This is a genomic window from Agrobacterium sp. rho-8.1, assembly GCF_033957725.1.
In the GTDB taxonomy this organism is placed as follows: domain Bacteria; phylum Pseudomonadota; class Alphaproteobacteria; order Rhizobiales; family Rhizobiaceae; genus Agrobacterium.
On sequence record NZ_CP192789.1, the window covers coordinates 862,751 to 975,000 of the forward strand.

The following is a 112,250-nucleotide window of genomic DNA, read 5'->3' on the forward strand; positions in this document are numbered from 1 at the left end:
GTTGTCCCTCACGTCCTCGCGCCAGTAGGAGACGGCCCGGACGATGCGCTCACCTTTTTCGAATTCCAGACCGAAATAGCCTGACGAGAATGGATCAATCTGGACAAGTGGAATGTCCTCTTCGGTGATGCCGCGCTTCTTTACGGCCGCGATCCAGCGCGGGTCGGATTTCACCGTCGCCTCGACGGTCTCGAATTCACACAGCATGACCGGCGGCTGGCCAAAGGGCAGTTCATAACAGGCCAGTCGCTTGTGGTCGGCGACAGTTTTTGCCGCCAGGTTGACGACGGACTCGAAGGTCGCGCCGCACGAGATATCGAGCGAGAGAATGAAGGCCAGGCGGGAAAGTTGCTTGCCGGTCCGGAAGGCTGCAAGATCAGCCTTGTTCGGCTCCTCCAGACGGATGATCGGGAAGCGTACGGTCTCGGCGAGCGCCTTTTCATCCTTGAGGATGGCGACGGCCTCTGCGATTTCAGACAAGCTCAAGGGATCGAGCGGGTGGCTAATGGTGTCGACGACAGCGTCCATGGGAGCGTCCTTCAGGCATATGGGTTGGTGAGGTTCGGGTGGCACCGTAACGCCAACTGTTTCGTATCAGCTGCGGCCGGCGCAGATCTCCGTCTCGACGACAGCCATGCCGTGAATGCAGAAGAGATTACAAAAGGCATGCGCCTCGGCGGCAAGCAGGATCGTTGCGGCGGTGAGGGCGATCACGATTGTGCCGAGCTGGCGATCCGTCGCAGGGAATATGCGGATGAGCGTCATTCAAAGGCCTTTCCGAGCGAGGCGTAGAGTTCCGGCTTGGTCTTCCTGATCTGTATGGCGAAGGCAGCACCGATGAGGCCGACGAGCACAACCAGATAGGGGAAGGCCTTCACGATCGGGCTTTCAGAGCCTGAGAGCAGCGAGAGGTTGGCGACGACGAGTCCAAGCGCGCCGATCAGGCCGATGAGGCCGAGGGCCGGGGCAATCGCGGTCGTCCACACTCCGTGGCTTGTCTTCGCCTTGCGGAAGAAGAGGATGATGGCGACGGACACCAAGGCCTGTACGATCAAAATGCCGATGACCGCAAATGCCGACATCCAGGAGAAGACCACCGTGTAGGGATCGGCACCAGCGAGGATGAAGAGCACAAGGATGACTGCGGCAACGGCGCTCTGGACCATGCCGGCGACATGGGGCGAGCGGTGCACCGGATGCACTTTGCCGAGCACCTTAAAGGCGAGACCTTCGCGACCAAGCGCGAATAAGTAGCGATTGAGGGTGTTGTGGAAGGAAAGGATGCAGGCAAACAGGCTGGTGATCAGCAGGATATTCATCACCTGCGAGGCCCAGGGACCGAGAATGGTGTCGGTGGCGGCGAAATAAAAGCCTTCCAGACTGGCCGCCGCCGTAGGCTGCACGGCCGCGGGGCCATAGAACTGGACGATCGCCCAGGTCGAGAAGGCATAAAAGACGGTGATCAAGAGCACGGCGACGTAAGTGGCACGCGGAATGGTCTTTTCCGGATTTTCGGCTTCCTCGCCGAAGATCGCGGTTGCCTCGAAGCCGATATAGGAGCCGACAACGAAGACCAGAGACACGCCGAGACCCGGCGCAAAAACGGTGGCCGGCGAAAATGAAGTGAATCCGAAACCTTCCGGACCGCCGCCGGAGAGCACGATACCGATATCGAGAAGCAACAGGATGGCGATTTCGGCGATCATGCAGACACCAAGGATGGCGCCTGAAAAGGCGATGTTGCGCTGGCCGCAGACATGCACGATCACGAGCGCTGGAAAGGACCAGATCCACCAGGGAAGCTCCACAATCGGTTTCATGATGCCAGCCATGAAGACGCCGAAGAGGCCGTAGACAGCGATCTGCACAGCGAAATAGGTGACGAGTGCCATCAGCGCACCGCCGACACCGGCTGGCTTGCCGATGCCGTGGGTGATGTATGTGTAAAAGGCGCCGGCGCCACCGACATGGCGGCTCATGGCAGTGTAGCCGACCGAGAACAGCATGTAGAGGATGCCGGCCAGCACAAAGGCGCCGGGCACGCCAGCACCGTTGCCGAAGGCGAAGGCGGCCGGCGTAGCGCCGACCACGGCGGTCAGCGGAGCGGCAGCGGCCACGACAAAAAAGACGATATGGGCGAGCCCGACGGAATTCTTCGCCAGGCGGTCGGTGGGACCATCCGCAATGGATTGTAATGTCATGGGAACCCCTCATTCGTTTGATTTTCATCAAGAGGGTAGGCGTGACATTTTGGCCCCGAAATTGCATTTCATGCCATTGATTCGATAAATCGCGCCACGCGGCCGTCTTAGGATCTAGAAAATGGCAATTGCACCACAAATGAACAGGCCAGTGCCCGCAATTGCATCCATTCGCGCCTCTGTGCTTGCCCCGCTCGTTGAACAAATCGATCGCCGCAGCGGCAAGACCGACCTTTTGCTTGCATCACACGGCATTTTGCGTAGCCAACTCGATGACTCCTACGCGAAGATCCCGATGGCACGGTACGTTGCGATCTTTGAGGAAGCCGCACTGATCACCGGGGAACCCTCGCTCGGCGCCCGGTTGGGCACGCTGTTCAAGCCAAGCGATATCGGCCCGATCGGCGTGCTGTTTTCGATCTCCGGCACGATCCGGGTCGGCTTCGAGCGTCTGGCAAAATACGTCAACACCGTGCAGAGTGCCACGAGTTCCGGCGTCTTCGAGGAAGACGGCAATCTGGTCTGGAGCTACCGACTGGAAGATACGCGGATGTGGCCGAGAAGGCAGGACAGCGAGTTTTCTGTCGCCGCGTCCTGCCAACTCGTCCGCTCCTGCTTCGCCAAGAGCTGGAGGCCGCTAGAGGTGCATTTCGAGCACCTTCCGCCCCGGGATCGTTCAGTGCTGGAGCGTATCTTCCGCTGCCCGCTGAAATTCGGCGAATCCGCTAACCGCATCATCGTGGCGGGCAGCGATGCCGCCCGCCTCTACCGGCAGGAGGATCCCGCCCTTTCGGCCGTGCTCGAACGGTACGTGGCGGAATTGGTCGGAAAGACCGCGCTGCCTGATAGCATCAGCGAGCGGGTGCGGACGCTGATCGGCATCTATCTCGGTCACAAGCCGGTCACGCTACCGGCGATTGCCGCCGAGCTCAGGATCTCAGTGCGCACGTTGCAGAGGCGGCTTGCCGAGGAGGATACCTCGCTTAGAGAACTGGTTCTAGAAACGAGGGCGGCCATTACCGCTACGCTGCTCGAGGCTGACGTGCAAAGGGCGCGGATCGCCGAGGTCCTGGGATATGCTGATTCAACCGTTTTGTGGCGGGCACGTAAGTCTTGGGAGCTGCACCTCGGCCGACAGAGTATCTAGGTCGGATGTACATTCAGCACTCCCCAACGGCTTAATCGATGCTTCATAGGCGCCGATGTTTTGCCATGGTGTGTGTGATGACACTGACGCAATATGAGCTGAACGAGGCGCAATGGTCGAGGATTGCAGCTCTTGTGCCCGGTAAGGTTGGTGATCCGGGTCGTACAGGTTCGGTTATAGCGCTCGACATGGGCATTCTGTTGGGGCTTTCCCGGCCATCGCTTGGCCGACAGGCAAATGCTCGCATTTGCCGTAAGGCTCCCGGCGTTGAGATGGCCGTGTCAGTTGTTTCCCAGAGCCTCTTTGAGCAGCTCCGCCTGCATGCTCATCTCCGCATACATCTTCTTCAGGCGGCGGTTCTCGTCTTCCAGAGTCTTCATCTGACTGATCATCGATGCGTCCATGTCCCCATACTTGGATCGCCATTTGTAAAATGACGCCGTGCTCATCCCGTGCTCCCGGCATAGCTCGGGAACGGGAACACCTCCTTCTGCCTGACGCCGGATGGCCATTATCTGCGGTTCGCTAAATCTGCTCGTCTTCATCAAAATATCCTCGATCATAAACCCCGAGAAAATTCTACTTTTAAAGCCCGTTAATTCGCGAGGGAGATTACCCGCCTAGCAACTGGCACACACAGGATGGCGCCGGCTGTCAGAACTGCAATAACCAACGACGCCTCGTTGAGGGCGGCACTGTCGCACCAACCGAAACAGGAAAGCGCAATTCAAGATGAGCAGTTCAGCGGGCGCGAAAAGAAGTCCGCCGTTACGCCGTTGCCAGACCCTCGCAGCGCCATCGTCAATTTTCAAAACACTGAAAGGGTGGCGGCGCACCCTAAATTCAGTCGCTATTTTCACACCGACAACGAGGTGCAATAATCTCAAGCTGCTGTTCGTCGGCCTTCGGCAGCAACGCCGTCCATTGCCACACAGTTGCGCCCGCTTGATTTTGCCTTGTATAGAGCGGTATCTGCACGCTGAATGACATCCTCCAAATCGCGCGCTGAATCGGTCGCCAAAGCGCACCCAACGCTAGTGGTGAAGCTGATTTTTTGCTTTCCCGCAGTGACAATGGTGCTGGCGATCTCCTCGCGCAGTCGATTGGCCATCAACAAAGCAGCAGCCTCGTCGGTTTCCATCAGAAGTACGACAAACTCCTCGCCGCCAAACCGGGCGACTTTGTCAGTCGCGCGGATTCTAGCGGTGATAATATTGCCCATCGCGAGAATGACTTCGTCGCCGGCGGCGTGGCCGAAGGTATCGTTGATGCTCTTAAAATGGTCTATGTCGAACATCAGTATGCTGAATGCCCGGCCATACCGTTTGTAATACATCCAAGCGTCGTTGGCAAAAGGAAGAAAAGCACGGCGGTTTAAAAGTCCGGTCATACTGTCGGTATCGGCGAGTTTTTGAAGTGCATGAAGGTCCGCTCCGTAGCGCAGAATCTTCTGCTCTATTTCCTTTTTTTGATCTTCTGCCTCACGCTGCAGCGCATCGATCATGGAGTTTGCAGTTTGCTCGCTCGCCTCGGCGGAGCCGACCCGGCGTAACAACGAGCGGACCGCGGCCGACAGCTGCAGTATATCAAGTGAACCATGCTGACGTTCGACGCTGGTGACGTTTGCCTGACGACCGATCAGATCTAGGCTAGCGGCAAGTGCTTTTAAGGGTTTGGCAACCGAGCCGGCAAGCATCCAAGCAGCGGCTGAGGCAGAAACTGCAACGACCGCCCCGATCAGCAGTATTTGCAGGACTAATTGATGTGCGGGCGCGTAGATCACTGCAATCGGCATGCGTGCGACAACTGCCCAGCCAAGGCCCGGATAGCTTCCCCGGCCCCGTGTGGCGACCATCGCCGAGAGCATCGGCGCACTTGACGTGTCATCGGTGAATAGAACGCCGTCGGATCTGGCGGCTTCAGTTAGGAGTGCAACATCCAGTTTGTAATCGGCGGGGCCAATCAACAGACTGCCATCGCGGGCCGCGACCCAGAGCTCGGCTGCATTGATTGTATCTTGAGTGGTTAGGACGGTACGCCGGACATCGTCAGCCCATGTCCAACTCATATGGGCACCGAGGACGCCTGCCAGAACTTGATGTTCGTCGAACACCGGCATAGCGACATCGACGAAACGGAAAGGAGCCTCGTCCGGTGATGTGCGAAGCAGCTTTTCCAGAAGTTTTGCGTCGTGGACGTCCTCCACTGTAGCCTGTTTCAGCCCGTCGACAAACCAGGGACGCTGAGCAACGGATACCCCCTCAAGCATGCCTTTCGTTGCCGCGTGTACGACGCCGTCCGGCGTGGCAAAGCCAAGCCAAGCATATTCCGGCAAGCTCGCTTGTAGTTTTTCCAGGATGGTGCGGGTTGCCGCAGCGTCCTTACTCCAGACCGTCTGGAGCGGCACCAGACTGGCGATGTTCTGAATTTCCCGATATCGCTCGAACATATGCTGGTCAAGACGATCCGCCATAGTTCGGGCGAGTGTCTGAAGCTGCTGGTTCGCATTGGCCTGCGCGCTGTCTTTTGCAACCATAGCGGCTCCGATTGCTGCTACGCCGACAGCCGCGCTACACGTCACAGCTGTCACGAGGGCAACTTGCAGACGGACCGTCATCCGGTTTCGTAAATTCTGAAAAGACCAGCTGCTAAGCGGCACAAAAGCCTCCGTGCTAAATTCGAAGCCTTTTTACTCAAAAATAGTTGGTCCCCGGCTAAGTAATATCCGTAATGAAGTCTTAATGAACGGCGCGCCGGTCACAATGACCACCTTGATCCCTGGATATTCGAATTGATTGTATGTCAGGCGGCACTGTAACGTTAACCGGTCGGCGATTTGCGTGTGCGATCTTTCGGCATGACCCAAGCCGTTCGTGATCCCCTTTATCGCCGCCACCGGTTCCCAGCTGAAGTGATTGCTCATGCCGTCTGGCTTTATCTTCGTTTCCCGCTCAGCTTGCGGATGGTCGAAGACTTACTGGCGGCGCGCGGGATTATTGTCTCGCACCAGACAGTCCGTCTTTGGGCCGAAAAATTCGGGCGCCACTTTGCCAATGAAATCCGGCGGCGTTCAGCCGGAAAGCTCGGCGACACGTGGCACCTCGATGAAGTCGTCATCTCTATTGGCTGCAAGAAACACTGGCTGTGGCGGGCTGTCGATCAGGATGGCTTCGTTCTCGACGTGCTGGTGCAGAGCCGCCGCAATACCAAGGCCGCCAAACGTTTGATGCGAAAGCTCTTGAAGGACAGGGCCATTCGCCGCGCGTCATGATCACTGACAAACTGCGATCCTACGGCGCTGCCAAGCAAGACATCATGCCCGGCGTCGATCATCGTTCACACAAAGGGCTTAATAACCGGGCGGAGAATTCCCATCAACCGACACGACGGCGAGAGTGGATCATGAAGGGCTTCAAGTCAGCCCGACATCTCCAGCGTTTCGTCTCCATTCATGACCCGGTCGCCAATCTCTTCCATATTCCACGCCACGATGTCCCGTCCCACCATCACCGCGAACTGAGAGCCGCGGCCATGCAAATGTGGAATAAGATCGCACGCCTGCAGGCAGCATAAGCGAGAGCGACGGCCGAGACCTTTGACACCAGTCCTTAAACTTTACGATGCCATAGCATGTCTTCTTCGATTCAGAGCCCTATCGTTTCAGATTACCAGCAGATGCGGGTTGGAAATCTGCCGGCTTTTCACAAGGCGCGGCCTGTCATGCCCGCCCGGAGAACCAGATTGCTGACCATCAGATGCCAGCGTACCACTCATAACCGCGGTCTTCCCAGAAGCCGCCATTACCGCCGTAAAGGTTGGCAAGATCGGCCACGGCCTCGATGCGCATAAGGTATTTAGCCTGCTTGTAACCGAGCTGCCTTTCGACCCGCAGCCGCAGCGGCGCGCCATGCGGTACTTCCAGGTCATGGCCGTTCATCGAATGGGCCAGAATGGTCTGGGGGTGAAACGCATCGACAAGGTCGATGCTTTCATAATACCAACCGCTGCCATCGAGTGATTTTTCGTATTCATCCGCACAGTGGAAAACGATGTAGCGAGCCTCCGGCTTCAGGCCGACCTTATCCAGTACCGCGCCGAGCGGCACGCCGGTCCATTGGCCGATGGCGCTCCAGCCTTCCACGCAGTCATGCCGGGTGATCTGCGTGCGCGATGGCATGGCTTTCAGGGCGGCCAGCGACAGTTTCGTCGGACGTTCGACCAAGCCGCCGACTTCCAGCTGCCATTGCGAGAATTTCTGCGAAAGCAGTGCCTGATACTGCGCGCCATCTGGCATGCTGGTGCCATTGGCGCGAAATGTCGGCGAGATGTCAGCCGCGGTGAATTCCCGGGCAAGCGTGTTGTCACCCAGCAGCAGACGTTGCGTGCGCATCGTCAGGCCTTCTGCCATGCGCAATGTCTGCTGGACAGTGGGGTTTTCGACCAACGCATCGCAGCCACTGAGGCCGAGGGCGGAGGCGGTGAGTGTTGAGCCGATCAGGAACCGGCGGCGCGTGAAAAGACGGCTCATGGCTTTGGCTCCACATGAATAGCGTAACGACCGGTGATCATCGAGCGCATGTTGTTGAAGACGCCGGAGACCAGAACCATGCCGACATGGACGACGACGAAGGCGACAAGCGCATTGGCGGTGATGAAATGCAGCGTGCGGGCCGATTGCCTGCCGCCGAACAGGTCAAGCAGCCACGGTGCGATGGCGTCAAAACCCGGCGACATGGTGAGGCCTGTGCCGATCATCACGGGCAGCATCAAAAAAATCACCAGCAGATAGGTGAGTTTTTGCAGCACGTTGTAATGGCGGGCCTTTTCACCTTTCGGAAAGCGCAGGCGAGCGTGGTCGGCGATTTCATGGCCGAGATGAGCGGGCGTCAACTCGTCGCGTCGCGGCAGCAGGTCGCGGCGAAAATGGCGGGCGATAAAACCATAGGCCATGTAAATCAGGCCGTTGATCACGAACAGCCACGCGAAAAAGAAGTGCCAACGGCGGCCGGTGGCAAGATCCTGATAACTCGGCAGCGTCGCCCAAGCGGGAAAGCCGCGGGCGGTCGGCACGCCATCGACATTGGAAACGCCAAGTAGGCCGGTCGTGTTGAAGGACAGGCCGCCAATACGGGTGACGCCCTTGACGGAATCACCATCCTCAACCGCTTGCATGGCAATGAAGGATGGATCGTTGTCTGCACCATATTGACCCCAATACAGGCTGGGATGGGCGTTGAAGATTTGCAGGCCGCTGAACAGAAGCACGGTCATGCACAGAACGTTGAGCCAATGTGACAGGCGCACTGTCAAGCTATGGCGACGGATGAGCTTGCGTGTTGCGACAGGTGGCTTGACGGCGGCGTCCATGGCTCTTCCTCATGACGGCTTTTGTAAATGTACGACGGTGCCCCCGCAAAAGCTGCAGGCTGCGGGAGCACCAGTGCATTATTTCATCGTGTCGCAGGTCTTCATCATGTCGGACTTCTTCATATTGTCTTTTTCCATACCAGCCTTGTGCATGCAGTCGGCCTTGCTGCCCATCTTCATGTTATCTTTGCTCATCGTGTCGGTCTTCATTGCATCGGGCTTCTTCATCGCATCTGTACTGGTCTGTGCCTGGACGGCGCCCGTTGCAAGCGAGAGGCCGAGAAGAGCTGCACAGGCGGCAGTGCTGAAAAGACGGATGTTCATAATGTTTCTCCCAGTTGATGTGCCCGCCGCATGCCGCGGCTGTGGTTCACACAAGATCATTCGCGCCCAAGCAAAAACGGTTACAGCAATCACGCCGATGTGATGACGTTTTCATCTCTCGCACGTTCCTCGCTTTTATTTCGGCAGGCGTGTAACGATTTGCCGGCAGGCCCGTATGAACCGGAAACGACATGAAGCAGCTGACCGAGTCCGAACTGAAGGCGCTGATGCTCTTGTCCCTCGACGGGGACGAGGTGGCGTATCGCTGCCTGCTCGATATGCTGCGGCATCTGCTGACCAATTATTATGCCCGAGGGATTGGCCGCTTGGCCGGTGCCGACGTCGATGATCTGGTGCAGGACACGCTGCTCTCGCTGCACCAGCGACGCATTACCTATGACCGCGAGCGGCCGTTTACGGCATGGTTTTTCACCATCGCCCGTCACAAGCTGGTAGATCACCACAGACGGGTCGGTGGTCGGTCTTATCTTGGGCTGGAAACGGTCGAGGAGATCAAGGACGGATATAGCGAAGACGCTGTTTCGGCCAGTATGGACGTCAACCGGCTGCTAGCCAGTCTGCCTGCCTGGCAGGGTGCGATGATACGCCAGGTACGGCTGGAAGGCCGTTCGGTGGCTGAGACAGCCGCCAGGGGCGGCAAGACAGAAGCGATGGTGAAGATTGGTATACATAGGGGCATCAAGGCATTGGCTGCGAGATTGAGAGGAGAACGTGGCGAAGATGGATGATTTCATGGACAGCCTGGCAAAGGATTTGCAGCCGGTGCGCAAAAACGCATTGGGCAAGCTGCTGGCGTTCGCGCTTTTGCCGGGCTTGGCGCTTTCGGCAACGTTTATTCTGCTCGTCCACGGTCTTCGGCCCGACCTTTCAACGGCGCTGTCCCAGCCCGCTTTCTGGGCAAAGTCGGCCTATCCCCTTTCTTTGGCGATCATTGGCGTCCTTGCGCTGGTGAAAGTCGCGCGCCCCGGCGGCAGGCCGGTGAGCAGCAGCTTGCCCGTGCTGATCATCTATGTGCTTCTGTTTGCACTTGGCATCATTCAATTGAACGCAGCTTCCTCGCCCGAAGAGCAGCGCAGGCTGATCATGGGCATTTCCTACTGGTTCTGCCCTCTGATTATTCTGGCGTCCGGTGCGCCGCTGATGGTGGCGACGTTCTGGTTCCTGCGGCGCGGAGCGCCCACCCACCCACATTTTGCCGGTTTCATTGCCGGCATGACAGCGGGTTCGATTGGTGCCTGGGTTTATAGCTGGGGATGCACCGAAAACGGGCTGACGTTCGTTGCCATTTGGTACACGCTGGGCATCTTGTTATGTGGTCTGTTGGGGGGCGTTTTTGGACGATCCTTGTTGCGGTGGTGAGCATCGGACGTGAGCTGGCCGACGAGTACCACACCAGCCAGTCCAGCTCATATGGGGGTAATGCCACTTCTACTAAGTGTTTGTTTTCGCGTGAGTTTGATGTCGGACAGGTTGGCTTAAGGCCGGCGCCTCTATCCTAAACGAAGCGATCACCGCACCCACGCCTCGAAATTTCGATGCGATCGATATGTGCTCGCTCGGCACTGTAACGTTAACCGGTCGGCGATTGGCGTTTGCGATCTTTCGGCATGACCCAAGCCGTTCGTGATCCCCTTTATCGCCGCCATCGGTTTTCAGCTGAAGTGATTGGTCATGCCGTCTGGCTTTATCTTCGTTTCCCGCTCAGCTTGCGGATGGTCGAAGACTTACTGGCGGCGCGCGGGATTATTGTCTCGCACCAGACAGTCCGTCTTTGGGCCGAAAAATTCGGGCGCCACTTTGCCAATGAAATCCGGCGGCGTTCAGCCGGAAAGCTCGGCGACACGTGGCACCTCGATGAAGTCGTCATCTCTATTGGCTGCAAGAAACACTGGCTGTGGCGGGCTGTCGATCAGGATGGCTTCGTTCTCGACGTGCTGGTGCAGAGCCGCCGCAATACCAAGGCCGCCAAACGTTTGATGCGAAAGCTCTTGAAGGACAGGGCCATTCGCCGCGCGTCATGATCACTGACAAACTGCGGTCCTACGGCGCTGCCAAGCAAGACATCATGCCCGGCGTCGATCATCGTTCACACAAAGGGCTTAATAACCGGGCGGAGAATTCCCATCAACCGACACGACGGCGAGAGTGGATCATGAAGGGCTTTAAGTCAGACCGACATCTCCAGCGTTTCGTCTCCATTCATGACCCGGTCGCCAATCTCTTCCATATTCCACGCCACGATGTCCCGTCCCACCATCACCGCGAACTGAGAGCCGCGGCCATGCAAATGTGGAATAAGATCGCACGCCTGCAGGCAGCATAAGCGAGAGCGACGGCCGAGACCTTTAACTTTACGATGCCAGACGAACATATCATCGGCATTCTGAACGAACACGAGGCGGGCACGCCGGTCTCGGAGCTTTGCAGTAAGCAAGGTGTCAGTGATGCGAGCATCTACAACCGGAAGGCTAAGTAAGGTCTTTCAAAGCTGCATTGTCGAGCATCGCATCTGCCAGGAGCCCCTTTGAAAGATCTTTTGGGAAGAAGTGGTGACGCCCGCAGCCAAGCGGAAAGCTGTCGTATATCTGATAGATCATCACTCGATGAGCGAATGGCGGGCGTGTGAAGCAATGGGCTTTTGCCGTATGACGATCCGTTATGAAATCAGGCGCAGCGATGACCATGACCTTCGCGAGCGAATGAAGGCGCTGGCGCATGAACGCCGGCGCTTCATGTGCTGCTCAGACGCGAGGGCCACCTTGTGAACCACAAGAAGCTCTTCCGGCTCTGTCGGGAGGAGAAGCTGACGGTGCGCAAGCGTGGCGGGCGTAAGTGGGCAATAGGCACCCGAACGCCGATGTTGATCCCGACGGCCGCCAATGATCGCTGGCCGCAAGTTCCGGATGCTTCCGATCGTGGATGACTGCAGGAGGGGACGCTTGGGCCTCGTCGCCGATACGTCCCTTTCCGGCTTGCGGGTTGCCCGTGAGTTGGACCTGATCATCGAGAGACGTGGCAAGCCGAAGATGATTGTCAGTGACAACGGCAGTGCGTTCACCAGCAATGCAATCCTGCAATGGGCGGATCGGACGAAAGTGAAATGGAACTATATAGCGCCTGGCAAACCGATCCAGAACGCCTTTATCGAAAGCTTCAATGGACGGCTACGAGACGAGTTCCTGAATGAGACCCTCTTCTCATCACTGACCCATGCTCGATCTTCGCTTTCAGCCTGGCGAGGAGATTACAACGAACATCGACCACACTCTGGACTTGGCTGGATGACGCCTGCAGAGTTCGCTCAAACCATCAACCTGCGACGTGATGCGGTGCTGCGCAGCCGAAATAGCTCCGCACCGCAACCCGCCGCTACCGCCCAGAATGCAGCAACCCAAAACCGCTGGAGCGAACTCAAAACTGGATAAAACTTGGGGGCAAGGTCAGCGCGGCGCGGCATGAGGCTACCTTGAGATGAGCGATCTCACTCCACGTCTGCATTGCCGTTGCTCGTCGTTCAGGATGGTGAACAGACGGAATGTCACGGAGGGGTAGGTTAAAGATGTTGGCGATCGGATCATCGGATAAAACGAAACGCTGAAGCTATCGCTTTTATCTGAAGGGTTTCATGATCCGCTCTCGCCTCCCTGTTTGAGCCATGCCCGACGCCTGACATGATCTCCCGCTTGGCTGCAGCCTAATCGCAACGTGTCAGGGATCATCACTTCAAGCGCTCTGTAGGCTTGACATCATGGCTGCGGCAATCTCACATGCGCGCCTTCAAGCGGGCAAGGGAGATTGATCGAGATGCGGCACATGCTTATCACGGCGACGAGCGCCATTATCATGGCGTTAACCACGGGTGCGTCCGCGGCGGATATCAGCCAGGACGGTGCCGACGACATCCGTGACAATCTCAATCAGTTGCTGCCCAAGGACATCGCCAAGACTGCGCCCGTTACGGTCACGCCAGCCGGATCGCGCTACGAGATCGTCTATGACTTTGCCAAAATGCTGGCGAAGATCAAGAAAAAAGATTTCGATATCAAGGGCCTGAGGCCCTTCAAAATGTTCGCCACACCGCAGAACAGCGGACTCTGGGATATCGAAGGTAATAACAACCTTAATGTCACCGGTCATTTCGCCGGGCCCGATAAGAAGCGCTCGGATTTCACCTATTCGGTTGCCGACATGCGGTTTAATTCGGTCTTCGATCCTGCAATCAGCTATTTCCGTTCCGGTGATTTCAGCGCCAAGGAGCTGAAATTCACCTCGTCCACCGACACCGATGTGGTCAATGCCAGCTTTGGCGATATGATCTACAAGTTGAGCTCGGCTGAAAACGCCACTGCCGGCCGTCTGGATTTTGCTGCCAACGGCAAGTTCAGCACCTTTGCGGAGCAGGTCAGCGGCAAGGAAATGCCGCCGATCCAGATCTCGGCAGACAGTCTTGATTTCGATGCCAAGGTCAATGGCATTGCAGCCAAGGACTTGAAGGAAATTGTCCTCTTCGTGCTCGATCACGTCGAGCAGGAGCATCTCACAAAGGAGAGCGAGACCAAACTCAAGGACCTGCTCGGCAATGCCTTTCCGCTGCTGAGCTCGCTTGAGGAAACCATCAGGCTCAACAACCTTGCCATTACCAGCGCCTTCGGAAGCGGCGGTGCCAAGTCCTTCGGTTATCATTTCAAGGTTGATGGGCCGAGCAACGCGACGCGCATCGGCGTGGCGATGGATGCTGCCGACATGACCCTCGACAGCGTGCTGGTTCCTGTCGGTTACACCGCCTTCCTGCCGCAGGCGCTTGATATTCAGTTCGGCGTTCCAGGCATGGATTTCGCAGCCTTTGGAGACGAGTTCATGAAGATGGACTTCACCAAGGCGAACGGCGACAGCGAGGAGGCGGGACAACAGGCTGCCGAAAAGCTCTTCCCGAATGGTATCCTGAAGGTTGATTTTCCGAAGGTCAGCGCCAAGTCCAGCGTCTATGACGTCGAGGTATCCGGGGAGATGGAAGGCCGCGTCGATACGCAGACGAACTACAAACTGAATGCATCGATCGTGGCGCGTGACTACGACAAGACGATATCGGCCGTACAGGAATTGGCAAAGACCAATCCGGATTTGACCCAGGCATCCTTCGGCCTGATGATGATCAAGGGCTTTGCCAAGGCCGATCCCGATGGCGCGCAGCGCTGGGATGTGGCGGTTGCCAGCGATGGCTCGGTCAGCGTTAACGGCCAGCAGATCAAGGGGCCGGACGCACCGGCCACTGACGAGGCCTCACCTTCGGACGAGGCGGCTCCTTTTGATGAGACGGCACCTTCCGACGAGACCAAGCCCTGATTGATAAGGCTCGCTTTGAAAGCGGGTCTTTTTTGTTGTGCGGTAAGACAATGACGAAGCGGTGGCTAGCGGCAGCAGGACTTGCCGCCAGCGATGCTAAAGCCCGCGTTACCGGCTTCTCGAGCATTCGTGACTGTTTGCGTGTGGCGGCCGCGTTCGCCACCATTTCGAGCCTAAGGTTCACCCAACGCCCCCGACGGATGGGCCCCGTTTCCGTGTCTGGCTGCCAAGGCGAAGGATACCTCCGATGTCGCGACGACAACAACCGAGACGCAGATTTTGACCTGATGACATCTCACGGCAATGCAAGCCTGGGACGTATCGACATTCAGCGTAGCCAGATCATGGCAGCGGCGAGATGAACGAAGCCTTTGAAATGGATTGTCGTGTGGTCGTAACGGGTTGCGAAGCGGCGGAGGTGCTTCAGGCGGTTAAAGCATCTTTCGACCCGGTTTCTGTAACGGCTAAAGCGGCGATGCACAGTCTTCCATTTGCCATAGCGTTCCGGCAGGTCACACCAATGCGCACCCGACCGCAGGACCCACAAACATCCATTTACGAACACGCGGCTATCCGAGCCTGTGCGACCCGGATCACCAACTTTACCGGGCAAAAGAGCTGCAATCCTCGACCATTGCGCCTCGTTCAGCTCATATCGCTTCACTGTCACCACACGCACCATGGCAAAACATCGTCGCCTTTGAATTGATTGCGCCGTTGGGGAATCCTGAATGTCCATCCGACCTAAATCTTGAAGGCACGGGGGATTACTGTATCAGATGCAGTTCGCATATTGCTGACGAGGACTGCCAAAGAGGATGCCTTGCCACTTGAACCTTTTTCAGGCAGCGAGGCTTACGATACTTGGTTTCGAGTCAAGGTGCTTGAGGCGCTTAATGATACAAGACCGGATATTTCCGACGATGAGGTCGAGGCTCATTTCGAAAGGCGTCGACAGACCGCACGCAATTAGGCGCCGGGTATAACGTCTTGAAGCTGACTTGGTTTGTGTTGCCTTATCGGACCGCGACTCATTTTTTACTTTTATCGAGTTGGAGGACCCGGCGGCTGCCGTTCTCGCCAAAGGACAGTTCGTCATTGCGGTGCGTCGCACCGCATGCAATTACAGAAGCTGTGGTTCGCATCCTGCGTGTCTTGCATGCGGCTCAGGAATGGCCTGAAGTTTTTTCAACCAGGCAGCCTTTTCATAAAGGTTTCGGATCAAGGTGTTCGCGGTTCGTTTTCCTACAAATGCAACTATCTGGCGACCACTGCTGTCTTTCAAACTTCTGCCTTTCACAGACCTCGTCCCACAATTTATTGTCTGCACACAATTGCGCTTCAGATAAGCAAAGTTCCCTCTTCAAGCCTGCGGCCATCCATTCCAATAAATTCTAAAGATACGTTTCTGACGCTGAGATCAAATGTCAGGTGATAGCCTTATCCATCACCTGACACCAATGTCAGTCGAGGTATTGTTGGTCGGAGACCTTCTCCATCCAGTCCACGGCTTTCTCGTCCTTGACGTTGGTCACCGCAATGTGGCTCATGCCGTTCTTATCGGTCGCGCCGTGCCAATGCTTGACGCCTGGTGGTGTCCACACGACATCCCCGGCCCGGAGGGTTCGCTTTTCGCCGCCTTCCTCCTGCACCCACCCCGATCCCGAGGTGACGATCAGGACCTGTCCTGCTGGATGCGTATGCCAGGCTGAACGGGCCCCCGGTTCGAAGGTCACAAGACCGCCGGAATTGGTTGTGTGCGCATTGTTCATGTACAGCATATCGACCATGACCGAACCGGTGAAATTGGCTTCTGCCCCTTTCGCTGTCGGTCTTGAACCCGCCGGGAAGATCTCGCTGGATTCCGCGAATGCCTGTGGTGTGCCAATCAGGCCGACGGCCATGGCAGTTGTCGTGAGTACTTTCATCGTCTCGTCCTTTTTGTCTTAATCGTTGCAATCTCTGTTGGGATAGTTGAGTCGCAGCTGATCAATGCGTTTCGGCGCGTGGTCAGTTGGGTCCCGTGGCTTTTGTCTCAGCCCTTATGATGGCCGCTTTTCGATGACGTCTTTCACCACCGGAACGGCAGAAAAAACGTTCGGCCAGCCAGCATAAAAGGCCAGATGCGTGAGCATTTCGGAGGCTTCTTCCGGCTTGAGGCCGTTATCCATTGCCCGGTTGAGGTGATAGGTCACCTGTGCAACCTGCCCGTTGGCAATCAGCGACGTCACCGTGATCAAGCTTCTGTCCCGCGGAGCAAGGTCCGGCCTTAGCCAAACATCCTTGAACAGAAGGCCGTTGGTGAATTGCGCAACGCCGGGTGAAGTGGGTGCCACTGTCTGCTCCACGGTGGATTGCCTGGTCGCATCTTTCTTTTCGTCCAGCGTAAGGAGTGGCGGCGACGCGTCAGGGAGCTGGTCCGCACCAATGCCACGCGCGGCAAACACATCCTTGGCCACGGCCACGGCAGCCGTCGCATTTGCCCAGCCGGCGTAGTAAGCCAGATGAGTGATGATCTCCGAAAGCTCGGACGGTTTGACGCCGTTATCAAGGGCGAGATTGAAGTGATATGCGAATTCGATAGGCTGGTTTTTGGCAATCAGTGTCGCAACGGTAATCACGCTGCGGTCTCTTGGGGTGAGGCCTGGACGTTTCCAAAGATCGCCGATCAGGACAGTTTCGGTATATTTCGCCAGTGCTGGCGCGACCAACTGCATGTCCTGCAGTGTGACGGGCGTATTGGCAAGCGGATATCTCTTGTCATCGGCAAAGGCAGGGGCTGTGGCAAGCGAGACCGAGAGCGCGGTGGCGGCAAGGTGCTGTTTCATGGGGTGAGGTCCTTCCGTTGAATGACATGCACGAGCGCAAAAAGCGTTCACCCGATGGATATGGCCATTGATCTGCAGACTATTAGAGGTCGATTTTCGATAGGACTTATGCGTCCGCTCCATAAATCCACCTATTGGACGTAGCGCCAATGATGTCTCGGATGTTCGGCATCGTGAAACGCGGTCCAAATAGTCTCGAGTGAGGGGCGCAGCAAAGTCCGGTGTCTCTATTTGCGCCCGCTGGTTCAACGGGCCTTGTCGACTGTAACGGTTACTGTGCCGGGACGGTCGAAGATGGAAACATCGCCCTTGACCTCGCCCAGAATGGCGATGCCGGGCGAAGGGACCTGGCCGTCTCGGTAGTAGATGACGAAATCGCCCGAACTCCACAGACCGAGAGTACCGGTCGAGAACGCACGCTGACGCGGAGCGGTGGGCAGCGCCGACGGCAGGTTGCCGGTCTTTTCCTGACGCAGATGGTCATCCATCGCAATCGTCAGCGGCAACATGTCGGCAAGCGCACGGGCGGCGGCGTTGTCGGCCAGTTCGGCGGTTACGGTGCCCCAGTCTGATGAAATCGAAATACGGTCTTGCGCCAAGGCGGATCCTCCAAGCAGTGTTGTCAATGCAGCGGCAATCATCGATGTTTTCATTGTCGGTTTCATCCATCACCTTTCAGTGTTTGATTGTGAGCTTTGGCCAGCGATCGCAACAGGACCAGGGCGTAGTGGGAGACCACTGCGACACCAGCAATGACTGCTGTCCAATGTGCAAAAAACGGTGTCACCGACGCGGTGAAGTCCCAGAATTCAATGCTGTAGCCGAACATCAACTTGGTCGATACATCGAGAACAGCAAAGCTCCAGACGCCAAGCATGAACAGGATTAGGGCCGCACACCTCAGCACGAGGATCCTGATGCGGGACGGTGAAAGTTTTAAGAGGGCAGCGGCCGTCGCCATCACCCGCGTCCAGTGGCTGCCGACATGGATGGCGACAATCACCGCCACCCAATAGGCTGAAAACCAATGAAACTCGATGATGCGGATATTGTCCGTTAACCGCAGGAAGCTCAGCACGAAGCGCGAGATCAACGCGCTGGTGACCAGTAGAACCGCCATGTTGATCGCAAGCCAGGCATGGACGACGAAGACCGCCCATCGACGGGCATCATAACGACCGATGCGCAATTTCAGGAACCAGCGTCTGTTGATCCAGATGTGCCAAATGAGCACCCCGAACATGCCCGTTCCAAAGATTTCGTGCGGGGCGTTGTCGAGCCACCAGTACGCAAGCGAAAGCAGCAGGAGCGCGGCCATGCCAGCAGGAAGAAGGAGGCGATCAGTTACCAATTGTAGCATGGCTGCGTCTCGCTCCTATCACAGCCGATCGTCATCAGATATAGCTCCATCAAAGGTGAACATGAACTGTTCGGACTGACGTGACCGGTGGCAGGAGTAGCAGCGAGCGACATTCTCGTCGGCCTTGACTGTCCCGTCGGGCCAGAACCACTGGTATTCCCATTGGTCAGCGCCATCACCGATTTTCTGTCCGACGAGATAGCGCGTCAGGACATCGTTCTGATAGTCAACGAGAACCATGTGCGTGCCAGTGGGAACAGGCCGACCGGCTTTGAGCGCTGCAATTGCCGCGGGGCTTGTCAGCATATGCTCGCGGGTGATGCCCCGGCGAACCGTCGTGTAATGCTCAAGCTGTTCAAGTGGTGGGAATGTGACTGTGTTTGCGGCGGCCAATGCAGTACCTGGCGACAGCTTGGTTTCAACGAGGCCGTAGCCTGTGAGTGCGATCAGAAAGGGCAGGACGATCATGCCGAACCAGCGAAAAACAGTCATTGCCATGATCCTTGTGCCGTTCGATCAAAATTTTCCAGCATAATCCGGATTGTCAGACGGCCCGAGGCCGCGAGCAACGCCCGCGACCCCGGTCCGCCTGATGCTTAGGCGAGGTGCTGATCGAAGAAGACCTTCAGCTTGTCGAAGGGGATGAGGTCGACGCGGTCGTAGAGATCGACGTGACCAGCGCCCTTCACCCAGACCAGTTCCTTCGGCTCAGCGGCGCGATTGAAGGCGTCCTGGCTGAATTCTTTCGAATGCGCCTGATCGCCCGAGATGAACAGCATCGGTCGCGGCGAAATCGTCGCAATGTCGTTGAACGGGTAGAAGTTCATGAACTTGACGCTGCTGCTCAACGTCGGCTTCGTCGTTGTCTCTCTGGCGACACCGGTTGGCGTGAATTCACCGCGAGGCGTGCGATAGAAATCGTAGAATTCTCGCTGGATCGGGTCCGTATCGGCGGTCAGTTGCAGTGTGGTGCCTCCGATATACTGGATATCGGCGCCGTCAGCCTCAGCCCATCGTTGTTGCGCTGCCGTTGCGATGAACTGCTTGCGCTGCTCGACTGTCTGGGACTTGTTAAGTGCATCGCGGAAGGCAGCGCCCATGTCGTACATGCTGACGGTTGCGACCGCCTTGATACGCGGATCGATCTTGGCGGCGCTGATGACGAAGCTGCCGCTCCCGCACACGCCGATGGCGCCGATATTGGTGCGATCGACGAAAGCCTGCGAGCCGAGAAAATCGACACCGGCGCTAAAGGCCTCGGCATAGACTTCCGGGGAGACCAGATTGCGCGACTGCCCTTCGCTTTCGCCCCAGAAGGGCAGATCGATGGACATGGCCACGAAACCCTGCTCGGCCATTTTCGTGGCGTAGAGATTGGCGCTCTGTTCCTTCACGGCACCCATCGGATGGCCGACGATGATCGCCGGGTTCTTCGAAGCGCGGTCAATATCTTTGGGTAGGAAGAGATTGCCGGCGGCAGTCATCTGGTACTGACTTTTGAACGCGACCTTCTCCATGGTCACGCGGTCGCTGGTGTAGAAATTGGACGCGCCGTTGGACATGTCTTGAGCCTTTGCAATTGTCATGTCGAAAATGGACATCGCGCCGAAGGCGGCGACGCCTGCACTGGTCATCTTGAGAAGGTCGCGGCGATCAATGCCGGTTTTTTGTGTTATCGTTTCGTCTTGATCTGGATTGGTCATCTGCATGTTTCCTTGAAAGGTGATGGGATGGGATTTTTTGCATTGGATGAAATGACCGCCGTCACCGGTCAGTGGCGTATCGAGAAACGCCATGCGGCGATGGAGAGCAGGAACGAGGCGACAAGCATGCCAGCGGCGAAGAGGAAAGCCGTCCACCATCCGTAGCCATCGAACAGCACGCCGCCGATCGAAGCGCCAAGGGTGATCGCAAGCTGGATGGTTGCCACTTGCAGTCCACCACCTGCCTCCGCATCGTCAGGCATGGTGCGGCTGAGCCAGGTGCCCCAGCCGACGGGAGCGGCGGTGGAGAACAGGCCCCAGCCGATCAGAAGTATGGCCGTCATGATCGGGGATGATCCGAACGCGATCAGTCCCAGGGCCAGGATCGCCATGATGAGAGGGATCGTGCCCAGAATGAGAAACAGGCGCTTGTGCAGCAGTTGGCTGACGATGGTGGTCCCGGCGACGCCTGCCAGACCCATCAAGAGAAGCAGGAGGGAGAGCGTCGATATCGAGACAGAGGTGACGGTTTCCAGGAATGGGCGCAGATATGTAAACAGGGCGAATTGACCCATGAAGAGCAGCATGATCGCGACCATGCCGATGGCAACCGGAGGCCGGGCAAGCAGCCTGAAGACATTCGACGAGCCTTCATGACGGCGTGGAGGAAGCGACGGCAGGCTGATCCACTGCCAGACAAGGGCGACCAGCGCAAGAGGGACGACGGCAAAGAATGCCCCGCGCCAGCCGATATAGCTCCCGAGCAGGCTTCCAAGGGGTGCGGAGATGGTCGCTGCAATGGCGTTGCCTGCGTTCAGCATGGCAAGGCCCTTGGGAACGGACTCTTCCGGTACCAGCCGCATGACGATCGAGGTCGACATAGACCAGAAGCCGCCAATGGCGACACCGAGCATGGCGCGCCCGATCATCAGGACGATATAGTTGGGCGCAAATGTCACGATCGTTCCCGAAAGAACCAGCATCAACGAGAACGCGGCAAGAACCAGACGCCTGTCCAACCGGCGCACTAGGCCCGCGACGAAAATGCTGGTCAAGACGGCAAAGATGCCGGAGATCGAGATCGCCTGGCCAGCACGACCTTCCGTGACACCCAGTTCGGTTGCAATCGGTGAGAGGAGGCTCACCGGCATGAATTCGGAAGCAATCAGGACCGCCACGCACAAGGCCATTGAAAAGACGGCGCCCCAGGCAGCCTTGTGCCCATGCGTGTTCTGCGGTGCCGGAATCGCAGTGTCGCTGCCGCTGTTGTCGAATTCGGATGATGTGAAAGCTTGATGTGTCATGGCGACACTATATGCCGCGCCCAGTTCGAAGATTAGTCATTGCAATTCACTTGGACTTATCGACTTATGACATTAATCAATGATGACAGAGGCGACCATGAAGCGGGAAGATCTCAATGACATGCTGTGGTTCCTGGCGGTCGCGGAGGAGCGAAGCTTTACGAAGGCGGCAGCGAAACTCGGTACGTCGCAGTCCACGATCAGCCACACGATCAAAAAACTTGAAGCGCGGATGGGCCTCCGCCTTTTGACGCGAACAACCCGCAGTGTGGTTCCAACGGAGGCGGGTGAGCGATTAATCCGATCACTGGCTCCGCGCATCGAGGAAATTGAAACCGAGATCGATGCGCTGATGGAGATCAGGGACAAACCATCTGGTTCGGTCAGAATAACCCTTTCCGATCACGCGCTTGAAAGCGTCGTCTGGCCCAAACTGCGATCGGTGCTGCATCAGTTTCCCGACATCAAGGTTGAGCTGAACAGCGATAACGGTTTCCGGAACATCGTTGAAGAAAAGTTCGATGCAGGCGTTCGCTTGGGTGAGAGCTTGGACAAGGACATGATCGCTGTCCGCATCAGTCCAGACTGGCGGTTGGTCGCGGTCGCGTCTCCCCGGTATCTGGAGGCCCGGACAACCCCCTCGACGCCACAAGAACTGGTCGGTCACGATTGCATCAATCACAGGCAATCGCGATCGGGTGGTCTTTATGCCTGGGAGTTCGAAAAGGACGACAGGGAGGTCCGGGTTCGTGTCGAGGGACAACTGACGTTCAATTCGTCGTACACGATGATTGATGCCGCAGTTGCCGGATATGGAATCGCCTATGTGCCGGAAAGCCTCGTTGAGCGAGAGCGTGCATCTGGACAATTGATACAAATCCTGAATGACTGGTCTCCCATGTTTACGGGCTACTATCTGTTCTATCCAAGCAGGCGGCAAAACTCGCCCGCGTTCAAGGTCGTGGTCGATGCTCTAAGGGCTTGACGGTCCCACTGGCGTCGAGCACGTCACAGAATCGAGCGCATTACTTCAAGAGGGCATCAGCGAACGTAAAGACTTCGACCGGTGAAATCAGATTGCGGATCGGATAGGGTCCAAGGCTCGTCAGTGCTAGATGACGGCTTGCCTGACGCGCTGTTGCCGAACAGATCAGGCAGTCTGTTTCTGTCTGTTTGTTCAACTCCTGAAGCCTCTGTGCCAGATTGACCGCGTCTCCGTATACCGTGTACGTTTGGCGATCGTCAGCACCGATCGTTCCAGCAGCGACAAGCCCGGTGGCGACTCCGATCCTGATGCTGATACTAATCCCGTCGAATTGCTGATCCTGCGTTGTCTTCAAAATGTCCCGAGATGCGGCGAGTGCGCGCTCGGCATGGTCTGAAACTGGAAGTGGCGCATTGAACGATATCAGCACGGCGTCGCCGATATAATTCACGACGACACCGCTATGTTGGTCGGCGATATCCGTGACGGCGCTGAAGAAGGCGTTCAGAAAACTTACCAGTCTCAAGGGCGGCAAGCCCGCTGAAAGGCTAGTAAATCCCTTGATGTCGACGAACAGAAGTGTTGCCAGCCTGGTCTGGGGAACCAAGTGCCCTTCATCGAGAAGCTCGCGAAACACGGGGGCCGGAACGTAGCGGCCAAAAATCTTTTGAACGCGCCGCTCACTCTCTCTGGCCTCGGCGTGTTCGCTCACAACCCGTCGTGCCCTGTGGACCGCCAGCGCCGCAATGGCGGTGACCAGAAGGATCATCAGTGTTTCCTGAATCCTTGACGCCAGACCAAGAAAATCAGGGTTGAGCACGGTCTTGAGATAGACATCTCGCGTTGGAGAGATGGGAAGGTTGGCGTAGGTCACAACCTGCGACATTCCGGACATGATCCACCATGTCGCGAAGAGAAGTCCGCCTGCTGCCCACGCTCCGGTCCACAGAACGAGCGGGGGCGAGAGTGTTAACACGGCGGCTGCAACGATCAGATAGTAATGCTGCACCGAGCTTGTCAGGAAGACGAGGTTCTGGGGTATGTCTCCCCCGCTGCTCAAAGGTACGAATGCGAGCAAGACCGTCACGGCTGAAGCATCGAAGGCGAACAGTGCAAATCTGGCAGGTTTCTCATAGCGTGTGGCGATCGCCGCAAGCGACGTCAGCCCACCGAGAGCGATAAGCGTGGTTATGCCGAAAATTCCCAGATTGATCGGGTAGTAGTAGCTGAGCAAAAAGGTGATCGCGAGCACCATAATGGCTACGGTCCGGCCTATCACGGCGATCCTGAAGCCTGCACGTTCGGCCTTCCGCAGCGCAACAGCGGTCGTTTCGGCAACGTCGAATGCAGGGCGTTTCTCAACCATCTTGTTCCAATCGTCCAGTCCCATCGCAAACCAACGCGGGCGAACAAGCTGGGATAGGACAGGATCGGTTTTCAGGCTTGTCGAACCCTAGCGCACCATATGGCACTCGATCATGTGGGATTAGCCCGAGAATGCTGCATGGACTTATGGATTTCCAACATCAATGGAGCACTTTCTACGTCGGGATATTTATGTCGGGAGCCGATAAGTCCAAGCGAATAAGACCACCTAATCATTTTAAGAGGCGCCATTACTTTGTAGTGTGGCGTGGTTTCTCCGCGCTCGACAAAACCGAAAGCGAAGCGGAGCCGCATATGCAAAGCCCCATTCAACTTGAGATATCGCGACGAAACCTGCTCATATCCTCAGCAGCGACAGTTGCAGTGACCGGTGTGGCCGGGGACGCGATCGCACAGTCGCCACCTGAGGGTGAAAAACTCACATCGAAGGTTTCCATGACCATCAATGGCGAGAGCAGGATCCTCGACGTCGACAACAGAACGACGTTACTCGATGCGCTGCGCGAGCACCTTCATCTTACGGGAACCAAGAAAGGATGCGACCACGGGCAATGCGGTGCCTGTACCGTGATGGTAGACGGTCGGCGTATTAACGCCTGCCTGACGCTGACAGTCATGCATGAAGGTGGTGACGTGATCACGATCGAGGGGCTTGGAAAGCCAGGTGAGTTGCATCCCCTGCAAGCAGCCTTCGTCAAGCACGATGGGTTCCAGTGCGGCTACTGCACCCCCGGACAAATCTGTTCCTCCGTCGCATTGCTGGAGGAGTTCAAGGCCAACATTCCAAGCCACGTCACCGGCGATCTGACCGCGCAGGCAAGTATTACACCTGAAGAAATCCGCGAGCGTATGAGCGGCAACATCTGTCGGTGCGGCGCCTATTCCAACATTATTGACGCTATCGTGGAAGCTGCGGGGACAAAAGCATGAAGGCCTTTACATACGAGCGCGCCTCATCCGTCGACATTGCCGTAAAGGCTGCAGCTTCCAATCCGCACGCCCGGTTCATTGCCGGTGGTACGAACCTGCTCGATCTGATGAAGCTTGAAATCGAGGCCCCGACACATCTGATCGACGTCAATGGTCTCGGCCTGGACAAGATCGAAGCCACGCCGGAGGGTGGTCTGCGCATTGGGGCGCTGGTGCGCAACACAGAACTTGCGGCGGATGAAACGGTCCGTCGCGACTATGGGATTCTGTCGCGCGCGCTTCTGGCCGGGGCATCGGGACAGTTGCGCAACAAGGCAACCACTGCCGGGAACCTGCTACAGCGGACGCGCTGTCCGTATTTTTATGACACCAACCAGCCGTGTAACAAACGCCAGCCGGGCAGCGGTTGTTCAGCCATAGGCGGCTTCAGCCGCCTACACGCGGTCGTCGGTGCCAGTGATACCTGTATTGCAACCCATCCAAGCGACATGGCAATCGCCATGCGCGTTCTCGACGCCGTCGTGGAAACTGTCAAACCGGATGGCAGTCGAAATGTCATACCTATCGCGGAACTCCACAGACTGCCGGGCGAAACGCCGCATATCGAGACCAGTCTGGAGCGTGGCGAATTCATCACCGCCGTCGTCCTTCCCAAGCCGCTTGGTGGACAGCATATCTACCGCAAGGTCCGCGATCGGGCATCCTACGCTTTTGCCATCATTTCGGTTGGCGCCGTCATCCAGCGGGATGGTACCGGGCGCGTTGCGGTTGGTGGCGTTGCCCACAAGCCATGGCGCATTGAGGAAGCAGATGCTGAGCTTCCAAACGGGGCTGCGTCAACATCGGCTGTGCTTTTTGCGGACGCAAAGCCCACCGAACATAATCGCTTCAAGGTCAAACTGGTCGAACGCGCGTTGAGTGCGGTCATTGCCCAAGCAAGGAGCTAACCATGCAGTTCGATAAACCAGCAGGCACCAATCCGATCGACCGGTTGAAGGTTGTCGGCCAGCCAATTCTTCGCATCGACGGGCAGCTCAAGACGACCGGCCAAGCCATGTACGCCTACGAATGGCACGATCCAAAGACGCGCTACGCCTACGGCTACCCTGTCGGTTCGGCGATAGCGAAGGGGTCCATTAAATCCATCGATACGAGCATTGCCAGAAAGGCGCCGGGCGTTCTCGCAGTGGTCACTGCCGTTGATGTCGGGGAGCGAAAGAAGGGCAAGTTCAATACGGCGAGGCTCTTTGGCGGTCGTCAGATACAGCATTATCATCAGGCGATTGCAGTCGTTGTTGCCGAGACGTTCGAGCAGGCTCGCGCGGCTGCGGCTCTTTTGGAGGTCGATTATGCCGAGGAGCAGGGGAGCTTCGCGCTGGAAAAGGCCATGGACGCGGCGACCAAACCCGAAACCGGCGATCCCGATTCCAGTGCAGGTGACTTCGACGCCGCCTTCAAGGCGGCCGCCGTGACCTGCGAAGAAACCTACACCACGCCCGATCAGTCCCACGCCATGATGGAACCGCACGCATCCATAGCGGCCTGGGATGGCGACGATCTGTCGCTATGGACGTCGAGCCAGATGATCGACTGGTGGCGCTCCGACCTTGCGACGACGCTTGACATCGATAAGGAGAAAATCCACCTGATGTCGCCGTTCATTGGTGGCGGTTTCGGTGGCAAGCTGTTCCTGCGCGCTGATGCGGTTCTTGCCGCCTTCGGTGCAAAGGCTGCCAAACGGCCTGTTAAAGTCGCCCTACCGCGACCATTCATCATCAACAATACGACCCATCGTCCGGCGACAATCCAGCGCGTGCGCATTGGTGCACAAAGGGATGGGAAAATTACTGCCATCGGGCACGAAAGCTGGTCGGGTGACCAGGCGGGCGGGCAGTTGGAGGCGGCCGTGCTGCAGACACGGCTGCTTTATGCCGGCGAAAACCGCATGACCGCGATGCGGTTGGCAACGCTGGATCTGCCCGAAGGCAATGCCATGCGGGCACCGGGCGAAGCGCCGGGTCTCATGGCTCTTGAAGTTACGATGGATGAGATGGCGGAAAAGCTCGGCATCGATCCGATCGAGTTCAGGATCATCAATGATACGCAGGTCGATCCGGAAAATCCCGAACGGCCCTTTTCCCATCGTGACCTTTTCGGCTGTCTGAAGCTAGGTGCCGAGCGCTTCGGCTGGGACAAACGCGGCGCGCCCGGATCGCGGCGCGAAGGCAACTGGCTGATCGGCATGGGTGTCGCCGCCGCCTTTCGCAACAACATGATGCTCCCATCCGGCGCAAGGGTCCGGCTGGACAATCAGGGCATCGTGACGGTCGAGACCGACATGACCGATATTGGAACGGGCAGTTACACCATCATTGCGCAGACGGCGGCAGAAATGATGGGCGTCAGCATCGACAAAGTAGGCGTTCAACTGGGCGACTCCCGCTTTCCCGTGTCGGCCGGTTCCGGTGGACAGTTTGGCGCCAACTCTTCGACGTCAGGTGTCTACGCTGCCTGTGTGAAGCTGCGCGACGCCATTGCGCAGAAGCTTGGCTTCAACTCCGACGACGTGGTCTTCGAGAACGGTCAGGTGTTGTCCGGCAACCGGTCCGTGTCGCTTGCCGAGGCCGCGGGTCCCGAAGGACTTGTAGCCGAGGATACGATGCAGTGGGGCAATCTGACCGAAACGCATCAGCAATCGACATTCGGCGCGCATTTCGTCGAAGTCGGCGTGGATGTCGCAACGGGCGAGACCAGGATCCGCCGGATGCTGGCGGTCTGTGCTGCCGGTCGCATCCTCAATCCCGTAACGGCCCGCAGCCAGGTCATCGGGGCGATGACCATGGGCGTGGGCGGTGCGCTGTCGGAAGAGCTTGCCGTCGATACGCGCCGCGGCTTTTTCGTCAACCATGATCTTGCCGGTTACGAAGTTGCAGTTCACGCCGATGTGCCCCACCAGGAGGTGATCTTCATGGACGAGACGGATCCGATGTCGTCGCCGATGAAGGCGAAGGGTATCGGCGAACTCGGCTTGTGTGGCGTCTCGGCAGCGATTGCAAACGCCATCTATAATGCAAGCGGCGTCAGGGTTCGCCATTATCCGATCACGCTCGAGAAGCTGCTCGATGGCCTTCCGGATGTGGCGTAACGCATATAACGGCGGGTCTTGAGGATCTGCCGTCTTCACTGAAAGGGATCTTTCAAGTGGTCGATAGTTCAGCCGGTGCGTTGCTACCAACGCCTGTGAGGGCGATATCGAGTGACGAGCCTTCAAAGCTTCTTCGGTTTGCCGTCACAGCGTACCGGGAGGGTCCCGTTGCGCTTGCCACACTCGTTGACATCCGAGGCGGAGCAGCCCGCGCGCTTGGATCGCATGTGGTGGTGGCCGCAGACGGCCGTTTCGCCGGTTATGTTTCGGGCGGATGCGTCGAAGCAGCTGTTGCGGCCGAAGCGCTTCTGGCCATGGAAACCGGATGCGACCGTATGGTATCCTTCGGCGACGGCTCTCCGTTCCTCGATATCGTCCTTCCCTGCGGTGGCGGCATCACGGTCGCCATTCATGTGTTGCGATCGGTCGATGTTATAGAGCATGTGCTGCAAAGCCTGGAGCAGCGCAAAGTTGCAGGATTGAAATATACGCCCGAACGACAGACACTGACGGCTATCGATCCGCCTGACTCTGCGGGGGTGAGAAACGGAGATGTCCATTTGGTTTATAGGCCCGTCACCCGCCTCATCCTGTCGGGTCAAACGAACGAGACGCAGAGTATCTTGAGGCTCGCCGCGGCTTCAGGTTACGACTGTATCGTCGATGACGACAGCGAGCCCATCGGGCGCCTCGGCCTCAAGATCGATCCCTACACCGCAGTCACACTTCTTCACCACGATCTCGACCGCGAGGGGCCGGTTCTCGACACAGCCTTGGGATCGCCCGCATTCTATATCGGCGCTTTGGGCAGCACGAGAACCCATGGCAGGCGCATGGAACGCCTATGCGCTTCCGGCTGGCGTGGCAGTGACGTTGAGCGCATCAAAGCGCCTATCGGTATGTTTGGACCGGCACGAGATGCAACAACGCTCGCGCTGTCGGTTCTCGCGGATGTGGCTGCTGCCCGATTGATCACTTATCCATGATACGCTGGTGGCGAAAAAAAACTGCCGTATGAAAACTGCAGGATAGACGACCGCTAACCTGAACCGACTTGAAATACCAACTCAACAGGATGTTTCCGATGCAAAAACGCAAGCTGGGACAAGGATTGGAAGTTTCTGCGTTGTCTCTCGGCGCAATGGGATATGGCAAAGCCCGCGAACTGCCAGACAGAGCGGAGATGATCACGCTTATCAGGCACGCGGTGGAACATGGAATGGACTTTTTCGACACTGCGGAAGTTTATGGGCCATTCACAAACGAGGAAATGGTTGGCGAAGCGTTGCGACCCGTTCGTGACAAGGTAAAGATCGCGACCAAGTTCGGCTGGGATGTCGATGCTGATACCGGCGTTCATCATGGCGGCGTGAATAGCAAGCCCGACCATATCCGCCGGGCGGTCGAAGGTAGCCTTAGACGTCTGCGCACTGATCATATTGATCTTCTCTATCAACACCGTGTCGATCCAGAGGTGCCCATGGAGGACGTCGCGGGCGTGGTAAGAGATCTAATCGTGGAGGGAAAAGTCCGCTGGTTTGGTCTCTCGGAGGCTGGGCCATTATCGATTCGCCGCGCCCACGCGGTGCAGCCGGTCGCTGCGCTGCAGAGCGAATACTCACTCTGGACCCGTGAGCCGGAGACGGAAATCCTTCCGACGCTTGAAGAGCTCGGCATCGGCCTTGTCCCCTTCAGTCCGCTAGGAAAGGGCTTCCTGACAGGCAAGATCGCCGCCGACACGAAGCTCGACAACTCGGACATGCGTAACTCCATTCCGCGCTTCTCACCCGAGGCTCGCAAAGCCAATCAGCGGCTTGTCGATCTCATTACATCTATTGGCTCCAAACAAAGCGCAACCCCTGCGCAGGTAGCGCTCGCTTGGCTCCTAGCTCAAAAGCCTTGGATCGTTCCGCTTTTTGGCACACGCAAGCTCGAGCGCTTCGAGGAAAACATTGGCGCGCTTGAGGTTGAGTTGACGGCTGAAGATCTTAGCGAGATACGGTCGGCCGACATCCCGATTGAAGGTGCGAGGTATCCGAAAGAACATATCAACCGCGTCGGTCTGTAATCCCCATGGTGAACAGGTAGGCTTCTCTTCAAGGACAGTGGTTTCGGCAGGGGATCACCGCCCGCCGCACCTGGCATGAAGCACGCTTGACCTATCGGTTCGCCCTGTCAGCGAGTACCGAAAGTTCCTTGGATTATCGAACACTTCACCTGCACCGCTATTGTGGTGTCACGATTACGCGTCCGAGCCTAGCAGCCTGTTCGGCGCGACGCTGCGCGTCGGCCATCCGCGCAGTCTTGGATCAAATCCTCAATGAACCTATACGCGTATCGGGTAGCGCCATGATCGGCCACCATGAAACAACTCATAACGGTCAGGCGGTGCATGAGAAGGTGGCCGGTATCATTGGAGTATCCGTCTTGATCAAGTTGGTTTTGGTGTCCATTTTCGGTTATTCCGCAGCAAAGCGTTTGCCAGAACGATGAGCTTTCATATGACGGCAGCGATGGGGACCTTGGGTCGCTTTGAGTTGGTCGTATTTGGCACTGATATTCTGGCTTAAGCGTCAGGCGACGAGGGCAGGCATGTAGAGTGCGTAGCGGACGATGGACCTTCCGCCAGCACTGAAAACGCGTCCGGTCCATCGTCCGGACTGGCGGGACAGGGGTGCCAGACCAGACAGAGCGGCTGCGGCCGTCTCCATCCAGTTCGCCGAGTTCCGGCATTTCTATGAGGAGAGTGAAGGCCATGACCTGAGATATGCCGGGGATAGAGATGAGAATTCGAACCTGGCCTTCAGGGTCGCGTCCTCGCCAATGAGGCTTATGATGGCCTCATCTAGGGCTTTGATCTGGCGGTCGATCTGTCTGAGCCTGTCGGCATTGTGTTTCTTCAGGAGCGGACTGGACAGGTTCCTGGCTCTGTTCTTCGCGACAGTTCTGTCCTTGATGAGGGCCAGTCGCGCGACATGCAGCTCTTTCAGATCATTATGGATTTGCGCTTCGGCTTGCAAGATGCGGGCTTCAAGAAGTGCGCCGTAACGGGCCAGCATCGCGGCGTCGATCCTGTCTGTCTTGGCCAATCGGCCCGTAGCCTCTGCGAAGTGCGGGAAGAGCGGGGATTGACCTTGGAGAGTGGCGGCCTCTCGTTTCGCGATCCGTCCCCCATCGGCAGAGAAAGATGGCCGTCCTCTCCGGCGCCTCTTTATCTCACAAAGAAGCAAAAAAATCATAAGACAAGCGTATCGCGTTTAATCGCATTCATATCCTGCGGCTTTGAAGTAATTTCTGGGCACTGTAAACTTAACTGACACCGATCAACAATCTCGCCCGTTGGTTTTTGCTCATGCGGCCTGTAGGCGTGCGATCTCATGCCACATTTGCATGGCTGCGGCTCTCAGTTCGCGGTAATGATCGGATGGAATATCGTGGCGTGGAATGTGAAAGAGATTGGCGATGGGGTCATGAACAGAGACGAAGCGCTGGAGATGTCGGGTTGACTTGAAGCCCTTCATGATCCGCTCGCGCCATCGTGTCGGTTGATGGGAATTCTCCGCGCGGTTGTTCAAACCTCTGTGCGAACGATGTTATACACCGGGCATGATGTCGCGCTTTGCGGCGCCATAGGATCACAGCTTGTCGGTGGCCAATCGGTTCACCTACGGTGCCGCTTTTTCTCCTCTCTTGCTTGCTGCGGCTGCCGAACTGGCCTTGAAGCGGAAGCTGTCATTACCTGTTTCCAAGATATGGCAGCGATGGGTCAAACGATCGAGCAATGTCGTCGTCATCTTGGCGTCCCCGGAGACGGTTTCGAGAACCGCATCGCCATGGCCACAGTCGAGCGCCCATTGCCGATAGAGGCATGCGTCATCGAACGACAGGAACGGGGTTGGTTCACCCCGCCGTATCGTCTGCTTTCTAGAGTTGTCGCAAATCACTAACGCGGAGCGGTGACAACTGATCACGTCCGATGTGGGTTGCATGGTCTACTCGGTACCCGAGTCTGCCAACGCTCACACGCTGCCGACTGCCGTTGAATAGGCGCCCGGTGTCTTACCGACGTGTCTGCTGAAGATGTGCAGAGCGGAGTACGGGTAAAAGGCACTTGAGTCACGTTCAGCCGATAAGATCACGATGAATGAACTGCAGGCTCTATCTCCAGCTCGTATAGTCAGCGGCAACGCATCCAAATGGCGCTCGATCCTGGCCAAATCGTTTCTTCAGCTGGTCACATCCCCACTTATTTAAGGGCGCCGGCATCAAGTTGTTGATGTCCATGCCCGGAGACTGAAACTGCGTTTCCGAGGTCGTCACATACCAAAGCCAAAATCCGAACAATCCGACGATGATGAGAAGCAGAACCCCGAAGAACACCTGAAGGCGCTTCCAGATAGAAATCGTTTTCTTCGGCGCCTCGACCAGAAGCGGCGGCTGACTATTGTCGGAACTATTGGCGAAGGGCGCTAATGCGGTCGTTCGCTCTTCATCTGTCAGCAAGACGCGTTGGAGAAGATTATCTAGCAGCACCGGCAGAGCTGTTTTGCCATGCCTGACAGCCAAGCCAACGGATTTGCCGTTAGCCGATCCAATGATCAGCGGCTCTTCGCCGTTCTTCATGCGGGTGTAGGACGACCGTCCGGTCTTATCGCTGGCAATCTTGTCGTCATAGGTAATAGAAAGAACCCCGCGTTTGCGATCAAAGGCCGTAATCTCGACGGGTACCGGCAAGAGAACCGCCGGATGGCGCAACTGGCTTTTGACCCGCCAGATACGCAGGGTCAAAAATATCATCCCGACAACCAGTCCGCCTAGAAGCACAGTCAAGACGGTAAGCGTGATGATACGGTTCCAGAGCTTATCCAAGCCGAGGCTGATGGTTGCCAGTTCCGGATGGTCCGCGGAAATCACGAGTCCGGTCTCGTAGTCACCCACATGGAAATCGACGAACATGACCTCGACGTTGGTATCGTAGTCATGGCCGTTGTAACGGTAGACCAGGCGAGCCTCACAGTCGGTGAAAATGGCCTTGCGGGTGGTACAGCGTCCATTTTGAACGGCGCCGCTGTCCAGCGTCAATGGATTTTGGCTGATCTGAATGTCGCGGTAGATCCCCGGGGCTTCCCAGACAAGCATAAACGCTGTCAGAAGAAGGATAATCGGGGTCGACCAGAAATATGCCCGCGGGGTCGCGATCACATCCGGTGCCAAAGAGAGTGGGCAGGTAGGGAAAGTAATCGGAGGTGTCAAATTCGGGCTTTCAATATTCGTTGGACGATCAAAGTACCAGCTTACCGCCATCCGCTTCACATCCTGGATGCTCCAGCAGGATTCAGGAAGGCGACTGTGTATATAAACCGAAGGAGACCATCGCCGCTTCACACGCACGCATAAACCTCATCGACGGACCTTCTTTGCCCACTGCAAGTTTGCTGACGCGTGCGCCCTCCAACAGCATGGATAGCGTATCAGCCAAAAGCTCTGGATCGCTCACACCTGTCGAACGGCACAGATTGACGAGTTTGGAATGTTGTTCCATCTTCAATGTTTCTATTAAAGCATGCGCAGGGTGTCCCTGCTCCTTCAATTCCACCGCAGCATTGGCCAAATCACATCCGTAAGGCTCGCTGGAAAGACAGTGCGCGCGCGCTTTCACCCAAGCCGCAAGCTGCGCCCTCGGGTCGCCTGGGTTTTCTGTTTCGAGATCTTCCCAGACTTTCTCTAGCGTTCGAGAACTGTGCTTGAGCGCTTCACACACGAGGTCGTCCTTGGAGCCAAAATGTCGATACAACGTCATCTTGTTTGTGGAGGCGGCTTCCGCGATGGCATCTACGCCTATGCCGCGTATCCCATGTTCACGAAACAGTTGACAGGCCGTTGATACGATCCGGTCACGAGGTGCGATTTTCTGTTCGGGAGCGCGATCAGATTTCTCGGGTTTCATTTTTATCCTGACGCAGTGTTGACATAGGTGTGACCGGTCGGTAACTATTCAAATGTTACTTACTGGTAACACCCAAAACCTGAACTTGTCAAGCAATCGCTATTTTCCAAAGCGTGGGGACTTGTCGAAAGGAGACTGTAATGAATCACACGACTGACGAGCTGACCCTCACTGAAGTTTTCTGCGATCCGCTGATCCTCGCAGTCATGCGCGCCGATGGTGTTGCTCTGAACGAATTTAAAGAGTTGATGTATTCGGCGGCTAGGGCCTTGAAGAAACAAGATGTCACAGCACCTGTTGGAAAGTTTCGAACGCCCGGCCTAGCAGCTTCATCCAATCGTACACTTGTAGCCAACATACAGCCTTTGTTCGCAGGTTCGTTTCAGCCGTGCTCCGCCCATATGTAACTCTGAACGTGACGTGCATCAGCATCTCACATGTCGGGTAGCGGCACTGGTACGAGATAGTCCAATTTATCGCCGTCCTTTGCCTCCATGGCATGCAGAAGCATTGGTAAAGGCGTCAAGAAAACTGAATGCGTCACCGCGCCGCTGGTTGTTCGAATTTCGAAACGGGAACTGGAGGAGATCAACGGATCATCGCAGCGATGGGGCAGGTGCGGATCCTCGGTCGCCTGCCGCGTATCTATACTTTAACGCTGGAAAGCCTCGCTCTGGCTTTCCAGTAAAATTTTCCGCTCTCTTCGTTCACGGGGAGCATGCCATGAACTCACCCGTGTGGCATCCTTTTTTACCCAAGCAGCGGAGATGATGAGCACTTGTTCAACCCAGGCGCTTGCAAAAACGGGGTTCACTGCAGCAGATGTCTCCCGTTTTGTACCGCACCAGGCCAATGCACGCATCTCCGACGCAGTCTGCAGCAGACTTGGTATCTCTGCCGAAAGAGCAGTAAGGACGGTCGCCGATTACGGAAACTCTTCTGCCGCGACCATTCCTCTTTCCTTATCTCTTGCGAATAAGACTATTGCGTTTGCGTCGGGTGAAAAGTTACGATTGTGCGCAGCCGGAGCCGGCATGACTGGCGGTGCATGCCTGATTGGATTGTAAATTGGTGCGGATGCGTGGCCGCCAGGATCCCACTAAAGCATACCCTTCTGGCACGCTGCCACGCCCAGGCCGATAGCCACATGAGTGCTACTGAGCCTTTCTCGAATTTTGGGCTTAAGGGGTTGGTTTGAGTTTTATTTATTTGTTTCGTCTCGGCATGATTTATTTGAGTAGGACAAAATTATTGTCAGACACTTTACTACACCGGATCTAATGGGCTAACGCGAAATGAAAAAGCCGGTTAAGTCCTGCTGATATTCAACAGACAAGGCATCGAACGACCTTAAGGCGTGGACAAACCGACCGTCATCAATGCTGGCAAAGCCCCATTCTATGGGGTGGCTATCGCCCAATTAAGGGTCGAAGGGAAATGCCCGAATTATCTGGCACACCGTCGGCAATTCCGTCTTGTCATCGTCGCCGGGCTGTAAAACAGGTACCATGCAGAAACGTCAGGTTTTCAATTCCCGTCAATTGGCGAAATGAACCTGCCGCATGCCAGTCATCTAGAAGGTGTTCAATATTGATGATCGGAAGGTCGGTTACTGTACGAATATGATCAATACAGTTAGATGTGGTGACAATTGCTGCAAAATGGTGGCTACGTGCGCCCAACTCAAATTCTTGGGCCGTCATGGCACTGGATGTCGTTAGGCCCTCAGCCTCACAAACAGACTCCAACAATCTAACCACACGGGGTTCTTGAAGATATAGACAAACACTTCTGAGCGCCCACAACCCAACAAGATTTAACATTCCTTGCTCTCCTGTTTATGGTCAGACTAATAAATTTTGTGTGCCAGTGTGTTGTAAGTTATTATATTTTGTTGCAGTTTCAGGACGCACAAAATGAAATAAAACCAAACACATTGCTGCAACGGCACCGGTTAGGCTCCCTTACTCTCGATAAGGAAGCGCCAAATGCTCTACCCCCGCAGTTCACCGAAAATACTGATCTTTATGCCCGCAGTTGCTGGAGAGGCGATCGCAGCAGGGCTGACGAAGCATGGACACGCGTCCGTCTGCATATCCACTATTCCAGAGGCGTTTGACGCACTTCGTTCTGGCGAATTTGGTTTTGCGATTTCCACCAGGCCGGACATCGACCTTTTGCGTAATATCCGTGCACTACCAGTCATCAATTTCGAAGTCTTCTTTCATTCCGAGATTTCGGGCGATCGTAGAGCTCCAAACTCGAAGCGTTTCGACAGCAAGGCGTTCCTTGAAAGGGTTGATTTTTTGGCTCGGACGATTGCGTCGGCGACACAATGTGTTGCGCCTGACGGTGAAAACCCGGCTTCAGTTGGCCAGAGGCGCCGTGTCTCGTGGTGGACGGTCGTTGCGAACATCCTGCGCTCCAACAGTCGCAAGGATACGACAAATGTGCCGTTCTGAGAAGTTCTCTCGTGTTCCATACCCAACGTTGCTGCCCGTCCTTCGCGGAAAGATATTGCCGCACCTTACAAAACTTGGAACCGTGAACGTCTGGTCACGCATCGCCGATGTTTTGAGAACCGCTGCACCGAAACAGGAACAATTTTTCTTTGGGGGAACTCTCATGATATCTTGGTTTATGAACGCCGCATCTTTCACTGGATATGGGCTCTTGGCCATATTTATCTCGGTAGCAGTGGCGAGGCTCGCTAAGCACAGATGCTTGGCATTGGCAGCAAGATTGCCCCGCCGGTCACAAGCAAGACATTATCTGGTCACCTGGGTATCCGCCGCATTCTTTTCGCTGCTGACTGCTCGGGCATGCTACCTGTCCACATTGATCGTGGACTCCCAGTTTCGCTCTGACCCCTTTGAAATGAACACCGCTCCAAAATAAGCAGTGCCGTATGCTGACCACCGTCTCGTGTTGGTCAGAGGTGGCCGGCTTGCCAGTACCGTAGAGAAGCGACTGTCGCAGATTCCAGTATCTGCAGACATCTGCTCCAGACGCGCAACATCTTGCAACATTTCTAAATATTATTTTGCACGCGAGCCGATAGGAGTAGAGTATGGGGTGGCAGACCCGCTGAAGCTAACTGGGAAGACGCCGGCGCGATCGGCAGAGTTTTATAGATATGGCACGATCGCCACAGCAACCTGAAAGTATCACTTTGCTCAGATCAGTCGCGTTGACGCAGGCCAGGATCCTAATTGTTGAAGACGACCACGACATTGCAGGAATGCTTGTCGATCTGGTCAGATACAACGGCTTTGAGGCTGCTGCGGTCGCAAACGGAGTCGAGATGGACAGGATCCTCGCCCGTCGCAGTTTCGATTTGATCCTCCTGGATGGAATGCTGCCCGGGGAGGATGGCTTCAGCATTTGCAGGCGGTTGCGGTCTGCCGGAGAGACTCCCATTCTGATGTTGACAGCCCTTTGCGAGGATATAGATCGCATACTCGGTTTGGAACTGGGCGCTGACGACTATGTTACCAAGCCGTTTAATTCTCGCGAGCTCATGGCGCGCATCAAAAACATCCTGCGCAGAGTTTCTGGTCATGACGAGCCGGAAGCTGAGCTTGAAGCAATGACGTTCTCAGGATGGAAAATAGATCCAAGGAGCCGCCAGATATTCGATGCGGAAGGCGCTCAGGTTTCAATGACAACAGCAGAGTTTGACCTCCTATGGGCCTTCTGTTGCCATCCCAACAAGGTTCTCACACGGGAACAACTTCTTGCGATGACGCACGCGGGCTCTGCTGGTCCGGTTGAACGAAGCATAGATGCCCATATCAGCCGTGTTCGGCAAAAGATTGAGCCTAATCTCAAAGATCCGACATTCATCAAGACCGTGAGGCTCGGTGGATACCTATTCGCGTCGCAGGTTGAGCGTCTTCCATGAAGAGGCTTCGTAGCGCCTCTATCCAAAAACAACTCTTGTTTCTCGCGATCCTGCTCGTCGTTCTCGTATCAGGCGTTGCAGCGACGACGGAACCATTCATATATGGAAGGCACGATAAGGGCATAGAGATCGGGTTGCTTGCCGGTCGGATGGAAACGGTGCTCGAACAATTTTCCCGTAGCCAAACCGAGCTTGAGGAAGAAGCCGCACTGCGCTTTGCCGATCGGCTTGGCATTTGGACTAAACGTTCCTCTGTTTCCCGAGCATCTATCTTGTATGAGGCTGGCACCCCGAACACCGAAATCCTGCGGCGCGTTAAAGAGCTTATAAATGATGGGATCGTGACAGCGATACAAAATGCGGTATCCGGTAATCATGGTGCACCCGTGCTCATCATCAAAGTCGATGATACCAGAGCTCTTTCTTTCACTATGCCCCAGTTTCCCCCCAGCGTTTGGTTGCTACCAGCCATGGCAAGCGGGATTCTGAAGATTGTCATCCCGCTGATACTTTTGGCATACCTCAGCAGTTGGTTGATCACAGAACCCGTAATCCGGTTTGCGGCAGCCGCACAACGTGTCAGCATGGACGATCATTCAGAGGAGCCGTTCAAAGCTGAAGGTGCCCTCGAAATCAGGAGCTTGGCGGCATCACTCAATACCATGCAGAGCCGGATTCAGACCATGCTCCGCGAACGGACAAGAGTGCTTCGAGCCATCAGCCATGATCTTAGAACACCACTCACGAGATTGCGCATGCGCATCGAGCGGTCGAGTGAGCCGGCGCTGAAAGACATGATGCTCGCTGATGTCGCAACGCTGTCTTCGCTCATAGACGCCAGCCTCAGCTTTTTAGACAACACGTTCGAGCCCGCACGCAAGGTGGATTTGTCGAGTTTACTGCAAACGATTTCTGATGATTTTGCAGACACAGGTATCGGGACGCGATTTATCGGCCCTAGGCGCCTAACACATGTGTGCATGCCGCAGGCTTTGACACGCGCCGTTTCGAACCTTGTCGATAATGCGTCACGCTATGCCGAAAATATTGAACTCTACCTTGAGGACCATCGAGACGGAATTATCATTCGAGTTTCAGATGATGGGCCCGGCATCCCGGATGAGCTGAAGAAAAGAGTTTTGGAGCCATTTTTCAAAATGGATCAGGCCCGTCAGACTGGTGCGAACGGCGGAGGCTTCGGACTTGGCTTATCGATCGCTCAGGGGATTGTGGCGACGGGCCATAAGGGTCATTTCACATTGCGGGATGGACAGCCACACGGCCTTGTGGCGGAAATCATCTTGCCAAAGGGGAAAGTAGTCCGGTTCAACGAATTGCGTGCATGAGCCGTTCCCAAAGCAATCAAAAGTGACAGCCATTTACAAAAAAGTTGCCCGCAGCGGGCTTCTGGTTAGGGAACGCCCACTCCTTGCATCTTCCGCCTGTTTGCTAACCCGGCCAGAGAATTCGCTTAGCGAAAACTCTGGCTGAGCCCGAGCCAGATCTGGAGTGGCCGTAGTTCCGCCAATTGGGTTACCGTCGCCAAGCATGGGCACGGCATATCCAGTGTGGCACAATCCGCGCATATTCTTCTAAGAGCGTGTCAGATATCTTGCTTTCGACCCCAATATTGGGGCGATCGTCATCGTTATGTAACCTTTTAAAAGAATGTCGGCACACCTCGAGCCTTCAACATTTCTCAACAATTCAGAACACACAGCAACGTCCGCTGAGCCTAGGGTTGCCCTGCCAGTCAGCAGCGCGACTGTCTCCAAATCTGATCGGGGTGCACATCTCTGCTCGGTTTGGCCCCAGTCCCAACACCACAGTTCTCAGGAGATATCGATGATAAACACCGTCGTTTTCCTAACCCGCAAGGTCGCGCCTTTCAGTAGCGCTTCAACGACGGCTCAGCAGTATTATGTCTCGTTTACCGGAGCCACCGCTCTCTCGTCGGTGAGACGTACTTGGTTTAAACCCGCGTGTTGCATCATGCTCGCAGGAGTATCGTCCGTTGCTTCTCAACGTCATCAATGATCGTTCCCGGATTGTACCGATCTTGCAGTCGGAAGCCGCTGAATGCGGTATTGCATGCCTGGCGATGGTGGCATCGTATCATGGTCACCGAATTGCCATGTCCGAATTAAGGAGACGCCATGCCATCTCAGCCAAAGGTACCACTCTTAAGAGTTTGATGGCCATTGCTGACGACCTCTCTTTCACCAGCCGGGCACTAGGCTCCAGACTCAATTAATCCACCATGTAACGATAGCGGCGATGTAGCATGTTGCCGCGAAGTTGATCATGAGCTTGTCGTATCGTGTTGCAACACGCCTCCAATCCTTGAGACGGCAGAATGTGCGCTCGATGATGTTTCGTCGTCTGTAGGCGATCGGGTCGAAGGGCTTGATCCGCTTTCGGGTTGGATTGTTTGGAATGACGGGTTCAGTGCCGCGCGTTGTCAGGAAGTCGCGCAAAGCGTCGCTGTCGTAAGCCGTATCTGCGGCGCAGAGCCGCGTCGGTGGCAAAGGTTCGAGCAGCGGAATGGCAACGGGTGCGTCCCCGCGTTGCCCAGGCGTTATTCGCAACGCGACTGGACGGCCGCAACCATCGACAACAGCATGGATTTTTGTCGATCTGCCGCCTCGCGAGCGACCGATGGCTTCGGCATCTGCCCCCCTTTTTCGCCAGCGGCTGAACGGTGTGCTTTTGCGGTGGTGCTGTCGATCATATGGATATCCCGATCGGTGGTTTGCACCAAGGCTTCAAACAGTCTCCGCCATATCCCTTTTGCAGACCAGCGATGGAAGCGATTGTAGACGGTTGTTGAGGGGCCGTAGCAGGCCGGACAATCCTGCCATCGGCAGCCGGATCGCAAGACGTGAATGATTCCGCTTATGATCCGGCGATCATCGGTGCGATGAGCGCCAGGCTGGTTGGTGGGAAGCATTGGCGCAATCACTGCCCATTGGTGGTCATCAAGCCAAAATTCTCCGGCCATGGTCAAACACTCCCGCTTTTGCGGAAAGTGAATCATGTAGAGATAATATAATCAATAGATTGATTGGGTTTCGACCCTAAAGCTGGAAATGAACGAATTGGGTCAGTTGAGGACCCCTTGTATTCTTCATTGGGATATGTCGCACTACGTCGTTCTCAGGCGTGCTACCAAGAAGTGGATCAAGATACACGATCCCGCGAGTGGGTACAGACACCTCACCCTCGCTAAAGCGTCCGGGCATTTCACCGGAGTTGCGCTCGAATTGACACCGGCAGCTTCGTTCCAAAAACGCCAAACAGTTGAACGGGTAAGCCTGGCTGATTTGTGGTCAAGGAGTGTGGGTTTCATTCCGAGCCTTGTTCAAATCCTCCTTACCGCAGTACTTCAGTTTTTTGCCCTTGTATCACCCTTGATCAATCAATTGATCGTCGATGAAGCGATCGCAAAGGGCGATTTCAGCCTTCTTAACATCATCGTCATCGGCGCTGGTCTTTTACTCTTGATCCAAGGCGCGGCGACACTGCTACGTGGTTACGTGCAGATGCACTTCAGCACCCTTTTGACGTTCCAGATGTGTGGTAACCTGCTTCGCCACGCTTTGCGCCTTCCAGTGCCTTGGTTCGAGAAGCGTCGCCTCGGTGACATCTTATCCCGATTTAATTCTCTTCAACCAATTCAGGATCTTCTAACAGGCGGCTTGGTTTCAGGCATTTTGGACGGGTTGATGGCGATCCTAACCCTTGCAGTCATGATCGTCTACGCGCCGTATCTTGCTCTTGTGGTGCTGGCCTCGCTGACGATCGTCATTTGCACGAGATTAATCACATTCCCTTGGTTGCGCAGTCTCACTAATGAGGGAATCCAGTACCAAGCGAGAGTTGACGGCGTATTCCTTGAAACCATCCGCGGTGCACGTGCCTTCAAACTCTTTGGACGAGAGCTGGAGCGCCACGGCCTTTGGCAAAACGCCTATGCTACCAGTCTCAATAATAATGTTCGCCTCCAAAAAATTGGCCTGAAAGGCGCGGTCGGCTTATCGATTGTAACAGGCGGGGAAATGCTTCTGGTATTTTATGTCGGTGCGAACGCAATTATCCGTGGCGAGATGACTCTCGGTATGCTGTTGGCCTTCCTGTCATATCGTGGCCAGTTCAGCGGCGCGGCGCTGTCATTCGTCGATCAGTGCTTCAAGTTTCGGATGACGGGACTGCATCTTGAACGTCTATCTGATGCGGTACACCAGGACACGGAGCCCGGTATTGAGGCAGCGTCGCACACCCTGCGTCCTATCACAGGCGGATTGAAGATAAGCAACCTGTCATTTCGGTATGCAGAGCGTGAAGCCTGGGTGCTGAAGGATGTTTCGCTGGACATTAAGGCCGGTCAGTCGGTGGTTTTTGTGGGTCCTTCGGGGGGTGGAAAATCCACGCTCTTGAAAGTGTTGACGGGTCTCTATCGCCCGATCCTGGGCGAGGTCTTGGTCGACGGACTGACTTTCAACGCTTTGGGTCTGAGAGCATATCGCGCTCAAATCGGTGTTGTAATGCAAGATGATCAGCTTTTTGCGGGTACGATAGCCGATAATATCGCGTTCTTCGATCCGGATATGGATATGCGGCAAGTCGAAACCGTAGCGCGCAAAGTCGGTCTTCATGACGAAATCCAGCAGATGCCGATGGGCTACATGACGCTGGTTGGAGATTTGGGTACGACTTTGTCGGGCGGGCAGCAGCAGCGAGCCCTGTTGGCGAGAGCGCTATACAGAAATCCCGCAATTTTGTTTCTCGATGAAGGAACAGCCAATCTAGACCTTATGTCCGAACATCGCGTTATGCACGCTCTTAAAGGTCTTGGTATCACACAGATTATGGTCGCGCATCGGCCTGGCGCTATCGAGGGCGCCTCACGAATTTTCACCATTGAAGCGGGTCACGTTCGCGAATTGCAGCGCCATACCCCGGCGCATCCTTTGCAGGTGGTGCCATGAGCCACAATCTATTCCGCAGTCAAGCCGTCGAACATCGTCGAAGGTTGCCTGGCGAGGTGATGATCGCCCAGCCTTTGAGTTATAGCGTGATGACCGCCTTGCTCGGTGTCTTTGTCATCGTCGGGGCCACCTATCTTGTGACCGGTACCTACGCACGAAAAGAGACGGTTCCAGGATATGTGGCGCTAACTGGAGGCCTCGCCCAACTGTATGCCACAAAAGGCGGCGTCATCTCCCGTGTCCTGGTCCGCGAAGGCGATACAGTGACGGAAGGGCAGCCGATTGTGGAGCTTTCGCTGGAGACAACGGGTGCTCAAGGTAAGGTAGGCGAGGAACTACGCTTACAGATCGTGTCTCGCATCCAGGCGGTCGATACGCAAATTCAAGCGGCCGAGTCACGCTTTGATGAAGAACGTCGCCGATTGACTGCAAGACGTCACGGTCTCGCTGAAGAACTCGCCTCGCAAACCCGCCGACTGTCATCAGAACGCGAGCTTCAGGATCTTCAGACGCAAGATGCGAAACGCTATGCCAGCCTCCAAGTGGGTGGTAGCGGGACAAAGTTTGAATTGTCACGCCTGCAGCAGCAAATTCTATCGCAGAAAAGTGTTGTTTACGAATTGGAACGTCAACATGCACAGCGCCAGGGTGATTTGGATGACGTGCAATCGCAACTGACCAGTCTACCTGCTGAGCAGAACGATAAGCTTGCCCAGTTGCAGGGACTTCGCAGTGAACTTCAACAGGCATTGGCTCAGCTTCAGATCGATCGCGCTTACGTCGTTGTTGCACCCGTTGCCGGCAGGGTTGCTGCTCTGCAGGCGCAACCTGGTCAGACGGCTGTGGCCCGCTCGCCCTTGGCAGCGCTTGTTCCGGCGGGAAGTTCTCTTGAGGCGAACCTGCTTTTGCCGTCACGCGCCGCGGGTCTGGTCCAGACCGGCCAGGAGGTCAGGCTCAGGATTGACGCCTTTCCCTACCAACGATTTGGAGTCGTTGTCGGCCACATCATCCAGGTTTCTCGTTCGACCTATCGCGAAGGTGAACTTATAGCTCCCATCGCTTTCACTGACCCTGTCTACCGGGTCACCGTCAGCCTCGATCGTACTAGCGTTTCTGCCTACGGCGAAGAGCGCCAACTGACACCCGGTATGACACTCATCGGCGATATCATAACAGATCGCCGAAACTTCATCGACTGGATTACGGATCCGATAGAAGCCGTCGCCAGCCGATGAAGCCAGCAGAGGGAAGGGCCATCATGGTCTAACCCCTATGACTAACCAACCTAAAGGAGACTAACATGAGCAAGATGATCGAAATCAATAGCGACATGCTCGACCTCGTTAGCGACGCCTTCAAGGATGGCCGTCGCTTTCGCGTTCTTGCCGTTGTTGACGCCTTCACCCGCGAATACCTGGCGCTGGTCGCCGACACGTCGCTTTCGGGTCGGCGGCTTGCGCGGGAACTTGATGCCGTCATCGCCCGACGAGGGAAGCCGCGAACGGTTGTCTCTGACAATGGCACGGAGATCACGAGCATGGCCATTCTCGAATGGTGCCAAAGCAGTCACGTCGACTGGCATTATATCGCCTCTGGCAAGCCGATGCAGAACGGATTCATCGAAAGCTTCAACAGCAGCTTCCGCAACGAATGCCTCAACGAAACATTGTTCTCGTCACTGCCACAGGCAAGGACGGAAATCACAGCATGGAATGAGGACCACAATCGAAACAGGCCACACTCTTCACTGGGCACTATCACACCCACTGAATTCGCAATGAAAATGGCTATGGAGAAACTGGCAGCATAAGGCCAGATTGAAAACCCCAGACTCTCCTGAAAACTGCAGGGAAGATGGGTCTCAGGTCAGACAGTTTTCAGGAGGACCACCTTAACTCGATGTCCCTGAAACCGGTAGCAGGCCAATATGGCATGTCTTTTTCTAATAGGCACTGTAAACTTAACTGACACCAATCAACAAGCCACACCTTTAATTTAGGAGTATCTTTCATCATTTGGTATCCGCTATTTTTTGGTGGGCATTTCATGCATCCGAGCACTGTGCTTCAGAATGTGAACGGAAATTCGCGCTTATAAATGGTTTGCTCAACCCATACGCTCGACGAGTTGGTGAAGAAGGCTGAGGTGGATACTGGTAAACGGGTCGGATTCGTGCATCGATATCACCGGCCCTACAGCATCTAAAACTCGCTTTTGCGGATTTGAGACGGAGGGACGCCAAATGCCTTTTTGAAACTGTTCGTAAAGGAACTTTGGGTCGAAAACCCCCAATTTTCAGAGATTTCCTTTATCGACAGGTCCCTATGCTCACCGATCTCTTCGCGAGCTTTTTGGAGGCGCAGAGCGAGCTGATATTCGCTGATGGTTTGTCCCACGCAGCTCAAAAACGAATACTGCAAGGCTCGGACACTGACAGCGCTCAGGCTCGCTAAGAATTCCGGAGAGCTTCTGGCTGCCGGATGTGCATGGATATAATCAATCGCTCGACGGACCTGTCTCGGAGCGACGAGGGGCAGAGGTGCCTTAAGCTTCTGAGTGTAGTTGTTGGGATAGTTCAGAAGAAAACTGTCGATTACCAGATTACCAATGGCAGGCGACTGCGCATTTAACGATCTTGCAATTTCCTGTAAGGGGGAGCCATTCAGAAATTGGACAAGAGCCGGCAGTCCCTTGAGGTGGGCTTGATCTAGGGCGCATTTTTTGAACTCGATAGTCTGAACCACGGGCTTATCGAGCAGTATCGATAAACGCGCACTGAGCAGAACGTCAGAAATCACCACTGTCGTGTGTTCGCTACCATCCAGCACATCCACGCTATCAGCGTGCCGGTAGCCAATAACCTGATCGGAGGTGACGTTTAATTTTTCGCCCTTGAAGTGGTATCCGGTTGCTCCTTTGCTCATGAAATTAAACAACACGGAATCGAACATGGCAACCGGCGTAACTCTATAGTCACCTATGGTTGTCGACCATTCGAAAAATACTTCATCGAGCACCGCAAGACGACCATTGACACCGTATTTGTAGTGCGACGCCAATGGTGTAGCAGAGACTGGAGCATAAGCCTCACTCAGGTACTCCTCAACTTCCCCAATATCCCTGGACGAAATTTTGAGCTCTTTGTACGGACCGGTCGACATCCCCAAATATCCAAATGCAAGTCGGGATCGTTGAACGGCGCATTATGCAACAGTCCAACCTATCCGAAATCATCTTATGTACATTAATAGAATTCAGATTTTTTTCTGAATTCGGCAACCATACTCGACGTGTACAAATTGTTAGGCCTGTCTAGTTGATTTTTTTGGGCTGAACAGAGGCGTTTTCGAGGCGGTAGCGGACTGCCTCGCCAGGGATATGGAATACAAACTCGCATCGAACGGACAAAATAAAACTGCACCTCATAGATACGCCTGCACCTGCTAGAAACTTATCAGTGCCATCCGCCTATGAAGAGTGCTTTTCATCGAATATTCTTAATTAGGAATATTTTATTCCGTAAGTTCGATCAAGCAGAAATTTTTCCATCACTTGTTCAATGATTGGTGGTCCGAGCCTTTCGCTCGAACACTACCTCGAACAAAAAAGGCTTCGGAGATGGGTTTGTGAGCATACGCTTGGATGAGCAATCAATTGTTGCGGCGACGAGACTTTTATCTGCGATGGAGAACCCGAAAAGGCTCGCGATATTGAGAATTCTCATGGAGGGAGAGATGCCGGTAGGGCAGCTTGCTGAGCAGGTTGGTCTCAGCCAGTCGGCTTTGTCGCAACATCTCTCCAAACTGCGCAATGCGCAGGTAGTGCAGACCCGCCGTGACGCTCAAATGATCTATTATTTTAGCCATTCAGAGGCAGTGCGACGTGTTTTTGCCACGTTGGAAGAGATTTTCAGCGAGCAGCCACGTGCTCTTTTGAGCTCTGGTGCCAAATAGTTCGTTAAGCTATGAGTGGGCTGGTCATCTCCCCGTTAAAGACGGGCTGATTACCTATCCATGACCCCATTTGCCAACCTGTTCTACATCCCGCACCACGACATTACCTCGAGGCCAGCACGGCGAACTGCGCTCGGCGGCCATGAAACTGTGGGCGAAAATTGCCAGAGTATGACCGACGAACTCGGACGGCGCCATGGTTCGCCATAGGCCTTTAAGTTTACGATGCCGAAATCCCCCCCCAGTACTCGAGCGACCCCTTTGTAATCGCTCATCTGTCGTTCGCTCAGCAGCAGGATCAATGGTCGGCCATGACCATCGCAAACTGCGTGCAGTTTCGAGTTCAGGCCGCCTTTGATGCGGCCGATCGGTCTGGGAACAAACCTTTTTTAGCAGTTTGGCTGCGGTGCGATGGACTTTCAAATGGGCGGCATCGATCATCAATTGCTCTGGCTTACCGCGTTTTTCGATCGGTCCGGCCAGAATCCGGTTGAACACACCAAGCCGGCTCCAGCAAATGAAGCGATTACAGATCGCCTTGTGCGGACCATATATCTTCAGCGCATCACGCCACCGCGACCCATTGTGCAAAACAAAGATGATGCCGCTTACAATCAACCGGTCGTCGATGCGTGGCAAACGATGTGACGGTGGGAAATAGGGCTCGATCCGCGCATCTGCGCCTCCGACGGAAGCATCAAATCACTTATAAAAAACGTCTCCCTTCGCTCCCAGTGAATCAAGGAGAGCAAACCAACGCGAGTGAGTTAATGGGTCCTGAGCCTAATCATTGCCCGATAGACATTCGATGGGGGATTAAATTACATTCTTTTTTTGATTTGACTTGAAATCTAAATACATTATAGATTTTATATGACATCTATAATAGAGCAATTTATCCTCCAGTCAGATCGGAATTTTCGATGTCTCAGTTAAAGGTAGTGGTGATAACAGGCGCGTCGTCTGGCATCGGACAGGCCACGGCGCGGCTTCTGTCCCAGAACGGTTACAGAGTTTTTGCAGGCTCTAGATCTGTTGACAAGAGTGGTCCATTGCCAAGCGTGGAATACGGCATATTGGATGTCAACAGTGATGCATCCGTTGTTCGGTTTGTTGATTGGGTTCTGTCCCAAACCGGTCATATTGATGTTCTCGTCAATAATGCTGGCGTCTCGTTGATGGGATCGGTCGAGAGCACGTCGATTGAGGAAGCAAAAACTGTCTTTGACACAAACCTCTTTGGCCCTCTGCGCATGATGCGCGCGGTGCTGCCGTCGATGCGTAGAAAAAACACGGGGTTGATTGTCAATATCAGCTCCGTTCTCGGCTTCCTGCCTGCACCGTATATGGGTGTTTATGCAAGCAGCAAGCATGCGCTGGAGGGCCTCTCCGAAACGCTGGATCACGAGGTTCGAGGGTTCAACATCCGCTCCATACTCATCGAGCCCACTTTCACAAGGACTGGTCTTGATGTTCACGCCAAGCAAACAGAAGCACACATTGCCGAATACGATGAACAAGCGAGCAGGACGCAGGACGCAGTGCTTGCTGAAATCAAGTCCGGCAGCAGCCCGCAAACGGTTGCCGCTGAAATATTGGCAGCCATCACGTCGTCGCACAAAATGCGACGTACAGTTGGCAAGCAGGCGTTTTTGCTGAGCTCGTTGAAGAGGTTCGTACCCGCCAAGGCCCTGGATGCTGGAATAAGAAAGACCTTTGGAATGCGTTGACGCATGCGAGTGTCTACGGACCCAATGATCTGCGGATAAGCCCAGACTGAGAATATGTTAACAAAGGAGATGTCGTAGTCACTGGCTATGAAAACGACCTCTGCCTTATATCAGAGCAATTGCGCAGGAAGCTCTCCAGCCGATTGAGCGTGGCGGCAAGGATCTCGGACTGAAAGCCGAGCAGATGGCTGCGCCAGACCCGATCGACGTTCTGCTCGGCACATTGCCCGATATAACGCTTTGCATATCGGGCTTGGGATCGATCATACGACGTTCACGGCCAATGTAAGACCCTTCATCTAGCGCCGTCTCAACGGGTCAGTTGAAGATCCGGCCAACCGTCGTGCGGAGACTGCAACTGTCTGGGTAAGGGCAAAACAGCCTCACTGCCGCAAGACCAATCCTCTTGGATATAATTTGTCGTTGAAAACAAAGCTGAAGGAAAATGATGGTTTGGCTGGGATTGCTTCGGCGCTGGATGTGCTATCGTCCTATCCGCGTGCGGCCAACCATGAGATGCGCCTTCCCAGATTTTCCATCTGTCTAAAATCGTTTCTACATCGTCTCTTCTTCCACAATCCCGGGCTCGTCAGTGGCTCTCATGACTGGAAGTGGATCACGTCCGATGTTTGTAGGGCGTCCAAAATCGTCAGGCCACGCGCTCGATATGAGTTGGCACCTTCGCTCGCCTCAGACCCGTCGCGATAATGGAGACGCGCATTGTGCTGGCAAGTGTTTCGTCGATTGTCGCGCCGAAAACTATCTCCGCATTTTCACTTACCGCTTCGCGAATTCGGCCGGCAGCTTCGTCGACTTCAAACAACGTCAGGCTTTGACCCGCAGAAATCAGAACAAGAGCCCCACGGGCATCACTGACCAGCGCATCGCCAAACAGTGGATTGTCAATGGCTGCTTGGGCAGCGGCAGCAGCGCGGCCTTCGCCCGATGCATCGCCGGTTCCCATGACAGCCAAGCCCATATTCTGCATGACGGCCTTCACATCGGCAAAATCGAGATTTACCAGCCCTTCCTTCAAGATCAGATCGACGATCGAACTCACGCCGGAAAACAAGACAGCGTCGGCGGCGGCGAAAGCGGCAGCAAGAGTGGTATCCGGATTGGATACTCGAATAACGCTCTGGTTCGGAACAACGATAACCGTATCTGTGGCCGCCAAAAGCCGGTCGACGCCTGCCTTTGCCTGGCGTGACCGATGTGTGCCCTCAAAAGCGAAGGGTTCGGTGACGACGGCAACGGTCAGAATTCCCGCATCGCGCAAGGCTTGCGCAATCACCGGGGCGGCTCCGGTTCCCGTGCCCCCTCCCATTCCAGCGGCAAGGAAACACATATGGTAGCCGGCTAATTGCCCTACGATCTCCTGGAGCGTTTCTTCGGCAGCCGCCTGACCGACCGTAGGCAACGAGCCCGCTCCGAGACCGCCGGTGATCTCAAGCCCGAGCTGGATTTTTTCTGTTGCCTTGCACTTGCTCAGCGCTTGCGCATCGGTATTGGCTGCCAGGAAGGATACGCCAGAGAGGTTTTGTGCAATCATATTATCGACCGCATTACCGCCCGCTCCGCCCACTCCGATCACAGCGATTTTGGGCTTGTAACTCGCACCCCTAGACACGCCTTCAGTCATGGCTCACAGTTCCTTTTCGATCTCGAAATCCAACGATTTCGTAGGTCATCACGTGGTTCATGTCCACCGCTTGAAGATGGCGCTCGCGTTCACGCCACCGAATCCGAAGCCGTTGGATATCGCGTAATTCATGGCCATCGAACGCGCTGTCTTTGAGACGATGTCGATACCATCACTTGCCGGGTCCGGCGCATTCAGGTTGAGCGTTGGAGGCGCTATTTGATCACGTAGTGCCATGATGGCAAAGATTGCCTCCAGCCCGCCAGCGGCGCCAAGAAGATGACCCGTTGCGGATTTCGTGCCGCTGACAGCAAGACCGGAGGATTTTCCGAATACAGCCTTGATCGCTTCGATCTCGCCCCGGTCGCCGAGGGGCGTTGATGTCGCATGGGCGTTCATGTGCTGGATATCATTGGGAGAGATGTCTGCCTGTCTGATGGCAATTTGCATCGCCCGGGCGGCGCCAGAGCCGTCTTCAGGACCGGATGTGATGTGGTAAGCATCTGCCGTCGTGCCGTACCCGACCAGCTCGGCAAGAGGCTCGGCGCCGCGTGCAAGCGCATGACTGAGCGCTTCAATCACCAGGACGCCGGCACCTTCGCCCATCACAAATCCATCACGGAGCATGTCAAATGGCCGCGACGCCGATTGAGGCGTGTCATTAAACCCGCAAGACAAGGAGCGTGCAGCAGCGAAGCCGCCAAGGCTGACAATATTCATGCAGGCCTCGGTGCCGCCGCAGACGGCGATGTCGGCTTCATTCGACCTGATCAGTCGGGCAGCGTCGCCGATTGCCTGAACACCGGCAGCGCAGGCGGTGACAGGAGCGCCTATCGGGCCTTTGAAGCCATGTCGTATCGATATGTGACCGGCAGCCATATTGACCAAGAACGACGGTATCGTGAAGGGTGACAAGCGCTTTGGACCCTTTTGGTCTACCGTTCGCACGGCATCGGCGATCGCCGGGAAACCGCCGATCCCTGAGGCAATGATGGTTGCTGTGCGACGCCGATCGTCTTCGGACGCGGGCTTCCAGCGCGCTTGCGCGAGTGCTTCTTCAACGGCGGCAAGCGCAAACAGAATAAAGCGGCCGATTTTGCGCTGGTCTTTCGAAGGCAGGAAAAGATCGGGATTGAAGCCTGCGTCCGCGTCCTCGATTACCGACGGGACGACGCCGCCCACCTTGGCAGGAAGGTCTTTGACCATATCATCGGGTAAGCGACGAATGCCGGACTGTCCGGCAACAAGCCTTTTCCAGGAGCTGGAGACGGTGGCACCGAGCGGACTGATCGCTCCCATGCCGGTAACGACGATACGACGCATGAAGCGCTCCATTTCTGTTCAAGCATGTCCAGGAACGTAGGAACCGGTTTCCCGGTCAGGACTGACGCGCGCTACTTTTCGCTTCGAGACGTCTGGCGCTTCAACTCGTTGTCTGCAGCCGCCAGAAGCCTGTCGGACAAGTCCTCGTCGGTCACAATCCGAGAGAGCGTAACGGCACCAACCATAAGGGCCAGCGTTACCATTGCTTTTTCGGTTGCGTTGACTGCGCCATCTTGCGGCATCAGCTCTTCGATCACCTGCAGATGAGCTTTGATACCATCCTGAAAAGGCGCGCGGACCTCCCTGCTTTGCCTTGCAGCGTCGGATCCCAGCGCGACGATGGGGCAACCTTCACCGGTTTCACCGCGATGACCCGCCGAAAGGTAAAAATCGGCCACGGCTGCGAGTGGATCAGAGCTTGAGGCTGCAGCAGAGGACCACCTGCGTGTCGCGCTTTCCATGGCGCGCCTCGAGGCAAGTGCTGCAAGATCGTCCTTGGACTCGAACTGCTTGTAGAAGCCGCCCTGCGTCAAGCCTGCCCCTTTCATGAGGTCCTTCAGGCTGATGCCGTCAAATCCGTTCTCGCGGAAAAGACGACTGGCGACATTGATGACCGTCTCGCGGTTTGCTTCCGCCTGTACTCGACTGACCCTCATTACGCTCTCCATTTAGATTTCAGTTGACATCTATAAAACATTTAGATCATAAATGCAATCTATCACTTTCACCTCGTCCGTCAAGAAGGTTCTCTCATGACCAAAACGTTTCTCCTCAGCTCGGCCGGGTTGATCGCCGTCGCCGGTGTCGCCGCCGCAGCCTTCCTGTTCTGGCCAAATCATCAGGCGGTCGCCACGACGGACCCGCGCACCCTGGCTCCCTATGTGAGCGTAACGGAGGTAAAGGTCCCGGCCTCCGCGTCACGCGGGTTGACAGGTACGGTCGCCGCGCGTGTGCAGAGCGATCTTGGCTTTCGGGTCCCGGGCAAGATCGTTGAAAGGCTCGTCAATGTTGGCGAGGATGTAAAGGCTGGCCAGCCTTTGATACGGATCGACGAAACCGATCTGCGGCTCGCGCGCACCGCCAAGCGCAACGGGGTCATTGCCGCGCAAGCGACGTTTGTTCAGGCGTTGGCGGACGAGAAGCGTTTTTCAAGCCTTGTTAAAACCAACGCTGCCTCGACCCAACAGTATGAGAGAGCCAAGGCCGCGCTCGATACGGCAGAGGCCCAGCTTTCTGCCGCAAAAGCCGACGAGAATGTCGCCGACAACGAGGCAACCTACTCGGTCCTGTACGCAGACGTCGATGGTACAGTTGTTGATACGCTGGGTGAACCCGGACAGGTTGTTGCCGCCGGACAGACCGTTGTGAGACTTGCCAAAGCCGGCGCACGCGAAGCGCTTGTCTGGATGCCTGAGAACATTCGGCCACAGGTCGGAACGGTCGCATCTGCATCCATCTATGGACGAGACGGGCGTCACCCGGCGATCCTCAGGCAGATATCGGCCTCAGCCGATCCCCAGACGCGCACATACGAGTCCCGCTGGGTCCTTCAAGGTGCTGCCGCCGACGCACCGCTCGGAGCCACCGTGTCGGTCAACATCCCGAATAAGGAGGCGCAGACCCATGCGGAGATACCCGTCGGCGCGATCATTGACGATGGCAGACGCAGTGGGGTCTGGGTGGTCGATAAAGCGGCGTCGACCGTGCGCTTTCAGGACATCAAGATCGAACGCCTCGGTATCGAAACCGCAATCGTTTCCGGCCTCAACCCGGGCGAAGGCATCGTCTCACTCGGCGCTCACCTCCTGACAGACGGTGCCACTATCCGAACCACCATCGAAAAGGCGGAGGTGGCACAATGACGGGCTTTAATCTCTCGGCACTTGCCGTCAAGGAACGGGCCGTTACCCTGTTTTTCATCATCCTTCTGGCGGTAGCAGGTATCTATGCGTTCCTGAGCCTTGGACGCGCGGAAGATCCGTCATTCACCATCAAGACAATGACAGTCAGTGCTGCGTGGCCGGGCGCAACAGCCCGTGAAATGCAGGACCTTGTGGCAGAACCGCTGGAAAAGCGCATTCAGGAACTAACGTGGTATGACAGGGTCGAAACGACCACGCGGCCCGGGTTCGCGTATCTGACTGTAACCCTGAGGGATGACACGCCGGCAAGCGCGGTTGAGGACGAATTCTATCAGGCACGCAAGAAGCTTGGAGATGAAGCCAGAACGCTTCCACCTGGCGTGTTCGGTCCCTTCGTCAACGACGAGTATTCGGACGTCAGCTTTGCGCTTTATGCGCTGAAAGCCAAGGGAATGCCGATGCGCGATCTCGTGCGGCAGGCAGAAACAATCAGGCAGGACCTCTTGCATGTGCCCGGCGTCAAGAAGATCAATATCCTTGGCGAGCGTCCGGAACAGATTTTTGTCGAGTTTTCCTTTGCCAAGCTCGCTACCCTTGGCGTCTCGGCGCAGCAGGTTGCGGCAGCCCTTCAAAACCAGAACACCGTCACACCCGCTGGCTCCATCGACACCCGTGGACCGCAAGTTTTTATCCGATTCAATGGCGCCTATAATAATATTCAGGCTATTGCCGACACGCCGATCGTTGCGGGCGGGCGGACGTTAAAACTGTCCGATCTTGCAGAAATCCGCCGCGGTTACGAAGATCCCGCCACCTATATCATCCGTCATGAGGGGGAGCCTGCGATCATGCTGGCAGCCGTCATGCAGTCGGGGTGGAATGGCCTTGAACTGGGGGAGGCGCTTCAGGCACGATCCGCAACCATTGCCGAATCTCTGCCACTTGGTATGACATTTGCAAAAGTCAGCGATCAGGCTGTCAACATTCAGGCCGCCGTCGGCGAGTTCATGATGAAGTTTGCCATGGCACTTGGTGTCGTTCTGTTCGTCAGCCTCGTCGCGCTTGGCTGGCGGGTCGGCATTGTTGTGGCACTTGCCGTGCCGCTCACGCTTGCCGTCGTCTTTCTGATCATGCTGGAAACCGACCGCTTCTTCGACCGCATCACGCTTGGCGCACTCATTTTGGCGCTTGGGCTTCTGGTTGACGATGCGATCATCGCCATCGAGGTGATGGTGGTGAAGATGGAAGAGGGCATGGATCGCATCCAGGCGGCCGCTTATGCCTGGAGCCACACCGCAGCACCGATGCTGTCCGGCACGCTCGTCACCATCATCGGATTGATGCCGGTCGGCTTTGCCAAATCTGCAGCTGGCGAATATGCCGGCAACATCTTCTGGGTGGTGGGGTTCGCGCTGATCGTTTCCTGGATCATCGCGGTGGTCTTCACGCCCTATCTCGGCGTTAAAATGCTGCCCGATATCAAACCCGTTAAGGGCGGTCACGATGCGATTTACGGAACGCCGAACTATCAGCGCCTTCGATCGATCATCAAATTTGCCGTTCGCCACAAATACATGACATGCGCCGTCGTCGTCATTGCGATGGGCGTATCCGTCGTCGGCATGGGGGGCGTCAAGCAACAGTTCTTCCCGACGTCCGACCGTCCAGAGGTTTTGGTCGAAGTGCGCCTGCCCGAAGGCACGAGCATCGATGCGACGACGGCGACCGTAGCCAAGGTCGAGACGTGGCTGCAGCAACAGCCTGAATCCAAGATCGTCACCAGCTATGTCGGCCAGGGCGCGCCACGTTTCTTCTTTGCGATGTCGCCTGAGTTACCGGATCCAGCTTTTGCCAAGATCGTGACCCTCACTCCCGACGCCGAAGGCCGCGAAGCATTAAAGCACAGGCTTCGCGAGGCAATTGCCCAGGGACTTGCACTGGAAGCGTCTGTGCGCGTCACCCAGCTTGTCTTCGGCCCGTTTACACCCTTCCCGGTCGAGTTCCGTGTCATGGGGCCGGACCCTGAGAAGCTTTATCAAATCTCGGGGGATGCAATGGCCATCATGAAGACGGTTCCCGACGTTCGCCAGACAAACCGCGACTGGGGTAATCGTACGCCTGTCATCCGCTTCGTGCCTGACCAGGAACGGCTTAACTTGATAGGCCTGTCACCTGCCGAGGCTGCCCAACAATTGCAACTTCTCCTGACGGGCGTGCCTGTCACTCAGGTTCGCGAAAATATCCGCAACGTTCCCGTTGTGGCCCGCAGCGGTGGAGAAAACCGTCTGGATCCCTCGAGGCTTGCAGACTTCTCGCTGATCAGCCGGGATGGACGGGCTATTCCACTTGATCAGATCGGTCAATCCGAAGTCCGCTTCGAAGAGCCGATTATGAAGCGGCGTGACCGCACGCCGGTCATCACGGTGCGGGCGGATATCGACGAGGCGACACAGCCGCCGGAAGTCTCGAAGGCGGTCATGCAGGCATTGCAGCCATTGATCGCGTCGCTTCCCGTCGGGTACAAAATAGAAATGGGCGGCAATATCGAGGAATCGATCAAGGCCAATGACGCTCTGGTCAAAATCTTCCCATTGATGATTGCCGCGACGCTGATCGTCATCATACTCCAGGTCCGCAGCCTCTCGACCATGGTCATGGTCATGCTGACTGCGCCGCTCGGCCTTGCCGGCGTGGTTCCGACCCTGTTGCTGTTCGACCAGCCGTTCGGCTTCAACGCGATCCTTGGCCTGATCGGTCTTGCTGGTATCCTGATGCGCAACACGCTCATCCTGACCGAGCAGATCAAGGAGAACCAGGCCGCAGGCCTCGATGATTATCATGCGGTAATCGAAGCGACGGTGCAGCGAACACGCCCGGTCATCCTGACGGCGCTGGCAGCCGTACTTGCCTTCATCCCGCTCACCCATTCGGTCTTCTGGGGCTCAATGGCCTACACGCTGATCGGCGGGACGGCAGTCGGTACCCTGATGATCCTGCTGTTCCTGCCGGCCCTCTATGCAGCATGGTTTCGGATCCAGCCGACCGAGGACAAGCGGGCCGACGTTCAGCATGGGACAGCGGAGCCGGGAGCCACCGTACATTTGGCAGCTGAATGATGCCTGAGGTTCCGCAGGCACCGCAGTGCCTCCGGAACCTGCAGCCTCACGATCATGCTGCGATGCCGCAGTTCCATCTCTGAAAAAAGCATTCCTCATAGAAGTCGGTAGATGTCTGTCAGCTTTGACCCACAGCCCATGACGAAAGGTTACGTCGATATGATACCAACAGTCTCCATGTTCGAGAATCCTCTCGATGGAAGCCGAGGTTTCCATCGCGATATCCGCGTGCGGTGGGCGCTTGAAGAAGTGGGACAACCCTATCAAGTGCGACTGCTGTCGTTTGCACAAATGCGCAGCCCTGATTATCAGCCGCTACATCCCTTCGGCCAGATACCAATCTAAGAAAAAGGGGAACCGGCCGTCGGACTAGCCTCTCTACCCTCCAACTCGAGGGTTTCCATCACGAGATGATGGTTGAGGCGCGCCTAAAGTCCCAGTCCCCACCATTCATAGAAATGACGCTGGACGGTTGAACAGGGCGGGAAATCCTTCGGCAGGATGCGCCAATGGCAACCGGTCGTGGCGATGTAAAGCAGAGCGTTGACGACCTCGCGGAGATCAGTGGTGCGAGGATGGCCAGAGCAGCGCGGCATCCGCAGAAAAGGTCGAACCAATCCCCATTCCCGATTCGTCATGTCACTTGCGTAGCGTGGCGTTCGCCGGAGATATTACCGATGGGTGATTTCAGTCCAGACCATCGTGAACTCTATCAAATCTTTGCAAATCCGAAGGACTCATAACCTGTTGAAATCAGCCACTTCTTTTTGAGGGGGGCCTCTAACCAAGTCAGCATCAGGAGCCGGTCTCTACGGCTCAGATATTGCACTTGTGTCTGGCAAGATCATTCGAAAGCCATAGGTTCAGCCGGTGTCATGTCGCGCTGTTGTCGCAGCGCTTGAACGTCACTGTTTGATAGTTTGGCTTTCCGGCCGATGGCACCAAGCAATGAACCGAGTTTCACGCGTTCAGATGGACCGACAGCGGCTCCAAGAATGTCACGAATTTCGGCATCGGTACTCCGGCCGTGGTGAGCCGCTCCTGCTCATAACGCTCGATGCGTCTTATCAGAAATGTTTCGAATGGTGACCGCCGTCATTAACTCGATCCGATTTCCATTTTTATATGATATCACTATAGGTGAAATAATAGCATTCTTAAATTCGGGCTATGAGGAAGGAATCGGTGGCGCTCACCACGGTCTTTGCCTTGAAGGGAACCGAACCTGCGCCGTGGTCATTCGAGGCCGTGATAGATCAACGTTTTCATTCATTCTACTTGAAATAGAATATCCTGCGCGCCTTCCCACAGGGTCATGTGTCCAAGCTTGGCAAGATTTTCTAGGCCAGAGGTCAGGGTGAGAAAGTGATTGCCCGCGAGCTGCCCGACTTTGGATTCGAAATGAACGCCGCCATAGGCCAGCAGAATTTCGGTTTTGCTGATCCCACCCGGATAGAGGATGAACTGGCCGGGGGGCCGGATAGCTGGTATGGTTCTGGTAGCCCGCACCGAAATCCAGCTCTCCCAGCGGAATTCACACGCCGTCGCCGGACCATCGCACATGAACGATCTTGCTGGAAAAAGGCATTTTGGCGAGAAATGCCGTGCGGGTCTTCGGAGCCTTCTCCATTTCCAGGATGGCGTCGAATATGAACGGGGCGGTGGTAACTTTGATTTTCATGCGTGTTTTCCTATTGCTGTCCGTGCCGCTTTAAAACGACAACCCGTTTGTAAGGCGGTCCAGAAACTGCTCTCACTCTGTCACCTGATCGATCGTAACAAACTCATCCGGCTTGTGGGCCTGGTCAATCGAACCGGGACCGCAGACCAGGGTCGGTATGCCGACATTGCGGAAATACCCGGCCTCCGTCCCAAATGGCGCGGCCCTCAGCTCTTTTTCCGGAAACAGGGCGCGAACGACACCGACTATGTCTTCATCCGGATCCCGCCAGAATGCGGCGCAACCCGGTACGCGCATGAGGCTCAGGCCTGTCTGCGGGGTAACAGCCTGCATCTCCGGCTCCAGCTTGTCGGACATGAATGCCTCCAATTGAGACAGATAGTCCTCAGGTTCCTCACCGGGCAGATATCGGATGTCGAAGTCGAAAGAGGCGCTGGCTGGGATCACATTAATCGCCGTACCGCCGCCAACCATGCAACATTCAATGGACGCGTATGTGGGATCCTCAAAGGCCGTATTGAACGGGCCGTTGTCACGCGCATTGCGTTGAAGCGCCATGAGGAAAGCGATCGATTCACCGACAGCTTCGACAGCATTCACGCCTTGATGGGACAGGCTGCCATGTGCGTTCAATCCTCGGGCTCTGACATGGCGGCCAACTTTGCCCTTGTGGGCATAGACGATGGACATGCCGGGCGGCTTCCCCAACAATGCACAGGCATGGCCGCGCTATGCGAACGAAAATGTCGTCGATCAGGTCGTGGACGCCGAGGCATCCAACCTCCTCGTCATAGGACATCGCTATATGCAGCGGGATCGGCAGCGTCTGCTTGCTCATTCTTACGAGGAAAGCAGTGGCAATAGCGAGGAACCCCTTCTTATCGCAGGTTCCGCGGCCAAAGAGCTTTCCGTCCGGGTTGTCGTAAAGAAATGGGGCCGAGGCTGGCCAAAAGATGGGCCTTCTTTCCGGTCGAATCGAACGTCAGCGATACCTCCGCTCCCGCTCGATCATCGCGATTGTATCGGGATGTGCCATGTGCTTCCAGCAAGGTTGTTGGAGGGGGTGGAGCAAAGCGGCAGGGAACTGCCGGTCGCAGATGCGCGTACTACTTCGTCGGGGTCGCAGTCTCGATGGCGGTCTCTTTTTCCTTCATGTATTGACCGGCCAGGATCGGTTTGTGCTTGGGTTGCGAGCCGTCAAGGCACGTCGGTATGCACTCGATTTTCGTATCCCAGTTCGGGTGAAGGAAATAGGCGATCGATTGCCGTGGCTTCGACACGAACGGTTCCACTGGCGGATTGACCACCCGGTGCATGTTCGAGAGCCATTGGTCGTTGGTCCAGCGTTGCATCATGTCGCCGATGTTGATGATGAAACCGCCGGGGACATAGGGCACATCGACCCAGTCACCGTTCAATGTCCGAACCTGCAGACCGCCAGGCGCGTCTGTCGGGGCAAGGATCGTCAGGCTGCCATAGTCCGTATGGGCGCCGGCACGGAGTTGCCCGGGCAGCGGAGGTGTTGGCTGTGCCGGGTAGTAGATCGAGCTTAAAATCGAGAAGTGGTGATCGATCTTGTCTGTGAAATACCTTTCATCAAGGCCAAGACCGACTGCGAAAATCCGCATGAGCTTCGCACCGAGGTTCTCCATGGCCTTGTAGTACGCGGTGCCGACCTGCTTGAATTCATCATTTCCGATAGGCCAGCGGTTGTCGCGATGAAAACCCTTTGCTTCTCCGGCTGTAAAGACCGGATCGGATATATCCGTCTGCCCGACCATGAAATATTCGCGCAGATCCGGCGGAGCCTTTTCGCCTTCCTTGGCCGCAAGACCGGATTTGCCGAGACGGTGGTAACCTTGCTGCTCGCCGGCGGGCGCCAACACGGCATCCTTGGCCGCAGTGTCTCCTTCAAAGAAATCCTTTGACACGGCAAACCATCGGGCCAGCAGGTCCAGGTCGAACCCGTGCCCTGTGACTACAAGAAAACCGATGTCTCGGTTGGTCCGGTCCACGGCAGCTGCGACCGCCGCTTTTTCTGCGCGTGTGCCGTTGAGAAAGGGGCCGATATCCACGATCGGAACGGTTGTTAGTGTCGTTGCTCCATCCACCATTTCTTCACTCCTTGACATCGTTGACGTTAAAATGCACGATATTGTGCACAATACAATAACAAATGGATGCGTCATGAACTGCTACAGGGGAATGGATCGCGAAAAACTCGATGTCGCCTATAACAACCGTGCGGTTGTTACCGACTGGCAGTCATACCTCGATCGCTGGGCGCAGGAAGGTTTGGCGACCTACGAGAAGGCGACGGCACGAGATATGCAATACGGCCCGAAACCACGTCAACGCATTGATATCTTTCTGCACGAAGACCCTGACAGCCCCTCCTGCCTTTTCCTGCATGGTGGGTACTGGCAGTGGAACGACAAAGAGGGCCAAGCAATCGTTGCCGATGGCATTCTCGCGGCGGGACTGGGGGTAGCCATCGGCGAATACTCGCTCGCCCCTTCAGCCACGATGAGTGAGATTTGCGAAGAGGCTGTTGCTCAGGTCAAGTTTCTTTCGGAAGAGCTTGCGCGGCGCGGTCGGAACCCTGACAACATCTACCTTTCCGGAATCTCGACTGGCGCGCACCTGATGGCGAGCGCCCTCGGCCTGCCATGTGTGAGAGGCGCATTGCTGATCAGCGGCATCTACGATCTCGAACCGATCCGAATTTCTTCTCTCAACGCGCCGATCGGGATGGATTGGGCGGAGGCCCAGCGCCATTCGCCCATACACAACATGCCGGAAAAACTGCCACCTATCATCCTCACGCACGGAGCGCTGGAACGACCCGAAATCCAGCGTCAAACCGCCGACTATGCTGCTGCATTGACGGCTGCCGGACATAATGTGACGCTCCTGCCGGTTCCCGGCATGAACCACTTTTCGGTCATGGAAACGCTCGCAACTCCGAATGGCTACCTTGCGAATGCTCTGGCCGCGCTTGTAAAACGGACAGCGCACTCGTAACGGTGACCTTCAGGAGAATTCATGGCCACCAAATCATCAGGAAAAACAAAATCAGCAGCCTCGGGGAAGACAGAGCGTCAGGATCTGCTGGCTCTGCGGCCCGCAGGGCTAACCGACGTTGAAGTCGTCGTTTTTAGAAAGCTGCTGGATGCGGTCGCAGAGCGACGATTGGCACCCGGCCTGCGGCTGCTTGAGGAGGAACTGGTAGATATCTTCAAAGTGAGCAGAGAACGCATACGGCGGATTCTTCTCGTTCTCTCGCAGCACGGCATTGTTCGCCTAGAGCCACATAAGGGCGCTTATGTCGCTTATCCAGAAGCCGTCGAGCGGCGGGATGCCCTTGAGGCCAGAATTCTGGTCGAAAATCATATCCTCAAGCTCTTGTGCGAGCTCAATCCGGCCAGACGAAAAAAGATCGTGAGCGAACTGCGCGCCCACATCATGTCGGAGCAAGAAGCCGTCAGCAATCATGAGCGCTCTCTGCAAGTTCGCCTGTCCGGTGAGTTTCACCTCAAGATGGCGAGTTCTGCCGGCAACATGGTCCTGCTCAAAATGCTTCAGGACTTGCTGGTCAAGTCCTCGTTGTCATTGGCTGCCCACGCCCATCATCACGACCTTTCATGTTCGATGAACGAACACATGATACTGCTTGATGCGATTGAGATTGGTGACACTGAAAAGGCTCAGACGATCTTGATCGCCCATCTTGGCACGATTGACGAAGACATTGCCGGAGAAATCGCGGAGAGCAGCGCACTTCAGCGCGCGCTCCTTTGACCACGTCGGCACAAGAAATTCAGGGTCGAAAGACCGAAAGAAGGTTGACGTCCCTGATTGCGACAGGACGCATGTCGAGTTCATGCTCGATTACATGCAGGCATCGGTCCATAGCTTTGGCCGCCGCCAGACTTTGCCCATCATCGATTAACGCGAGTAGCGCGTTGTATTCGACGGCGGCGGAACTGAAGGTCGTATTGGTGGCATAAAGCGCCAGGATCAAAGAGGTCTGGAGAACCAGGCGTTCCAGAGCCATAGCTAGTGGTCGATTGTGCGCCATGCTCGCCAGCGCCATATGAAAGGAACCGATCCCGGCGATCGTCTTTTGCCGTTGGCCGTGCATCCATTCGCGCTCCCATAAGCTGAGGTTCCGCTTCAGCATGGTGACCTGGGATGTCATGATGGTGCGAGTCACAATTTCCGTGGTGGCCCTCTCCACAACGCGCCTGGCATCAAAGACCGCCTTGGTATCCGCAGGACTAGGTGTGGCGACGAACGCGCCCCGATTGCGCTTGATCTCCACCAGCCCGTCAACGGCCAACCGGTGGAGTACCGACCTGACGCGGGCTCGGCTGACGTCAAGGGCTTCGGCAACCAGATCTTCTGTCAGCTTCACGCCCGGCGGCAGGCGTCCCTGCAAGATTGCGGTGCGAATACTTCCGGAGATGTTGGCTTCCACGTCGTCCGTATCATTCATATTGAATTTGCCTGAAGATGGTGGTGATTTATTAGGCATCTAGCATTCCTGAATTGTTTATTTTAGGTGCAAAAATCGTAAACAATTTTTAGTTTATTGCTTAATATCTATATCATATTTTCGATAATTCTACAAAACCATTGTTTTAAATCACTTATTTTCATATGGCATGCCTTTTGCTACATAATAATTAGTTTTAATGAGAGGTGCACTCAATGCGTATGACATCCATTCCGGTAATCGACATTTCCCCGTTTCTCGAAGGGACACCAGAAGGTCGTGATAAAGTCGCGGCTGAAGTCAAGCAAGCGTGCGAGGAAATCGGCTTCTTTCTTATCAAAGGACACGGGGTCGATCAGCCGATCATCGATGCAACTTATGATTCAGCGGCAGACTTCTTCAAGCTGCCATTGGAAGAAAAACTGAACATCAAGCAGCCACCGGGAAATATTCCCCGGGGCTACACCCCTTTCAAAGGAGAAACCCTCTCCGCCAGTCTCGGCAACGCGGCGCCTGCCGACCTCAAGGAAATGATCGACATGGGACCTGTCGATGTTCCGGAAGGCGAATACTTTCATGGAGAGCAGGCGGCTTATTATTTTTACCCCAACCTCTTCCCCGAGAAGCCCGAAGTCTTCAAAACGACGATGCAGTCCTATTATCGACGCATGAACCGCCTGGCGAATGATCTCATGGGGATTTTCGCCTCGGCACTTGGCTTGCCCGACGATTTCTTCTTTGACAAGCTCGACAAGAATATCAGCGCGCTGCGCGTCATCTGCTACCCCGAGCAGAGTGAAGCTCCAGAGCCGGGTCAGATCCGAGCCGGCGCTCATACCGACTACGGCACACTGACGATTCTGATGTCCGACAAGGCCGCTGGCGGTCTACAGGCGCAACACAGGGATGGTTATTGGGTCGATGTTACCATCGAACCCGGCACATACGTCATCAACATCGGTGACATCATGCAGATATGGACGAACGACCAATGGGTTTCGACGATGCACCGCGTCGTCAATCCTCCAACAGAGGTGGCCAGCACAGCACGACGTCACTCGGTCGTCTTCTTCCACCAGCCGAACTACGACGCGCTGATCGAAACTCTGCCGACATGCTTCGACGAAACCAACCCACGCCGCTACGAGCCGGTGACCTACAAGGAGCACTGGAACCACAAGTGGAACTCATCCCGCAAGATGTAGTCGCGAGCAGGGAGAAGTCGATGAACACGCCTCTTTCCATCGTCCTCTGTGGCGACACTCTACCAGTCCATCCCTTGGAAAACATATCAGCGACGGCGCGGGCTGTTTTTGACGTCGCTGCAGGTGGCGATTTTAGTTTGGGCAATTTCGAAATTCCTCTGACCAGGCGCGGGGCGCCTATTCAGAAGCTATTGAATATCCGCGCGAATCCATCCATCGCCGATAGCCTTCGTGAACTTGGGCTTGATGTTGCCACCATCGCCAACAATCACGCCGTGGACTACGGCGTGGAGGGCCTTAGCGATACAGCCGAACATCTCGAAGCTGCAGGCATCCGTGCGATCGGCGCCGGTACCAACCTCGATGAAGCCTTTCGGCCATTCTTTCGGGACGTGGCCGGACGCCGTGTCGGCGTTATCGCCTTCTCCTGTTTAACCCCAACGGGCATGTCCGCCGCTTCAGACAGAGCCGGAATAGCGGGTCTCCATATCGAGACCGGCTATGAAATCGATCCCTGGTATCAGATGGAAGAGCCGGGCGATCCCTCGGTTATCCGTATTCGCACCCGGGTGCGCGAGGCGGATATGGTCGAGTCGATAGCTCGGGTTTCAGAGGCTAAAAGTCAGTGCGATATTCTGATTGTTACGCTGCACTGGGGATTTGGATCCGGAGAAGAACTGGCTGAGTACCAACGACCTCTCGCCGAGCGATTGATCGAAGCAGGTGCCGACATCATTCATGGGCATCATCCGCATGCCATCCACGCTTTCGGTTTCTATCAGGGTAAACCCATCATCTTCAGCGCCGGCACCTATGTTGGACAGCAGGTTTTTCTGGACGCTGCTCCTGCGGTGAAGCGCCTTTGGGCCAGAATGTCGGCAGACGGCTTCGTGACAACTCTCATTTACCCGGACGGCGCTGATCCTCTGGTTACCTTGAGGCCAACAACGCTTGATGCCGACCGTCTTCCCCGACTGGTAGACGGCATCGAATTCACAAGAATTTACGAACGCCTTCAAAGGCTTTCCGCTGAGCATGGTGCGGAGCTGAAGACGGACGGCAAAGTGATCACCGCGAGGCCCCTATGATGGCCTCACCTTCCGAAATTACCGCGGGACAACAAAGCAGAAACAGCTCGCCCGTCGTGATCCCACCAACCATAACCCCAGAGGAACATGCACATGACAACGACGAAATTCACCACTACACGTCGCAGCCTCGCACGCCGTCTCGGTGCGGTGGCGCTTGCGATAGCTGTCCTTTCCGCTTCGACCATGATTACCACAGCCGCGACGGCCGCGGAAAAAAAGATCGCGGTTAGCTTCCCCAACGCGTCCGTGATCGGCGCCGTCATTACCTCGCTAGATGCTGCCAAAGCCAAGGGTAAGGAAATGGGCTACGAGGTTATCGTTGACGATCCGGGCACCGACCTCAACAAGCAGATCAACACCATCAAGACCTGGATCGAGCAGAAGGTGGCGGTCATCGTCGTCAACACCCTGCAGCCGGATGCGTTCGAATCCGTGGCCAAGCAGGCGCGTGAAGCCGGCGTGATCTGGATCACCTACGGTCAGAAAATCGAAAACCAGGATGCGACGGTCGGTTACGCCCAGTATCCGGACGGAAGGGCCCTTGGCGAATACGCCGGCAAGTGGATCACTGACACCCAGGGCGGCAAGGCAAACGTCATCATCCTTGGCTACGAAAAAGGCGTCTGGGGTCAGCAGCGCGGCTCTGGCATCAAAGACGGCCTCCTTGCCATGGCGCCAAATTCCACGATCGTCGCCGAGCAAGACGCGATCAGCCCGACCGAAGGCCTGAACGTCACTCGCTCTCTCCTTCAGGCTCATCCCGACGCCAACGTTATTCTCGGTGTCGAGGACCCAGCAACCGAGGGATCCTATAAAGCATGGATCGCATCCGGCAAGGACCCCAAGGATCCGAACGGCTTCATCGGCGGCATGGATGGCACTGTCCCGGCACTGAAGCTCCTCAAGGAAGGCGGCAATATCTACCGCGCCTCCATGGCCATCCCCCTGAAGGAGGTCGGCTACGCGATCGTGACGACCGCCGACGACTTCCTGAACGGCAAAGGCAAGGGCGATGTGATCGTTCCTCTGGAATTGGTTACCGAAAAATCATCGCGCGCCGACTTCTACCTGAAACAGCAGGGCGCAAACTAAGCAGTCGGGGTTGTCGGCCTATGTCGGCGACCCCTGTCTTTCGTCTTCCCGTGGAGAAGTCCGCATGCCCTTTGCCGTCTATGCTTTGCGAAAATCCTATGCCGGGGTCGAAGTGCTCAAAGGTGTCGACCTGGAAGTCTCCGATGGAGAAATCCATGCGTTGCTCGGTGCCAACGGCGCCGGGAAATCGACACTAATCAAGTGTCTGTCGGGCGCGATCCAGCCGGATTCCGGCGGTTTGCTGGTCGGAACAGGCAAGTTCGACGGGCTGACCCCGAAGACCGCCCGCGAAGCTGGCGTCGCGGTGATTTATCAGGATCCGGCGCTTGCAGCGAGCCTTGACGTGACCGACAACATTTTCCTGGGACGCGAGAAGCGCCTCGGGCCCTTCGTGCGTCGCAAGGCCCAGCGGGAGGAAGCGGCATACTGGCTCAAGCAACTCGACACGGATATTCAGCCGACCGACAATCTTTCAAAACTTGGGAATGCGGGGCTCCAGACTATCGAGATTGCCCGCTCGCTCAGTATGAAACCGAAAGTGCTGATCCTCGACGAGCCCACTGCCGCCCTGTCCGAGCACGAAGCCGAGATCCTGGGGCAACGGCTTCTTGAGCTGAAAAAGCAGAATCTCCCACTCCTGTACGTGACACATCGGCTGTCCGAGGTTTTCGCGCTCGCCGATCGTGTGACAGTCTTGCGCGGTGGGGAGGTGGTGCTCAGCGGACCAGTCTCAAACTTTCGCCACGATGATCTCGTGAAAGCCATTGCTGGCGGCAGCATCAATCGTGAGCGGCCACAGTCAGCTGCAGCAAGCTATCCTCCTGCAGTGAAAGTCGAAGAACTTGTCGCGCCGGGGATCGGCCCGGTCAGCTTCGAGGTCGGACACGGCGAGATTGTCGGTATTTTCGGTCTGGTTGGATCCGGCCGCACCGAGTTGCTGGAAACCCTCTTTGGCAGCCGAAAACTGTTCGGTGGCCGTATCCTGATCAACGATCAGGAGCTGTCGATCTCCAACCCGGCGTCTGCGGTCGCCGCGGGCATCGCTCTGGTCCCGTCGGACCGCCTTCGCAAGAGCATCATCGGAACGCTGCTTTCTGGCGACAACATGCTGCTGCCGTCCTATAAAGCTCTTGCCAAATTCGGAATCCGCATCGCCTCAAGAGAAGGAGAGGTTTTCAGCAAGGCCGTTGCTCGCCTGAACCTGCGCCCCCTGCGGATTGACCTTGAAGCCAAGCGTTTCTCCGGCGGAAACCAGCAGAAGCTCGTCATTGCCCGCTGGCTCAACGACACCTCCCAATGCCGTTTCCTGCTGCTCGACGAGCCTACGCAAGGTGTCGATGTCGGCGCTCGCAGCGATATCTATGCCGCCCTTCGCAAGAGCGCTGCGGCAGGCACCAGTCTTCTGGTGACATCTTCCGAACCGGAGGAGCTCATGCAGGTCGCTGACAGGGTTATCGTCATCTCGCACGGACAGATCGTTGCTGTGCTTCAGTCGCATGAGATCCAAGAGGGGCGCATGCTCTCCCTCGCTCACGGTCTCGAGCGGGCCGCGCCCACTTCCAGCAAAGGACAACTCGCATGAGTGATACCGCTGTTTCCCAATCTGCTGCTGTCAAAAAGCGCGAACTGCCTGTCGAGCTGCTGGTCAATAATATTCTGCTCCTGGCACTTCTGGCGTTGATGCTTTATTTTGCTTCGGAAAGCTCGGCTTTTCTGACTTTATCGAACTTCAAGGTCCTCTTGACCAACTATGCCGCGATAGGCGTTGTTGCCGCCACGATGGCACTGTTGGTCATGGCAGGCCACGTCGATCTCTCGGTAGGTTCGAACATCGGCTTCTCTGGCATGATCACGGCGCTCGCCATGACGGAATGGGGTGCATCTCCCGTGATCGGCGTTTTTGCCGGCGTCCTGGCGGGCGCCCTTATCGGGCTTATGATCGGCATTCTGTGTGCCTACCTGCGTTTCAGCCCAATCATCGTCACACTTGGCATGCTCAGTGTCCTTCGCGGGGTCACACTTCTGGTCAAACAAGTGGAAGTCGTCGGGCTGGGCGACGTTTTCTTCTTTATCGGCAACGGCTCATTCGCTGGTGTACCAATCCTGCTTCTGATCGTTTTCGCTGTCTTTCTACTTTGCGCGGCGGTTCTCTCGCTGACAGTATGGGGCCGTTACATCTTTGCGATCGGCATCAATCCGCAAGCCGCATTCCTGGCCGCCCTTCCAGTCCGTCCGCTGATCCTGTCGCTGCATATAGCAACCGGCGCTGCTGCCGGCCTTGCAGGCGTGTTGCTGGCCAGCCGCCTTGATGGGGCCTCGCCAGGTTCGCTCGGACTTCAGATGGAGTTGCAGGCGCTGACGATCATCCTGCTCGGCGGCGTCGCATTTGCGGGCGGACGAGGACGTATCTTTGGCGTGTTCACGGCATGGGTATTCCTGGCCGTGCTCGACAACGGCCTGACGCTCCTCAACGTACCGCCTTTCGTGCAATTGGTCGCAAGCGGCATGGCGCTTGTGTTCGCAGCAAGCCTTGATGCTTTAGGCACAATCCTAGGCCCGCGTCTTGAACAGCGTCGACGTGTCCAGGAACAGCTGCGGCAAGCGGCTCTGAATTCATCAGCCGCGAAGAAGATGTAATGACCGTGATCGGTTATTGTCGAAGATCTTTGCCCGCCTCTCGCTCGTCATGTCGCTCTGCGCGGACGAGCGGAAAGACGATTGCGGGGCTGATCACCACCGCCAGATCGGCAGTGCCCTGAAAGCAAAGGAGCTGTCAAAAGCGCAGCAGTTGATGCATCATCATTTGGCCGACATCGAGGGCCGCGTTCGGCTGACCGAGGGACAGGGGGATCGGAACACCTTCTTGGCCGGTTTAGAAAATTTTTTCCGAATCGGTGGTCTGGACGAGATTCAAACCAATTGCGTTCCTCATACAAGGACCTCGACTAGGCTCAGGATCTATTAACGTCTTTCGGCGCGCTCTGCGTTTGATTCACGGGGATCAAAAAGAGAGGCTTCCATGAGTGACCTGATGCTTTTGTCGGACGCACAGATGCGCCGGATCGAACCTTTCTTCCCGCTATCGCATGGCGTGCCGCATGTCGATGACCGCTTGGTGTTGAGCGGCATCATCTTCGTCCTGTGTAATGGCTTGCGGTGGTGCGACGTACCGCGAGAGTATGGTCCGCACAAGCCGATCTATAACCGCTTCATCCGCCGGAGCCGATTGGGTATCTTCAACCGCATCCTGGCCGAATTGACAGCAGAACGTAGCAAATCCGATACCTTGATGATCGACGCCACGCACTTCAAAGCCCACCGATTGCAGCCAGTCTGCTAAAAAAGGGGATGTTCCCCGACGTATCGGACGCACTAAAGGCGGCCTGAACTCCAAGCTGCATGCCGTCTGCGATGAAAAAAGTCGGCCTCTCGTCCTGCTGTTGAGCAAATGCCAGATGAGCGACTACAAAGGAGCGGCACATATGCTGCATGTGCGGCCAAAGGCCAAGACTATGCTGGCGGACAAGGGTTATGACGCCGACTGGTTTCCTGCTGCCTTAGCCGAGCGCAAGATCGAAGCCTGCATCCCATTACGGCCCAACCGGAAAGTCCCCATCCCGCACGATCCTGTTCTCTATAGGAAACGCCACAAAATCGAGAACATGTTCGGCAAGTTAAAGGACTGGCGGCGGATCCAAACACGTTACGATCGCTGCGCACATACCTTCTTCTCCAGCATCTGCATCGCCGCAATTATTATATTCTGGCTGTAAATCTATGAGTCCTGCGACTAGTGCGGCGATTGTGTCACGATAGTCAGGCCGGGTCATTTTTATAGCTTAACAGAATTAATAATAGCGAGGATGGGCCACTTTCTCTAAGGTCGAATCGCTTTATAACCGGCACTTCGATGTGGGTCGTTGGCTAGCACCGATTGAACCAAAGACGACAGACTGAAGAGGAAACTCGATGGCCCTTCCGTATGCATCGATTCGCAGCGAGACGATGAGGTTCATTCCACGACGCCTTGAAAAGATGCGAACCGCCTCGCCCGCGTTCGCAATAGGCGTAACGGGATCGTCGCATGGGATAAAAAATTTGCCTCGGGAATATTCTTACCTGAAATCACCCTTGCAATGGATCGACTAAGATCAGTCCGTATACTAGCGCAGTAATTGCAATGAGTGCATCAGTCTCATTGCGGCGGTCCGGAACATGTAACTCGGCATAGCGCGTAGCGATCGCATCATCGACAGATATGGCCCGCTCAGCAAATTCCAGACGGACCCACCAATCCAGTTCGCCATATTCTGGTCGGCTTTGCTGTCGCCAACTTTGCGCAACTCAGAGACGACGTTTGTTTCGATTAAATATTTCAAGAAAGGTCGGCCTCGCGTGTTGAGATTACCGATCGAGGTGGATCAAACTCGATCGCCGACAAGCCAGACATAGAGATGGTATCGAGCAGGTTGCGCCTTTTGCCGGTGAGGCGCTCAAACTCGACGTATGTCATCAATACGTGCGACGGCCTGCCTCGTCGGTAATAACGACTGATCCGAATCCAGCTGCTTTTTTTGCCTTTCTGACGTCGTGGTTTAATTCGCGGCTGGTTAAGCTTGTGGTGCCCATATGCACATCCATGTAGGAACATGCACACATACAGTGCCTTACTTTTCGCTACACAATGCGTTTATGAATTTTCCGAAGCTTCGAGCTATTTCGCCTTGATGGAATATGAACGCCAAACAACGGACTTTATCAACGAGGTCTACTCCTTTTACGCTCTTTTTATGCGTCACTAGGGTGACCGGAAGGCAATGTGTGTTGGGTGGTTACTTTTTATAAGCCAAAGAGCACAACAGCAGACAGCAACGTCATTCTTGATGGAATTTGCAGTACAAAAGGGTGCGCAACGTCCGCTGGCATCCGTCAATGCCCTGCCTAAATCCGAAGTTGAAGGCAGGCGAACTTACTTCCGCTTCACCATCCGCCGAAGAATGGATCTTCCTCTCGATTTACGCGGGATAAGCTCGATGTCACTCACCAGCTTTGCGCCACCGTCCCGTCGCTCCAGAGTAATCTTGCGGCTGTGAAATGCTTCCAGCTCGGCACGATGCGCCACACTAATAATTGTGGCATCTGGTAGCTCATCGATAACAGTCTGCATCATCTTGTCCTGACTTTTTTCGTCCAGCGCTGCAGTCGCCTCGTCCATCACAATGATATCGGGGGCGTTGAGGAGCAGACGTGCAAAGGTAAGCCTTTGCTTTTCACCGCCTGACAATGTCTGGTCCCAAGGCGCATCGTCTTCGATCTTGTCTTTGAGCTGGCCAAGACCGACCTTGTCTAGAGCGGCGCCGATCTCTTCCGCCGTCCAGCTTTCCGCCGGTTGCGGATAAGACACAGCGCGGCGGAGCGTCCCGGCTGGAATGTATGGCCGCTGCGGCAGCATGAACAACTGGCTGCCTGCGCGGAAATTCACGCTGCCGCCACCCCAGGGCCAGAGGCCGGAAATGGCGCGGATCAACGTGCTTTTGCCCGAGCCGGATTCCCCCGACACCAAAACTCTCTCGCCGGCGCCGATTTCGACATCCGTCTCTTTTACGACGGCGGTTCCATCGCCCAGGGAAACGGACACATCCTTGAGGCTAAGCATGGTCTCGCCTTCAGTCTCGCCGCGCACGATGCGGCCAAAAGTGTCGCTTTTCTCTGCCCGTTCAAGGCCATCGAGCGACATCATAAGGGAAGCAACACGTCGTGCGCAGGCGTTCCAGTCGGCCAGGCGCGGATAGTTATCGACCAGCCAACCAAATGCGGACTGAACGATGGTAAATGCAGACGCTGCCTGCATGACCTCTCCAAGCGACATGCTGCCATCGAGAAACTTCGGTGCACACAGCAGAAGCGGCACGACTGGTGCAATCAGCATTGAACCGTTGGAGACGACCGTGGTACGCATATATTGCTGCGCCATGAGGCGCCATTGCCGCCGGACGTTGCCAAACCTTTTTTCGAGATCGCTGCGTTCCTCCTCTTCCCCGCCAAGCAAGGCAATGCTCTCGCCATTTTCCCTGACGCGCGTCAGCGTGTAGCGGAATTCCGCTTCAACCTGGTTCTTGACTTCGGAAACCTTGACGAAGTTTCGGGCAATAAAGGCGATGGAGGTGGACGTAATTGCTGCATAAATGACGGCCGCTATCACAAGGAAGCCGGGAATGGTGACCCAGACACCGCCGATGGACAGCGTTAGCGCCCCACCAATCGTCCACAGGACGACGATGAAGGTTGAGGCGGATACGAATGCGGCAATGACGCCGGAGACGAAATCGACCGGTGCTTCGGTTGCGATGCGCATATCATCCGAGAGCCTTGCCTCGGGATTTTTGTGATCGCCATCGATCAAATTGAGCTGGTAGTAGCGGCCGTTTGCAATCCATCTGCCAACCAGAACCTTGGTCAACCAAGAGCGCCAGCGCCGCTGAATGCGCATTCTGACATAGACCTGCGAGGTGACGATGAAAACGCTTCCCAAAACCAGAATCGGGAATATGGAAGCGAGGGAATAAACCGTCGCCGCATCCCGTTTTTCGATCGCGTCGAATATTCCACGATTCCAGATGTTGATCCCATATTGGAAGGCGACATTGATCCCGATCATGGTCAACAGTCCGAGCGTGAAAAGCCATGCCAGCTTATCGCCACGGCGGCTCCAGAAACCGCGGGCGCTGATCCAGAAGCGTTTCAGCAGGTATTTTCGACGTGCCTCCTCAGCCTCTTCCGGCGTCAAGCCCGCAGCAGGTTCGACTTCCTCTGGAGGAAGCTCGTCACCATTGTCATGAACTTGTTGTGGGAAGGCAGACTCAGTGCCATTTTCGTCGGCACCAGCGACCGGTTTCGGTTCTACTTCATTGTTTTTCATGGGCGCTGAACGATCAGCGATGGGAAAGGTTTCACAACTTTGTGAAGATACGTAAAATATTCTTTGGACCGGTCTTGCGGGCCGAAGAAAGGGATGTTGCGACAGTTAGAACGTGCGTCCGAACAACCAAAAGAATTGGATCAGGAGCGCTCGCCACAGCAGGCCTAAACAATCCTGGCCAATTGACGCCCACACTATCAAAGCTCTTGAAGGGGTTCGAACGTGCGGGCTACTAATCTGACGACGCCGATGGTCGCGATGCCAAGTCCAACGCTATGAAAAACTTGGCATTCCAACCACACTTCGGTGCTGCGCAGTCATAGGATTTCAAAAAACTGCTCTGATCCCCAAAAAACTGAATCGTTTTTGATTGAAGTTTTTTGCGCTAAATTCCCGGCTGGGTACAGGTGCGAAAGCGATGAAAGCACCGCATTTTTCGGACGTCCAGAAGGCGTTCATTCTCAAACAAGGTGACGATGGCGTGCCGGTGGCGGAGATTGGCCGCAAGGCTGGCATTAGTCAGGCGACCTATTTCAATTGGCGCAAGACATACGCAGGGCTGCTACCGGACGAGCTGCGCCGACTGAAGCACTGGAGGACGAGAATAATCGCCTGAAGAAAATCGTCGCCTACTTGACACTCGATCGAGAGATGCTGCAGGACGCTATCCGCCGAAAGCTCTAGGGTCGAAACCCAATCAATCTATTGATTATATTATCTCTACATGATTCACTTGCCGCAAAAGCGGGAGTGTTTGACCATGGCCGGAGAATTTTGGCTTGATGACCACCAATGGGCAGTGATTGCGCCAATGCTTCCCACCAACCAGCCTGGCGCTCATCGCACCGATGATCGCCGGATCATAAGCGGGATCATTCACGTCTTGCGATCCGGCTGCCGATGGCAGGATTGTCCGGCCTGCTACGGCCCCTCAACAACCGTCTACAATCGCTTCCATCGCTGGTCTGCAAAAGGGATATGGCGAAGACTGTTTGAAGCCTTGGTGCAAACCACCGATCGGGATATCCATATGATCGACAGCACCACCGCAAAAGCACACCGTTCAGCCGCTGGCGGAAAAGGGGGGCAGATGCCGAAGCCATCGGTCACTCGCGAGGCGGCAGATCGACAAAAATCCATGCTGTTGTCGATGGTTGCGGCCGTCCAATCGCGTTGCGAATAACGCCTGGGCAACGCGGGGACGCACCCGTTGCCATTCCGCTGCTCGAACCTTTGCCACCGACGCGGCTCTGCGCCGCAGATACGGCTTACGACAGCGACGCTTTGCGCGACTTCCTGACAACGCGCGGCACTGAACCCGTCATTCCAAACAATCCAACCCGAAAGCGGATCAAGCCCTTCGACCCGATCGCCTACAGACGACGAAACATCATCGAGCGCACATTCTGCCGTCTCAAGGATTGGAGGCGTGTTGCAACACGATACGACAAGCTCATGATCAACTTCGCGGCAACATGCTACATCGCCGCTATCGTTACATGGTGGATTAATTGAGTCTGGAGCCTAAGGCCTGCCCGCAAGCGCAAGCTGATCGACGGAATGCTGGTGGATTGGGGTATATCGATCCGACGAGCCTGCAAGGTCCTGAGGTTCGATACGTCGACCGACCACTACAAATCCCGAAGAACCGGGCAGGCCCCTCTCGAAAGACGGATCAAGGAGATTTGCGAGACACGCGTTCGCTACGGCTACCGCCGTGTCCATGTGCATTTGCGCCGAGATGGCTGGAAGATCAACATGAAGAAGATACGTAGGATTTACAGCGAGTTAGGCCTTTAATTGGCACCATAGTTAAACGATTGGCCACCGAAATATGGGATTTGGCGGCATGACCGGCTTTGCCCGTGATCCTCTCTATCGTCGCTACCGATTTTCCGCTCAGGTGATTGCCCAGGCGGTTTGGCTGTATTTTAGGTTTCCTCTCAGCTTGCGGATGGTCGAAGATCTGCTGGCGGCGCGTGGGGTCATCGTCTCGCACCAGACCGTTCGACTGTTGGCGGAGAAATTTGGTCGGCGCTTTGCAGGCGAAATCCGCAGGCGATCCGCCGGTCGGCGCGGCGCCAAATGGCACCTCGATGAGGTCGTCATCTCCATTGGTGGCAAAAAAACGCTGGCTTTGGCGCGCGGTCGATCAGGACGGTTTTGTTCTCGACGTATTGGTGCAGAGCCGCCGCGATACCAAGGCCGCCAAACGTCTGATGCGAAAGCTTCTCAAGGGACAGGGCCGTGTACCGCATGTGATGATCACCGATAAGCTGCGATCCTATGGCGCCGCAAAGCGCGACATCATGCCTTTTGTATAACATCGTTCGCACAAAGGTTTGAACAACCGCGCGGAGAATTCCCATCAACCGACACGATGGCGCGAGCGGATTATGAAGGGCTTCAAGTCAACCCGACATCTCCAGCGCTTCGTCTCTGTTCATGCCCCCCTCGCCAATCTCTTTCACATTCGGTACCCCCCTTTTTTAGCGGGGCTCTTTGGTAGAATTCACGCGATCATTTTCAGTTTCTGTGCGGACGTGATGCCGCCGATGCACATATTGGGCCGTTCGTTGTTATTCGGCCAGAGCGATTGTGTGGCGAATTCCTGTGCCGCCTCAATGTTTTCGATGATGTTCTGGTCGAGCCATTCATGCCGAACGGTTCGGTTATAGCGCTCGGCATGGGCATTCTGTTGGAGCTTTCCGGGCTGGATGTAATTCAAGGCAATCCCTTGTTGTTCTGCCCGTTCCATGAGCTTGCCGCTGACATATTCCGGGCTGTTGTCCACCCGAATGGCGTATGGATTGCCGCGCCATTCGATGATATGGTTCAAACTGCGGATGACGCGTTCAGCAGGCAGCGAGAAGCCTACTTCAATGCACAACCCTTGGCGGTTGAAGACATTCAGCAGCCGGAATTGCCTTCCATCCTCAAGCCGGTCTGCCATGAAATCCATGGACCAGACCATGTTCGGCGTATCCGGTACTGTTAGAGCATCGGGCTTGTCCCGCTTCAACCGCTTGCGTGGCTTGATCCGCAGGTTTAATTCCAACTCGGAGTATATCCGGTAGACGCGTGTGTGACTCCACAGATGCCTCTGGATATTGCGCAGCTAAAGGAAGCACAGGCCGAAGCCCAAGCTCTCCTTTGCTCGCGTCAGCCCAATGAGGAGATCGGCGATCTGTTCGTTCTCCTCGTTCAGCTTGGCGCTGTAACGATAGCAGGTCTCGCTGACCTCGAAGGTGCGGCAGGCGAGCGCAATGCTCACCCCGCGCAACGCAACGGCTTTCCCGGCCATCCCTTGGCCGACAGGCAAATGCTCGCATGTGCCGTAAGGCTCCCGGCGTTGAGATGACCGTGTCAGTTTTTCCCAGAGCCTCTTTGAGCAGTTCCGCCTGCATGCTCATCTCCGCATACATCTTCTTCAGTCGGCGGTTCTCGTCTTCCAGAGCCTTCATTTGACTGATCATCGATGCGTCCATGTCCCCATACTTGGCCCGCCATTTGTAAAATGAGGCCGTGCTCATCCCGTGCTCCCTGCATAGCTCGGGAACGGGAATACCTCCTTCTGCCTGACGCCGGATGGCCATTATCTGCGGTTCGCTAAATCTGCTCGCCTTCATCAAAGTATCCTCGATCATAAAGCCCGAGAAAATTCTACTTTTGAAGCCCGTTAATTCGCGGGGGGATTACCTATTCACTATGTGCTTTTGAGCGGGACGCCGACGGTGTCATCTTATCGTATTCGCAACAGACATGGACAGTCTCAAACACTCTTCAGCATAGGATCCTGCTCCCATGACGAGGACGGCCTTCCGACTATCTGCTCGGGCGTCGTGATCGCTGATGAATTTGCCGATGATGGGCCATGTTGGTTCCCATTGCGGAACACATCGAAGCAGCGATAGCTCTCGCGGAAAGACGAGATCACGTCCTTGCTCAGCGATACCTCCACTCTGCGCTACGCTCCCTCGGAGCAACTGAATGAGTTTAAGTATCGCGGACGCTTAGCGATCAGCCTTGGATGATGAGCTCGCGTTACAATGTCTCAAAGAAGTTGCATAGTTCTGTATACGTGTAGCTTTGCCCGTCTCCGTGGACTGAGGCAGAATACATATGCCCGGGTAGGGGAGAGATCACTTTTGCTGCAGCACGCATTTGCGATGCGTAATGAGATTGGCTACACAAGACACGTATTTGTTCAGCTTCAAAGGATAGCAGCTTTGATCCTAGCAAAGATGGAGGGAGCTATATCGGTTCGCCAAAATCGCTCGTTGAGCAAGAAGTTGATGAAACGCTACTCGCATCTTAACGGCGATATGCGTCACTAAGATTCTAAGTGCTGGCTCGTAATCTCACCGGCTTGCGTTTTCCCAAACGGCAATGCCGCGCCAGAGCGCGGCATCAGTCCCATTCAGAGCAATGGCATATCAGGCGGCATGTCTTCGCTGATGGCCGCTGTCGGAACCCGCTGCTCCGCGCAAGTCGAACTGGGCCAGCAGTTCATTCAATGCTGCGGCTTCGCGGGCAAGGCCGTGGCTTGCTGCGGTCGATTGCTCAACCATGGCCGCGTTTTGCTGCGTTCCCTGGTCCATGACGTTTACCGCAGTGTTTATCTCCTGCAACCCGGTGGCCTGTTCACGAGATGACTCAACTATGGCGGTGACGTGCTGGCTTATCTCTCGAACTTCAGCGACAATCGCCTCGAGTGAAGCGCCAGTCTTTTTAACAAGATTGACGCCTGTCTGAACCTGTAAGCCGGAAGCAGCGATCAAGGTTTTGATCTCTTTAGCGGCTGTCGCAGACCGTTGCGCAAGCTCACGAACCTCTTGTGCAACCACAGCAAATCCTTTTCCAGCTTCACCAGCGCGAGCAGCTTCTACACCGGCATTCAATGCCAGAAGGTTGGTCTGGAATGCGATTTCATCGATCACGGAAATGATGTTGCCCATCTCGCCAGCAGATTTCTCGATAGAGATCATGGCTCCAACCGCGTCCTGCATCAGTGCGCCTGACTGCTCCACACCCAGTCGTGCCTTGGAGACGAGCTTGCCCGCGTCATCTGCGCGTTTGGCCGAATCTCTGACAGTCGTCGTAATCTGTTCGAGCGCCGCTGCGGTCTCCTCGACAGACGCCGCCTGCTGCTCGGTTCGTCTCGAAAGATCGTCAGCGGCGGAACGAATTTCGTTGGCTCCGGCATCAATACCTGCTGCGTTCTGCCCAACAGACTTGAGAACGAAATGAAGCTTTTCAACGGAATTGTTGAAGTTTGAGCGAAGCTCATCAAGTGTGCCTGTAAATGCACTGTTGATACGGTGTGAGACCTTACCGTTTGAAAGAGCCTCCAGCCCTTCACGAAGAGAATCGACTGCGAATTTTGTGTTGGCGGCATCTGTGGTCTTTTGTTTTTCCCGTTCCAGTCTTTCGTGCTCGGAACGTGCTCGTTCGGCGTCGGTCTGCTTTTCGAGACGATCCTTTTCGATAGCGTTGTCCCGGAACACAGAAACTGCAGACGCCATGCTACCAAGCTCATCCCGGCGGTCAGCGCCCGGCACAACTTCGTCCACACGCCCACCGGCGAGTGCCACCATACGCAGACGAAGCCGCTCGATTGGTGACGTGATCTCGCGTCTTGTGATCACCACCGCAAGAAGGAGGGAAACCGAAAACACGCCGATCAATAGTAGCAGGGTGTAGAGGATCGTGTCTGATGTTTTGGCGGAGAGAAGCTGCGACCTGGCCTTAATCCCGTCACTGTACTTATTGATCCAGTTGCGGATATCGGCAAGCGTTATCGCGACCTTTTCATCAGCCTGAATGAGGAGGACCTTTGCCTCCTCGTTCTTATCCGCTGATCCCGCAGCGATGGCCTTGTCCGTCACTGCTATGATATCTTCTGCCTGCCTTTGAAAGAGCGCTAGTCTTTCACGCTCCTCTGGCAACAATCTTTCAGCATTATCGATGAGTTCCATGAGACGGATTTTGCTTGCCGCGTAATCGTCGGTCGCTCTCTTTGTTTCTGCGGTCCCTGCGTCATAGAGGAAAGCCTGATAGGCATCGTAGACGATGGCGACAAGGCGTTGGCTGGCAATTGCCATGTCGATTTCAGCGCTTCCATCATTTTCGACAAATTCCAGGTACTCAGTATCGGCGGCATTGAAGTTTTTGGAGACGTAAAGCGATCCACTGATACCGATGAGACAGGTGGGGATAACAAGACAGAGGACCTTGGTGTTGATCCGAAGGTTTTGCATCAGAGACATGAGAGTGTTCCGTGACAAGAGGAGAGACGCCGGAAGAAGGGGTGAACATCATCGTCCGCGTTCTGGACCGACATCTGTCGATCTCGCCTCTACCCCTAGATCGTGGGGGCAAGATTTTCACAAATGCATTAAAGTTTTATTAGGCTTATCGAGGGTTGAGCGGGTTCTGCTGTTTTAGTATCTGCTTACAACCATTCATTGATAATATGGTTTTCAAAACTAGCACTACTTTGGCAGAATTGAATTTTTGCTTTGACAGTGCTGTTGACAGTACGGACATCGGATCTGTGCTGTTGGTATAGCAAGCGCATTGATCACGGCTCGACGGACGGCTGGCAAGGTCGGTTCAGGCGGCCCACAGCGAACCCGTCGCTTCTTTTTTTCCCGCTTTGCAGGTTGCAATCTCTGGTGCTTGAGGAACGCGTAAGCAATCATCGTCATCAGAGCGTATCGGTGCAGCCCTTGCCACGATCGGCCTTCGAAGTGATCGAGACCGAGCTCCTCTTTCATCTGCTGATGCGCCTGTTCGCAGACCCATCTCGCCTTGATCGCGGCCGCCAGCGCTTTCAATGTCGCGTCGGCTGGCAAGTTGGACAGGTAGTATTTGCGCTCGTCGTTTGATCGCCATTCGCCAACTAGCCAGGCCGCTTCGCCCGGCATGTGCTGCCGTCCCTTGTCATAGATGCGCTGCGGCGTGCCATCGGCGATCCGGATGCGCAATGCTGCAAACCGTCCGTCAGGCGACCTTTTGTGCCGCGGCGCCAACTGACCTTCTTCCAGCCTGCAGATGCCAACATCGTTTCGGCGGCAACCGAAAGGGTGTCGGGGATCGAATACTTGCGAGGACGGCCATGACCAGAGATGGAAAAGATCAATCCGACATCGTCGGGATAGACCTTCTGATGCTTGGGGATACCGACCGCCCAAGTGAGGCCACGTTCACTTAAGCCCTTTCGGACCGCAGCCGACAGGCCGTAACCTTCGTCAGCCAGCACTGTGCCAAACCGGACACCGGTCACGATCAACCGATCGATCTCGGCAAGAGCAATCTCCGGCTTCGTGCGAGAGGTCCGCATGTCGTCTGGGACCCCAGCCCTCGCCATGCGGTCCTTGTCACCGACCCAGCTATCCGACAGGAACAGACGCAGGCCAACCGAGATCGGCACCTCGTCTCGCGCAAGCGTCACCGACACCAGCGTCTGGCAATTTGCTCGCTTGCCCAGCATCGAGGCGTATTGCGGCGCGACACCGACCGAGTGATCGCCCTTCTTCGGCAGGCCGGTGTCATCAATCACCAGAAACGCATCGGATGCGCCAACGATCCTGTCCGCCTGCAGCGCGAGTTCGGCCTCAACGGGAACAGCATCCCAAAGGCCGTCGGAACTGAAATGGTGGAGGCGGTCGTACTGGCCTGGAGCGAACCGTTCCGCCATCGGCTCGATACTTTTGCGGTCACCGGGACCGATAAGCCCCGACACGTAAAGTGGACACATCTGTCGCCGGTTCTTGTGTCCAAGCTTCTCCAGAAACGGCTGCAAAGGCTGAAAGCTCCGTATCCCAATCCACTATATCGCGCCCCAAAAGCGAAAGCGCAAATCATCTCAAACCAGGCTTGCCCGAATCTGCCAAAGTCATGCTAGTTTTCTTGCCCGCATCATAGCCTCGTATGCCGTCGCTCTCCGTGGTTTTCACGCTCTGGCTATCGATTACACCAGCTGTCGGACTAGCCTCTCTACCCCCCAACTCGCGGGTTTCCATCACGAGATGATGGTTGATGCGCACCCAAAAACCCGATCGGCCATTCATAGAAATAACGCTGGACAGTTGAAAAGGGCGGGAAATCCTTCGGCACTATGCGCAACGGGCAACCGGTCGTGGTGATGTAAAGCAGAGCGTTGACGACCTCGCGCAAATCAGTGTGCGGGGACGGCCAAAGCGACGCGGCATCAGCAGAAAAGGCCGAACCACCCCCCATTCCAGATTCGTTATGTCACTTGCGTGGCGTCCCTTTCACCGGGCATATTGCCGACGGGTTATTTCACTCAGCTCTTTTTAGGCAAGTCTCTAAGACCGGAGGCAGAAGTCTAATTTTCGCTTGTCTTGCACAGAGCAAGCTAAACAGACACTTAGGAAGCCACTAAAGATTTAAATAAAATTAACTTTGCATTGTTACTTTTAGCATTAGCGAAGGGAACCGCTACGCCCAGTTTTGAAGCAACCGGCTCGCCTTAGCATGTTTACATCAAGATTAAGCATGTCGGTTTTTTTGCTGGAGCAATATGGAAATGATAAAGAACAAATCATTCAGTGTCGTCGCACGCCTCATGACAGGGTTCGGAGTTCTCCTCCTCTTGATGATGGGCTTGACGTTTTATTCAACGAAACAAGTGTCGGAGATCAACGATAATCTCGAGGTGATCAATGACGTGAATAGCGTGAAGCAACGTTATGCCATCAACTATCGTGGCAGTGTCCATGACCGCGCCATCGCGATCCGCGACGTAACGCTTGTCGCAATTAATGACGAGCGGCAAGCTGCTATCGATTTGATCGCCAAACTGGCCGCGACATATAAGGAAAATGAGCAGAAGATGGCGGTGATGATCGCCTCTCCGGCTGGGGCTACTGCTGAGGAACGCAAGATACTGGACGAAATCGCGGATATCCAGGCCAGAACGAACCCACTGGTTGCAGACATTATTTCGCTTCAAACAAAAGGCGCTGCCGATGAGGCTCGGAAGATGCTTCTGGAGCAGGCTAGGCCACTATTTGTCTCATGGTTGGGCGCCATCAACAAGTTTATCGATTATCAAGAGAACCTGAACAAAACGACCGGTAAGGACGTGCGTGGTGCAGCCAGCGGGTTCAATTCGCTCGCATTCATGGCTTTGGGTGTCGCTGTGATTATCACTCTCGTTGTCGCCGCGCTGACCGCGCGCTCAATTATCGTTCCGATGAGTAAGCTGCAAAGTTCGCTGAAATCCATGGCTGAAGGCAACATGGAAGGTGACAGAAATCTTGAGCGGCGCGGCGACGAAATTGGAATGTTGGCGCGGGCGGTTGCTACTCTGCGCGATGTTATTTCCGCGAAGGCTGACGCGCATTCGGATATGGAAGCAACGCGCTCCAGTGAGGAACGCAAGCGCATGGAATCCGAAGCGTCAGAGCGTAACGCTTTGGTGGAGCAGACCGACTTTGCTGTTGGCAGGCTGGCAGATGCCCTTCAAAGATTGGCCAACGGTGACCTGACGCGGAATATCTCAACCCCCTTCATTCCTTCACTGGATCCATTGCGGACTGACTTTAATCAGGCTTTGGATAAGTTGCGAGGGGCGATGCAAAAAGTGGCTGAAAACGCAGGCACGATCGCATCTGGAGCGCAAGAAATTCGTTCTTCGTCCAATGATCTGGCGAAGCGCACAGAGACCCAGGCGGCCTCCATCGAGGAAACGGCGGCAGCCCTTGAAGAGATTACGACAACCGTATCCGATTCCAGTAGTCGCGCTCAAGAGGCCGGTCAACTCGTCCGTCGGACAAGGGAAAGCGCAGAGCATTCCGGTCGCGTCGTGCGAGATGCAGTCGAAGCTATGGGAAAAATAGAGGCTTCAGCGACCGAAATAGGCAATATCATCGGTGTCATCGATGAGATCGCTTTCCAGACGAACTTACTGGCGTTGAATGCTGGAGTTGAAGCTGCACGTGCGGGAGAAGCTGGTAAAGGTTTTGCAGTCGTTGCTCAGGAAGTTCGCGAGTTGGCTCAGCGATCAGCCAAGGCTGCCAAAGAGATCAAGGATTTGATCAACACGTCCAATGCACACGTGAAAAGCGGTGTTACTCTTGTCGGGGAAACTGGCAAGGCGCTCGAAGATATTGTCGGTCAGGTCCAGCAGGTTCACGGCAACGTTGGCGCGATCGTGGATGCCTCTAAAGAACAGGCTACAGGTCTCAAGGAAATCAACACATCCGTGAACACGATGGACCAGGGGACACAGCACAATGCGGCCATGGCCGAGCAATCGACAGCCGCAGCTCATAGGCTGGCGTCAGAAGCGGAGGCACTGTTTGAGCTTATCGCGCAGTTCAACATTGGAACACAGAGTTCTCCAGCAAACAGCAAACTTTCTCACATGGTCGCAGCCAAGGCACCCGGCTCACGTCCCGTCTCCACACCTTCACGCCAACTGACAGCGAAACTGGCCTCTTCCTTTTCCGGTAACGCGGCTCTGTCTGCGCAGACGTGGGAGGAATTCTGAGCGGATGAATTGTTTTCCGTGGGCCGTATGGTCCACGGCATCGACACGCTCCCAGCAAGTTTGGGGCTTTTCACAAACTTCGACCGAGGCTACCGTTTGATTCAACACGGAGTGTCAACGTTGGCGACTTGTCAGTCAAAGCCTGCAGCCTCATGCCGGGGAACGGCATCATAAAAAAGCAGCAATGAAAATTCAATACGCCGTTGATATTCTTATGGAATTAGGAATTCTAGGAAAATTGGTGGAGCTAAGCGGGATCGAACCGCTGACCTCTTGCATGCCATGCAAGCGCTCTCCCAGCTGAGCTATAGCCCCATAAGTGTTCCGGTATTTATCCGGTTCCGGGAACCAACGTGTTTGTTTGCGTCGGTGGCGCTTGATACTTCTGCTTCTGGAAGATGGCAAGCTGAAAAGTTCGCCCGACGACATTTTTTTGACATCGGGCGATAATTCCTGTGTGAATCAGGTTTCGTCGTCATCACCGTTCACGCCGATGATGCCGGATACATCGTCGTCATCTTCGTCTTCGTCTGCTTCCAGGAACGTGTCGTCGTCATCATCAAGCTCGACATCGTCGTCGCCTTCGATATCAGGAATGTCATCGCCGCTTGCATCACTGTCGGCGTCTTCCGAAGGTACGAGTTCGACTTCCGTGTTTTCGACGTCGACTTCTGCAACTTCCTCTTCTTCAGCCTGCTGTTCCATCTTCTTGGCTGCGGTCGTTTCCTCGAAGAAGGACAGCGGCCAGGACTTGCCGGAATAAGGAGAAACGATCGGGTCGCGATTCAGGTCGTAGAACTTCTTGCCGGTATCCGGGTCTGTCCGCTTGGTTCCAAGGTCCGCTTTTGCCACTGTCTAAGCCTCAAATTTTGAGATGGGTTCGGTGTGTACGCCGTGTTTCCGGCAGTAGACGATAAATTTCTAGCCGGTCCCATTAATCGTTGATGTCTATCGTGTCAAAGATAAACTTTGCGAAGGGCATATACATCAGCAGTTGGGAAGGCATTGATGATGCATCCCGGTGATTATAAGAACGAGCCGTTCGCCACCGTATTCAAATCGTAGCTGGATATATTTATAATGACATTCACGATCGCCATAGACGGACCAGCCGCTGCCGGTAAGGGTACGCTTTCCAGGAAAATAGCCGAAGTCTATGGCTTCCACCATCTGGACACAGGCCTGACCTACCGTGCGACCGCAAAGGCGTTGCTCGATGAAGGGTTGCCTTTGGATGACGAGAGTGTTGCGCAAAAAACGGCGGCGGCGCTGGATTTGGCGCGGCTGGATCGGGGCGAGCTGGCAAAGCACGAGATCGGAGAAGCGGCCTCTAGGGTTGCCGTCATGCCTGCGGTTCGCCGTGCGTTGGTGGAGGCTCAACGCGCCTTCGCCATCACCGAGCCGGGAACCGTTTTGGACGGTCGTGACATCGGAACTGTGGTTTGCCCTGATGCGCAGGTGAAACTCTACGTCACCGCCTCACCGGAGGTGCGTGCGCGGCGGCGTTATAACGAGATTGTCAGCGCCGGCGCTGCGGCCGATTTCGATACGGTGTTTTTGGACGTGAAGAAGCGCGACGAACGCGATATGGGCAGAAGCGACAGTCCTTTGAAGCCAGCGCAAGACGCGCACTTGCTTGATACGTCTAAAATGGGTATAGAGGCGGCGTTTCAAGCGGCAAAGTCGATCATCGACGCTGCCTTGAAGAGATAATATGTGCGGGGAACCGGAACCTCTGGCCCCCGTTTAGACTGGAATATCCCGAAAGCATGCCCTGCGCCGGAAAGTCTCATCAAAGAGGCGGGCATGGATTTTGGGAATGATCAACACGAACCCCCGGTGCTTTGTATCCCCTCGTGGATACTCTCAGGAGATTGAATGTCAGTAGCTACACCCACGCGCGACGATTTCGCAGCCCTGCTGGAAGAGTCCTTTGCGTCTAACGACCTTGCTGAAGGCTATGTTGCCAAAGGCATCGTCACGGCGATCGAAAAGGACGTTGCGATCGTTGACGTCGGCCTCAAGGTTGAAGGCCGCATCGCGCTCAAGGAATTCGGTGCACGTTCGAAAGACGGCGGCCTGAAGGTCGGCGACGAAGTTGAGGTTTACGTTGAGCGGATTGAAAACGCTCTGGGCGAAGCAGTCCTGTCGCGCGAAAAAGCTCGCCGCGAAGAGAGCTGGGTCAAGCTCGAAGCCAAGTTCGAAGCTGGCGAACGCGTCGAAGGCGTTATCTTCAATCAGGTCAAGGGTGGCTTCACCGTCGATCTGGATGGCGCTGTTGCGTTCCTTCCGCGCTCGCAGGTCGACATTCGTCCGATCCGCGACGTAACGCCGCTGATGCACAATCCGCAGCCGTTCGAAATCCTCAAGATGGACAAGCGTCGCGGCAACATCGTTGTATCGCGCCGTACGGTTCTCGAAGAGTCCCGCGCCGAGCAGCGTTCTGAAATCGTTCAGAACCTCGAAGAAGGCCAGGTTGTTGACGGCGTGGTCAAGAACATCACCGATTACGGTGCGTTCGTTGACCTCGGTGGCATCGATGGCCTGCTGCACGTCACGGATATGGCTTGGCGCCGCGTCAACCATCCTTCTGAGATCCTCAACATTGGCCAGTCGGTCAAGGTGCAGATCATCCGTATCAACCAGGAAACCCACCGTATTTCGCTCGGCATGAAGCAGCTCGAGTCTGATCCTTGGGATGGCATCTCTGCCAAGTATCCAGTTGGCAAGAAGATTTCCGGTACCGTTACGAACATCACCGACTACGGTGCATTCGTAGAGCTGGAGCCAGGCATCGAAGGCCTGATCCACATCTCCGAAATGTCCTGGACCAAGAAGAACGTACATCCCGGCAAGATCCTGTCCACAACACAGGACGTCGACGTCGTCGTTCTCGAAGTCGATCCTTCCAAGCGTCGTATTTCCCTGGGCCTCAAGCAGACGCTTGAAAACCCATGGCAGGCATTTGCGTTCAGCCATCCGGCCGGCACTGAAGTTGAAGGCGAAGTCAAGAACAAGACTGAATTCGGTCTGTTCATCGGCCTCGAAGGCGACGTTGACGGCATGGTTCACTTGTCCGACCTCGACTGGAACCGTCCAGGCGAACAGGTCATCGAGGAATACAACAAGGGTGACACCGTAAAGGCTGTTGTTCTTGACGTAGACGTCGAGAAGGAACGCATCTCGCTCGGCATCAAGCAGCTCGGCAAGGATGCTGTCGGCGAAGCCGCAACATCCGGCGAACTTCGCAAGAACGCTGTCGTTTCCGCTGAAGTTATTGCGGTGAACGAAGGTGGCATCGAAGTGAAGCTCGTTGCTCATGAAGACATCACGTCCTTCATTCGCCGCAACGACCTGGCACGCGATCGCGATGATCAGCGTCCTGAGCGTTTCTCGGTTGGCCAGGTTCTCGACGCCCGCGTCGTCAACTTCTCCAAGAAGGATCGCAAGGTCATGCTTTCGATCAAGGCTCTGGAAATCGCAGAAGAGAAGGAAGCTGTTGCTCAGTTCGGTTCGTCCGACAGCGGCGCTTCGCTCGGCGACATCCTTGGCGCGGCCCTCAAGGGTCGTACCGAGTAATCGGTTTCAACGTCTGAAATAATGAACCCGCCGGAGCGATCCGGCGGGTTTTTTCGTGTCTACAGGGGGTACGTATTTCAGGAGATGCCGCTCATCCGCAGGTAGTAGGATTCAGCGTTGCCGGTCGATCCATCGTCATTTGCACCTTCCGACACCGAATGGTCGACCACTTCATCATTGGCGGCAGGACGTTCGTCCTGATCAGCGCCTTGCTCAGGAGGGTCCTGGTGATCATCGCCCTCGCTGGCTTGTTCTTCGGAGGAGGGCCACCGCCCACGTGGAGGGGCGTCGGATTCCGGCTCGTCTCCGGCTGCTGGATAATTCACGAAGGGAAGAGGGATGCCGTCCCTTGCCACCATCGCAGCCGCCGCGCCGTGCAACAGGGGTTGGTCGAGTATTGCCGCTTTGACGTCATGGGCCATGGCGGCTCTCTGCGTGACGGCCGTCTCTGCGCGAATGTCGGTCAGGGTGTCGTCAGACTGAACTGTATCTGGATGGGCGTTTGAAGCCATAGCACTCGGCAGGGGTCGTTTCGCTGTTTGATCGATTTCTATATTCGAACCGGGCAGAAGCGGCGCCAGCGATGCCGTTACATCGGCCTGAGCAGGAAGCTTTCCGGCTGCCAACGCCAAAAGCAGCGTCTCCATGTCCTTGGCTGTCCCACCCGCAAACGCGGTGGTCACAGATGACATTGCCGCCCGTTCGGACATTTGCGGCGTGGGGGATTGCGGAACCCGCGCATTCGTATCACCCTCTTCGGCGTCTAGGTTTGCGTGCAAGGGAAGGGTCGCTGCCGTTTGGTTTTGTGTCTTTAGCGGCGTCGGAAGCTGCATTGTGATCTCCCCACCCGTTGCCGCTGGTGGGAGATCTGCCATTCCCATCTGGCTAAGTGGCTGCGGCTTGATCTGCGCCGTTCCTTCGTTGGATGGAAGAAGATCGACCTTTGCCGTGGGATTGGCGCTCGGCTGTGCTAACGGTACAGTCTGATCGCCGGTCAGAGGGGAGGGGGAGCCTGCCTGCTTTATTGTTGATGGCTCGATTCTCATGGGCGTGCCCAGAACCACGTCGAGTTCGCTTTGCGCCGCGAGCGTGTTGGCGGGTGCCATATGTGGAAGCGTACCAGCGGTTTTGATCTGCGTAAGGATGATGCGGGTTTCCGGCACCATGTCCTGGAGGTAGGGTGGGATCGTCGGCTTTGGGGCGTTTTGGCTTGGGCTTGAACGGGACAGTTCGAACATGATGGCAAGCCGGGCCGCTTCGGGGCCAGATGAACTTTTAAGAATATTTGCCAGCATATCGATGCTGATACCGCGTAGGATGCCGCCCAATGCTTTCTCGAGCATGGCCTTCTGATCTGCCGGTATCGTCTGAAGACTGGCCACAAGCCTGTTGACGTAGGTTTCCGCGGTTTCGCCATCCATGCGCGCGATGTTCATCAACTTGCCCAGGGTTTCGGCCAGCACGCTGACATTCTGGCTTAAACGCAGTTCGCCCGAAACAGCGCGTATGTTGGCATCGGTATCGATTGGCGGAATATCGGCTGGTTCCGGAGGGATGACAGGTGCGGCTTTGGCAGGCTGTGGCGTTTCCGGACGCGGAGCGGACGTCGAAGACGAGATATCGGTCAGGGATACGGCGCTGACGGGCGGCAGCATGGTGCGCCTCCTTCCTGGTGACACAGGCCCGGCGTCTGGCCGTCAAGTGTCAACGTGATCGGTCCATGATGGCAATGGACCTTTGCGACGACGCAGGTGTTAGTCCCGTCCGCTCATGCGGGCCAATGCGAATTCGAGATGTCTTCCAAGACAAGCCGTGTGAAAGCTGTCCGAATCAACATCCCCTAGAATGACGAAAACGGATTAAGGATTTGCTAACCACGGTGAACGGACTGACGGACTTAACTGCAAGTTATTCGATCTCGGCTCGGTCAGCTATGTGCGAAGATGTCGGTATCGTCCCAACCCAGCAGGTCGAGCTTGGCGCGCATGGGCAGGAAAGCAAAGCATGCCTCCGCGTGCTCGTAGCGACCATCCCGCAACAGGCGTGCGGTCAGTTTGTCGCGCAGCGCATGCAGATAGAGTACATCGGAGGCGGCATATTCCAGTTGGGCTTGTGAGAGCTTCTCCGCAGCCCAATCAGATGACTGTTGTGTTTTGGAAATGTCAACTTCGAGCATTTCCTTGAGATTGTCCTTCAGCCCATGGCGGTCCGTGTAGGTGCGGCACAGACGTGAGGCGATCTTGGTGCAGAACACAGGTGAAGATGTAACGCCGAACGTATGGAAAAGAACGGCAATGTCGAACCGGCCATAATGGAATATCTTCTGGCGGCTTGGGTCTTCCAACATGGCGGTGAGGTTCGGCGCTTCCGTCTGACCGGAGGCAATGCGAATAACATCCGCAGTTCCGTCGCCGGGCGAAAGCTGTACCACGCATAGCCTGTCGCGGCGGGGAACAAGGCCGAGCGTTTCAGTATCGATGGCGATCGCTCCGGTGTATCGAGCGGCATCGTCTAAGGAAATATCGCCTTCGTGATAACGAATTTTCGCGGCCATTTTTTTCTCCACTGCTGGATTGTCGAGCCGCTATAACGGAAACCGTCCGGTCGCGATACCGGTCACGCCGCTTTTCTGTCCTTGAACTGCCCTTGCATCGTTGAGGTTTCGCGCGATAGTTTGAGCCGATATTTCCAGCAACGAAAAGCGTTTCATATCCATGCCGATCAAAATCTATCTTGCCGGGCCGGAGGTCTTTCTGCCCAATGCCCGTGACGTGCTCGATGAAAAAGCAGAGCTTGTTCGCCAAGCAGGACACATCCCTCTCTCGCCGGGCGATCTGCAGATACCGCCAGCCGACACCAAGCTGGGCCACGGCTGCAATATCAACGCAATCGACGAACAGATGATGCAGGAGGCGGACGCCGTCGTAGCCAATCTGACGCCGTTTCGGGGTGTCGCGGCCGATACCGGCACGAGCTATGAGCTCGGTTTCATGTGCGCTCTGGGGAAACCGGTCTTTGCCTATACCAATGTTGCCGCCAATCACTTCAGTCGCATCATGAACTATTATGACGGTGTGGCAACTCAGGACGAGACCGGGCGTTACCGAGGTGCGGACGGGCTGTCCATCGAGAACTTCGATATGGCGGACAACCTTATGCTGCACGGTGGGATCATCAGACGGGGTGGGGCGGTTGTTGTGGGCGATGCGCCAGCCGACGCGCTCTATACCGACCTTACGGCCTTCAAGCAGTGTCTGGCGCTCGCCGTGCAGAAACTGCCATTCAAAAAAGACTGATAGAGCGGAGATAATAAGATGAGCGGAACAATTCTGATTACCGGTGCCACCTCGGGCTTCGGACTGGCGACGGCCAGGCTTTTTGCCAAGGATGGCTGGAAGGTCATCGGTACCGGCCGTCGTGCACAGCGTCTCAATGAGTTGGGTGCCGAGCTTGGCTCATCGTTCCACGGCATGGTGTTCGATATTACCGACGAAGAAGCCATGGCTTCGGAATTCAAGACACTGCCTGTCGCGTTCCAGAAGATCGATGTTCTGGTCAACAATGCCGGTTTGGCGCTCGGAACGGCATCTGCGCCGGATGTGCCGTTGAAGGACTGGCATACGATGGTGAACACCAACATCACTGGCCTCCTCAACATTACCCATCATCTGCTGCCAACGCTCATCGAACGCCGTGGCATGATCATCAATTTGTCGTCGGTGGCCGCACACTGGCCTTATGCAGGCGGCAACGTCTATGCGGCGTCAAAAGCATTTTTGCGTCAGTTTTCTCTCGGGTTGCGGTCTGACATGCACGGAAAAGGTGTTCGCGTGACATCCATCGAGCCTGGCATGTGCGAGACGGAATTCACCGTGGTGCGCACAGGTGGCAATCAGGATGCCTCTGACAAGCTCTACAAGGGCGTCAACCCAATCGTTCCCGAGGATATCGCCAACACCATCCACTGGGTCGCGTCTCAGCCAAAGCACATCAATATCAACAGCATAGAAATGATGCCGGTCAACCAGTCGTTCGCTGGTTTTCAAGTTTACCGCGATCAGTAGAGGTCTACAGAGGCATAGCGTGATGAAAAACCGGGCACCGCCGTCTTAGCTATGCAAAAAATGCATCGCTGCATTGCGATAGTCGCTCTGTTAAATTTCGTCAGCCACGCTATATTTGAATCATCGAAGCGACGCACTCCTCCTCCCAGCGTCGCGAGATGTGGATCGACAACACTCCTCCTCCCAGTTGTCGATCAAGTTTAAAGCCTGCCGCACCTCCTCCCGCGGCAGGCTTTTCCTTTTTCAGGCCATTCGTCTTTCGGATGTTTCGTACAGGCATCGATCTGGTGCGGGAATGATCGTGTCCCCACTTCAGATATGAATACCACGCGAAGTCAGCATCGTCTGAATGTTGACAGCTGATCCTGTCTCTATCGAAGCGTTGGCCGCTATGCCTGTCAAAATAGACCACGCACCGGAGACATGATCCGATGCGCGGTTAAAGCGATCGGGCTCCATGGATTGCGGACCGAAGATATAGCCAAGCATCACGGGATCTGCGCCACCATGATCGCCCTTGCCCTTCGTAACCTCTATCATTCGGGGCTCTTGTCCAGCGAGGTGAAGGTGCGTCGTCACCGCCTCTTCGTCGGCATGGTCTCTGACGCCTCCGAAAACGCCGTGCACCTCGACGTGCCTGTGAATGAGTTCACCCTTTGTGCCCTGGAAGCGTATTTCCAGCCCCTCCCAGGGGGAGTAGGCCGTGAGCGTGTAATTGGCAGTGGTACCAGACGCATAGCGAATATGGGCCTGCATCGTGTCTTCGATGCCGATATCCGCATCGAACACGCATCGGTCACGAAAGTAGCCATCCTCGTCTTCGGCATCGAGATAAAGCGCTCGTAACTGTTCGTCGGCGGAAAGATCGAGACGAAAATCGCATTTCTCCGCCACGGGACAGTCCGCGCAGCGTGGACCGTGGTTCTGCAAACCCAACTCGACTGCGGTCTCCGGGCGATAAAAGGCACGCTGCCCCGATGCGAACACTTCCGTCGGCGCAGATGCCAGCCACCAGTTGAGAAGGTCGAAGTGGTGGGTAGACTTATGAACCAGAAGCCCGCCGGAGTTTTCCTTGTGCCGATGCCACCTGCGGAAATAATCCGCGCCATGAACCCGATCGAGATGCCAGCGAAAATCAACTGCTGTGATCTTGCCGATCACGCCGGAGGTCAGCATCTCCTTGATCTGCGTGCGTGCGGGGGAATAACGGTAGTTGAAGGTCACCATAACCTTGCGGCCCGTGCGCTTCTGCGCATCGATGATCTGTTTCAGGCGCGACAAATCGATTGTCAGAGGCTTTTCGCAGATGACGTCGCACCCGGCCTCGAACGCTTTGACGATGTAATCCGAGTGCAAAAAGTCGGGCGTCGCGATGACGATAGTGTCTGGCTTCTGTTCGATAATGAGCTGATCGAAATTTTCGGCCAGATAGGTGGGAACGCCATTGGTGCCGGGTCTGGACATGGCCTGAGCCGCTTCGCTTAGGCGATGTGCGTTGCTGTCGCACATCGCGACGATCTGGTGTTTGTCAGAATAATCCTGCGTGATGGAATCGCGAAACATCTTGTGACGTGACCCACATCCTACAATGGCGATTTTCATTTCTTTTCCCTTTGCTGCATGCAGATTTTTACCGACGACGGGTTCGCATGGCTTTGCAAGAAACTGATATTACCTAAGCATTAAGTCATATTATGATTTTAACGCAAGCGGATTTCCCATGCTGCATTGCACTGATTGGAGATCGCGTGGAGCGACGAAGCAAGGTACCAAAACAGAAAAGGCGGCCATATAGACCGCCCTTTGCCACTGGTTACGTAATGTTAAAACTCAGCCGGAAACAGCGATCTCGCGCCGCTCGCGGTCTGTCACAATAGACAGGTCCAACACTTTCTGGAGATTGGCGGCATGGCGGAAATCTGGATCTGCCTTTCCGCCCTGCATGACGATGCTTGCGAACTTCTCGTAGTTCGTCTGTACCGGCTCCACCTCTATGTCTCTCCAGATCGCCTTTTCCACATCTTCGCCCAGGCAGCCGCGAAGCTTGGAATAATCTGGCGTATGGATGACTTCCAGCGCTCCCTTGTCGCCGTGAAGGCGAAGGCGAAGCTCGTTCAGATGGCCGGTTGCCCAGCGCGTGGCATGGATGACGCCCATTGCGCCGTTATCGAATTCGGCTGTCATGGTGAAGCTGTCATTGGCATCGAGATCATAGACATCGATTTTGTTGCCTTCGTATTTGTCGAAGGTTTTCAGCCGCGTGAAGATACGCTCCACATCGCTGCCTGCGCCATAGGACGCAAAGTCGAGGATGTGAATGCCCACATCACCCAAAACGCCGTTGGAGCCGTGCTTCGTGGACAGGCGCCAGAGCCATTTGCTTTCCGTCATCCAGTCGCCCCAAGCTTTGGAAACCAGCCAGCTTTGCAAGTAGGATGCTTCGAGGTGACGCAGTTTACCGATAACGCCGTCCCTCACCATCTGCCGCGCTGCCTGAAGCGGTGCGACATTGCGATAGGTGAGATTGACCATGGCGACGAGCCCGGCTTTTTCTGCTGCATCGGCCATTTCCGCTGCCTTGGCATATGTTTCCGCCAGAGGTTTTTCACAAAACACGTGCTTGCCAGCAGCGAGCAGCTTTAGTGTCGTGGGGTGGTGGATCGCGTCTGGCGTTACGTTGGCAACCGCATCGAATTCGCCCCATGCAATCGCATCATCCAGCGATGTGAAGGTGAGGGGAATGCTGTGGCGCAAGGCGAAGGCGCGGACGACCACGTCGTCCACATCGACAGCTGCGACCAATTCAACGCCGGAGATTTGAGAAAAATGCATGACATGGCTATTGGCCATGCCACCCGTTCCGAGAATAAGAAGTTTCATGATGGATTACCTGTAACCTGCTTCGCCAGCTGCGTGCAATTTTGGACCGCGTTCCTCTATCTTCTCGGGAGCTTGATCGACGGGAACATTTGGTGCGTCGTGGATGCCGGTCAAAGCGGCGGCGGGATTGTAAGCCCATTTGACCGAGTTGCTGATGACCTTCTGAATATTGGCGTCGTGATAGGTCGGATAGGTCTCGTGGCCAGGACGGAAATAGAATATGTTGCCCGCACCGCGCCGCCATGTCAGGCCCGAGCGAAACACTTCGCCGCCCTGGAACCACGAGATGAAGACGGTTTCCAGCGGTTCCGGTACGGAAAACTGCTCGCCGTACATCTCCTCGTTCTCCAGCTCGAAATGTTCGGGCAGACCAGCTGCAATCGGGTGGCGTGGATTGATGGTCCATACGCGTTCGCGTTCACCCGCTTCACGCCATTTCAGCGCACAGGGCGTTCCCATCAAGCGTTTGAAGGGCTTTGAGAAGTGGCCGGAATGAAGCACGATCAGGCCCATGCCCTCCCAGACGCGTTTGGCAACGCGTTCCACGATCTCATCCGCAACCGCGCCGTGGTCCTTGTGTCCCCACCAGACCAACACGTCGGTCTTGTCCAGCCGTTCTTGCGAAAGACCGTGTTCCGGCTCTTGAAGGGTGGCGGTTGTGGCGTGAATATCAGGCGTCTTGTTCAGGGCGTCTGCAATTGTCGTATGCATGCCGTTTGGGTAGAGCGAACGCACCGTCTCGTTGATGTGCTCGTGAATATTTTCGCCCCAGACGACGGTGTTGATAGTCATGGTCATGCTCCTTGGTAAACCGGCGCGTGGAGAGGACTGCCGGTGAAGAGGGTGTTATAGGTTCATGCGGCGCGCGTTTGGGCTTTTGGCAATGCGTTGCCTTGCGCGTCGAAACGATGGATGTGGTCAGGAAGTGGTGTGAGGGTCAGTTTCTGGCCGGGCTGCCGGGCGGAAACGCCTTCCTCGCGCACCACGATTGGCTCTTCGGCACCCATGTCCACATAGATGTAGCTATCCGAGCCGAGCATTTCCGAATGCACGATGTCGCCGGTCCACCCGCCGGAGTCCGCCGTTGCGGTAATGTGTTCGGGTCTGATGCCCACAGTGTGGGCGCCATAGGTCTCCGCGAGTTTTCCGGTGAGGAAGTTCATTTTGGGCGATCCGATAAAGCCCGCGACGAAGGTGTTGACCGGCGTTTCATACAATTCGAGCGGTGTGCCGATCTGTTCGACCCGGCCGTCGCGCAAAACGCAAATTCTGTCCGCAAGCGTCATGGCTTCTACCTGATCATGGGTAACGTAAATCATTGTCGTATCAGGCATACTGCGGTTCAATTTGGCGATTTCGAGACGGGTTGCCACGCGTAGCGCGGCATCAAGGTTGGAGAGCGGCTCATCGAATAGAAATACTTTTGGATCACGCACAATGGCACGACCGATCGCCACGCGTTGGCGCTGCCCGCCGGATAGTTGTTTGGGCAGACGTTGAAGATATGGCGTCAGTTGCAGCATCTCCGCTGCGGCCTCGACGCGCTTTCGTCTATCCTCTTTTGTCGATCCGGCAAGCTTCAGACCAAAGGCCATGTTCTCAAAAACTGTCATATGCGGATAGAGCGCGTAAGACTGGAACACCATGGCAACCCCACGGTCGGCGGGTGTCAGCCGGTTAACGACCTTTCCTTCAAAAGAAAGTTCGCCGCCCGTGATTTCCTCCAACCCGCAGATGAGCCGAAGCAGGGTTGATTTTCCGCAGCCGGATGGGCCGACGAACACCATGAACTCACCGGAATGAATATCCATGTCTATGCCCTTGATGACGTCGAAGGCACCGAATGATTTTCTGACATCGCGCAGTTTTATACTGGTCATGAATGTATCTCCTAACCCTTGACGCCACCAGCCGTCAGGCCGGAAATGATACGCCGCTGGAAGATCAGAACGAGGATGATGAGGGGCACGGTGACGATGACGGAGGCCGCCATGATCGTTCCCCACGGAATTTCAAATTGAGAACTGCCGGATAAAAGCGCGATGGCGACGGGCACCGTGCGCTGCTCGTTGGACGATGTGAAGGTTAAGGCGAAGAGAAACTCGTTCCAGGCTGCGATGAACGCAAGCAGTCCTGTGGTCACCAATGCTGGCCACATCAGGGGCAAAAAGACCTGTGTGATGATGACCCATGGCGAAGCCCCGTCCACGATCGCGGCTTCTTCGATTTCCACCGGCAAATCCCGCATGAAGGTTGTCAGGACCCAAACCGTAAAGGGCAGGGTGAAGATCATATAGGAGAAGATCAGCGCAAACGGCGTGTTGAAGACTCCGGCCCAGCGGATGAGTTCGAAGAGCCCTGCGAGAACCGCGATCTGCGGAAACATGGAAACTGACAGAATGGTCAAGAGGAGAAGAGAGCGTCCCTTGAAGCGCACTCTTGCCAAGGCATAAGCTGCGGTGACGGCCAGAAATAGCGACAAAGCTACGACGCATGTCGCGACCAACAGGGAGTTTCCGAGATTGCTCAGGAAGCTGTCATTGCCGAGCACATCACGATAGTTGCTGAGGGAAATATTGCGCGGGACGTAGTTGATTTCGAACAACGCCGTTCCGGTTTTGAAACTCGTCAGGATCGCGTAATAGAAAGGAAACACCGCGACGATGACGATGATGGTGACGAGCGCGTAAAACGCCGTGTTCTTGATGAGGCTGGACGCTGTCATCGGTCTCCTCCATCTGTGTTGACCCGGCCAAGCCACATGTAGATGATGGTTATTGACGCGATGATGAGAAACAGCATCGTTGAGGCCGCCGCGCCATAAGCGAACTTGTCGAAGTCGAACAGGTTTTCACGGGCCAGCACCGACATGGTTCTGGTCTGGGAATTGTTCGGCGTCAGAATGTAGATGAGATCGAAAACGCGCATGGCATCCAGCATCCGGAAAATAACCGCAACCATCAGCGCGGGCTTGATCATCGGGAGTGTGACGCGCCAGAAGACCTTTATCGGATGAATACCGTCCACCTTGGCGGCCTCGTACATATCCTTCGGCACCATCTGAAGACCGGCCAGAATGAGCAGCGCCATGAACGGCGTCGTCTTCCAGACATCCACGATCAGCACGGCTGTCATGGCCGTTTCGGGATTGGCGGTCCATGCGATTTTTTGGGAAATGATGCCGAGGCTCATCATCATGTCGTTGAGAATACCGAACTGGTCGTTCAGCATCCAAGCCCACATGCGGGCGGATACGATGGTCGGAATGGCCCAGGGAATGAGAATGGCAGCGCGCACAAGCCCGCGACCCTTGAATTCGGCGTTCAGGACTAGCGCGACGATCAGGCCGAGGACTGTTTCGACCATAACCGAGACCACTGTAAATTTCAGCGTGTTCCACACTGCCCCCCACCAGGCAGGATCGGCCAGAAGTCCGCGATAGACCGTGCGGCCACTGCTTAGGGTAATCCAGGAGAGGTAGTTCTTCAGACCGACGAACTGGGCATCGGAAAGGCTGGTCAGCGAAGCGTCGGTCAAGCTGAACCAGACAGTTCTCATCAATGGCCAACCGGCCACCAGCGCAAGCGTTAAAAATGTCGGGGCAAGGAAGAGCCATGCGGAGCGCAAACGTTCCGATTGAAGATCGGAGCCTTTTGCTGCCGCGACCGAACGAACAGAGGCGATTTTTGTCATAGGAGTTCCCACCGTTAACAGCGGTCAAGTGGCCGGTGACGACCACTTGACGTGTAGAGCCGCGTTACCAGCTGTCACCCTTGAGATCGGTGAGTTCGACTTCGAGAAGTTCGAGGTTTTCAGCAGCGGTGCCGGTGCCGGACAGCGTATTGTGAACCGCACCCCAGAATTTTGCGGAAACCTCGTTATATTTCACCTTGGTCGCCGCCGACGGGCGCGGTACGGCCGTCTCGAAGATCGGCTTCCAAAGCGGCATGAAAGGCTGTGCCGCCGCAACATCCTTGTCGTCGTAAAGCGATGAGATGGTCGGCATGTTGGAAAGCTCCACCGCCCGTTTCTTCTGGGTTTCCTCGGAGCCGAGGAATTTTACAAGCGCAATCGCGGCCTCCTGATTTTTGGAATATTTGGAAACCGCGGCGTTCCATCCACCGAGAGTAGACGCTGCCGCTTCGCCTTCCGTGCCCGCAGGCAAAGGAACGACGCCGAACTTGCCCTTGATGGCACTGTCGCCACCATTACCCAGCGCATAGACGTAGGTCCAGTTGCGCATGAAGACCGAGTTGCCAGTTTGCCAGACACCGCGCGCTTCCTCTTCCTTATAAGCGAGAGCACCCGGCGGAGAAATCGTGCCGATCCAGCTCTTGGCCGTTTCAAGGGCGGCTGCAGCCTTCTCATTGTTGATGCTGATGTCGCCATTGGCCTCGACGATATGCCCCCCGCCAGCGGATGCGATCCATTCCAGCGCGTTGCAGGTCAGGCCCTCGTAGGCGCTTCCCTGAAACACGAAGCCCCACATGTCCTTCTGTCCGGCCGCCCTCTCCTTGTCCTGAACATCCTTGGCCGTCTCGGCCAGTTCCTGCCACGTCTTGGGTGGCTGCTTGCCATGTTTTTCCAGCAGGTCCTTGCGGTAGAACAAAGCCGGAGCATCGGTGTACATCGGCATGGCAACCAGCTTGCCATCGACCGTCTGTGACGCGATGACAGATGGGAAGTGCTTAGCAACGACATCCTTGGCCGCATCGGTCAGGTCCACGAACTGCTCTGCCAACTGTGGAGCCCAGACAACGTCTGTCTGGTAGACGTCGACATCCGTGTTTCCAGCGGCCAGCCACAGGCGATATTGGCTGAATTGCTCGCTGGACGATGGGGGCATGGTGACCAGCTTAACCTTATGGCCGCTCTGCTTTTCGAATTCCACCAGTTGCTCGCGGATGAAGTTCAGGTTTTTGCCCGTGGAATTCGCAGCCATCGAAATCTCTGCGGCCTGCACACCCACTCCCGTAAACACGACGCTGCTGCATAAAATCAAGATTTTCGTGGAAATATTCATCGTCAAACTCCTCCATGGCGTTCTTCAATCTTCCTCTGAATTGAAAACGCTTTCGACTTCTGACAAGCTCTCAAATTATATTCTGGCTGTCAACGGGTATAGATTTGGCTGCCTGTGGAAAATAACGGCAGGATAGGGGAGTCAATTTATATTATTTTATAAAAATAAACGAGTTTTAACCGGAGGGATTTGAAATCGATTTCAATTTTGAAGGCTTGTAACTTTGTTATGATCGACGCATGCAAGGGAAAATGGCGGGGCACATGAAACTCAAGGAATTTGCAGAGCAAGTGGGATTATCGCCCACGACGGTCAGCAGGGCGCTTGGCGGCTATCCGGAAGTGCGACAGGAAACCCGTGAACGGGTCATGGAAGCCGCCCGCAGGTTAGGGTATCGGCCAAACGCCAACGCCGTACGTCTCGTCACCGGCAAGGCAGGAGCCATTGGGGTCGTCATGGGCCGTAGCGGCGGCGGGCACTTCTTTTCGGAGTTCATGGGCGGAATGGCCAGCCGTCTCGTCGGAGAAGACACCGACATCATCGTGAGTGTCACAACCGATAACGATCTCGATGCAGAACTGAAGATATTCAGTCGATTGGCGGCCAGCGGCCGTGTCGATGGCATCATCATTCACTCCCCGCGGCCAGATGATGAGCGGATTGCGTTGTTGCACAGGCTGGGTGTGCCCTTCATCGTGCACGGGCGCTCGGCCACCCAATTCGAACACGCCTGGCTTGATATCGACAACCACGCTGTCACCTGTCTCTCGACGGTGCATTTGCTGGAGCGTGGGCACCGCAACATCGCCTTCATCAACGGCCCGCAAGGCCGCACCTTCGCCATCGATCGTGAACAAGGTTATCGCGATGCGCTGGAGACGATGGGAATAACACCTGATCCGCGTATGATGCTGTCGGCGCCGTTCAGCGAAGAAACGGCGTTTCAATTTGCACGGTCATTGCTGGAGAAAACGTCCCGTCCCACCGCATTCGTTGCCGGTGCCATGATGACGGCGCAGGGCGTTTATCGCGCCGCCAGCCAAATGGGTCTTGTTATCGGCAAGGATATTTCCGTCATCGCCCATGATGACGTGTTTCCGTACCTGACGCCTGAAAGCATGTTGCCATCACTGTCTACCACCCGCTCATCCCAGCGGATGGCGGGCGAGCGGGTGACGGATTTGCTGTTGCAGATTATCGCTGGCCGTCCGGTACAAGAGTGTCAGGAGCTCTGGCCCGTCGATCTGGTGCTGCGGCAATCATCGGGTCTCTTGAGTGGATAATGTCTTTACCGTTTCACGTAACAAATTATCAAAAATATCGTGCTAGATGTTTTATTTATAACCTATCAATGTTTGCGTTCGTGTGGAGGGAACGCTAGCGCAGACCGATGCGTTATCAACGTCGAATGGGAGGAAGCCATGTTCGATTTTCTGAAAACTCAGCACATTATTACCCAGGAAGAAGAGACCGGCACATACGCCGACGCTTTCCTTCAGATGCATGATACGCGGATAGATCAACCCGTCAGCCGAGAGTTTGGCCACGAGTCGCACAGGCGCGATTACGGTGATCAGCGCACGGTTGCTCGAAACGTCGTCGGGTTCGCGTAACCGAAACTCATGTCGGAACTTCGACTGAGCAAATGTGTTTACTGATGACCGACTTATGCGGAGGGCAGCGCACGGCTTGGATGGACCGACTTGGCGAACGATACGTGGACCAATAGGCGATTTCCAGCAATGCGTTGCCCGCTCCTATAGTCCTAGAGGAAATGGATGAGTATGCTACCCGTCGAACCGGTTCCCGGCGAAATGCCACCAACGCCACCAGGGCAAGACATGCCGCCCGTTCAAGAACCGGAGCCGGAATATCTGCCGGACGAGGTTCCTGTTCCGAACCCTGACGAGAATGATAAGCCACCAAACGTGCTTTAACGTTGGATGGGCGTGAGTCTTCCATCAGGGAGTTCTCAGATACTGAAGCGATAGGGCTGAATTCCGGCGACGGGCGTTTCGAACGCCACCACCGTTCCCTGAACAGACGCATCGCCCCGTTGCGTTCTTAAACTCGTTACATAAAGTGTCTTGAAGTCAGGTCCACCAAAGCACGGCATAGTTGGCCCGTCGAAGGGCAAGCGATAGACCTCGGCCAATTCCCCGTCGGGAGAAAAGCGATTCAATCGCCCGGCGCTCACGCCGGCGCTCCAGTAAAATCCGTCGCGATCTATTGCGGCCCCGTCCGGCCTGCCTTCGCCTTGTCCAAAATCGTGCATGCGTTGGGCTCTGCCGAGTCTGCCCGTGACTGGATCGAAGCTGAACATCTGGTACAGCAAGCCGCTACTGTCAGAGTGATACATCTTTCGACCATCTGGGCTCCATGCCAGTCCATTTGATGTGAGCATTCCGCCATCGATGACGCATTCAACCTGTCCGTCGGGCGAGATTCGATAGAGGCGAGCGTTACCGGTTGGCGGCAGTGCCTCATCGCGGGTCCCGACCCAAAAGTGACCATCCGGCCCAACCTTGCCGTCATTCAACCGGCTGTTCGCTCGTCCGTTGTCTGGATCGCACAGCCGCTCCAACCTGCCGGATGCAGGATCGAGAATATGCACACCTGTTTGAAGGCCCACAACGATTGCCTCACTTTCGCACAGGCCGAGGCACCCGACCGGTGCCGGCATATCAAAGCGATCCAGCTTTCCGTTGAGTTTCAGACGAAAGACAGCCGGAGCGAGAATATCGACGAACCACAGCTCTCCCGTTTTTGGATCCCACACGGGGGATTCGCCCACATGCAATGGCACGTCGATGAGTTGGCGAACAGTCGGTTCAAATATCTTCGGTGTCGTCATGATCAACCTCCAACGCCTTGGAACATCCGGGCTCTGGCCTTCAGGATGTGGTCCTTCATCGCATCATGAGCAGCCTGCTCTTGCCGCGCGAAGATGGCTTCAACAATTGCAGTGTGCTCATTCTGCACATCGCGCACATGTTGTGGCGTGCGTTTGAGGCTGAGACTACGGGTGACAGACTGGCCGATCGAGAAATGCGGTTTGAACCACGTCCGAACGGTCGTATGAAACTGGTTCTGGCTGGCAATGGCGATGGCTTCGTGCAATGCGAAGTCTTCTTCCGCACCAAGATCACCACGCTCGAGACACTGTTCCAGCGCAGCAATCGCCTGCTCCATCCGGGCTCGGTCTGCGGCTTGCCAGTTGCGTGCCGCCAGTTCCGCGGCGGAGGATTCCAGACCGGATCTGAATTCGAAAAACCGTTGAACGTCCGCCAGCGAGCCGACCGGCACCTGCTGCAGCACGGACAAGTCCGGCTGCTGGCGCACGTAAGAGCCTGACCCTTTTCTAGACACGATCAGATCGTCATTACGCAGCCTTTCCAGTGCTTCACGCACAACAGGACGGGACGCGCCCAACATAATCGCCAAATTCTGCTCGGACGGCAAACGTTCGTTGATGAGGAAGCGACCGTCCGAAATCATCCCGACGATCTTTTCGTAAATAATATCGCTAAAACGCGTTTCGCTTTTCAATGGGGCGTGGGTGGCCAGATTCTTCATCAGCGCCCTTTTGTCCGTTAGGCATACATGGCCATTTTGCCATATAAATAACCGTGCTTCACTCATCTCAATAAAAAATCTGTAAAAATCTGTCAATACTTGTAATCATCTGAAAACGCTCATATGGTCTGCGTGCCGGTGGAGGATCGGTGCGCTGGCTGGCCTGGAGGGCCATAGCGGCGGGGCGTGAGCCCTTTTCGCTGCCGGGGAGATTTTTGGGAGGATAGTCTATGAGCGTTGGTGATGCATTTTCGCAGGGCGTGACGCGCCGTACCTTTGTGGCCGGTCTTGGAGGTGTTGCCGCCATGTCCCTCATGGGGACGTCTGCCAAAGCCGCTGGCGGTAAAGAGGCGCCATCATTGGCGGCATTGGTGAAGGACGGCAAGCTGCCGCCGCTTGCCGACCGTCTGCCAAAGAATCCAATGATAGTGACGCCACTGGAAAAGATTGGCACCTATGGCGGCACGTTGCGCCGTGGCCTTCGCGGCTCGTCGGACCATAACGGCATTCTGCGCATGGTCGGCAACCAGGGTCTGGTGCGCTGGAACATGGACTTCACCGAAGTTCTGCCAAACCTTGCCGAGAAATGGGAAGTCAGCGCCGACGCGTCGCAGTTCACATTCCATCTGCTACAGGGCGCAAAATGGTCTGACGGCCATCCGTTCACGGCCGATGACGTAGTGTTTGCGATCGAGGACTGCATCAAGAACAAGGAACTTTACAGCGCAACGCCAGCCCAGCTCGCGGTTGCCGGTAAAGCCGTTACCGTTGAAAAAATTGATGATTTCACGGTGAAGTTCACCTTTGCTGCACCCAATGCGCTCTATCTCGAAAACCTCGCAACGCCGCTCGGTCAACATCCAACGATGTTCGCCAAGCATTATTGCAGCAAGTTCCTGCCCAAATACAACACAGCGCTGGATGCCGATGTGAAGGCCGCAGGCGTCTCCAGCTGGACCGAACTTTTCCGCGCCAAATGTGGCGATATCGAAATCCCATCGCGCTGGTCGAATGTCGAAAAGCCGACACTGGACCCGTGGGTGGTCAAGGAGCCCTATTCCGGCGGTGCCACCCGCGTGGTCATGACCCGCAATCCGTATTTCTGGCAGGTCGATACCGAAGGCAACCAGTTGCCTTACATCGATGAAGTCAACTTCGGTATTTCGCAGGACGTCGAGTCGCTGATGCTAAACGTGATCTCCGGCAAGATCGATATTCAGGAACGCCACATCAGCGTCCTCGCCAACAAGCCAACTCTGTCGCAGAACATGAAAAAGGGTGACTACCGGCTGTTGACGCTAGTGCCGTCTGCCGCGCAGCAGTGCCAGATTTACCTGAACATCACCCACAAAGACCCGGCGATGCGCAAGATGTTCGCCGACAAGTCTTTCCGTCAGGCTCTTTCCATCGCTCTCAACCGGCAGGAAATCGTCGACATCGTCTATTTCGGCCAGAGCGAGGGATATCAGGCCGGACCGCGTCCGACCCATCCCTGGTATCACGAAAAGCTTGCCCGCCAGAACACGGAATATGATGCGGACAAGGCCAACGCACTGCTCGACAAGGCCGGATATGACAAGAAAGACGGCAATGGCATGCGTCTGCGGCCAGATGGCCAGCCTGTCTTCTTCTCTATAGACGTCATCCCGACGCTTTATCCCGATCTGGTCGATGCGCTGGAACTGGTCAAGGCGCAGTGGGCGCAGATCGGTGTCGATATCAAGGTCAACACCATCGAACGTGCGCTGTATTACACGCGTGGCGATGACAATGCCCATGATGCAGCGGTTTGGCCCGGCCCCGGTGGTCTCGATCCGATGCTCGATCCACGCGATTTCTTCGCCTTCCATCCGCAGGGGTCGCGCTACGCTATTCCATGGGCGCTCTGGTACACATCGAATGGTCAAAAGGGCGAAGAGCCGCCGGAAAGCCAGAAGCAGCGCTTCAAGCTGTTCGATGAAGCACGCTCGACCGCTGACCTCGCCAAGCGCGGCGAGAAGATGAAGCAGATATTCGATATCGCGGCAGAAGAGTTCGAGACGATCGGCCTTTGCCTCGCAGTCGGCGGTTTTGGCATTATCCGCAACAATCTGCGCAACGTGCCGGAGAAAGAGCCGGATAGCTGGTCTTGGCCGAACCCCGGTCCGGCGTTGCCACAACAGTTTACCTTCACAAGTTAACAACGCCACATGGGCGTCGCCGTTTCCAGGCGGCGACGCTTTTCAGACTGTGTCGACCGCGCGCAATCCGTCTTTTCTGTGACGTTGGCGTGTTCGGTAAAATGTGATTGCGAGAGCGACATGCTGATTTTTATCGTGAAACGCCTGCTGTGGATGATCCCATCCCTGTTTGCCGTCAGTTTTCTGGCCTTCGTCCTCATCCAGTTGCCACCCGGTGACTATGTGACGACCTATATTGCAACGCTTGCCGCATCCAACGAGGTCATCGACCACAATACGGCGGCCCAGCTACGTGAACGTTTCGGCCTCGATGATCCGATGATCATTCAATATCTGAAATGGATATGGGGCATCATTTCGCGCGGTGATTTCGGCATCTCTTTCGAGTGGCAACAGCCGGTGTCCGGCCTCATTTGGGAACGCATGGCGCTGACGCTGGTTCTGGCTGTCGCGAGCCTTTTGGCCACATGGGCCATCGCACTTCCCATCGGCGTCTTTTCCGCTGTCCGCAAATATTCGATTGGCGATTATCTCTTCACCGCCTTCTCCTTCTTCGGCCTCTCTATTCCGTCGTTCCTGCTGGCGCTGGTTCTGATGTATGTCGCGGCGGTCGAATTCGGGGCCGATGTCGGCGGGCTGTTCTCGCCAGAATATGAGACAGCGTCGTGGAGCATCGCCAAGATGGTCGATCTCATGACGCATATCTGGTTGCCGGTCGCCATCCTTGCCATTTCCTCCACCGCCAGCCTTATCCGCGTCATGCGTGCCAACATGCTGGATGAGTTGCCGAAACCTTACGTCACCACGGCCCGCGCCAAGGGCCTATCGGAGTTCCGTCTGCTGACGAAATATCCTTTGAGAATTGCCCTCAACCCCTTCATTTCCACGATTGCCTGGCTGTTGCCCAACCTCATTTCGGGTTCCGTCGTCGTCGCCATCGTGCTCAACCTGCCCACCGCCGCACCCCTGCTTTTGCAGTCGCTGATGGCGCAGGACATGTATCTCGCCGGGGCCTTCGTGCTCTTGATCTGCGCGCTGACGCTGATTGGATCGCTGATCAGCGACATTCTGCTGGCGCTGGTCGATCCCCGAATCCGTCTCGAATAGGAGGGCGTCATGGCCGATATTGCTGTAGCCACCACCATCCGCCCCGACCGCGCCGCCGTCGCATCGCAATGGCAACTCATCTGGTGGGCATTCAAACGCCACCGTCTGGCCATGGCCGCTCTCGTCGTGACCATCGCCATGTATATCGTGGCCCTTGTGCCCGGCTTCTTTGCGATCAATGATCCCGTGCTCCAGAATGCCCGCGCCACGTTTTATCCGCCGCAACGGGTCCATTTGATCGACACGACGGATGGCTTTTCCGTTGGCCTCCATTATTACCCGCTCAAGCTAACGCGTGACCCTGAAACACTGGCCGCTGTCTTCGTTGAAGATACGGGCAAGAAAATACCGATCCAGCTTTTTGGTCGCGGCTACGAATATTCCGTCCTTGGACTGTTCAACACCAACATCCATCTTCTGGCCTCCACGGATAAGACACGCCCGCTCTTTCTTTTCGGAGCTGACCGTCTTGGTCGCGATGTTTTCAGCCGCGTGGTGCAGGGCTCGCAGATATCGCTATCCATCGGTCTCGTCGGTGTGTTCTTTTCGCTTCTGCTCGGCGTCGTTCTGGGTGGGATCTCGGGCTATTATGGCGGGCGCATCGATTTCGTCCTGCAGCGGGTGATCGATTTCGTCCTGTCGCTACCCACCATCCCCATATGGTTGGCCATGGCGGCAGCGCTGCCGCAGGGCTGGCCGGCCACCCTTCAATATATGATGATCACCATCATCCTGTCCCTGACCGGTTGGGCGCAGCTTGCCCGCGTGGTGCGTGGCCGCTTCCTGTCGCTCAGAACGGAAGAGTTTGTTGCGGCCGCAAGGCTGGATGGCGTGCCCGAAGGGCGCATCATTTTCCGCCACATGCTGCCAAGTTTCTCAAGCCACATCATAGCGTCGGTCACGCTGGCCGTTCCCGCGATGATCCTTGCGGAAACGTCGCTATCCTTCCTCGGACTTGGTCTTCAACCGCCCACCATTTCCTGGGGCGTGCTGCTGCGCGAGGCCCAGAACATTCGCTCCATCGCAACTGCGCCCTGGCTGTTTTTGCCCGGCGTGGCCGTTGTCGTCGCCGTCATGGCGCTTAACCTGCTCGGTGATGGTCTGCGTGACGCAGCCGATCCCTACAACAAGTGAGGCCGACGATGAGCGATATCCTCTCGATCAAACCAGCCAAGCCGCTTCTCGAAGTCCGCAATCTCGTCACGGAATTTCCGGTCCGCAACGGCGTGTTCCGCGCCGTGAACGACCTGTCCTTCTCCATCGATCCGGGCAAGACCCTGTGCGTCGTGGGGGAAAGCGGCTCCGGCAAATCCGTCACCGCCCGCTCCATCCTCCAGATCATCGATAGCCCCGGCGAAATCTCCTCCGGCTCGATCATCCTCAACCGCGCGGACGGCACATCGCTTGATTTGGCAAAGCTCGATCCGCGTGGCCGGGTCATCCGCTCGGTGCGCGGCGCAGACATTGCGATGATTTTTCAGGAGCCGATGTCCTCGCTGTCTCCCGTTCACACGGTGGGTGACCAGATTACCGAGGTGTTGCGTCTGCACCTGAAAATGAACAAGGCGCAAGCCCGTGCCGAGGCAATCGAGCTGCTGCGGCAGGTGGAAATTCCCAACCCGGAAACTGCGCTCGATAAATATGCCTTCCAGTATTCTGGCGGCATGCGCCAACGCGCTATGATCGCCATGGCGCTGGCCTGCAAACCGCAATTGCTGATCGCCGATGAGCCGACGACAGCGCTGGACGTGACGACGCAGGCGGAAATCCTCGATCTCATCGCGCGGCTGCAAAAGGCGCATGGCATGGCTGTGTTGTTCATCACCCACGACATGGGCGTGGTGGCGCAGATCGCCGATGACGTGTTGGTCATGCACCACGGCGTTGCCAAGGAATATGGCCCGGTCGAGCAGATTTTCCACAGCCCGCAAGATCCTTACACCCGCATGTTGATCGGCTCCGTGCTGAAGCTGGAGCACAAGGCCGAGATACGTCTGGCCCGCCCGCCGCTCGATCTCGCAGCGCAGCCCATTCTTGAGGTCAAGAACCTGTCCATGCACTTCGGTGAGATGAAGGCGCTGGATGGCGTGTCCATCAAGCTGCTGCCGGGCGAAACGCTTGGCATCGTCGGAGAAAGCGGTTCCGGCAAAACCACCATGGGTCGCTCCATCATGCGGCTCTATGACCCGAATTCCGGCGAGATGCTGTATCGCAAGGCGGATGGAAGCGTGGTCGATCTGGCGAAGATCGAAGGCGCCGAACTGAAGGCCGCGCGGCGAGAGTTGCGTATGGTGTTTCAGGACCCGTTCGGCTCTCTCAACCCGCGCATGACGGTTGCGCAGGTCATCGGTGAGCCGTTGCTGGTCAATGGTATCGCCAAGGGCAAGGAACTGGACGAGCGTGTCTGCGCCTTGATGGAGCAGGTGGGGCTGGACCCGGCGGGACGCGAACGTTATCCGCACGCGTTTTCCGGTGGTCAGCGCCAACGCATCGGTATTGCCCGTGCCATCACGCTCAGACCGCGTATCATCGTAGCCGACGAAGCGACCTCGGCGCTCGATGTATCCGTTCGTTTTCAGGTGCTGGATCTTTTGATGCGCCTGCAGGACGAGCTGGGCCTCGCATACATCTTCATCAGCCACGACATCGGCGTTATTAGATACATGTGCGACCGCGTCGGCGTGATGTATCGCGGCAAGTTGGTGGAGTTTGGCGACGCTGAAAAGGTCTGCAATTCGCCTGATCATCCCTATACGCAGGCGCTGCTTTCCGCCATTCCGCGACCCGATCCGCGCGACAGGGATCGCACGCGACGGTTCAGATATATCGAGCCGTCCGCCGTCAAGACTGAAAGCAAGGCCGGATAATTGTGTGGCGTCCGTCTGCGTTTCGTTACATCCATGAGGAAGACTAGAGCATGAAAATTGATCGCATGCGGGTATTCGTCACCCGCGACAAGGACCGTCCGCGCGTTGTCGTAGCGCTGGATACCGATGACGGGCTGACCGGGTGGGGTGAATGCTACAATCACGGGCCTGATCTCGCGCTGCCACCTATTCTGGATTACCTCTATAACTTCATCGCCGGGCAAGACCCGACACGGGTCGAATATCTGTACAATCTGCTGCTTCAGCAGAACCGCTTTCCTCCCGGTGCGCTTGGCCTGTCGGCCATTTCCGCAATCGATCATTGCCTGTGGGATCTCGCCGCCAAAGCTGCGGGCGTGCCGGTCTACAAGCTGCTCGGCGGTAACGTCCGCGACCGTATCAAGGTTTATGCCGGGGTTTACACCGCACCTGACGCGCCAGCCGCGAAGGAAGAGTTCGACCGTCTGAACGAGGATTGGGGTTTTACGGCCTTCAAGCTCAGCCCGTGGCGCCTCGATATTCACGCCCATCGCTGGGGTGAAGTGGTCCGCAGTTCGGCGGAATATTTCCGCTCCCTTCGCGAGACTGTGCGGACCGATTACGATATCGCCTTCGATGCCCATGCCAAGATTTTCGAACCCGCTGCCGCACGCCAGCTCGGCAATGCGCTGGCACCTTACGATCCGCTGTTTTTCGAAGAGCCACTGCGTCCTGAAAACATCGAGATGTGGGGCGATCTGAAACAGGGTCTGAACTGCACGCTTGCCACCGGCGAAAGCCTTTACAGTCGCAACGAGTTTCTCCGCCTCCTGCAAGTCAAGGGTGCCGATATCATACAGCCGGACATCTGCGTCGTTGGTGGCATCTCTGAAATGCGCCGCATCGCAGCCCTTGCGGAAGCGCATTTCGTGAGCATCGCGCCGCATAACCCGATGGGGCCGCTGGCAACGGCTGTCAACGTCCATTTCTCCGCAGCGCAGCAGAACTTCCGCATTCTGGAATACCGCCTGCCAAAGGGACAATGCTACGTTTATGGCGGCACGGATCTTGAAACCCGCGAGGACGAAACCCGTTACGTTGTCGATCCCTATCTGCCGAAAGACGGCTATCTGGAGCTACGGCCGGACCGTCCGGGCTGGGGAGTCGAGATGGATGAAAAGGCCATGCAGGAGGACGGTTATATTCACTGGCAGCGTCGCGTTCCCAAGCGGCCAGATGGCTCCTATGCCTTTGCCTGAAACGGTCTCCATTACCAGCGGGCCGTTTTCGGCCCGCCTCCGCCCCGCGTGGGGCGGACGAATGACGCATCTCACCCATGCGGAGTTCGGCAATATTCTGGTCCCGACAAACGCGGATGTCTTCGAGCCCTGGAATTGGCCAAAGGCGGGGGCGTATCCGCTATTTCCCTATCACAATAGGCTCTACGGAGCATGCTTCGCTCATGCAGGCGTATCGCATGATGTTTTGCCCCACCCTCTGCTTGCTCTGGATGCAATGCACGGTCCTGCGCACCGTCGCCCATGGCGCGTCGCGCGCCAAGCCGACGATCAGGCCACGTTGCGACTTGACTACGAGGCCGATGCCGAGTGGCCTTTTGCTTTTGAGGCACGCCAGTCGTTTTCATTGGCTGAACACGGGCTGACCGTGGAACTCACCATCACCAACCGCGCAAGCGTTGCCGCGCCAGTTGCTCTCGGCTGGCATCCCTATTTCGTTGCCGGGCTGGATCGTGACGTGTGGACAGATGCATCTCTTGCCTATGCGCTGGATCCGTTTGACGTACCGACCGGCAATCCACCTCTCCCCCGGCCACAGGCATCGCTACCCGCAAAATCAGGCTATACGCAACATCTGATGAACTGGTCCACGGCACGCATTCACTTGGACGTAGGGTGCCAGCTCGTCTTGAGCGCAGACCCGGTGTTCCATCATCTCGCAGCGCATCGCACGGAAAACTATATGTGCCTTGAGCCGGTTTCGATGGCAGCTGGCACATTGCGCCAGCCTGAACATCAGCGCACCGATCTTGGCCTGACGATTCTTCAACCGGGCGACAGCCTGACCGGTAAAATACGGCTCCACATTCAGTCCATGCTCGAGTGACGTGGTGTTACAGTCCCATACCCACAGGCTTGGTCCGGTGAATCCCTTTGGGTACGAAAGCAAACGCGTCGGCTAGATCCAGCAGATCTGCGGCGATGTGCAAGGTCGAAAGCCACATTTCCGTACCTTGCAGGCTCGGTTGCTGACCAGAGGCGAAGGCAAAGCCCTCATTGTTTTGCCACTGCTCGGCACATCGCAGAATAACGGTTTCGGCAATCGCCTCTGCGTCTGCACGCCTTGCATCCGTCTGTTTCAGGCAAAGCCAGAGCGGATGGATCGTATCGAGCAGATTGCAAGCGGTGTAGGTCGCGCCTGAAAATCCATCGTAGTTCCGGTAGTTGGTGATGACGGAATTGATGGTAGCCTCTGGAAAGGGAACTGGCAGGCCAAACTGAGCGTAGGTGCCGCGTGTCAGGCGATAGAAGCCGTTGACCGGTTGCAACAGACCTTGCTTGGCCGTTGATTTGCCCCAAAGCCCGGTTGTACGGTCGGCATGCATTGTCAGCCAGCCGAACAAGGTCTCCGTTCCCGAACCCATCCCGAAATACCGCGCATTGAAATAAAGCGCCGTGGCGATTGCATCGATCCGGTCGCCGCATCGCCACGCACGGTCGCTCCAAGGCAGATGATCAAGCCAGGCGCTAAGATGCGGTGCGTCCATTTGCGCACCTGCTATCGGATGTGGTGGATGGGACCCCAATATTTCGAGCGCGTAGCCGACTGCCAAGACGTTATAGAGCGCGGCATAATCCTCGCGAATGTCCGAGCCGGGCAGGGGCGGTATGAACGGATCCGGGAAGAAACCGGTTGCGGGGTCCTGAAACGCTCGCAGCCTTGTGGCCAATTCGCGAGCTTCAATCCCCTCGGGTGCTCCACCAAATCCGGCTGCGATCTCGATGGCATCGCACTCATGTCTGATGCTTTCATGCTGCACTCCATCCGCCCCTGCCGATACGTAGTGGCCATCCTGTTTCGCCCGCTCGAGAATGCGCGGCCATTGCGAGGCTCCCGCCTTGCCGATCTGTTGCAAAGCTTGCGAAATCGCACCACGACGCGATTTGACGTTAGCGGCTTTTTCGCCCCGCTGGCGGATCACCTTGGCTGGCACACCTCCCGCAACCGCCATTTCCGGAATGTCCTTCACGACGACAGAACCGGCAGCAATGACTGCACCCTTGCCAATCGTCACGCCATCAAGCACGACAGCGTTTGCCCCGATCCAAACATCGTCGCCGATGGTGATGCCGAGTGTCTCGTGCTTTTGCTGGTATATCGGCACGGTCGGATCATCGAAGCCGTGATTGAAGCCGACGATGGAAACCAGGGACGCAATCCGCACACCATTGCCACAGCG

The 112,250-nt window shown here is 55.9% G+C and carries 92 protein-coding genes, 1 tRNA gene and 23 pseudogenes (2 of these 116 running past the window's edge); 57 read left to right on the plus strand and 59 right to left on the minus strand.

Features of this window, described 5'->3' with window-relative positions:
• The 3 genes from RMR21_RS18870 to RMR21_RS18880 form a co-directional block, all read right to left on the minus strand.
• Positions 1 to 528, minus strand: the start of a protein-coding gene (locus tag RMR21_RS18870; protein ID WP_498670972.1) for a primary-amine oxidase. Its footprint begins 1,467 nt before the window's first position; the window shows 528 of its 1,995 coding nt (coding positions 1-528); its start codon is at positions 526 to 528; the stop codon falls past the left edge of the window.
• A 66-nt stretch (positions 529 to 594) separates the two neighbouring features.
• Positions 595 to 765 (minus strand): hypothetical protein, encoded by a 171-nt coding sequence (locus RMR21_RS18875; RefSeq protein WP_498670973.1) that lies wholly within the window; start codon positions 763 to 765, stop codon positions 595 to 597.
• Positions 762 to 2,201, minus strand: coding sequence for an APC family permease (locus RMR21_RS18880; protein WP_498670974.1), 1,440 nt, complete (start codon positions 2,199 to 2,201; stop codon positions 762 to 764). The genes RMR21_RS18875 and RMR21_RS18880 overlap by 4 nt, the downstream gene beginning before the upstream one ends.
• 121 nt (positions 2,202 to 2,322) lie before the next feature.
• Between RMR21_RS18880 and RMR21_RS18885 the strand changes: the two genes are divergently transcribed.
• Positions 2,323 to 3,348 carry an AraC family transcriptional regulator gene (locus RMR21_RS18885; protein ID WP_498670975.1) on the plus strand — a complete coding sequence of 342 codons (1,026 nt, stop codon included), beginning with the start codon at positions 2,323 to 2,325 and terminating at the stop codon, positions 3,346 to 3,348.
• A gap of 258 nt (positions 3,349 to 3,606) precedes the next feature.
• On the opposite strand, the pseudogene RMR21_RS18890 reads toward RMR21_RS18885, so the two are convergent.
• Positions 3,607 to 3,893, minus strand: a pseudogene (locus RMR21_RS18890) (transposase); the annotation flags it as partial.
• A 96-nt stretch (positions 3,894 to 3,989) separates the two neighbouring features.
• On the opposite strand from RMR21_RS18890, the gene RMR21_RS18895 reads away from it, so the two are divergent.
• A complete protein-coding gene (locus RMR21_RS18895) occupies positions 3,990 to 4,229 on the plus strand; it encodes a hypothetical protein (RefSeq protein ID WP_498670976.1) in 240 nt (79 codons plus the stop codon).
• Between the two features lie 2 nt (positions 4,230 to 4,231).
• Here RMR21_RS18895 and RMR21_RS18900 read toward each other — a convergent pair whose 3' ends face one another.
• On the minus strand, positions 4,232 to 5,884 hold the full coding sequence (locus RMR21_RS18900; RefSeq protein WP_498670977.1) for a diguanylate cyclase: 1,653 nt from the start codon (positions 5,882 to 5,884) through the stop codon (positions 4,232 to 4,234).
• A 321-nt stretch (positions 5,885 to 6,205) separates the two neighbouring features.
• On the opposite strand from RMR21_RS18900, the pseudogene RMR21_RS18905 reads away from it, so the two are divergent.
• Positions 6,206 to 6,762 (plus strand): annotated as a pseudogene (locus RMR21_RS18905) (IS6 family transposase); the annotation flags it as partial.
• A 337-nt stretch (positions 6,763 to 7,099) separates the two neighbouring features.
• On the opposite strand, the gene RMR21_RS18910 reads toward RMR21_RS18905, so the two are convergent.
• The 3 genes from RMR21_RS18910 to RMR21_RS18920 form a co-directional block, all read right to left on the minus strand.
• Complete coding sequence (locus RMR21_RS18910) at positions 7,100 to 7,876, minus strand: molybdopterin-binding protein (protein ID WP_498670978.1); 777 nt, start codon at positions 7,874 to 7,876, stop codon at positions 7,100 to 7,102.
• Positions 7,873 to 8,715 (minus strand): cytochrome b/b6 domain-containing protein, encoded by an 843-nt coding sequence (locus RMR21_RS18915; protein WP_498670979.1) that lies wholly within the window; start codon positions 8,713 to 8,715, stop codon positions 7,873 to 7,875. The genes RMR21_RS18910 and RMR21_RS18915 overlap by 4 nt, the downstream gene beginning before the upstream one ends.
• Positions 8,716 to 8,793: 78 nt before the next feature.
• The gene (locus RMR21_RS18920; protein WP_498670980.1) at positions 8,794 to 9,039 is read right to left on the minus strand and encodes a pentapeptide MXKDX repeat protein; all 246 of its coding nucleotides are present in this window, start codon (positions 9,037 to 9,039) and stop codon (positions 8,794 to 8,796) included.
• Positions 9,040 to 9,230: 191 nt separating this feature from the next.
• Here RMR21_RS18920 and RMR21_RS18925 point away from each other — a divergent pair, with 191 nt between their 5' ends.
• The 5 genes and pseudogenes from RMR21_RS18925 to RMR21_RS18945 all read left to right on the plus strand — a co-directional run bounded on the left by RMR21_RS18925 (position 9,231) and on the right by RMR21_RS18945 (position 14,403).
• Positions 9,231 to 9,788 (plus strand): sigma-70 family RNA polymerase sigma factor, encoded by a 558-nt coding sequence (locus RMR21_RS18925; RefSeq protein WP_498670981.1) that lies wholly within the window; start codon positions 9,231 to 9,233, stop codon positions 9,786 to 9,788.
• 4 nt (positions 9,789 to 9,792) lie between these two features.
• On the plus strand, positions 9,793 to 10,419 hold the full coding sequence (locus RMR21_RS18930) for a DUF1109 domain-containing protein (RefSeq protein WP_498670982.1): 627 nt from the start codon (positions 9,793 to 9,795) through the stop codon (positions 10,417 to 10,419).
• Between the two features lie 248 nt (positions 10,420 to 10,667).
• Positions 10,668 to 11,224: pseudogene (locus RMR21_RS18935) on the plus strand (IS6 family transposase); the annotation flags it as partial.
• 192 nt (positions 11,225 to 11,416) lie between these two features.
• Positions 11,417 to 12,485 (plus strand): annotated as a pseudogene (locus RMR21_RS18940) (IS3 family transposase).
• A gap of 379 nt (positions 12,486 to 12,864) precedes the next feature.
• Positions 12,865 to 14,403, plus strand: coding sequence for a hypothetical protein (locus RMR21_RS18945; protein WP_498670983.1), 1,539 nt, complete (start codon positions 12,865 to 12,867; stop codon positions 14,401 to 14,403).
• A 328-nt stretch (positions 14,404 to 14,731) separates the two neighbouring features.
• Here RMR21_RS18945 and RMR21_RS18950 read toward each other — a convergent pair whose 3' ends face one another.
• Both RMR21_RS18950 and RMR21_RS18955 read right to left on the minus strand, forming a co-directional pair.
• Entirely contained in the window at positions 14,732 to 14,884 is a 153-nt protein-coding gene (locus RMR21_RS18950) for a transposase (protein ID WP_498671815.1), read from the minus strand.
• Positions 14,861 to 15,067 (minus strand): annotated as a pseudogene (locus RMR21_RS18955) (transposase); the annotation flags it as partial. The gene RMR21_RS18950 and the pseudogene RMR21_RS18955, both read right to left, overlap by 24 nt.
• 96 nt (positions 15,068 to 15,163) lie before the next feature.
• Here RMR21_RS18955 and RMR21_RS18960 point away from each other — a divergent pair.
• Positions 15,164 to 15,376 (plus strand): annotated as a pseudogene (locus RMR21_RS18960) (antitoxin PaaA2 family protein); the annotation flags it as partial.
• Between the two features lie 490 nt (positions 15,377 to 15,866).
• On the opposite strand, the gene RMR21_RS18965 reads toward RMR21_RS18960, so the two are convergent.
• The 7 genes from RMR21_RS18965 to RMR21_RS18995 all read right to left on the minus strand — a co-directional run bounded on the left by RMR21_RS18965 (position 15,867) and on the right by RMR21_RS18995 (position 21,598).
• Positions 15,867 to 16,331: a (R)-mandelonitrile lyase gene (locus RMR21_RS18965; RefSeq protein WP_498670984.1), complete on the minus strand. Its 465-nt coding sequence runs from the start codon at positions 16,329 to 16,331 to the stop codon at positions 15,867 to 15,869.
• 114 nt (positions 16,332 to 16,445) lie between these two features.
• Positions 16,446 to 17,231, minus strand: coding sequence for a carboxymuconolactone decarboxylase family protein (locus RMR21_RS18970; protein WP_498670985.1), 786 nt, complete (start codon positions 17,229 to 17,231; stop codon positions 16,446 to 16,448).
• Positions 17,232 to 17,476: 245 nt separating this feature from the next.
• The gene (locus tag RMR21_RS18975) at positions 17,477 to 17,884 is read right to left on the minus strand and encodes a cyclophilin-like fold protein (RefSeq protein ID WP_498670986.1); all 408 of its coding nucleotides are present in this window, start codon (positions 17,882 to 17,884) and stop codon (positions 17,477 to 17,479) included.
• An 8-nt stretch (positions 17,885 to 17,892) separates the two neighbouring features.
• Complete coding sequence (locus RMR21_RS18980; RefSeq protein ID WP_498670987.1) at positions 17,893 to 18,549, minus strand: DUF4405 domain-containing protein; 657 nt, start codon at positions 18,547 to 18,549, stop codon at positions 17,893 to 17,895.
• A 60-nt stretch (positions 18,550 to 18,609) separates the two neighbouring features.
• On the minus strand, positions 18,610 to 19,083 hold the full coding sequence (locus tag RMR21_RS18985; RefSeq protein WP_498670988.1) for a hypothetical protein: 474 nt from the start codon (positions 19,081 to 19,083) through the stop codon (positions 18,610 to 18,612).
• Positions 19,084 to 19,187: 104 nt separating this feature from the next.
• The gene (locus RMR21_RS18990) at positions 19,188 to 20,294 is read right to left on the minus strand and encodes an alpha/beta hydrolase (protein WP_498670989.1); all 1,107 of its coding nucleotides are present in this window, start codon (positions 20,292 to 20,294) and stop codon (positions 19,188 to 19,190) included.
• Between the two features lie 68 nt (positions 20,295 to 20,362).
• On the minus strand, positions 20,363 to 21,598 hold the full coding sequence (locus RMR21_RS18995; protein ID WP_498670990.1) for an MFS transporter: 1,236 nt from the start codon (positions 21,596 to 21,598) through the stop codon (positions 20,363 to 20,365).
• A gap of 97 nt (positions 21,599 to 21,695) precedes the next feature.
• On the opposite strand from RMR21_RS18995, the gene RMR21_RS19000 reads away from it, so the two are divergent.
• The gene (locus RMR21_RS19000) at positions 21,696 to 22,583 is read left to right on the plus strand and encodes a LysR family transcriptional regulator (protein WP_498671817.1); all 888 of its coding nucleotides are present in this window, start codon (positions 21,696 to 21,698) and stop codon (positions 22,581 to 22,583) included.
• 40 nt (positions 22,584 to 22,623) lie between these two features.
• Here RMR21_RS19000 and RMR21_RS19005 read toward each other — a convergent pair whose 3' ends face one another.
• Complete coding sequence (locus RMR21_RS19005; RefSeq protein ID WP_498670991.1) at positions 22,624 to 23,949, minus strand: adenylate/guanylate cyclase domain-containing protein; 1,326 nt, start codon at positions 23,947 to 23,949, stop codon at positions 22,624 to 22,626.
• 314 nt (positions 23,950 to 24,263) lie between these two features.
• Between RMR21_RS19005 and paoA the strand changes: the two genes are divergently transcribed.
• From paoA to RMR21_RS19030, 5 genes are all read left to right on the plus strand, one after another.
• On the plus strand, positions 24,264 to 24,899 hold the full coding sequence (gene paoA / locus RMR21_RS19010) for an aldehyde dehydrogenase iron-sulfur subunit PaoA (protein WP_498671819.1): 636 nt from the start codon (positions 24,264 to 24,266) through the stop codon (positions 24,897 to 24,899).
• Positions 24,896 to 25,846 (plus strand): FAD binding domain-containing protein, encoded by a 951-nt coding sequence (locus RMR21_RS19015; protein ID WP_498670992.1) that lies wholly within the window; start codon positions 24,896 to 24,898, stop codon positions 25,844 to 25,846. The genes paoA and RMR21_RS19015 overlap by 4 nt, the downstream gene beginning before the upstream one ends.
• 2 nt (positions 25,847 to 25,848) lie before the next feature.
• Positions 25,849 to 28,044 (plus strand): aldehyde oxidoreductase molybdenum-binding subunit PaoC, encoded by a 2,196-nt coding sequence (gene paoC, locus RMR21_RS19020; protein ID WP_498670993.1) that lies wholly within the window; start codon positions 25,849 to 25,851, stop codon positions 28,042 to 28,044.
• Positions 28,045 to 28,100: 56 nt separating this feature from the next.
• Positions 28,101 to 29,030: an XdhC family protein gene (locus RMR21_RS19025; protein ID WP_498670994.1), complete on the plus strand. Its 930-nt coding sequence runs from the start codon at positions 28,101 to 28,103 to the stop codon at positions 29,028 to 29,030.
• Between the two features lie 98 nt (positions 29,031 to 29,128).
• On the plus strand, positions 29,129 to 30,112 hold the full coding sequence (locus RMR21_RS19030) for an aldo/keto reductase (protein WP_498670995.1): 984 nt from the start codon (positions 29,129 to 29,131) through the stop codon (positions 30,110 to 30,112).
• A 505-nt stretch (positions 30,113 to 30,617) separates the two neighbouring features.
• Here RMR21_RS19030 and RMR21_RS19035 read toward each other — a convergent pair.
• The 6 genes and pseudogenes from RMR21_RS19035 to RMR21_RS19060 all read right to left on the minus strand — a co-directional run bounded on the left by RMR21_RS19035 (position 30,618) and on the right by RMR21_RS19060 (position 33,991).
• Positions 30,618 to 30,755, minus strand: a complete 138-nt coding sequence (locus RMR21_RS19035) for a transposase (protein WP_498670996.1) — start codon at positions 30,753 to 30,755, stop codon at positions 30,618 to 30,620.
• A gap of 24 nt (positions 30,756 to 30,779) precedes the next feature.
• Positions 30,780 to 31,133, minus strand: coding sequence for a hypothetical protein (locus tag RMR21_RS19040; RefSeq protein WP_498670997.1), 354 nt, complete (start codon positions 31,131 to 31,133; stop codon positions 30,780 to 30,782).
• A 261-nt stretch (positions 31,134 to 31,394) separates the two neighbouring features.
• Positions 31,395 to 31,637: pseudogene (locus RMR21_RS19045) on the minus strand (DDE-type integrase/transposase/recombinase); the annotation flags it as partial.
• Between the two features lie 72 nt (positions 31,638 to 31,709).
• Positions 31,710 to 31,856 (minus strand): annotated as a pseudogene (locus tag RMR21_RS19050) (ATP-binding protein); the annotation flags it as partial.
• 346 nt (positions 31,857 to 32,202) lie between these two features.
• Positions 32,203 to 33,348, minus strand: a complete 1,146-nt coding sequence (locus RMR21_RS19055) for a hypothetical protein (RefSeq protein ID WP_498670998.1) — start codon at positions 33,346 to 33,348, stop codon at positions 32,203 to 32,205.
• 31 nt (positions 33,349 to 33,379) lie between these two features.
• Entirely contained in the window at positions 33,380 to 33,991 is a 612-nt protein-coding gene (locus RMR21_RS19060; protein ID WP_498670999.1) for a TetR/AcrR family transcriptional regulator, read from the minus strand.
• Positions 33,992 to 34,131: 140 nt separating this feature from the next.
• On the opposite strand from RMR21_RS19060, the gene RMR21_RS19065 reads away from it, so the two are divergent.
• The 3 genes from RMR21_RS19065 to RMR21_RS19075 all read left to right on the plus strand — a co-directional run bounded on the left by RMR21_RS19065 (position 34,132) and on the right by RMR21_RS19075 (position 35,058).
• Positions 34,132 to 34,398, plus strand: a complete 267-nt coding sequence (locus RMR21_RS19065; protein WP_498671000.1) for a hypothetical protein — start codon at positions 34,132 to 34,134, stop codon at positions 34,396 to 34,398.
• 128 nt (positions 34,399 to 34,526) lie between these two features.
• Positions 34,527 to 34,679 (plus strand): hypothetical protein, encoded by a 153-nt coding sequence (locus RMR21_RS19070; RefSeq protein ID WP_498671001.1) that lies wholly within the window; start codon positions 34,527 to 34,529, stop codon positions 34,677 to 34,679.
• A gap of 82 nt (positions 34,680 to 34,761) precedes the next feature.
• Positions 34,762 to 35,058, plus strand: a complete 297-nt coding sequence (locus RMR21_RS19075) for a 3-oxoacyl-[acyl-carrier-protein] synthase III C-terminal domain-containing protein (RefSeq protein ID WP_498671821.1) — start codon at positions 34,762 to 34,764, stop codon at positions 35,056 to 35,058.
• A gap of 411 nt (positions 35,059 to 35,469) precedes the next feature.
• Here RMR21_RS19075 and RMR21_RS19080 read toward each other — a convergent pair whose 3' ends face one another.
• Entirely contained in the window at positions 35,470 to 35,814 is a 345-nt protein-coding gene (locus RMR21_RS19080) for a hypothetical protein (protein WP_498671002.1), read from the minus strand.
• A 165-nt stretch (positions 35,815 to 35,979) separates the two neighbouring features.
• On the opposite strand from RMR21_RS19080, the gene RMR21_RS19085 reads away from it, so the two are divergent.
• The 4 genes from RMR21_RS19085 to RMR21_RS19100 all read left to right on the plus strand — a co-directional run bounded on the left by RMR21_RS19085 (position 35,980) and on the right by RMR21_RS19100 (position 40,149).
• Entirely contained in the window at positions 35,980 to 36,453 is a 474-nt protein-coding gene (locus RMR21_RS19085) for a hypothetical protein (protein ID WP_498671003.1), read from the plus strand.
• A 674-nt stretch (positions 36,454 to 37,127) separates the two neighbouring features.
• Positions 37,128 to 37,895, plus strand: a complete 768-nt coding sequence (locus RMR21_RS19090) for a response regulator (protein ID WP_498671004.1) — start codon at positions 37,128 to 37,130, stop codon at positions 37,893 to 37,895.
• Positions 37,892 to 39,241: an ATP-binding protein gene (locus RMR21_RS19095; protein ID WP_498671005.1), complete on the plus strand. Its 1,350-nt coding sequence runs from the start codon at positions 37,892 to 37,894 to the stop codon at positions 39,239 to 39,241. The genes RMR21_RS19090 and RMR21_RS19095 overlap by 4 nt, the downstream gene beginning before the upstream one ends.
• A gap of 713 nt (positions 39,242 to 39,954) precedes the next feature.
• Positions 39,955 to 40,149, plus strand: a complete 195-nt coding sequence (locus RMR21_RS19100) for a cysteine peptidase family C39 domain-containing protein (protein ID WP_498671825.1) — start codon at positions 39,955 to 39,957, stop codon at positions 40,147 to 40,149.
• Here RMR21_RS19100 and RMR21_RS19105 read toward each other — a convergent pair.
• A protein-coding gene (locus RMR21_RS19105; RefSeq protein WP_498671006.1) for an IS5 family transposase occupies positions 40,142 to 40,896 on the minus strand; the annotation gives its coding sequence in 2 pieces (ribosomal slippage) (positions 40,142 to 40,566 and positions 40,566 to 40,896; 756 coding nt in all). The two genes, RMR21_RS19100 and RMR21_RS19105, sit on opposite strands and share 8 nt — an antisense overlap.
• A gap of 82 nt (positions 40,897 to 40,978) precedes the next feature.
• Between RMR21_RS19105 and RMR21_RS19110 the strand changes: the two genes are divergently transcribed.
• From RMR21_RS19110 to RMR21_RS19120, 3 genes and pseudogenes are all read left to right on the plus strand, one after another.
• Positions 40,979 to 42,883: a peptidase domain-containing ABC transporter gene (locus tag RMR21_RS19110; protein WP_498671826.1), complete on the plus strand. Its 1,905-nt coding sequence runs from the start codon at positions 40,979 to 40,981 to the stop codon at positions 42,881 to 42,883.
• Positions 42,884 to 42,942: 59 nt separating this feature from the next.
• The gene (locus tag RMR21_RS19115; protein ID WP_498671007.1) at positions 42,943 to 44,118 is read left to right on the plus strand and encodes an HlyD family secretion protein; all 1,176 of its coding nucleotides are present in this window, start codon (positions 42,943 to 42,945) and stop codon (positions 44,116 to 44,118) included.
• Between the two features lie 98 nt (positions 44,119 to 44,216).
• Positions 44,217 to 44,693 (plus strand): annotated as a pseudogene (locus RMR21_RS19120) (integrase core domain-containing protein); the annotation flags it as partial.
• 391 nt (positions 44,694 to 45,084) lie between these two features.
• Here RMR21_RS19120 and RMR21_RS19125 read toward each other — a convergent pair.
• Entirely contained in the window at positions 45,085 to 46,044 is a 960-nt protein-coding gene (locus tag RMR21_RS19125; protein WP_498671008.1) for a helix-turn-helix domain-containing protein, read from the minus strand.
• A 477-nt stretch (positions 46,045 to 46,521) separates the two neighbouring features.
• Between RMR21_RS19125 and RMR21_RS19130 the strand changes: the two genes are divergently transcribed.
• The gene (locus RMR21_RS19130; protein WP_498671828.1) at positions 46,522 to 46,836 is read left to right on the plus strand and encodes an ArsR/SmtB family transcription factor; all 315 of its coding nucleotides are present in this window, start codon (positions 46,522 to 46,524) and stop codon (positions 46,834 to 46,836) included.
• A 54-nt stretch (positions 46,837 to 46,890) separates the two neighbouring features.
• Here RMR21_RS19130 and RMR21_RS19135 read toward each other — a convergent pair whose 3' ends face one another.
• Complete coding sequence (locus RMR21_RS19135; protein ID WP_498671009.1) at positions 46,891 to 47,475, minus strand: transposase; 585 nt, start codon at positions 47,473 to 47,475, stop codon at positions 46,891 to 46,893.
• A 284-nt stretch (positions 47,476 to 47,759) separates the two neighbouring features.
• On the opposite strand from RMR21_RS19135, the gene RMR21_RS19140 reads away from it, so the two are divergent.
• The gene (locus tag RMR21_RS19140) at positions 47,760 to 48,566 is read left to right on the plus strand and encodes an oxidoreductase (RefSeq protein WP_498671010.1); all 807 of its coding nucleotides are present in this window, start codon (positions 47,760 to 47,762) and stop codon (positions 48,564 to 48,566) included.
• 649 nt (positions 48,567 to 49,215) lie between these two features.
• On the opposite strand, the gene ftsZ is transcribed toward RMR21_RS19140, so the two are convergent.
• The 3 genes from ftsZ to RMR21_RS19155 all read right to left on the minus strand — a co-directional run bounded on the left by ftsZ (position 49,216) and on the right by RMR21_RS19155 (position 52,187).
• The gene (ftsZ, locus tag RMR21_RS19145; protein WP_498671011.1) at positions 49,216 to 50,208 is read right to left on the minus strand and encodes a cell division protein FtsZ; all 993 of its coding nucleotides are present in this window, start codon (positions 50,206 to 50,208) and stop codon (positions 49,216 to 49,218) included.
• 57 nt (positions 50,209 to 50,265) lie between these two features.
• Positions 50,266 to 51,531 carry a beta-ketoacyl-ACP synthase II gene (gene fabF / locus RMR21_RS19150; protein ID WP_498671012.1) on the minus strand — a complete coding sequence of 422 codons (1,266 nt, stop codon included), beginning with the start codon at positions 51,529 to 51,531 and terminating at the stop codon, positions 50,266 to 50,268.
• A gap of 71 nt (positions 51,532 to 51,602) precedes the next feature.
• Positions 51,603 to 52,187, minus strand: coding sequence for a TetR/AcrR family transcriptional regulator (locus RMR21_RS19155; protein ID WP_498671013.1), 585 nt, complete (start codon positions 52,185 to 52,187; stop codon positions 51,603 to 51,605).
• Between the two features lie 96 nt (positions 52,188 to 52,283).
• On the opposite strand from RMR21_RS19155, the gene RMR21_RS19160 reads away from it, so the two are divergent.
• From RMR21_RS19160 to RMR21_RS19170, 3 genes and pseudogenes are all read left to right on the plus strand, one after another.
• Positions 52,284 to 53,393 carry an efflux RND transporter periplasmic adaptor subunit gene (locus tag RMR21_RS19160; RefSeq protein WP_498671014.1) on the plus strand — a complete coding sequence of 370 codons (1,110 nt, stop codon included), beginning with the start codon at positions 52,284 to 52,286 and terminating at the stop codon, positions 53,391 to 53,393.
• Complete coding sequence (locus tag RMR21_RS19165; protein ID WP_498671015.1) at positions 53,390 to 56,509, plus strand: efflux RND transporter permease subunit; 3,120 nt, start codon at positions 53,390 to 53,392, stop codon at positions 56,507 to 56,509. The genes RMR21_RS19160 and RMR21_RS19165 overlap by 4 nt, the downstream gene beginning before the upstream one ends.
• A 159-nt stretch (positions 56,510 to 56,668) precedes the next feature.
• Positions 56,669 to 56,848: pseudogene (locus tag RMR21_RS19170) on the plus strand (thioredoxin domain-containing protein); the annotation flags it as partial.
• Positions 56,849 to 56,865: 17 nt separating this feature from the next.
• Here RMR21_RS19170 and RMR21_RS19175 read toward each other — a convergent pair.
• The 6 genes and pseudogenes from RMR21_RS19175 to RMR21_RS19200 all read right to left on the minus strand — a co-directional run.
• A pseudogene (locus RMR21_RS19175) lies at positions 56,866 to 57,210 on the minus strand (transposase); the annotation flags it as partial.
• Positions 57,211 to 57,353: 143 nt separating this feature from the next.
• Positions 57,354 to 57,608 (minus strand): annotated as a pseudogene (locus tag RMR21_RS19180) (FitA-like ribbon-helix-helix domain-containing protein).
• Between the two features lie 170 nt (positions 57,609 to 57,778).
• Positions 57,779 to 58,190: pseudogene (locus RMR21_RS19185) on the minus strand (DUF3830 family protein).
• 72 nt (positions 58,191 to 58,262) lie between these two features.
• Positions 58,263 to 58,880 (minus strand): peptidase dimerization domain-containing protein, encoded by a 618-nt coding sequence (locus RMR21_RS19190; protein WP_498671016.1) that lies wholly within the window; start codon positions 58,878 to 58,880, stop codon positions 58,263 to 58,265.
• Positions 58,765 to 59,166 (minus strand): M20/M25/M40 family metallo-hydrolase, encoded by a 402-nt coding sequence (locus tag RMR21_RS19195; protein ID WP_498671829.1) that lies wholly within the window; start codon positions 59,164 to 59,166, stop codon positions 58,765 to 58,767. The genes RMR21_RS19190 and RMR21_RS19195 overlap by 116 nt, the downstream gene beginning before the upstream one ends.
• 130 nt (positions 59,167 to 59,296) lie before the next feature.
• Positions 59,297 to 60,304 carry an isopenicillin N synthase family dioxygenase gene (locus tag RMR21_RS19200; protein WP_498671017.1) on the minus strand — a complete coding sequence of 336 codons (1,008 nt, stop codon included), beginning with the start codon at positions 60,302 to 60,304 and terminating at the stop codon, positions 59,297 to 59,299.
• Between the two features lie 73 nt (positions 60,305 to 60,377).
• Here RMR21_RS19200 and RMR21_RS19205 point away from each other — a divergent pair, with 73 nt between their 5' ends.
• Positions 60,378 to 61,214, plus strand: a complete 837-nt coding sequence (locus tag RMR21_RS19205; RefSeq protein ID WP_498671018.1) for an alpha/beta hydrolase — start codon at positions 60,378 to 60,380, stop codon at positions 61,212 to 61,214.
• Between the two features lie 21 nt (positions 61,215 to 61,235).
• Entirely contained in the window at positions 61,236 to 61,991 is a 756-nt protein-coding gene (locus tag RMR21_RS19210) for a GntR family transcriptional regulator (protein ID WP_498671019.1), read from the plus strand.
• 19 nt (positions 61,992 to 62,010) lie between these two features.
• On the opposite strand, the gene RMR21_RS19215 is transcribed toward RMR21_RS19210, so the two are convergent.
• Entirely contained in the window at positions 62,011 to 62,688 is a 678-nt protein-coding gene (locus RMR21_RS19215; RefSeq protein ID WP_498671020.1) for a GntR family transcriptional regulator, read from the minus strand.
• Between the two features lie 221 nt (positions 62,689 to 62,909).
• Between RMR21_RS19215 and RMR21_RS19220 the strand changes: the two genes are divergently transcribed.
• From RMR21_RS19220 to RMR21_RS19250, 7 genes and pseudogenes are all read left to right on the plus strand, one after another.
• Positions 62,910 to 63,893 carry an isopenicillin N synthase family dioxygenase gene (locus tag RMR21_RS19220; RefSeq protein WP_498671021.1) on the plus strand — a complete coding sequence of 328 codons (984 nt, stop codon included), beginning with the start codon at positions 62,910 to 62,912 and terminating at the stop codon, positions 63,891 to 63,893.
• Complete coding sequence (locus tag RMR21_RS19225; protein ID WP_498671022.1) at positions 63,869 to 64,981, plus strand: CapA family protein; 1,113 nt, start codon at positions 63,869 to 63,871, stop codon at positions 64,979 to 64,981. Before RMR21_RS19220 ends, RMR21_RS19225 begins: the two co-directional genes overlap by 25 nt.
• A 93-nt stretch (positions 64,982 to 65,074) precedes the next feature.
• Entirely contained in the window at positions 65,075 to 66,076 is a 1,002-nt protein-coding gene (locus tag RMR21_RS19230) for a sugar ABC transporter substrate-binding protein (RefSeq protein WP_498671023.1), read from the plus strand.
• Between the two features lie 64 nt (positions 66,077 to 66,140).
• Positions 66,141 to 67,658, plus strand: coding sequence for a sugar ABC transporter ATP-binding protein (locus tag RMR21_RS19235; protein WP_498671024.1), 1,518 nt, complete (start codon positions 66,141 to 66,143; stop codon positions 67,656 to 67,658).
• Positions 67,655 to 68,713, plus strand: a complete 1,059-nt coding sequence (locus RMR21_RS19240) for an ABC transporter permease (RefSeq protein WP_498671025.1) — start codon at positions 67,655 to 67,657, stop codon at positions 68,711 to 68,713. Before RMR21_RS19235 ends, RMR21_RS19240 begins: the two co-directional genes overlap by 4 nt.
• Positions 68,714 to 68,726: 13 nt before the next feature.
• A pseudogene (locus RMR21_RS19245) lies at positions 68,727 to 68,960 on the plus strand (GntR family transcriptional regulator); the annotation flags it as partial.
• A gap of 135 nt (positions 68,961 to 69,095) precedes the next feature.
• Positions 69,096 to 69,849, plus strand: a protein-coding gene (locus RMR21_RS19250) for an IS5 family transposase (RefSeq protein WP_498671026.1) whose coding sequence is annotated in 2 segments (ribosomal slippage) — positions 69,096 to 69,400 and positions 69,399 to 69,849 — 756 coding nt in all. Because the reading frame shifts where the segments join, the coding sequence is not laid out codon by codon here.
• 352 nt (positions 69,850 to 70,201) lie between these two features.
• Here the strand turns inward: RMR21_RS19250 and RMR21_RS19255 are convergent.
• The 3 genes and pseudogenes from RMR21_RS19255 to RMR21_RS19265 form a co-directional block, all read right to left on the minus strand.
• Positions 70,202 to 70,455, minus strand: a pseudogene (locus tag RMR21_RS19255) (PIN domain-containing protein).
• Positions 70,452 to 70,705 (minus strand): annotated as a pseudogene (locus RMR21_RS19260) (type II toxin-antitoxin system Phd/YefM family antitoxin). Before RMR21_RS19260 ends, RMR21_RS19255 begins: the two co-directional pseudogenes overlap by 4 nt.
• Positions 70,706 to 71,045: 340 nt before the next feature.
• Complete coding sequence (locus tag RMR21_RS19265) at positions 71,046 to 72,995, minus strand: ABC transporter ATP-binding protein/permease (protein WP_498671027.1); 1,950 nt, start codon at positions 72,993 to 72,995, stop codon at positions 71,046 to 71,048.
• A 418-nt stretch (positions 72,996 to 73,413) separates the two neighbouring features.
• Between RMR21_RS19265 and RMR21_RS19270 the strand changes: the two are divergent.
• From RMR21_RS19270 to RMR21_RS19285, 4 pseudogenes are all read left to right on the plus strand, one after another.
• A pseudogene (locus tag RMR21_RS19270) lies at positions 73,414 to 73,673 on the plus strand (transposase); the annotation flags it as partial.
• 133 nt (positions 73,674 to 73,806) lie between these two features.
• Positions 73,807 to 74,510: pseudogene (locus RMR21_RS19275) on the plus strand (IS5 family transposase).
• Between the two features lie 6 nt (positions 74,511 to 74,516).
• Positions 74,517 to 74,792, plus strand: a pseudogene (locus tag RMR21_RS19280) (IS3 family transposase); the annotation flags it as partial.
• Between the two features lie 52 nt (positions 74,793 to 74,844).
• Positions 74,845 to 75,469 (plus strand): annotated as a pseudogene (locus tag RMR21_RS19285) (IS6 family transposase); the annotation flags it as partial.
• Between the two features lie 38 nt (positions 75,470 to 75,507).
• Here the strand turns inward: RMR21_RS19285 and RMR21_RS19290 are convergent.
• From RMR21_RS19290 to RMR21_RS19305, 4 genes and pseudogenes are all read right to left on the minus strand, one after another.
• Positions 75,508 to 76,624: pseudogene (locus RMR21_RS19290) on the minus strand (IS3 family transposase).
• Between the two features lie 807 nt (positions 76,625 to 77,431).
• Positions 77,432 to 79,264, minus strand: coding sequence for a methyl-accepting chemotaxis protein (locus RMR21_RS19295; protein ID WP_498671028.1), 1,833 nt, complete (start codon positions 79,262 to 79,264; stop codon positions 77,432 to 77,434).
• A 225-nt stretch (positions 79,265 to 79,489) separates the two neighbouring features.
• Positions 79,490 to 80,845: pseudogene (locus RMR21_RS19300) on the minus strand (IS701 family transposase).
• Between the two features lie 60 nt (positions 80,846 to 80,905).
• Positions 80,906 to 81,253 (minus strand): annotated as a pseudogene (locus RMR21_RS19305) (transposase); the annotation flags it as partial.
• A gap of 296 nt (positions 81,254 to 81,549) precedes the next feature.
• Between RMR21_RS19305 and RMR21_RS19310 the strand changes: the two are divergent.
• Positions 81,550 to 83,517 carry a methyl-accepting chemotaxis protein gene (locus RMR21_RS19310; RefSeq protein WP_498671029.1) on the plus strand — a complete coding sequence of 656 codons (1,968 nt, stop codon included), beginning with the start codon at positions 81,550 to 81,552 and terminating at the stop codon, positions 83,515 to 83,517.
• A gap of 239 nt (positions 83,518 to 83,756) precedes the next feature.
• On the opposite strand, the gene RMR21_RS19315 is transcribed toward RMR21_RS19310, so the two are convergent.
• Positions 83,757 to 83,832: transfer RNA gene (locus tag RMR21_RS19315), tRNA-Ala, on the minus strand.
• 147 nt (positions 83,833 to 83,979) lie between these two features.
• Positions 83,980 to 84,369, minus strand: a complete 390-nt coding sequence (locus tag RMR21_RS19320; protein ID WP_498671030.1) for a TIGR02300 family protein — start codon at positions 84,367 to 84,369, stop codon at positions 83,980 to 83,982.
• Positions 84,370 to 84,597: 228 nt separating this feature from the next.
• Between RMR21_RS19320 and cmk the strand changes: the two genes are divergently transcribed.
• The gene (gene cmk / locus RMR21_RS19325; protein ID WP_498671031.1) at positions 84,598 to 85,230 is read left to right on the plus strand and encodes a (d)CMP kinase; all 633 of its coding nucleotides are present in this window, start codon (positions 84,598 to 84,600) and stop codon (positions 85,228 to 85,230) included.
• 165 nt (positions 85,231 to 85,395) lie between these two features.
• Positions 85,396 to 87,096: a 30S ribosomal protein S1 gene (gene rpsA / locus RMR21_RS19330; protein WP_498671032.1), complete on the plus strand. Its 1,701-nt coding sequence runs from the start codon at positions 85,396 to 85,398 to the stop codon at positions 87,094 to 87,096.
• 77 nt (positions 87,097 to 87,173) lie between these two features.
• On the opposite strand, the gene RMR21_RS19335 is transcribed toward rpsA, so the two are convergent.
• Positions 87,174 to 88,751: a hypothetical protein gene (locus RMR21_RS19335; RefSeq protein WP_498671033.1), complete on the minus strand. Its 1,578-nt coding sequence runs from the start codon at positions 88,749 to 88,751 to the stop codon at positions 87,174 to 87,176.
• Positions 88,752 to 89,023: 272 nt separating this feature from the next.
• Positions 89,024 to 89,650 (minus strand): ribonuclease D, encoded by a 627-nt coding sequence (locus tag RMR21_RS19340; RefSeq protein WP_498671034.1) that lies wholly within the window; start codon positions 89,648 to 89,650, stop codon positions 89,024 to 89,026.
• A 160-nt stretch (positions 89,651 to 89,810) separates the two neighbouring features.
• Between RMR21_RS19340 and RMR21_RS19345 the strand changes: the two genes are divergently transcribed.
• Entirely contained in the window at positions 89,811 to 90,392 is a 582-nt protein-coding gene (locus tag RMR21_RS19345; protein WP_498671035.1) for a nucleoside 2-deoxyribosyltransferase, read from the plus strand.
• A gap of 18 nt (positions 90,393 to 90,410) precedes the next feature.
• Entirely contained in the window at positions 90,411 to 91,160 is a 750-nt protein-coding gene (locus tag RMR21_RS19350) for an SDR family oxidoreductase (RefSeq protein ID WP_498671036.1), read from the plus strand.
• Between the two features lie 312 nt (positions 91,161 to 91,472).
• On the opposite strand, the gene RMR21_RS19355 is transcribed toward RMR21_RS19350, so the two are convergent.
• The 7 genes from RMR21_RS19355 to RMR21_RS19385 form a co-directional block, all read right to left on the minus strand.
• Positions 91,473 to 92,762: a Gfo/Idh/MocA family protein gene (locus RMR21_RS19355; RefSeq protein WP_498671037.1), complete on the minus strand. Its 1,290-nt coding sequence runs from the start codon at positions 92,760 to 92,762 to the stop codon at positions 91,473 to 91,475.
• Positions 92,763 to 92,990: 228 nt separating this feature from the next.
• Entirely contained in the window at positions 92,991 to 94,040 is a 1,050-nt protein-coding gene (locus tag RMR21_RS19360; RefSeq protein WP_498671038.1) for a Gfo/Idh/MocA family protein, read from the minus strand.
• 6 nt (positions 94,041 to 94,046) lie between these two features.
• Complete coding sequence (locus tag RMR21_RS19365; protein WP_498671039.1) at positions 94,047 to 94,832, minus strand: ThuA domain-containing protein; 786 nt, start codon at positions 94,830 to 94,832, stop codon at positions 94,047 to 94,049.
• A 62-nt stretch (positions 94,833 to 94,894) separates the two neighbouring features.
• Positions 94,895 to 95,920, minus strand: a complete 1,026-nt coding sequence (locus RMR21_RS19370) for an ABC transporter ATP-binding protein (protein ID WP_498671040.1) — start codon at positions 95,918 to 95,920, stop codon at positions 94,895 to 94,897.
• 11 nt (positions 95,921 to 95,931) lie between these two features.
• Positions 95,932 to 96,765: a carbohydrate ABC transporter permease gene (locus RMR21_RS19375; protein ID WP_498671042.1), complete on the minus strand. Its 834-nt coding sequence runs from the start codon at positions 96,763 to 96,765 to the stop codon at positions 95,932 to 95,934.
• Positions 96,762 to 97,733, minus strand: coding sequence for a carbohydrate ABC transporter permease (locus tag RMR21_RS19380; RefSeq protein ID WP_498671043.1), 972 nt, complete (start codon positions 97,731 to 97,733; stop codon positions 96,762 to 96,764). The genes RMR21_RS19375 and RMR21_RS19380 overlap by 4 nt, the downstream gene beginning before the upstream one ends.
• 64 nt (positions 97,734 to 97,797) lie before the next feature.
• Complete coding sequence (locus RMR21_RS19385; RefSeq protein WP_498671831.1) at positions 97,798 to 99,057, minus strand: ABC transporter substrate-binding protein; 1,260 nt, start codon at positions 99,055 to 99,057, stop codon at positions 97,798 to 97,800.
• A 269-nt stretch (positions 99,058 to 99,326) separates the two neighbouring features.
• Here RMR21_RS19385 and RMR21_RS19390 point away from each other — a divergent pair, with 269 nt between their 5' ends.
• From RMR21_RS19390 to RMR21_RS19400, 3 genes are all read left to right on the plus strand, one after another.
• On the plus strand, positions 99,327 to 100,346 hold the full coding sequence (locus tag RMR21_RS19390; RefSeq protein ID WP_498671044.1) for a substrate-binding domain-containing protein: 1,020 nt from the start codon (positions 99,327 to 99,329) through the stop codon (positions 100,344 to 100,346).
• A gap of 138 nt (positions 100,347 to 100,484) precedes the next feature.
• Entirely contained in the window at positions 100,485 to 100,676 is a 192-nt protein-coding gene (locus RMR21_RS19395; protein WP_498671045.1) for a hypothetical protein, read from the plus strand.
• Between the two features lie 165 nt (positions 100,677 to 100,841).
• Positions 100,842 to 101,000 carry a hypothetical protein gene (locus tag RMR21_RS19400; protein ID WP_498671046.1) on the plus strand — a complete coding sequence of 53 codons (159 nt, stop codon included), beginning with the start codon at positions 100,842 to 100,844 and terminating at the stop codon, positions 100,998 to 101,000.
• Between the two features lie 35 nt (positions 101,001 to 101,035).
• Here the strand turns inward: RMR21_RS19400 and RMR21_RS19405 are convergent, their stop codons facing one another.
• Both RMR21_RS19405 and RMR21_RS19410 read right to left on the minus strand, forming a co-directional pair.
• Entirely contained in the window at positions 101,036 to 101,917 is an 882-nt protein-coding gene (locus tag RMR21_RS19405) for an SMP-30/gluconolactonase/LRE family protein (RefSeq protein ID WP_498671047.1), read from the minus strand.
• 2 nt (positions 101,918 to 101,919) lie between these two features.
• Positions 101,920 to 102,639 carry a FadR/GntR family transcriptional regulator gene (locus RMR21_RS19410; protein ID WP_498671833.1) on the minus strand — a complete coding sequence of 240 codons (720 nt, stop codon included), beginning with the start codon at positions 102,637 to 102,639 and terminating at the stop codon, positions 101,920 to 101,922.
• 230 nt (positions 102,640 to 102,869) lie between these two features.
• Here RMR21_RS19410 and RMR21_RS19415 point away from each other — a divergent pair, with 230 nt between their 5' ends.
• The 6 genes from RMR21_RS19415 to RMR21_RS19440 all read left to right on the plus strand — a co-directional run bounded on the left by RMR21_RS19415 (position 102,870) and on the right by RMR21_RS19440 (position 110,896).
• Entirely contained in the window at positions 102,870 to 104,819 is a 1,950-nt protein-coding gene (locus RMR21_RS19415) for an ABC transporter substrate-binding protein (RefSeq protein WP_498671048.1), read from the plus strand.
• A 120-nt stretch (positions 104,820 to 104,939) separates the two neighbouring features.
• Positions 104,940 to 105,926 carry an ABC transporter permease gene (locus RMR21_RS19420; protein WP_498671049.1) on the plus strand — a complete coding sequence of 329 codons (987 nt, stop codon included), beginning with the start codon at positions 104,940 to 104,942 and terminating at the stop codon, positions 105,924 to 105,926.
• Positions 105,927 to 105,935: 9 nt separating this feature from the next.
• A complete protein-coding gene (locus tag RMR21_RS19425) occupies positions 105,936 to 107,060 on the plus strand; it encodes an ABC transporter permease (protein WP_498671051.1) in 1,125 nt (374 codons plus the stop codon).
• 8 nt (positions 107,061 to 107,068) lie between these two features.
• Positions 107,069 to 108,793, plus strand: a complete 1,725-nt coding sequence (locus tag RMR21_RS19430) for an ABC transporter ATP-binding protein (protein WP_498671052.1) — start codon at positions 107,069 to 107,071, stop codon at positions 108,791 to 108,793.
• 50 nt (positions 108,794 to 108,843) lie between these two features.
• On the plus strand, positions 108,844 to 110,031 hold the full coding sequence (locus RMR21_RS19435; protein ID WP_498671053.1) for a galactarate dehydratase: 1,188 nt from the start codon (positions 108,844 to 108,846) through the stop codon (positions 110,029 to 110,031).
• On the plus strand, positions 110,018 to 110,896 hold the full coding sequence (locus RMR21_RS19440) for an aldose epimerase family protein (protein ID WP_498671054.1): 879 nt from the start codon (positions 110,018 to 110,020) through the stop codon (positions 110,894 to 110,896). Before RMR21_RS19435 ends, RMR21_RS19440 begins: the two co-directional genes overlap by 14 nt.
• 7 nt (positions 110,897 to 110,903) lie before the next feature.
• Here RMR21_RS19440 and RMR21_RS19445 read toward each other — a convergent pair whose 3' ends face one another.
• On the minus strand, positions 110,904 to 112,250 hold the 3' portion of the coding sequence (locus RMR21_RS19445; protein ID WP_498671055.1) for an acyltransferase. The gene runs 300 nt beyond the window's last position; the window shows 1,347 of its 1,647 coding nt (coding positions 301-1,647); its start codon lies off the right edge, out of view; its stop codon occupies positions 110,904 to 110,906.

What these genes read in the sequence shown, in the direction of transcription:
- RMR21_RS18875 (WP_498670973.1), bottom strand. Translation starts at nt 765, where the DNA reads ATGACGCTCATCCGCATATTCCCTGCGACGGATCGCCAGCTCGGCACA.
- RMR21_RS18880 (WP_498670974.1), bottom strand. Translation starts at nt 2,201, where the DNA reads ATGACATTACAATCCATTGCGGATGGTCCCACCGACCGCCTGGCGAAG.
- RMR21_RS18885 (WP_498670975.1), top strand. Translation starts at nt 2,323, where the DNA reads ATGGCAATTGCACCACAAATGAACAGGCCAGTGCCCGCAATTGCATCC.
- RMR21_RS18895 (WP_498670976.1), top strand. Translation starts at nt 3,990, where the DNA reads ATGGCGCCGGCTGTCAGAACTGCAATAACCAACGACGCCTCGTTGAGG.
- RMR21_RS18900 (WP_498670977.1), bottom strand. Translation starts at nt 5,884, where the DNA reads ATGGTTGCAAAAGACAGCGCGCAGGCCAATGCGAACCAGCAGCTTCAG.
- RMR21_RS18910 (WP_498670978.1), bottom strand. Translation starts at nt 7,876, where the DNA reads ATGAGCCGTCTTTTCACGCGCCGCCGGTTCCTGATCGGCTCAACACTC.
- RMR21_RS18915 (WP_498670979.1), bottom strand. Translation starts at nt 8,715, where the DNA reads ATGGACGCCGCCGTCAAGCCACCTGTCGCAACACGCAAGCTCATCCGT.
- RMR21_RS18920 (WP_498670980.1), bottom strand. Translation starts at nt 9,039, where the DNA reads ATGAACATCCGTCTTTTCAGCACTGCCGCCTGTGCAGCTCTTCTCGGC.
- RMR21_RS18925 (WP_498670981.1), top strand. Translation starts at nt 9,231, where the DNA reads ATGAAGCAGCTGACCGAGTCCGAACTGAAGGCGCTGATGCTCTTGTCC.
- RMR21_RS18930 (WP_498670982.1), top strand. Translation starts at nt 9,793, where the DNA reads ATGGACAGCCTGGCAAAGGATTTGCAGCCGGTGCGCAAAAACGCATTG.
- RMR21_RS18945 (WP_498670983.1), top strand. Translation starts at nt 12,865, where the DNA reads ATGCGGCACATGCTTATCACGGCGACGAGCGCCATTATCATGGCGTTA.
- RMR21_RS18965 (WP_498670984.1), bottom strand. Translation starts at nt 16,331, where the DNA reads ATGAAAGTACTCACGACAACTGCCATGGCCGTCGGCCTGATTGGCACA.
- RMR21_RS18970 (WP_498670985.1), bottom strand. Translation starts at nt 17,231, where the DNA reads ATGAAACAGCACCTTGCCGCCACCGCGCTCTCGGTCTCGCTTGCCACA.
- RMR21_RS18975 (WP_498670986.1), bottom strand. Translation starts at nt 17,884, where the DNA reads ATGAAAACATCGATGATTGCCGCTGCATTGACAACACTGCTTGGAGGA.
- RMR21_RS18980 (WP_498670987.1), bottom strand. Translation starts at nt 18,549, where the DNA reads ATGGCCGCGCTCCTGCTGCTTTCGCTTGCGTACTGGTGGCTCGACAAC.
- RMR21_RS18985 (WP_498670988.1), bottom strand. Translation starts at nt 19,083, where the DNA reads ATGACTGTTTTTCGCTGGTTCGGCATGATCGTCCTGCCCTTTCTGATC.
- RMR21_RS18990 (WP_498670989.1), bottom strand. Translation starts at nt 20,294, where the DNA reads ATGACCAATCCAGATCAAGACGAAACGATAACACAAAAAACCGGCATT.
- RMR21_RS18995 (WP_498670990.1), bottom strand. Translation starts at nt 21,598, where the DNA reads ATGACACATCAAGCTTTCACATCATCCGAATTCGACAACAGCGGCAGC.
- RMR21_RS19000 (WP_498671817.1), top strand. Translation starts at nt 21,696, where the DNA reads ATGAAGCGGGAAGATCTCAATGACATGCTGTGGTTCCTGGCGGTCGCG.
- RMR21_RS19005 (WP_498670991.1), bottom strand. Translation starts at nt 23,949, where the DNA reads ATGGTTGAGAAACGCCCTGCATTCGACGTTGCCGAAACGACCGCTGTT.
- paoA (WP_498671819.1), top strand. Translation starts at nt 24,264, where the DNA reads ATGCAAAGCCCCATTCAACTTGAGATATCGCGACGAAACCTGCTCATA.
- RMR21_RS19015 (WP_498670992.1), top strand. Translation starts at nt 24,896, where the DNA reads ATGAAGGCCTTTACATACGAGCGCGCCTCATCCGTCGACATTGCCGTA.
- paoC (WP_498670993.1), top strand. Translation starts at nt 25,849, where the DNA reads ATGCAGTTCGATAAACCAGCAGGCACCAATCCGATCGACCGGTTGAAG.
- RMR21_RS19030 (WP_498670995.1), top strand. Translation starts at nt 29,129, where the DNA reads ATGCAAAAACGCAAGCTGGGACAAGGATTGGAAGTTTCTGCGTTGTCT.
- RMR21_RS19035 (WP_498670996.1), bottom strand. Translation starts at nt 30,755, where the DNA reads ATGGAGACGGCCGCAGCCGCTCTGTCTGGTCTGGCACCCCTGTCCCGC.
- RMR21_RS19055 (WP_498670998.1), bottom strand. Translation starts at nt 33,348, where the DNA reads ATGGCGGTAAGCTGGTACTTTGATCGTCCAACGAATATTGAAAGCCCG.
- RMR21_RS19060 (WP_498670999.1), bottom strand. Translation starts at nt 33,991, where the DNA reads ATGAAACCCGAGAAATCTGATCGCGCTCCCGAACAGAAAATCGCACCT.
- RMR21_RS19065 (WP_498671000.1), top strand. Translation starts at nt 34,132, where the DNA reads ATGAATCACACGACTGACGAGCTGACCCTCACTGAAGTTTTCTGCGAT.
- RMR21_RS19070 (WP_498671001.1), top strand. Translation starts at nt 34,527, where the DNA reads ATGCGTCACCGCGCCGCTGGTTGTTCGAATTTCGAAACGGGAACTGGA.
- RMR21_RS19075 (WP_498671821.1), top strand. Translation starts at nt 34,762, where the DNA reads ATGAGCACTTGTTCAACCCAGGCGCTTGCAAAAACGGGGTTCACTGCA.
- RMR21_RS19080 (WP_498671002.1), bottom strand. Translation starts at nt 35,814, where the DNA reads ATGTTAAATCTTGTTGGGTTGTGGGCGCTCAGAAGTGTTTGTCTATAT.
- RMR21_RS19085 (WP_498671003.1), top strand. Translation starts at nt 35,980, where the DNA reads ATGCTCTACCCCCGCAGTTCACCGAAAATACTGATCTTTATGCCCGCA.
- RMR21_RS19090 (WP_498671004.1), top strand. Translation starts at nt 37,128, where the DNA reads ATGGCACGATCGCCACAGCAACCTGAAAGTATCACTTTGCTCAGATCA.
- RMR21_RS19095 (WP_498671005.1), top strand. Translation starts at nt 37,892, where the DNA reads ATGAAGAGGCTTCGTAGCGCCTCTATCCAAAAACAACTCTTGTTTCTC.
- RMR21_RS19115 (WP_498671007.1), top strand. Translation starts at nt 42,943, where the DNA reads ATGATCGCCCAGCCTTTGAGTTATAGCGTGATGACCGCCTTGCTCGGT.
- RMR21_RS19125 (WP_498671008.1), bottom strand. Translation starts at nt 46,044, where the DNA reads ATGTCGACCGGTCCGTACAAAGAGCTCAAAATTTCGTCCAGGGATATT.
- RMR21_RS19140 (WP_498671010.1), top strand. Translation starts at nt 47,760, where the DNA reads ATGTCTCAGTTAAAGGTAGTGGTGATAACAGGCGCGTCGTCTGGCATC.
- ftsZ (WP_498671011.1), bottom strand. Translation starts at nt 50,208, where the DNA reads ATGACTGAAGGCGTGTCTAGGGGTGCGAGTTACAAGCCCAAAATCGCT.
- fabF (WP_498671012.1), bottom strand. Translation starts at nt 51,531, where the DNA reads ATGCGTCGTATCGTCGTTACCGGCATGGGAGCGATCAGTCCGCTCGGT.
- RMR21_RS19155 (WP_498671013.1), bottom strand. Translation starts at nt 52,187, where the DNA reads ATGAGGGTCAGTCGAGTACAGGCGGAAGCAAACCGCGAGACGGTCATC.
- RMR21_RS19160 (WP_498671014.1), top strand. Translation starts at nt 52,284, where the DNA reads ATGACCAAAACGTTTCTCCTCAGCTCGGCCGGGTTGATCGCCGTCGCC.
- RMR21_RS19165 (WP_498671015.1), top strand. Translation starts at nt 53,390, where the DNA reads ATGACGGGCTTTAATCTCTCGGCACTTGCCGTCAAGGAACGGGCCGTT.
- RMR21_RS19190 (WP_498671016.1), bottom strand. Translation starts at nt 58,880, where the DNA reads ATGTCCATCGTCTATGCCCACAAGGGCAAAGTTGGCCGCCATGTCAGA.
- RMR21_RS19200 (WP_498671017.1), bottom strand. Translation starts at nt 60,304, where the DNA reads ATGGTGGATGGAGCAACGACACTAACAACCGTTCCGATCGTGGATATC.
- RMR21_RS19205 (WP_498671018.1), top strand. Translation starts at nt 60,378, where the DNA reads ATGAACTGCTACAGGGGAATGGATCGCGAAAAACTCGATGTCGCCTAT.
- RMR21_RS19210 (WP_498671019.1), top strand. Translation starts at nt 61,236, where the DNA reads ATGGCCACCAAATCATCAGGAAAAACAAAATCAGCAGCCTCGGGGAAG.
- RMR21_RS19215 (WP_498671020.1), bottom strand. Translation starts at nt 62,688, where the DNA reads ATGAATGATACGGACGACGTGGAAGCCAACATCTCCGGAAGTATTCGC.
- RMR21_RS19220 (WP_498671021.1), top strand. Translation starts at nt 62,910, where the DNA reads ATGACATCCATTCCGGTAATCGACATTTCCCCGTTTCTCGAAGGGACA.
- RMR21_RS19230 (WP_498671023.1), top strand. Translation starts at nt 65,075, where the DNA reads ATGACAACGACGAAATTCACCACTACACGTCGCAGCCTCGCACGCCGT.
- RMR21_RS19235 (WP_498671024.1), top strand. Translation starts at nt 66,141, where the DNA reads ATGCCCTTTGCCGTCTATGCTTTGCGAAAATCCTATGCCGGGGTCGAA.
- RMR21_RS19240 (WP_498671025.1), top strand. Translation starts at nt 67,655, where the DNA reads ATGAGTGATACCGCTGTTTCCCAATCTGCTGCTGTCAAAAAGCGCGAA.
- RMR21_RS19265 (WP_498671027.1), bottom strand. Translation starts at nt 72,995, where the DNA reads ATGAAAAACAATGAAGTAGAACCGAAACCGGTCGCTGGTGCCGACGAA.
- RMR21_RS19295 (WP_498671028.1), bottom strand. Translation starts at nt 79,264, where the DNA reads ATGTCTCTGATGCAAAACCTTCGGATCAACACCAAGGTCCTCTGTCTT.
- RMR21_RS19310 (WP_498671029.1), top strand. Translation starts at nt 81,550, where the DNA reads ATGATAAAGAACAAATCATTCAGTGTCGTCGCACGCCTCATGACAGGG.
- cmk (WP_498671031.1), top strand. Translation starts at nt 84,598, where the DNA reads ATGACATTCACGATCGCCATAGACGGACCAGCCGCTGCCGGTAAGGGT.
- rpsA (WP_498671032.1), top strand. Translation starts at nt 85,396, where the DNA reads ATGTCAGTAGCTACACCCACGCGCGACGATTTCGCAGCCCTGCTGGAA.
- RMR21_RS19335 (WP_498671033.1), bottom strand. Translation starts at nt 88,751, where the DNA reads ATGCTGCCGCCCGTCAGCGCCGTATCCCTGACCGATATCTCGTCTTCG.
- RMR21_RS19340 (WP_498671034.1), bottom strand. Translation starts at nt 89,650, where the DNA reads ATGGCCGCGAAAATTCGTTATCACGAAGGCGATATTTCCTTAGACGAT.
- RMR21_RS19345 (WP_498671035.1), top strand. Translation starts at nt 89,811, where the DNA reads ATGCCGATCAAAATCTATCTTGCCGGGCCGGAGGTCTTTCTGCCCAAT.
- RMR21_RS19350 (WP_498671036.1), top strand. Translation starts at nt 90,411, where the DNA reads ATGAGCGGAACAATTCTGATTACCGGTGCCACCTCGGGCTTCGGACTG.
- RMR21_RS19355 (WP_498671037.1), bottom strand. Translation starts at nt 92,762, where the DNA reads ATGAAAATCGCCATTGTAGGATGTGGGTCACGTCACAAGATGTTTCGC.
- RMR21_RS19360 (WP_498671038.1), bottom strand. Translation starts at nt 94,040, where the DNA reads ATGAAACTTCTTATTCTCGGAACGGGTGGCATGGCCAATAGCCATGTC.
- RMR21_RS19365 (WP_498671039.1), bottom strand. Translation starts at nt 94,832, where the DNA reads ATGACTATCAACACCGTCGTCTGGGGCGAAAATATTCACGAGCACATC.
- RMR21_RS19370 (WP_498671040.1), bottom strand. Translation starts at nt 95,920, where the DNA reads ATGACCAGTATAAAACTGCGCGATGTCAGAAAATCATTCGGTGCCTTC.
- RMR21_RS19375 (WP_498671042.1), bottom strand. Translation starts at nt 96,765, where the DNA reads ATGACAGCGTCCAGCCTCATCAAGAACACGGCGTTTTACGCGCTCGTC.
- RMR21_RS19380 (WP_498671043.1), bottom strand. Translation starts at nt 97,733, where the DNA reads ATGACAAAAATCGCCTCTGTTCGTTCGGTCGCGGCAGCAAAAGGCTCC.
- RMR21_RS19390 (WP_498671044.1), top strand. Translation starts at nt 99,327, where the DNA reads ATGAAACTCAAGGAATTTGCAGAGCAAGTGGGATTATCGCCCACGACG.
- RMR21_RS19395 (WP_498671045.1), top strand. Translation starts at nt 100,485, where the DNA reads ATGTTCGATTTTCTGAAAACTCAGCACATTATTACCCAGGAAGAAGAG.
- RMR21_RS19400 (WP_498671046.1), top strand. Translation starts at nt 100,842, where the DNA reads ATGAGTATGCTACCCGTCGAACCGGTTCCCGGCGAAATGCCACCAACG.
- RMR21_RS19405 (WP_498671047.1), bottom strand. Translation starts at nt 101,917, where the DNA reads ATGACGACACCGAAGATATTTGAACCGACTGTTCGCCAACTCATCGAC.
- RMR21_RS19410 (WP_498671833.1), bottom strand. Translation starts at nt 102,639, where the DNA reads ATGAAGAATCTGGCCACCCACGCCCCATTGAAAAGCGAAACGCGTTTT.
- RMR21_RS19415 (WP_498671048.1), top strand. Translation starts at nt 102,870, where the DNA reads ATGAGCGTTGGTGATGCATTTTCGCAGGGCGTGACGCGCCGTACCTTT.
- RMR21_RS19420 (WP_498671049.1), top strand. Translation starts at nt 104,940, where the DNA reads ATGCTGATTTTTATCGTGAAACGCCTGCTGTGGATGATCCCATCCCTG.
- RMR21_RS19425 (WP_498671051.1), top strand. Translation starts at nt 105,936, where the DNA reads ATGGCCGATATTGCTGTAGCCACCACCATCCGCCCCGACCGCGCCGCC.
- RMR21_RS19430 (WP_498671052.1), top strand. Translation starts at nt 107,069, where the DNA reads ATGAGCGATATCCTCTCGATCAAACCAGCCAAGCCGCTTCTCGAAGTC.
- RMR21_RS19435 (WP_498671053.1), top strand. Translation starts at nt 108,844, where the DNA reads ATGAAAATTGATCGCATGCGGGTATTCGTCACCCGCGACAAGGACCGT.
- RMR21_RS19440 (WP_498671054.1), top strand. Translation starts at nt 110,018, where the DNA reads ATGCCTTTGCCTGAAACGGTCTCCATTACCAGCGGGCCGTTTTCGGCC.